110 protein-coding genes, 1 tRNA gene and 1 other annotated feature (1 of these 112 running past the window's edge) are annotated in these 115,343 nt (G+C 42.8%); of the genes, 28 read left to right on the top strand and 83 right to left on the bottom strand.

The window, feature by feature from the left end:
* Both DW015_RS07795 and DW015_RS07790 read left to right on the top strand, forming a co-directional pair.
* Positions 1 to 174: the end of a hypothetical protein gene (locus DW015_RS07795; RefSeq protein ID WP_242993244.1), read on the top strand. 462 nt of this gene lie to the left of the window's left edge; the window shows 174 of its 636 coding nt (coding positions 463-636); the start codon falls outside the window, past its left edge; its stop codon occupies positions 172 to 174.
* A 39-nt stretch (positions 175 to 213) separates the two neighbouring features.
* Positions 214 to 1,617, top strand: coding sequence for a serine hydrolase (locus DW015_RS07790; RefSeq protein WP_117905232.1), 1,404 nt, complete (start codon positions 214 to 216; stop codon positions 1,615 to 1,617).
* 49 nt (positions 1,618 to 1,666) lie between these two features.
* On the opposite strand, the gene DW015_RS07785 is transcribed toward DW015_RS07790, so the two are convergent.
* Complete coding sequence (locus tag DW015_RS07785) at positions 1,667 to 2,989, bottom strand: AI-2E family transporter (protein WP_117856419.1); 1,323 nt, start codon at positions 2,987 to 2,989, stop codon at positions 1,667 to 1,669.
* 206 nt (positions 2,990 to 3,195) lie between these two features.
* Positions 3,196 to 3,448, top strand: a binding site (T-box leader).
* Positions 3,449 to 3,523: 75 nt separating this feature from the next.
* Between DW015_RS07785 and trpE the strand changes: the two genes are divergently transcribed.
* The 7 genes from trpE to trpA are packed head-to-tail and all read left to right on the top strand — an operon-like array spanning position 3,524 to position 11,133.
* Complete coding sequence (gene trpE, locus DW015_RS07780) at positions 3,524 to 4,999, top strand: anthranilate synthase component I (protein ID WP_117905231.1); 1,476 nt, start codon at positions 3,524 to 3,526, stop codon at positions 4,997 to 4,999.
* Positions 5,000 to 5,018: 19 nt separating this feature from the next.
* On the top strand, positions 5,019 to 6,095 hold the full coding sequence (gene trpS, locus DW015_RS07775; RefSeq protein ID WP_117876089.1) for a tryptophan--tRNA ligase: 1,077 nt from the start codon (positions 5,019 to 5,021) through the stop codon (positions 6,093 to 6,095).
* 12 nt (positions 6,096 to 6,107) lie between these two features.
* Positions 6,108 to 7,745: a bifunctional anthranilate synthase component II/anthranilate phosphoribosyltransferase gene (locus DW015_RS07770; RefSeq protein ID WP_117905230.1), complete on the top strand. Its 1,638-nt coding sequence runs from the start codon at positions 6,108 to 6,110 to the stop codon at positions 7,743 to 7,745.
* Between the two features lie 3 nt (positions 7,746 to 7,748).
* Positions 7,749 to 8,528, top strand: a complete 780-nt coding sequence (trpC, locus tag DW015_RS07765; RefSeq protein WP_117905229.1) for an indole-3-glycerol phosphate synthase TrpC — start codon at positions 7,749 to 7,751, stop codon at positions 8,526 to 8,528.
* Positions 8,529 to 9,161, top strand: a complete 633-nt coding sequence (locus DW015_RS07760) for a phosphoribosylanthranilate isomerase (RefSeq protein ID WP_117898039.1) — start codon at positions 8,529 to 8,531, stop codon at positions 9,159 to 9,161.
* A complete protein-coding gene (gene trpB, locus DW015_RS07755) occupies positions 9,162 to 10,352 on the top strand; it encodes a tryptophan synthase subunit beta (RefSeq protein WP_117898040.1) in 1,191 nt (396 codons plus the stop codon).
* Positions 10,342 to 11,133 carry a tryptophan synthase subunit alpha gene (gene trpA / locus DW015_RS07750; protein WP_117905228.1) on the top strand — a complete coding sequence of 264 codons (792 nt, stop codon included), beginning with the start codon at positions 10,342 to 10,344 and terminating at the stop codon, positions 11,131 to 11,133. Before trpB ends, trpA begins: the two co-directional genes overlap by 11 nt.
* A gap of 94 nt (positions 11,134 to 11,227) precedes the next feature.
* Here trpA and DW015_RS07745 read toward each other — a convergent pair whose 3' ends face one another.
* A complete protein-coding gene (locus tag DW015_RS07745; RefSeq protein WP_117905227.1) occupies positions 11,228 to 12,643 on the bottom strand; it encodes an extracellular solute-binding protein in 1,416 nt (471 codons plus the stop codon).
* A 249-nt stretch (positions 12,644 to 12,892) separates the two neighbouring features.
* Here DW015_RS07745 and rnhA point away from each other — a divergent pair, with 249 nt between their 5' ends.
* From rnhA to mnmA, 4 genes are all read left to right on the top strand, one after another.
* On the top strand, positions 12,893 to 13,330 hold the full coding sequence (gene rnhA / locus DW015_RS07740; protein ID WP_022288420.1) for a ribonuclease HI: 438 nt from the start codon (positions 12,893 to 12,895) through the stop codon (positions 13,328 to 13,330).
* A gap of 106 nt (positions 13,331 to 13,436) precedes the next feature.
* Positions 13,437 to 14,642 carry a cysteine desulfurase NifS gene (gene nifS / locus DW015_RS07735; RefSeq protein WP_117905226.1) on the top strand — a complete coding sequence of 402 codons (1,206 nt, stop codon included), beginning with the start codon at positions 13,437 to 13,439 and terminating at the stop codon, positions 14,640 to 14,642.
* Between the two features lie 12 nt (positions 14,643 to 14,654).
* Positions 14,655 to 15,086, top strand: coding sequence for a Fe-S cluster assembly scaffold protein NifU (gene nifU / locus DW015_RS07730; protein WP_117876098.1), 432 nt, complete (start codon positions 14,655 to 14,657; stop codon positions 15,084 to 15,086).
* Entirely contained in the window at positions 15,079 to 16,149 is a 1,071-nt protein-coding gene (gene mnmA, locus DW015_RS07725) for a tRNA 2-thiouridine(34) synthase MnmA (protein ID WP_117905225.1), read from the top strand. Before nifU ends, mnmA begins: the two co-directional genes overlap by 8 nt.
* A 38-nt stretch (positions 16,150 to 16,187) precedes the next feature.
* On the opposite strand, the gene DW015_RS07720 is transcribed toward mnmA, so the two are convergent.
* A complete protein-coding gene (locus DW015_RS07720; protein WP_242993243.1) occupies positions 16,188 to 17,048 on the bottom strand; it encodes an AraC family ligand binding domain-containing protein in 861 nt (286 codons plus the stop codon).
* A 133-nt stretch (positions 17,049 to 17,181) separates the two neighbouring features.
* Between DW015_RS07720 and DW015_RS07715 the strand changes: the two genes are divergently transcribed.
* Genes DW015_RS07715 through yfcE form a run of 3 tightly spaced genes read left to right on the top strand, consistent with a single transcriptional unit; the run spans position 17,182 to position 19,906 of the window.
* On the top strand, positions 17,182 to 18,183 hold the full coding sequence (locus tag DW015_RS07715; RefSeq protein WP_117905223.1) for an SGNH/GDSL hydrolase family protein: 1,002 nt from the start codon (positions 17,182 to 17,184) through the stop codon (positions 18,181 to 18,183).
* A gap of 6 nt (positions 18,184 to 18,189) precedes the next feature.
* Positions 18,190 to 19,377: a PIN domain-containing protein gene (locus DW015_RS07710; RefSeq protein ID WP_117905222.1), complete on the top strand. Its 1,188-nt coding sequence runs from the start codon at positions 18,190 to 18,192 to the stop codon at positions 19,375 to 19,377.
* A gap of 13 nt (positions 19,378 to 19,390) precedes the next feature.
* Positions 19,391 to 19,906, top strand: coding sequence for a phosphodiesterase (gene yfcE / locus DW015_RS07705; RefSeq protein WP_117905221.1), 516 nt, complete (start codon positions 19,391 to 19,393; stop codon positions 19,904 to 19,906).
* A 33-nt stretch (positions 19,907 to 19,939) separates the two neighbouring features.
* On the opposite strand, the gene DW015_RS07700 is transcribed toward yfcE, so the two are convergent.
* From DW015_RS07700 to DW015_RS07650, 11 genes are all read right to left on the bottom strand, one after another.
* Complete coding sequence (locus DW015_RS07700; RefSeq protein ID WP_117905220.1) at positions 19,940 to 21,067, bottom strand: DUF4317 domain-containing protein; 1,128 nt, start codon at positions 21,065 to 21,067, stop codon at positions 19,940 to 19,942.
* A 108-nt stretch (positions 21,068 to 21,175) separates the two neighbouring features.
* Positions 21,176 to 22,573, bottom strand: coding sequence for an oxaloacetate decarboxylase subunit alpha (locus tag DW015_RS07695; RefSeq protein ID WP_022288411.1), 1,398 nt, complete (start codon positions 22,571 to 22,573; stop codon positions 21,176 to 21,178).
* 37 nt (positions 22,574 to 22,610) lie between these two features.
* Positions 22,611 to 22,973, bottom strand: coding sequence for a biotin/lipoyl-containing protein (locus DW015_RS07690; RefSeq protein ID WP_117905219.1), 363 nt, complete (start codon positions 22,971 to 22,973; stop codon positions 22,611 to 22,613).
* A gap of 39 nt (positions 22,974 to 23,012) precedes the next feature.
* Positions 23,013 to 24,395: a carboxyl transferase domain-containing protein gene (locus tag DW015_RS07685; protein ID WP_117905218.1), complete on the bottom strand. Its 1,383-nt coding sequence runs from the start codon at positions 24,393 to 24,395 to the stop codon at positions 23,013 to 23,015.
* A gap of 233 nt (positions 24,396 to 24,628) precedes the next feature.
* Positions 24,629 to 25,360 carry a pseudouridine synthase gene (locus tag DW015_RS07680; RefSeq protein WP_117897423.1) on the bottom strand — a complete coding sequence of 244 codons (732 nt, stop codon included), beginning with the start codon at positions 25,358 to 25,360 and terminating at the stop codon, positions 24,629 to 24,631.
* A 37-nt stretch (positions 25,361 to 25,397) separates the two neighbouring features.
* The gene (locus tag DW015_RS07675; RefSeq protein WP_242993242.1) at positions 25,398 to 26,582 is read right to left on the bottom strand and encodes a D-alanyl-D-alanine carboxypeptidase family protein; all 1,185 of its coding nucleotides are present in this window, start codon (positions 26,580 to 26,582) and stop codon (positions 25,398 to 25,400) included.
* Positions 26,583 to 26,606: 24 nt separating this feature from the next.
* Complete coding sequence (gene ytfJ / locus DW015_RS07670; RefSeq protein WP_022288406.1) at positions 26,607 to 27,002, bottom strand: GerW family sporulation protein; 396 nt, start codon at positions 27,000 to 27,002, stop codon at positions 26,607 to 26,609.
* 20 nt (positions 27,003 to 27,022) lie between these two features.
* Positions 27,023 to 28,027, bottom strand: coding sequence for a hypothetical protein (locus DW015_RS07665; protein ID WP_117905217.1), 1,005 nt, complete (start codon positions 28,025 to 28,027; stop codon positions 27,023 to 27,025).
* A 19-nt stretch (positions 28,028 to 28,046) separates the two neighbouring features.
* Positions 28,047 to 28,610, bottom strand: a complete 564-nt coding sequence (gene scpB, locus DW015_RS07660) for an SMC-Scp complex subunit ScpB (protein WP_117905216.1) — start codon at positions 28,608 to 28,610, stop codon at positions 28,047 to 28,049.
* 20 nt (positions 28,611 to 28,630) lie between these two features.
* Positions 28,631 to 29,833 (bottom strand): segregation/condensation protein A, encoded by a 1,203-nt coding sequence (locus tag DW015_RS07655; protein WP_117905215.1) that lies wholly within the window; start codon positions 29,831 to 29,833, stop codon positions 28,631 to 28,633.
* Between the two features lie 26 nt (positions 29,834 to 29,859).
* Positions 29,860 to 30,525 (bottom strand): site-2 protease family protein, encoded by a 666-nt coding sequence (locus DW015_RS07650; RefSeq protein WP_038671741.1) that lies wholly within the window; start codon positions 30,523 to 30,525, stop codon positions 29,860 to 29,862.
* Between the two features lie 248 nt (positions 30,526 to 30,773).
* Between DW015_RS07650 and rpmB the strand changes: the two genes are divergently transcribed.
* On the top strand, positions 30,774 to 30,959 hold the full coding sequence (gene rpmB, locus DW015_RS07645) for a 50S ribosomal protein L28 (protein ID WP_022288401.1): 186 nt from the start codon (positions 30,774 to 30,776) through the stop codon (positions 30,957 to 30,959).
* A gap of 106 nt (positions 30,960 to 31,065) precedes the next feature.
* On the opposite strand, the gene DW015_RS07640 is transcribed toward rpmB, so the two are convergent.
* Positions 31,066 to 33,336, bottom strand: coding sequence for an LTA synthase family protein (locus tag DW015_RS07640; RefSeq protein WP_117905214.1), 2,271 nt, complete (start codon positions 33,334 to 33,336; stop codon positions 31,066 to 31,068).
* 427 nt (positions 33,337 to 33,763) lie between these two features.
* On the opposite strand from DW015_RS07640, the gene DW015_RS07635 reads away from it, so the two are divergent.
* On the top strand, positions 33,764 to 34,549 hold the full coding sequence (locus DW015_RS07635) for an HAD family hydrolase (protein WP_117905213.1): 786 nt from the start codon (positions 33,764 to 33,766) through the stop codon (positions 34,547 to 34,549).
* 47 nt (positions 34,550 to 34,596) lie between these two features.
* Here the strand turns inward: DW015_RS07635 and nspC are convergent, their stop codons facing one another.
* Genes nspC through speD form a run of 11 tightly spaced genes read right to left on the bottom strand, consistent with a single transcriptional unit; the run spans position 34,597 to position 42,992 of the window.
* Complete coding sequence (gene nspC / locus DW015_RS07630; protein WP_117905212.1) at positions 34,597 to 35,727, bottom strand: carboxynorspermidine decarboxylase; 1,131 nt, start codon at positions 35,725 to 35,727, stop codon at positions 34,597 to 34,599.
* Between the two features lie 16 nt (positions 35,728 to 35,743).
* Complete coding sequence (locus DW015_RS07625) at positions 35,744 to 36,028, bottom strand: hypothetical protein (RefSeq protein ID WP_046439728.1); 285 nt, start codon at positions 36,026 to 36,028, stop codon at positions 35,744 to 35,746.
* A complete protein-coding gene (locus DW015_RS07620; protein ID WP_022288396.1) occupies positions 36,029 to 36,349 on the bottom strand; it encodes a YbjQ family protein in 321 nt (106 codons plus the stop codon).
* Positions 36,330 to 36,539, bottom strand: a complete 210-nt coding sequence (locus DW015_RS07615; protein WP_038673182.1) for a hypothetical protein — start codon at positions 36,537 to 36,539, stop codon at positions 36,330 to 36,332. Before DW015_RS07615 ends, DW015_RS07620 begins: the two co-directional genes overlap by 20 nt.
* Before the next feature lie 33 nt (positions 36,540 to 36,572).
* Positions 36,573 to 36,812: a hypothetical protein gene (locus tag DW015_RS07610; RefSeq protein WP_022288394.1), complete on the bottom strand. Its 240-nt coding sequence runs from the start codon at positions 36,810 to 36,812 to the stop codon at positions 36,573 to 36,575.
* Positions 36,813 to 36,826: 14 nt separating this feature from the next.
* A complete protein-coding gene (locus tag DW015_RS07605; protein ID WP_117905211.1) occupies positions 36,827 to 38,029 on the bottom strand; it encodes a saccharopine dehydrogenase family protein in 1,203 nt (400 codons plus the stop codon).
* A 28-nt stretch (positions 38,030 to 38,057) separates the two neighbouring features.
* Positions 38,058 to 38,969 carry a YwqG family protein gene (locus DW015_RS07600; RefSeq protein WP_117905210.1) on the bottom strand — a complete coding sequence of 304 codons (912 nt, stop codon included), beginning with the start codon at positions 38,967 to 38,969 and terminating at the stop codon, positions 38,058 to 38,060.
* 11 nt (positions 38,970 to 38,980) lie between these two features.
* Positions 38,981 to 39,829 (bottom strand): agmatinase, encoded by an 849-nt coding sequence (gene speB / locus DW015_RS07595; protein ID WP_117905209.1) that lies wholly within the window; start codon positions 39,827 to 39,829, stop codon positions 38,981 to 38,983.
* 11 nt (positions 39,830 to 39,840) lie between these two features.
* Positions 39,841 to 40,692: a polyamine aminopropyltransferase gene (speE, locus tag DW015_RS07590; protein WP_117905208.1), complete on the bottom strand. Its 852-nt coding sequence runs from the start codon at positions 40,690 to 40,692 to the stop codon at positions 39,841 to 39,843.
* Positions 40,693 to 40,708: 16 nt separating this feature from the next.
* Positions 40,709 to 42,160 carry an aminotransferase class I/II-fold pyridoxal phosphate-dependent enzyme gene (locus DW015_RS07585; RefSeq protein ID WP_038671728.1) on the bottom strand — a complete coding sequence of 484 codons (1,452 nt, stop codon included), beginning with the start codon at positions 42,158 to 42,160 and terminating at the stop codon, positions 40,709 to 40,711.
* Between the two features lie 16 nt (positions 42,161 to 42,176).
* Positions 42,177 to 42,992, bottom strand: coding sequence for an adenosylmethionine decarboxylase (gene speD / locus DW015_RS07580; protein ID WP_171028812.1), 816 nt, complete (start codon positions 42,990 to 42,992; stop codon positions 42,177 to 42,179).
* A gap of 217 nt (positions 42,993 to 43,209) precedes the next feature.
* Between speD and DW015_RS07575 the strand changes: the two genes are divergently transcribed.
* Together DW015_RS07575 and DW015_RS07570 are read left to right on the top strand one after the other, a co-directional pair.
* Positions 43,210 to 45,153, top strand: coding sequence for an ABC-F family ATP-binding cassette domain-containing protein (locus tag DW015_RS07575; protein ID WP_117905207.1), 1,944 nt, complete (start codon positions 43,210 to 43,212; stop codon positions 45,151 to 45,153).
* A gap of 78 nt (positions 45,154 to 45,231) precedes the next feature.
* Positions 45,232 to 45,768: an adaptor protein MecA gene (locus DW015_RS07570; protein ID WP_181979876.1), complete on the top strand. Its 537-nt coding sequence runs from the start codon at positions 45,232 to 45,234 to the stop codon at positions 45,766 to 45,768.
* Here the strand turns inward: DW015_RS07570 and rpe are convergent.
* The 4 genes from rpe to DW015_RS07550 all read right to left on the bottom strand — a co-directional run bounded on the left by rpe (position 45,751) and on the right by DW015_RS07550 (position 48,852).
* Positions 45,751 to 46,404, bottom strand: coding sequence for a ribulose-phosphate 3-epimerase (rpe, locus tag DW015_RS07565; RefSeq protein ID WP_117905205.1), 654 nt, complete (start codon positions 46,402 to 46,404; stop codon positions 45,751 to 45,753). The two genes, DW015_RS07570 and rpe, sit on opposite strands and share 18 nt — an antisense overlap.
* Before the next feature lie 86 nt (positions 46,405 to 46,490).
* Positions 46,491 to 47,075 carry a 5'-deoxynucleotidase gene (yfbR, locus tag DW015_RS07560; protein WP_117905204.1) on the bottom strand — a complete coding sequence of 195 codons (585 nt, stop codon included), beginning with the start codon at positions 47,073 to 47,075 and terminating at the stop codon, positions 46,491 to 46,493.
* A gap of 69 nt (positions 47,076 to 47,144) precedes the next feature.
* The gene (locus DW015_RS07555) at positions 47,145 to 48,368 is read right to left on the bottom strand and encodes a sodium ion-translocating decarboxylase subunit beta (RefSeq protein ID WP_117905203.1); all 1,224 of its coding nucleotides are present in this window, start codon (positions 48,366 to 48,368) and stop codon (positions 47,145 to 47,147) included.
* Positions 48,369 to 48,399: 31 nt separating this feature from the next.
* Entirely contained in the window at positions 48,400 to 48,852 is a 453-nt protein-coding gene (locus tag DW015_RS07550) for an OadG family transporter subunit (RefSeq protein WP_051706523.1), read from the bottom strand.
* Positions 48,853 to 49,095: 243 nt separating this feature from the next.
* On the opposite strand from DW015_RS07550, the gene DW015_RS07545 reads away from it, so the two are divergent.
* Positions 49,096 to 49,893, top strand: a complete 798-nt coding sequence (locus DW015_RS07545; RefSeq protein WP_117905202.1) for a mechanosensitive ion channel family protein — start codon at positions 49,096 to 49,098, stop codon at positions 49,891 to 49,893.
* 32 nt (positions 49,894 to 49,925) lie between these two features.
* Here the strand turns inward: DW015_RS07545 and DW015_RS07540 are convergent, their stop codons facing one another.
* The 25 genes from DW015_RS07540 to murD form a co-directional block, all read right to left on the bottom strand.
* Positions 49,926 to 50,183 carry a hypothetical protein gene (locus tag DW015_RS07540; RefSeq protein WP_022286750.1) on the bottom strand — a complete coding sequence of 86 codons (258 nt, stop codon included), beginning with the start codon at positions 50,181 to 50,183 and terminating at the stop codon, positions 49,926 to 49,928.
* Positions 50,173 to 50,367 (bottom strand): hypothetical protein, encoded by a 195-nt coding sequence (locus DW015_RS07535; protein ID WP_022286749.1) that lies wholly within the window; start codon positions 50,365 to 50,367, stop codon positions 50,173 to 50,175. The genes DW015_RS07540 and DW015_RS07535 overlap by 11 nt, the downstream gene beginning before the upstream one ends.
* Positions 50,368 to 50,409: 42 nt before the next feature.
* A complete protein-coding gene (locus DW015_RS07530; protein ID WP_117905201.1) occupies positions 50,410 to 51,132 on the bottom strand; it encodes a ComF family protein in 723 nt (240 codons plus the stop codon).
* Entirely contained in the window at positions 51,101 to 53,347 is a 2,247-nt protein-coding gene (locus DW015_RS07525) for an ATP-dependent RecD-like DNA helicase (RefSeq protein ID WP_117905200.1), read from the bottom strand. Before DW015_RS07525 ends, DW015_RS07530 begins: the two co-directional genes overlap by 32 nt.
* A gap of 17 nt (positions 53,348 to 53,364) precedes the next feature.
* Positions 53,365 to 53,709, bottom strand: a complete 345-nt coding sequence (locus DW015_RS07520) for a hypothetical protein (RefSeq protein WP_117876122.1) — start codon at positions 53,707 to 53,709, stop codon at positions 53,365 to 53,367.
* Positions 53,710 to 53,851: 142 nt separating this feature from the next.
* The gene (locus DW015_RS07515) at positions 53,852 to 54,694 is read right to left on the bottom strand and encodes a zinc ribbon domain-containing protein (RefSeq protein ID WP_117905199.1); all 843 of its coding nucleotides are present in this window, start codon (positions 54,692 to 54,694) and stop codon (positions 53,852 to 53,854) included.
* 93 nt (positions 54,695 to 54,787) lie between these two features.
* On the bottom strand, positions 54,788 to 55,522 hold the full coding sequence (locus DW015_RS07510; RefSeq protein ID WP_117905198.1) for a hypothetical protein: 735 nt from the start codon (positions 55,520 to 55,522) through the stop codon (positions 54,788 to 54,790).
* A gap of 105 nt (positions 55,523 to 55,627) precedes the next feature.
* Entirely contained in the window at positions 55,628 to 57,742 is a 2,115-nt protein-coding gene (locus tag DW015_RS07505; RefSeq protein WP_022286743.1) for a polyribonucleotide nucleotidyltransferase, read from the bottom strand.
* A 177-nt stretch (positions 57,743 to 57,919) separates the two neighbouring features.
* Entirely contained in the window at positions 57,920 to 58,186 is a 267-nt protein-coding gene (gene rpsO, locus DW015_RS07500; RefSeq protein WP_022286742.1) for a 30S ribosomal protein S15, read from the bottom strand.
* 172 nt (positions 58,187 to 58,358) lie between these two features.
* On the bottom strand, positions 58,359 to 59,213 hold the full coding sequence (folD, locus tag DW015_RS07495; protein WP_117905197.1) for a bifunctional methylenetetrahydrofolate dehydrogenase/methenyltetrahydrofolate cyclohydrolase FolD: 855 nt from the start codon (positions 59,211 to 59,213) through the stop codon (positions 58,359 to 58,361).
* Complete coding sequence (gene lgt / locus DW015_RS07490; protein ID WP_117905196.1) at positions 59,214 to 60,464, bottom strand: prolipoprotein diacylglyceryl transferase; 1,251 nt, start codon at positions 60,462 to 60,464, stop codon at positions 59,214 to 59,216.
* 41 nt (positions 60,465 to 60,505) lie between these two features.
* A complete protein-coding gene (locus DW015_RS07485; RefSeq protein ID WP_117905195.1) occupies positions 60,506 to 61,780 on the bottom strand; it encodes a pitrilysin family protein in 1,275 nt (424 codons plus the stop codon).
* Positions 61,773 to 63,059 (bottom strand): pitrilysin family protein, encoded by a 1,287-nt coding sequence (locus DW015_RS07480; protein ID WP_117905194.1) that lies wholly within the window; start codon positions 63,057 to 63,059, stop codon positions 61,773 to 61,775. Before DW015_RS07480 ends, DW015_RS07485 begins: the two co-directional genes overlap by 8 nt.
* 119 nt (positions 63,060 to 63,178) lie before the next feature.
* Complete coding sequence (locus DW015_RS13430; protein WP_022286737.1) at positions 63,179 to 63,346, bottom strand: hypothetical protein; 168 nt, start codon at positions 63,344 to 63,346, stop codon at positions 63,179 to 63,181.
* Positions 63,347 to 63,348: 2 nt separating this feature from the next.
* Positions 63,349 to 66,819 carry a DNA polymerase III subunit alpha gene (locus DW015_RS07475; RefSeq protein WP_117905193.1) on the bottom strand — a complete coding sequence of 1,157 codons (3,471 nt, stop codon included), beginning with the start codon at positions 66,817 to 66,819 and terminating at the stop codon, positions 63,349 to 63,351.
* Positions 66,820 to 66,821: 2 nt separating this feature from the next.
* On the bottom strand, positions 66,822 to 67,763 hold the full coding sequence (gene whiA, locus DW015_RS07470) for a DNA-binding protein WhiA (RefSeq protein WP_242989164.1): 942 nt from the start codon (positions 67,761 to 67,763) through the stop codon (positions 66,822 to 66,824).
* Positions 67,764 to 67,776: 13 nt separating this feature from the next.
* Positions 67,777 to 68,634, bottom strand: coding sequence for an RNase adapter RapZ (rapZ, locus tag DW015_RS07465; protein WP_117905192.1), 858 nt, complete (start codon positions 68,632 to 68,634; stop codon positions 67,777 to 67,779).
* A 60-nt stretch (positions 68,635 to 68,694) separates the two neighbouring features.
* The gene (gene murB / locus DW015_RS07460) at positions 68,695 to 69,609 is read right to left on the bottom strand and encodes a UDP-N-acetylmuramate dehydrogenase (RefSeq protein ID WP_117891725.1); all 915 of its coding nucleotides are present in this window, start codon (positions 69,607 to 69,609) and stop codon (positions 68,695 to 68,697) included.
* Between the two features lie 45 nt (positions 69,610 to 69,654).
* The gene (locus tag DW015_RS07455; RefSeq protein WP_117905191.1) at positions 69,655 to 70,377 is read right to left on the bottom strand and encodes a phosphatase; all 723 of its coding nucleotides are present in this window, start codon (positions 70,375 to 70,377) and stop codon (positions 69,655 to 69,657) included.
* A 39-nt stretch (positions 70,378 to 70,416) separates the two neighbouring features.
* The gene (gene hprK / locus DW015_RS07450) at positions 70,417 to 71,376 is read right to left on the bottom strand and encodes an HPr(Ser) kinase/phosphatase (RefSeq protein ID WP_022286731.1); all 960 of its coding nucleotides are present in this window, start codon (positions 71,374 to 71,376) and stop codon (positions 70,417 to 70,419) included.
* A 27-nt stretch (positions 71,377 to 71,403) separates the two neighbouring features.
* Positions 71,404 to 72,675, bottom strand: coding sequence for a methionine gamma-lyase family protein (locus DW015_RS07445; RefSeq protein ID WP_117905190.1), 1,272 nt, complete (start codon positions 72,673 to 72,675; stop codon positions 71,404 to 71,406).
* Positions 72,668 to 73,444: a hypothetical protein gene (locus tag DW015_RS07440; protein WP_117905189.1), complete on the bottom strand. Its 777-nt coding sequence runs from the start codon at positions 73,442 to 73,444 to the stop codon at positions 72,668 to 72,670. The genes DW015_RS07445 and DW015_RS07440 overlap by 8 nt, the downstream gene beginning before the upstream one ends.
* A complete protein-coding gene (locus DW015_RS07435) occupies positions 73,441 to 74,460 on the bottom strand; it encodes a M42 family peptidase (RefSeq protein ID WP_117905188.1) in 1,020 nt (339 codons plus the stop codon). Before DW015_RS07435 ends, DW015_RS07440 begins: the two co-directional genes overlap by 4 nt.
* 6 nt (positions 74,461 to 74,466) lie before the next feature.
* A complete protein-coding gene (locus DW015_RS07430) occupies positions 74,467 to 75,483 on the bottom strand; it encodes a M28 family peptidase (RefSeq protein ID WP_117905187.1) in 1,017 nt (338 codons plus the stop codon).
* 26 nt (positions 75,484 to 75,509) lie between these two features.
* Positions 75,510 to 76,901, bottom strand: a complete 1,392-nt coding sequence (gene murD / locus DW015_RS07425; protein ID WP_117856371.1) for a UDP-N-acetylmuramoyl-L-alanine--D-glutamate ligase — start codon at positions 76,899 to 76,901, stop codon at positions 75,510 to 75,512.
* Between the two features lie 335 nt (positions 76,902 to 77,236).
* On the opposite strand from murD, the gene DW015_RS07420 reads away from it, so the two are divergent.
* From DW015_RS07420 to eno, 3 genes are all read left to right on the top strand, one after another.
* The gene (locus DW015_RS07420; protein ID WP_046439785.1) at positions 77,237 to 78,382 is read left to right on the top strand and encodes a ribose-phosphate pyrophosphokinase; all 1,146 of its coding nucleotides are present in this window, start codon (positions 77,237 to 77,239) and stop codon (positions 78,380 to 78,382) included.
* Positions 78,383 to 78,453: 71 nt separating this feature from the next.
* The gene (locus DW015_RS07415) at positions 78,454 to 79,161 is read left to right on the top strand and encodes a 2-C-methyl-D-erythritol 4-phosphate cytidylyltransferase (RefSeq protein ID WP_117905186.1); all 708 of its coding nucleotides are present in this window, start codon (positions 78,454 to 78,456) and stop codon (positions 79,159 to 79,161) included.
* Between the two features lie 411 nt (positions 79,162 to 79,572).
* On the top strand, positions 79,573 to 80,868 hold the full coding sequence (eno, locus tag DW015_RS07410; RefSeq protein ID WP_117905185.1) for a phosphopyruvate hydratase: 1,296 nt from the start codon (positions 79,573 to 79,575) through the stop codon (positions 80,866 to 80,868).
* 193 nt (positions 80,869 to 81,061) lie between these two features.
* On the opposite strand, the gene DW015_RS07405 is transcribed toward eno, so the two are convergent.
* From DW015_RS07405 to DW015_RS07395, 3 genes are all read right to left on the bottom strand, one after another.
* A tRNA-Lys gene (locus DW015_RS07405) sits at positions 81,062 to 81,137 on the bottom strand.
* Between the two features lie 184 nt (positions 81,138 to 81,321).
* Positions 81,322 to 81,690 (bottom strand): zinc ribbon domain-containing protein, encoded by a 369-nt coding sequence (locus tag DW015_RS07400; protein WP_117905184.1) that lies wholly within the window; start codon positions 81,688 to 81,690, stop codon positions 81,322 to 81,324.
* Positions 81,691 to 81,788: 98 nt separating this feature from the next.
* On the bottom strand, positions 81,789 to 82,895 hold the full coding sequence (locus tag DW015_RS07395; RefSeq protein ID WP_181979874.1) for an SGNH/GDSL hydrolase family protein: 1,107 nt from the start codon (positions 82,893 to 82,895) through the stop codon (positions 81,789 to 81,791).
* Positions 82,896 to 83,089: 194 nt separating this feature from the next.
* Between DW015_RS07395 and DW015_RS07390 the strand changes: the two genes are divergently transcribed.
* Together DW015_RS07390 and DW015_RS07385 are read left to right on the top strand one after the other, a co-directional pair.
* Positions 83,090 to 84,301 (top strand): ATP-binding protein, encoded by a 1,212-nt coding sequence (locus DW015_RS07390; protein WP_022286720.1) that lies wholly within the window; start codon positions 83,090 to 83,092, stop codon positions 84,299 to 84,301.
* Between the two features lie 35 nt (positions 84,302 to 84,336).
* Complete coding sequence (locus tag DW015_RS07385) at positions 84,337 to 85,875, top strand: alpha-amylase family glycosyl hydrolase (RefSeq protein ID WP_046439794.1); 1,539 nt, start codon at positions 84,337 to 84,339, stop codon at positions 85,873 to 85,875.
* A 74-nt stretch (positions 85,876 to 85,949) separates the two neighbouring features.
* On the opposite strand, the gene DW015_RS07380 is transcribed toward DW015_RS07385, so the two are convergent.
* Both DW015_RS07380 and DW015_RS07375 read right to left on the bottom strand, forming a co-directional pair.
* Positions 85,950 to 86,732 (bottom strand): AraC family transcriptional regulator, encoded by a 783-nt coding sequence (locus DW015_RS07380; RefSeq protein WP_117905182.1) that lies wholly within the window; start codon positions 86,730 to 86,732, stop codon positions 85,950 to 85,952.
* A gap of 120 nt (positions 86,733 to 86,852) precedes the next feature.
* The gene (locus DW015_RS07375) at positions 86,853 to 87,731 is read right to left on the bottom strand and encodes a fibronectin type III domain-containing protein (protein WP_242993241.1); all 879 of its coding nucleotides are present in this window, start codon (positions 87,729 to 87,731) and stop codon (positions 86,853 to 86,855) included.
* Between the two features lie 425 nt (positions 87,732 to 88,156).
* Between DW015_RS07375 and DW015_RS07370 the strand changes: the two genes are divergently transcribed.
* The gene (locus tag DW015_RS07370) at positions 88,157 to 89,077 is read left to right on the top strand and encodes a S1 RNA-binding domain-containing protein (protein ID WP_117905181.1); all 921 of its coding nucleotides are present in this window, start codon (positions 88,157 to 88,159) and stop codon (positions 89,075 to 89,077) included.
* 192 nt (positions 89,078 to 89,269) lie between these two features.
* Here the strand turns inward: DW015_RS07370 and pfkB are convergent, their stop codons facing one another.
* From pfkB to DW015_RS07320, 10 genes are all read right to left on the bottom strand, one after another.
* Positions 89,270 to 90,169: a 1-phosphofructokinase gene (pfkB, locus tag DW015_RS07365; protein ID WP_117905180.1), complete on the bottom strand. Its 900-nt coding sequence runs from the start codon at positions 90,167 to 90,169 to the stop codon at positions 89,270 to 89,272.
* A 66-nt stretch (positions 90,170 to 90,235) separates the two neighbouring features.
* Positions 90,236 to 90,916 (bottom strand): YoaK family protein, encoded by a 681-nt coding sequence (locus tag DW015_RS07360; protein ID WP_117891738.1) that lies wholly within the window; start codon positions 90,914 to 90,916, stop codon positions 90,236 to 90,238.
* The gene (metA, locus tag DW015_RS07355; RefSeq protein ID WP_117905179.1) at positions 90,913 to 91,848 is read right to left on the bottom strand and encodes a homoserine O-succinyltransferase; all 936 of its coding nucleotides are present in this window, start codon (positions 91,846 to 91,848) and stop codon (positions 90,913 to 90,915) included. The genes DW015_RS07360 and metA overlap by 4 nt, the downstream gene beginning before the upstream one ends.
* A 155-nt stretch (positions 91,849 to 92,003) precedes the next feature.
* Positions 92,004 to 93,251, bottom strand: coding sequence for a serine hydroxymethyltransferase (gene glyA / locus DW015_RS07350; RefSeq protein WP_117905178.1), 1,248 nt, complete (start codon positions 93,249 to 93,251; stop codon positions 92,004 to 92,006).
* Positions 93,252 to 93,467: 216 nt separating this feature from the next.
* Complete coding sequence (locus tag DW015_RS07345; RefSeq protein ID WP_181979873.1) at positions 93,468 to 94,730, bottom strand: replication-associated recombination protein A; 1,263 nt, start codon at positions 94,728 to 94,730, stop codon at positions 93,468 to 93,470.
* A 23-nt stretch (positions 94,731 to 94,753) separates the two neighbouring features.
* Positions 94,754 to 95,044: a hypothetical protein gene (locus tag DW015_RS07340; protein ID WP_117856359.1), complete on the bottom strand. Its 291-nt coding sequence runs from the start codon at positions 95,042 to 95,044 to the stop codon at positions 94,754 to 94,756.
* Between the two features lie 402 nt (positions 95,045 to 95,446).
* Positions 95,447 to 96,712 carry an ATP-dependent Clp protease ATP-binding subunit ClpX gene (clpX, locus tag DW015_RS07335; RefSeq protein WP_117905177.1) on the bottom strand — a complete coding sequence of 422 codons (1,266 nt, stop codon included), beginning with the start codon at positions 96,710 to 96,712 and terminating at the stop codon, positions 95,447 to 95,449.
* Between the two features lie 14 nt (positions 96,713 to 96,726).
* Positions 96,727 to 97,317, bottom strand: coding sequence for an ATP-dependent Clp endopeptidase proteolytic subunit ClpP (gene clpP, locus DW015_RS07330; protein WP_022286703.1), 591 nt, complete (start codon positions 97,315 to 97,317; stop codon positions 96,727 to 96,729).
* Positions 97,318 to 97,380: 63 nt separating this feature from the next.
* Positions 97,381 to 98,661 carry a trigger factor gene (gene tig / locus DW015_RS07325; RefSeq protein ID WP_117856357.1) on the bottom strand — a complete coding sequence of 427 codons (1,281 nt, stop codon included), beginning with the start codon at positions 98,659 to 98,661 and terminating at the stop codon, positions 97,381 to 97,383.
* A 72-nt stretch (positions 98,662 to 98,733) separates the two neighbouring features.
* Entirely contained in the window at positions 98,734 to 99,444 is a 711-nt protein-coding gene (locus DW015_RS07320) for a metallophosphoesterase (RefSeq protein WP_117905176.1), read from the bottom strand.
* A 96-nt stretch (positions 99,445 to 99,540) separates the two neighbouring features.
* Between DW015_RS07320 and DW015_RS07315 the strand changes: the two genes are divergently transcribed.
* Entirely contained in the window at positions 99,541 to 99,705 is a 165-nt protein-coding gene (locus DW015_RS07315) for a DUF1540 domain-containing protein (RefSeq protein WP_117856355.1), read from the top strand.
* An 84-nt stretch (positions 99,706 to 99,789) separates the two neighbouring features.
* Here DW015_RS07315 and thrC read toward each other — a convergent pair whose 3' ends face one another.
* The 13 genes from thrC to uvrB form a co-directional block, all read right to left on the bottom strand.
* Positions 99,790 to 101,280, bottom strand: coding sequence for a threonine synthase (gene thrC, locus DW015_RS07310; RefSeq protein ID WP_181979872.1), 1,491 nt, complete (start codon positions 101,278 to 101,280; stop codon positions 99,790 to 99,792).
* 64 nt (positions 101,281 to 101,344) lie between these two features.
* Entirely contained in the window at positions 101,345 to 101,737 is a 393-nt protein-coding gene (locus tag DW015_RS07305) for a YraN family protein (RefSeq protein ID WP_117905174.1), read from the bottom strand.
* Positions 101,715 to 102,329 (bottom strand): ribonuclease HII, encoded by a 615-nt coding sequence (locus DW015_RS07300; protein ID WP_117905173.1) that lies wholly within the window; start codon positions 102,327 to 102,329, stop codon positions 101,715 to 101,717. Before DW015_RS07300 ends, DW015_RS07305 begins: the two co-directional genes overlap by 23 nt.
* A 1-nt stretch (position 102,330) precedes the next feature.
* Positions 102,331 to 103,227 (bottom strand): ribosome biogenesis GTPase YlqF, encoded by an 897-nt coding sequence (ylqF, locus tag DW015_RS07295; protein ID WP_022286696.1) that lies wholly within the window; start codon positions 103,225 to 103,227, stop codon positions 102,331 to 102,333.
* 20 nt (positions 103,228 to 103,247) lie between these two features.
* On the bottom strand, positions 103,248 to 103,817 hold the full coding sequence (gene lepB, locus DW015_RS07290; protein ID WP_117897463.1) for a signal peptidase I: 570 nt from the start codon (positions 103,815 to 103,817) through the stop codon (positions 103,248 to 103,250).
* Positions 103,814 to 104,449, bottom strand: coding sequence for a signal peptidase I (lepB, locus tag DW015_RS07285; RefSeq protein ID WP_117905172.1), 636 nt, complete (start codon positions 104,447 to 104,449; stop codon positions 103,814 to 103,816). The genes lepB (DW015_RS07290) and lepB (DW015_RS07285) overlap by 4 nt, the downstream gene beginning before the upstream one ends.
* A 412-nt stretch (positions 104,450 to 104,861) precedes the next feature.
* Positions 104,862 to 105,704 carry a DUF6291 domain-containing protein gene (locus DW015_RS13425; RefSeq protein ID WP_181979871.1) on the bottom strand — a complete coding sequence of 281 codons (843 nt, stop codon included), beginning with the start codon at positions 105,702 to 105,704 and terminating at the stop codon, positions 104,862 to 104,864.
* A gap of 246 nt (positions 105,705 to 105,950) precedes the next feature.
* A complete protein-coding gene (rplS, locus tag DW015_RS07270; RefSeq protein WP_117905169.1) occupies positions 105,951 to 106,295 on the bottom strand; it encodes a 50S ribosomal protein L19 in 345 nt (114 codons plus the stop codon).
* Positions 106,296 to 106,486: 191 nt separating this feature from the next.
* Positions 106,487 to 107,188 carry a TIGR03936 family radical SAM-associated protein gene (locus tag DW015_RS07265; RefSeq protein ID WP_117905168.1) on the bottom strand — a complete coding sequence of 234 codons (702 nt, stop codon included), beginning with the start codon at positions 107,186 to 107,188 and terminating at the stop codon, positions 106,487 to 106,489.
* Positions 107,175 to 109,028 (bottom strand): TIGR03960 family B12-binding radical SAM protein, encoded by a 1,854-nt coding sequence (locus DW015_RS07260; RefSeq protein ID WP_117905167.1) that lies wholly within the window; start codon positions 109,026 to 109,028, stop codon positions 107,175 to 107,177. The genes DW015_RS07265 and DW015_RS07260 overlap by 14 nt, the downstream gene beginning before the upstream one ends.
* A 167-nt stretch (positions 109,029 to 109,195) precedes the next feature.
* Positions 109,196 to 109,756, bottom strand: a complete 561-nt coding sequence (locus DW015_RS07255) for a peptidase M50 (RefSeq protein ID WP_147338146.1) — start codon at positions 109,754 to 109,756, stop codon at positions 109,196 to 109,198.
* Between the two features lie 440 nt (positions 109,757 to 110,196).
* Positions 110,197 to 113,019 carry an excinuclease ABC subunit UvrA gene (gene uvrA, locus DW015_RS07250; RefSeq protein ID WP_117905165.1) on the bottom strand — a complete coding sequence of 941 codons (2,823 nt, stop codon included), beginning with the start codon at positions 113,017 to 113,019 and terminating at the stop codon, positions 110,197 to 110,199.
* A 72-nt stretch (positions 113,020 to 113,091) separates the two neighbouring features.
* Complete coding sequence (gene uvrB / locus DW015_RS07245) at positions 113,092 to 115,062, bottom strand: excinuclease ABC subunit UvrB (RefSeq protein WP_022286687.1); 1,971 nt, start codon at positions 115,060 to 115,062, stop codon at positions 113,092 to 113,094.
* Positions 115,063 to 115,343 lie beyond the last annotated feature (281 nt).

Raw genomic sequence — 115,343 nt, 5'->3', positions numbered from 1 at the left:
GATATGTTCCTCCCGGAGGAACTGCCAAAGCAGTTCACTTCTAAAGACCTTGCCCTTAATGCAAAGATATCTCGTGAATATGCACAGGTAACGCTTAATATACTCACATATCTTGAAAGAGTGAAACGTGTGGGCAAACAGGGTGCTAATATACTTTATGAGAAAACTGAATGAGCTTCGGCTCTTTACATACATTATGGAAGGAAGCTGTCAATGAAACTAAAACGAAAAATCAGCAGGATATTATCCATGGCGCTGGCAATAATGCTGCTTGTGCCTGCGATGTGTGCAGACGCATTCAATTTTACACCTACATCAGGCTATGACGATAACGGAAAAGCGATACCGTTGGAGCTTTACTCTGAAGCGGTCTATATGGTCAATCTTGACAGCGGTGAAGCTATCGTTGACATAAACGGTGAGGACGAGCGTGTGCCTGCTTCCCTAACAAAGATAATGACTGCTGTGGTGCTTCTGGACAAATTCAAAGGTGATGAACAAAAACTAAAAGATACATACTATTCAGCAGGCTCGGAAGCATTTGATGAACTATATGATACTGGTGCTTCAACAGCTGATATACAACCGGGCGAAGAAGTAAGCTGTTATGATCTCCTGGCGGCACTGCTTATCCCATCCTCATGTGAAGCAGCGAATATAATTGCTTTGAATGTGTCCGATTCCATAACAGAATTTACAGACCTTATGAATGAAAAAGCTGAAAAACTCGGCATGGAAAATACACACTTTTCAAATGCACATGGTCTGTGGGCGCAACAGAATTATTCTTCCTGCAAGGATATGGCAACTCTTTGTGAATATGCCATAAGCAAATATCAGGTATTTCGTGATATTGTCTGTCTGCCAAGCTATCATATGGCATCCACCTCTTATCACTCAGATGGTACAGATATTTATAATACAAACCTTATGCTTGACTCAATGACCGATTATTACTACTCCTATGCTAAAGGCATAAAGACAGGCACCCTTGACTCCGCTGGAAGATGTTTAGCTTCATATGCGGAATATGAAGGCACAACATATCTTATTGTGACAATGGGTGCACCAATGGAAAAGCTTGAAGAAGATGTGAAAAAGGGCGAGGAAGATCCTGATTCCATATATGGTGGAGATAATGTTTACTACAACCTCCTTGATCACATCAGTCTTTACAAATGGGCATTTTCAAGTCTTGTAGCAACGGATTTTGTGGACAAAGACAGCGAAATCCGTGATGTAAAGGTAAGCTATGGTGACGGCATAGATTATGCAAATCTTAAACCTGCAAATGGTTTTACAAGGCTGTGGCCTGTAGATATATCAGTAAATGATGTGGAAAAGAAAATAACCGTTTATGACAATGTTGTTGCACCTGTTGAAGTTGGCGATGTGCTTGGTAAAATGGAACTGGTCTACAAAGGTGAGGTGCTTGCAACGATAGATCTCGTTTCCACAACTAAAGTAGAACGTTCCCAAGTCAAAGCGAAGGTTAAAATAGCTAAGTCATACTTTGAATCGTCTGTTTTCAAGGTCACATTAACAATACTTATTGCACTTATAGTAATATACTCTGTGATACATATTGCAAAAATACAGAAAAAATACATGAAATAAAATAAGCGGTCTGCTCACTATGAATTGTGAACAGGCCGCTCTTTTGCGTTTACTGATCTTTATTTTCGTTGTGATCGTCAACTATTTCTGGATCATCCTCTCTGTTGACCTCATTTACCTCATCAGCACTTGGAATGACCATGGCGTCAAGCTGTTCAGGCGTAAGCGGAATACGCTTTTCATTTTTCTTATACAAATGCTCAACATCCTCCATATAATAGTCGGTATCTACAGGGAGCTTCTTCTTTCTTAACCGCTGAACAACGCTCTCTCGTGTAAAAGTATAAAGCAGTGCAAAAGTCGGAACTGCAATGACCATACCTATGAACCCAAACAAATTTCCAAAGAAGAACAGTGATACCAGCACCCAAAAACCCGGAAGCCCAGTAGAATCACCAAGTATCTTAGGACCAAGGATATTGCCGTCAAACTGCTGTAGAATAACTATGAAAATGAGAAGTATAATGGCTTTTTTAGGATCAATAAAAAGCATAAGTGCAGTTGATGGTATCGCACCGATTATCGGTCCAAAAAATGGGATAATATTAGTTACACCCACAAGAACACTTATCATGATGTTGTAAGGCATATTCATGATAGTCAGACCTATAAAGCAAAGAACTCCGATTATTGCCGAGTCAATGATCTTTCCGCTCAAAAAACCTGCAAAAACTTTATTTGTTTCAGTGCAAACTCTCATGATCTTCTCACATGTAGACTTTTTTGTGTTTGCAATGATTATCTTCTTAGCCTGAGCAAGAAGCTTTTCCTTGCTGCAAAGCATATAGATAGAAACGATAAATCCAAATACAAAGTTTTTAAGAACATTGATAACGCCCCATGCACCCGAAAGAATATTTTCAAACATCGGCTGTACCTTCTCGATAACGGTTCCCAAATCAGTTGAAAAAGCTTTGAGTTTCTCCGTAGCCATTGTTTCGATATCAGGATAGTTTTTAAACAGCTTATTTATCCAACCCTGCACTTTAACAACGATGTTAGATGCATTGTTAAAAATATCAATTATGGAATTTATAAGTTCTGGAACAACAACATAAGTAAGTCCAACAACTATCCCAAGAAAAACAAGTGACGCTACAGTTACCGAGCAGGCTCTGGTAAGCTTTTTCTTAGCCGGATTTTTTACCACTTTATTTCTGAACAGCTTTTCAAAATTCACCATTATAGGATTTATAAGAAATGCGATCACAAGACCAACTATAACAGGCGTAAGTGCAGAAACAAGTGTGGAAATAAGCTTTAAGATCGTATTAAATTTAAATACAGCCACTACCAAAAGCACATTTATAGCAATAACGATAACTGCATAAAATGCAATTGTGGTGTATTTCTTATTAGTTTGTACTTTCATATATTTTCCTTTCTCAATTACCTTAACTATTACTTTATTATACACTACATTATTTATAAATGCAAGGAATATTGAAAATTTAAAATTATTTATTTTGGTATAAATCCAAATCGCAAAAGAATATTTACATAATAGCAATAATATTTACATTTTCTGATATTGACATTTTAGAAACAGAGGAATATAATAAAACTAAAGTTAATACGATAAATCCTATGAGCAAAAGTAAGTAGTTTGATGCAAAAGGTCACAGAGAGTCAGCGGTAGGTGTGAGCTGATACATTTTCTTCAGATGAATGGATTTGTGAGGAGCGGTGTGAAAGTTTTTACGAGTATCACTCGCCGTGATTCCTGCGTTAAAGGACAGGATATTGATTTCTGCCAGTCAGAATGCGTATCTGTGAGCCGATAATTTATTATCGGAAAATTGGGTGGCACCACGGTTCTATCGTCCCATAACTAGATGTTATGTGTGATGACAGGACTTTTTTTATTGTCAATTTTACGACAAAAAAGCATTTAGGAGGAATATTTATGCTGTACCCTGCTATTGAACAAGTAAAGGAACTTTTTGAAAACTACAAGACTGTGCCTGTATTCTATGAGCTTCTCATGGATTCATGTACGCCAATACAACTTTTTAACTGTCTGCACGAGGCGTATGATGATTGTTTCATTCTTGAATCTGTAGATAATAAAGACCAGTGGGGCAGATATTCATATGTGGGCATTGATCCTAAATGTGAGTATATTCTTGACAAGCACGTTGTTACTGTCAAGGAGAAAGGCAAGGCTGATGAAAGCGTAAAAGTCGATGATCCTATCGCTTTCTTTTCTGAGATAATCGAAGGCCACAAGTCACCGAGATTTAATAATTATCCAAAGCTCACAGGTGGTCTAATAGGATTTTTCGCTTATGATATGATAAGATACTTTGAGAAAACACTGTGCAACCCACCTGAGGACGATCTTAAGCTTCCTGACGCTGACCTGCACCTTTTTGAAAAGATCGTTGCTTACGATCATCTTTCAAACAAGGCTGTAATAATCCTCAACATCAATAAGAGCGATGATCTTGAAACTAAATACAAAGAATGTGAAAAGATATGCAACGAAGTAGTTGAAACTCTTAGAAATTACAAGCCTGTTATGAAAACTCCAAAGACAATGGATGACAACATCACAGTAAAATCCAACATCACAAAGGAACATTATCTCGCAAATGTTGAAAAGGCTAAGGAATACATCAAAGAGGGCGACATCTTCCAGATAGTTCCGTCACAGAGATTTGAGATAGACAATCCGCCAGACAGCTTTGACGTTTACAGAATGCTCCGCTCCACTAATCCGTCACCTTACCTTTATTACTTTAAGCACAATGATTATGCTGTTGCAGGCGCTTCACCTGAAATGCTTGTATCAGTAGAAAACAGAACAGTAGTAACAAGACCAATTGCAGGCACTATCAAGCGTGGAGCGACCTACGACGAAGATATCCGTAATGAACAACAGCTTCTAAACGATCCAAAGGAAAGAGCTGAACACACAATGCTCGTTGACCTTGGAAGGAATGACATAGGAAAGGTTTCTGAGTTCGGCTCCGTAACTGTTACAGACATGATGATAGTTGAAAGATATTCAAAGGTGATGCACCTTGTATCGAATGTAAAGGGTACACTGAAAGAAGATAAGAAACCTCTTGACGCACTTATGGCAGTTCTTCCTGCCGGCACTCTTTCAGGCGCACCGAAGGTAAGAGCAATGGAGATAATCGACGAGCTTGAAACAACAAAAAGAGGTCTTTATGGCGGAACAGTCGGTTATCTTGCATTTGACGGTTCGCTGGATACTTGTATCGCTATAAGAACAGTGCTTTTCAAAAATAACAAGGCTTACATTCAAGCAGGAGGCGGAGTTGTCGCAGACTCTGTTCCCGAGAATGAATATCAGGAGTCATGCAACAAGGCAATGGCTGTTATAAATGCAATAAAAGAAGCAAGCAAATTATAATATAAAAGGAGTTAATAACATGAACAACAATATTATTCTTACAGGCGATAGACCAACCGGATCACTTCATCTTGGTCATTATGTAGGTTCTCTCAGAAAAAGAGTTGAACTTCAAAACACAGGAAAATTTGATCAATTCGTTATGATAGCCGATCTTCAGGCACTTACAGATAACGCTGACAATCCTGAGAAGATAAGACAAAACATTCTTGAGGTAATGCTTGACTATCTTGCTGTAGGACTTGAACCTGACAAAACAACATTCTTCGTTCAGTCACATATCCCAGCACTTTATGAGCTTCCAATGTACTATTCAAACCTCGTTACAATGTCAAGACTTGAAAGAAACCCTACTATCAAGTCTGAGATAAAAATGAGAAACTTTGAAAGGAACCTTCCTGTTGGCTTTATGACATATCCTATCAGCCAGGCAGCAGACATCACAGCATTCAAAGCTAAGTATGTTCCTGTTGGAGAAGATCAGCTTCCAATGCTTGAACAGGCAAGAGAGATAGTAAACAGCTTCAACAGAATTTATAAGTGCGATATACTTGTTGAGCCTGAGGCTGTTCTTCCTGACAATGCAAGCTGCAACAGACTTGTGGGAACAGACGGCAACACAAAGATGAGCAAATCTCTTGGCAATTGCATTTACCTTAAAGACGATGAAAAAACGCTGAAAAACAAGATAATGTCAATGTACACTGACCCTACACACATCAATGTAAGCGACCCAGGTCACACAGAGGGCAATCCGGTATTTATCTATCTTGACGCATTCAGCAAGGACGAAGATTTTGCTAAATACTTCCCTGACTATAAGAACCTCGCAGAGATGAAAGAACATTATGAGCGTGGCGGTCTTGGCGATATGAAATGTAAGAAGTTCCTTAACAACGTTATGCAGGAATTTCTCGCACCTATCAGAGCAAGACGTGAGGAATATGAGAAAGACAAAGAGCAGCTCATAGAGATACTTAAAAAAGGCACACAACGTGCAATAGAGGTTTCAAATGAAACTGTATCAGAGATAAGGAATGCTATCGGCATAAACTACTTCAACGACAAAACTTTCATTGATAAGTTTGTACTGTAAAGGAAGATTACTATGATTTTACTTATTGACAACTATGACAGCTTTACCTACAATCTTTATCAGGCTGTAGGTGTACTCACAAAAGACATTACAGTAGCAAGAAATGATGAGATAACCATAGAAGAGATCGAAAAAATGTCACCTGCGGCTATCATCATCTCCCCTGGTCCTGGTTATCCAAAAGACGCAGGAATTTCCGAAGAGGTCATAAAGACATTCAGTGGCAGGATCCCTATACTTGGCGTTTGTCTAGGACACCAGGCGATAGCCGAAGCATTCGGTGGAAAGATAGTTCACGCAAAGCAGCAGCTTCACGGCAAGCAGACAGATATCAATCTTAACACTGCAAACCCACTTTTCAGCGGTCTGAAAAGCACAATAAAAGCCGCAAGATATCACTCACTTGTTGTTGACAGCATTTCACTTCCTACCTGCCTGTCTGTTATTGCAACTGACGATAAAGCTCAGATAATGGCAATAAGACACAGAGAACACCCGACCTACGGCGTTCAGTTCCACCCTGAGTCAGTTCTCACTGGCGAAGTTGGAAACATGATAATCGAAAACTTCCTGAACGATATCGCTGGCATAAAGACCACAAAAACAAAGTCTGCAGCTCTTCCTGACAGCGAAAGAGTTGAGCTTAAAAAGTATCTCAAAATAGTATGTGATGGAAAGTCACTAACTGAGGACGAAGCTTATAAAGCAATGGATATCATCATGAGCGACAGAGCTTCTAATGCTCAGATCGCCTGCCTGCTCACAGCTCTGAGAATGAAGGGCGAAACTATCGACGAGATAACAGGCTTTGCAAAGGTAATGAGAGAAAAAATGTCAAAGGTCAATGTCAAGGGTACTCTTGATATAGTTGGCACAGGTGGAGATCTTTCAAACAGCTTCAACATTTCCACAACCTCTTCATTTGTAATTGCGGCAGCAGGACAGAAAGTCGCAAAACACGGCAACAGAAGCGTTTCTTCAAAAAGCGGTGCAGCTGATGTTTTCGAGGCTCTTGGTGTTAAAATTCAGTCAACACATGAACAGGCTGAAAAATCACTTGATGAGATAGGTCTTTCATTCCTGTTTGCACAGTCATATCACTCAGCAATGAGATTTGTAGGACCAACAAGAGCGCAGATAGGCGTAAGAACTGTTTTCAACATTCTCGGACCTCTCGCAAATCCTGCAAAGGCTGACTTCATGATACTTGGAACATATGACCCCGATCTGCTTGAACCTATGGCTAAGGTTCTTATGAACCTAGGTATAAAGAGAGCAATGCTCGTTTACGGCAACGACAGACTTGACGAAGTGTCTATCTCAGCTCCTACAACTATCTGCGAGATAAATGGCGGAAAGCTTATCAAGTATGAGATAAAGCCTGAAGACTTTGGTCTTAAAAGAGGAAAGCTTGCTGACATCGTTGGCGAGGACGCAAATGGCAATGCAGCTGTCACAAGAGGTATACTTGAGGGCACTATCAAGGGTGCAAAGAGAGATATCGTTCTTCTCAACTCAGGTTGTGCGCTCTATATCTGCGGCAAATGCGACAGCATCGAAGAGGGCGTAAAGACTGCAGCTGAAATGATAGACAGCGGCAAGGCTCTTAAAAAGCTTGAAGAACTTGTTGAACTTACTAACAGAGGATAAAAAATGATACTTGACAATATCTGCGACAAAAGAAGAGAACAGCTTGAAAGAGATATATCAATAATTTCAAGACAAGATATCAAATACATGGCAGCCGAAAAAGAGTATCAGACAGTTTCCTTTTCAAAATCTATCAAGCGTGACACCCTTTCAGTCATAAGCGAGGTCAAGAAAGCTTCGCCGTCAAAGGGACTTATCTGCCCTGACTTTGACCCTGTGAAAACCGCCTGCGAATATGAGAAAAGTGGTGCGAATGCTATCTCCTGCCTGACGGAAGAGCATTATTTTCAAGGCTCTGGGGAATATCTCAAAGCTATAAGAGCGGCTGTAAAGCTGCCGATACTACGCAAGGATTTCGTTATCGATGAATATCAGCTTTACGAGGCAAGAACCATAGGTGCTGACGCAGTGCTGCTTATCTCGGCAATACTCAGCGAGGGTCAAATGAAAGAATATTCTGACATTGCACACGAGCTTGGACTTGAATGTCTTGTAGAGGTACACAACGAGGAAGAGTATAAAAAGACGCTTGGTTTTAAGCCTGATATGCTTGGCATAAACAACAGAAATCTTTACACTTTTGACGTTGACCTTGAAACCACGGGCAGGCTCAGCAATATAGTAGGCGACCATGCAGTGCTTGTGTCAGAAAGCGGTATAAAAACAAATGCCGATATGAAAAAGGTACGCAGCCTTGGTGCAGACGCTGTGCTTATAGGTGAAACGCTTATGAGAAGCGGCAATATCGGTACAACTCTCCATGAACTGAGAGAGGGCGTATAAATGACAAAAATCAAGATATGTGGTATGCGCCGTGTGGACGATATTCTTTATGTGAACACATACCACCCTGATTATGCAGGCTTTATACTGTCGGAGGGCTTTACACGCACGGTAGACATTGACACATTCTACGATCTTGAACTTCTTCTTAATAAGGAGATCAAACGAGTGGGCGTTTTTGTAAATGAGCCTATAGAGAATATTCTGAAAAGCTTTGCACAGAAGCTTGATGTTATCCAGCTTCACGGTGAGGAAAACGCAGAGTATATCAGCAAACTCCGTGAAAACTGCGACTGTGAGATATGGAAAGCCGTTCGTGTGAAATGTGCTGATGATATTGCAAAAGCAGATGCACTTCCCGTCCATAAACTGCTTATAGATAGCTTTTCAGCAGGCAGCTACGGCGGAACAGGCAAGCGTGTTGACCTTGATGTGTTCTCAAATGTGAGTATTTCAAAACCTTTCTTACTTGCAGGCGGACTGAACGAGGATAACATCTGCTCTGCTATGGAAAAGGTACAACCTTATGGCGTTGACTTTTCAAGTTCAGTGGAAACCGATGGCTTCAAGGACGAAAACAAGATAAAAAGGATAGTTGAAACTATCAGAAATAATACCGAAAGAAGGATATAAATGAGTAAAATTGGACGATTCGGTGAATTTGGCGGACAGTATATCCCTGAAACTGTCATGACTGCTGTTCACGAGCTTGAAAAAGCTTACGATAAATACAAGGACGATCCTGAGTTCAACAAAGAGCTTCAGGAGCTTTACCACAATTATGCAGGCAGACCGTCAATGCTTTATTATGCAGAAAAGATGACCAAAGATCTTGGCGGAGCTAAAATATACATCAAGCGTGAGGATCTTAACCACACAGGCTCACACAAGATAAACAACGTTTTGGGTCAGATACTTCTGGCAAAGAAAATGGGCAAGAAGCGCATAATCGCTGAGACCGGTGCAGGTCAGCACGGTGTTGCTACCGCTACAGTTTGCGCTCTTATGGGTCTTGAATGTGAGGTCTACATGGGTGAGACCGATATGAAAAGGCAGTCTCTCAACGTTTACAGAATGAATCTTCTTGGCGCAAAGGTAACAGGCGTTGCAAGCGGTACTGCTACGCTGAAAGACGCTATCAATGAAGCTTTCAGAGATTGGGTATCAAATATCGACACTACTTTCTACTGCATAGGCTCTGTAATGGGACCTCACCCTTATCCTACAATGGTAAGAGATTTCCAGAAAGTCATCAGTGCCGAAATAAAGGCACAGCTTATGGAAAAGGAAGGCAGACTGCCTGACTGTGTTGTTGCCTGCGTAGGCGGCGGCTCAAACGCTATGGGTGCATTCTACAACTTTATCGAAGACAAGTCAGTCAAGCTTGTTGGTGCAGAGGCAGCAGGCAGAGGCATTGACACACCTGACCATGCGGCTACAGTTGCAAAAGGCTCACTTGGTATATTTCACGGCATGAAATCGCTTTTCTTGCAGAACGAATATGGTCAGATCGACCCTGTTTATTCTATCTCAGCAGGTCTTGACTACCCAGGTATCGGACCTGAGCACGCATATCTTAACTCTATAGGCAGAGCACAGTATGTTGACATAACCGATGAAGAAGCAGTTTGTGCTTTTGAGTACCTTTCAAGAACAGAGGGTATAATCCCTGCTATCGAGTCATCACACGCAGTTGCCGCTGCGCTTAAGATCGCTCCTACAATGGATAAGGACTCAATACTTGTCATCAACCTTTCAGGCAGAGGCGACAAGGACGTTTACTCAATAGCAAGATACAGGGAGGTAGACCTTAATGAAGAATAGGATAGACGCTTGCTTTGAAAAGCTCAAAGCAGAAAACAAAAAGGCACTTGTTACCTTTATCACCGCAGGCGACCCTGATATGGTTACAACAGAAAAGTGCATTCTTGAAATGTATAAGAATGGTTCTGACATTATCGAGATCGGAGTGCCGTTCTCTGACCCTATCGCAGAGGGTGCGACTATTCAGAAAGCTTCTCTGCGTTCACTCAGTGGCGGAACAAATCTTGACAAGATATTTGACCTTGTGAGAAAGCTCCGCACACAGACTGACAAGCCTATGCTTCTGATGATGTATATAAACACTATCTTCAAGTACGGAACAGCGAAATTCTTTGAGCTTTGCAAAGAGGTACAGATAGACGGCGTTATCGTTCCAGATATGCCTTTTGAAGAACGCGAAGAGCTTCAGGGCGAAGCTGAGAAAAATGGTATCTACACTATCTTCCTCGTTGCACCGACTTCACACGAGCGTGTAAAAATGATAGCAGAAAAGTCAAAAGGCTTTTTGTATGTTGTATCTTCACTGGGAGTTACTGGTATGCGTTCTGAGATAACAACAGACTTTAACGAGCTTCTTGCGCCTATCCGAAACAACGATCACTGCCCTTGCTGTATTGGTTTCGGAATTTCAAATCCTGAGCAGGCAAAGAAAATGTCCCAGTACGCTGACGGCGTTATCATGGGAAGTGCTGTTGTTAAAATTGTTGAGGAACACGGCAAAGACGCTCCTGAATATATTGGCAAGTTTATCAAATCCGTTCGTGAGGGCATGGACAGCTAAATATAACAAAGCAAGGCTCTGAGCAAAAACTCAGAGCCTTATTTTTATGCAAAAAAACAAGACCCCGATTTTATCGAGGTCTTGCAAAATATTCTTATGAATTTTTCTTATTGAATGCAACAACAGCATCATTGATAGTCTTAAGCTCAGTGTCAACAGTTGCGGAGTATGATTCTCTCAGCTCTGTCCATGAGAACTGTTTGCCGTTTTCGTCAGCCTTATTTGTGTATTCATAAAGCTTTCTTGTTACGCAGTTGCCGTCTTCGTTTGCGTTGTCGTCAGACATTGTGGAAGAAATTCCGTAACCATAGTCAAACACCTGATTGTACTCAGAAGATGAGCAGTCAACGATCACCTGATACATATCCTCTGTCCAGTTAGGGTTAGCGTTGAGGAATTTCTCCTTGCCGTTTTCCTTATATGTTTCGTCTGTATTAGCCATTCTGCAGCACTCATACCAACACTTTACAGCCTCTTTAGCTGTTGAGCCTCTTACCCACATATATGCCGTCATATCAGATGTCATGTACTTTTCATCAGTGTTAGGATCAGACGGAACAGGGACTACTCTCCAAGTGTCAGCGTCAGAAGGTCCGTTATTTCCTGTCATAGCCCATGTACCCATGCAGTAGAAAAGCAGATTGCCGTCTTTAAGCGCCTGCTTAGCATTGCCAAGCCAGTTTCCGTTTACAAGGTTGTTCTTACCTACCTGATAAAGCAAATCTTCTGCTCTTTCTATATCAGGGTCATTTATATTGCTTGTGAACTTCTCACCGTCATAGTTTACCATTGTTTTACCGGTCTGCTGAATGACTTGTGTCTGGAACCAACCATTGATACCAAATCTCTCAACATCAGCAGGAGCGTTTGAAACAAACTCTGACATCATGTCATACCAGTTATCCCAATTCCACTCACCATTCTGATAAAGCTCATATGGATCATCAAGACCCTCAGCGTCAATAACGTCCTGATCATACATCATGAGTGTGCCGACTGTGAAGCTTATAGGAGCAACATAATGCTTGCCGCCCATAACGAACTTGTCAGCCGTTGTTTTAACATCAGCCCACAGCGGATCGTCAAAGTTCACAATATCGTCAACAGGCTGATACATATCCTTAAGCACCTGTGCAGGAAAAGCCATCCACTCATACTTGAAGATATCAGGCACATTCTGCTGAGCCATGATAGCACTGGCAAGCTGGTCAAATTTTTCGCTGTCAGTTACTCTTGTGTACTCTACTTTACCACCCTTGTTGTTGAAAAGGGTCATCTCAACGGACTTATCCTCGCCCTTTTTCTCGTTAGGATTAAGGTCATATGTACCCATCCAACGGATAGTTTTCTGAGCGTCGTCAGGGATAGCCTCTATCTCCTGTGTATCCTCGACCTTAACTTTCTTTACGGTTGATACCTTTGAACTGCTGTCGCCTGTGGAGCCGCAACCTGCAACTGCAAAAACAGATGTAAGCGCTACTGCCAATGCAAGAATCTTCTTGATCTTCATAAAATAATTGACCTCCAAATCAAATGATTTTCTGTCTTAACAACCAATGTTACACTACAATTATAAAGCTTAATGTCCTTTAAGTCAATTCTCAAATTATACAAAGACATTCAAGTCATTTGTATAATTTGAACATTTCAAAAGTAATAAATATTAAAATATTAAACATTGAGAGGTACTTGAAAAAAAGAGAGAAATGTAGTATAATATGTTTTGCATAATAATCATCACAAAAACGGAGATAAATAAATGAAGAAAATAGAAATTTTTACTGACGGTGCTTGCTCCGGAAATCCTGGACCGGGTGGATATGGTGTTATACTAAGATATAAAGGCAATTCAAAAGAACTTTGGGGCGGTGATCCCTCTACAACCAATAACCGCATGGAGCTAACCGCTGTTATCACTGCTCTTTCAGCACTGAAAGAGCCATGTGAGGTAGAGCTTTACAGCGACTCAAAGTATATAATCGACGCTGTTACAAAAGGCTGGGCAAAAAAATGGCGTGCAAACAACTGGGTGAAATCGGACAAGAAAAAGGCTCTAAACAGTGATCTGTGGGAAAAGCTTCTTGATCTGCTGGAGGTGCATAAGGTAAATTTCAACTGGGTAAAAGGCCATGCAGGACATCCGGAAAACGAACGTTGTGACGAACTTGCAGTAATGGGCTCTAAACAGTATAAATAGAATTAAATAAATATTAATTTTTTATTAAGTTAGGGAAAACTATTGCATTTTGTAGTAATTTAGTATATAATAAAATAGAAATCTATATATGAAAGGTATGATTTAATTGGAAAAGAGATTTGTCTATGCAGATAACTCAGCTACGACTAGAGTATCTCAGAAAGCTCTTGACGCCGCTCTGCCTTATTTCACTGAGCTATACGGAAATCCGTCAAGTATATATTCTTTGGGAATGGAATGTGCAAAAGCCGTTCTTAAAGCAAGAGAACAGGTCGCAAACGCTCTTGGTGCGAAGGTCAACGAGATCTATTTCACTGCTGGCGGCTCTGAGTCTGACAACTGGGCTATAAGAGGCTGTGCACAGCTTGGAGAAAAAAAGGGCAAGAAGCATATCATCACAACTGCTTTTGAACATCATGCAGTTCTGCACACTTGTCAGTATCTCGAAAAGCTTGGCTTTGAGGTAACATATCTTCCTGTAGGTGACAAGGGTCTTGTTACCGCACAACAGGTCGAGGACGCTATCCGTGATGATACCTGCCTTGTTACAATAATGACAGCTAACAACGAGATCGGTACTATACAGCCTATCGCTGAGATTGGCGAAGTTTGCCACAAGCATGGCGTATGGTTCCATACTGACGCTGTTCAGGCTGTAGGAAATATTGACATCAATGTTAAAGATATGAACATTGATATGCTCTCACTTTCAGGACATAAGCTCCACGCTCCAAAGGGTGTTGGCGCACTTTATGTAAAGGCAGGCATCAATCTGCCTAACCTTATCTACGGCGGAGCACAGGAGAGAAATAAGCGTGCAGGTACCGAGAACGTACCTTCTATCGTGGCTCTCGGCGTTGCTATCACTGATGCTGTTAAGGATATCCCTGCAAAGAATGAGCGTGTTAGAAAGATGAGAGATAGACTTATCGAGGGGCTTCTTAAGATACCTGAGTCAAGGCTCAATGGTGATATCGAACACAGACTTGCAGGAAACGTAAACATATCTGTTCGTGGAGTAGAGGGCGAGAGCATGCTTCTTTCACTTGATCTTCAAGGCGTTGCAGCTTCATCAGGCTCAGCCTGCACAAGCGGATCACTTGACCCGTCACACGTTCTGCTTTCACTTGGTCTGCCACACGAAGTAGCACATGGCTCGCTCAGACTTTCTATCAATGACGAGAACACAGAGGAAGATGTTGATTATATTCTTGAGGTTCTTCCACCTATCGTAAAGCACCTGAGAAGTATGTCACCACTTTGGGAAAGAATTTGCAGAACTGAGAATATTCACGACTATACACTTGATTAGGAGGAATAAAAAATGATATACAGCGAAAAGGTAATGGATCATTTCGCACATCCGAGAAATGTCGGCGAGATTGAAGATGCTGACGGTGTCGGCGAGGTAGGAAACGCTAAATGCGGAGATATAATGAAAATGTACATCAAGGTCAATGACGGCATTATAACTGACGTTAAGTTCAAGACTTTTGGTTGCGGTGCGGCTGTTGCTACATCTTCTATCGCTACAGAAATGATAAAGGGTAAAAAGCTTGAAGACGCTTTGAAACTTACAAACAAGGCAGTTGTTGAAGCTCTTGACGGTCTTCCACCAGCAAAGCTTCACTGCTCTGTTCTTGCTGAGGAAGCAATGAAAGCCGCTGTTTCTGACTACTATAAAAGACAGGGTATCGATCCAACTCCGTTCGTAGGCAAGCAGTCTGCTCCTGATTGTGAGAACTGCAATGGCTGATAGAGTTCTTGTGGCAATGAGCGGCGGCGTTGACAGCTCTGTTTCGGTCAAGCTCCTTCTTGATGAGGGTTATGACGTGGCAGGGGCTACCATGCGGCTCTACAACAATGAGGACATCGGTCTGGATAAAACAAGAACGTGCTGTTCTCTCAATGATGTAGAGGACGCACGTTTTGTTGCTTTTAAACTAGGCATTGATTTCCATGTATTCAATTTTTCTGATGATTTTAAGCACTATGTTATCGACAATTTTGTTGATACATATCTGGCAGGCGGCACGCCTAATCCGTGTATCGAGTGCAACAAACATCTGAAATTCGCAAAATTCTATGAGCGTGCAAAACTGCTGGACTTTGACCATATAGCTACAGGGCATTACGCTTCCAGAGAATATGACGCAAATTCAGGCAGGTGGCTTCTGAAACGCTCACCTGACAGGTCAAAGGATCAAAGTTATGTGCTTTACAGCATGACGCAGGAACAGCTTGCTCACACTCTCTTCCCCGTTGGCGAGATGCACAAGGACAAGATCCGTGATATCGCAGTAGAAAACAAGCTTATAAATGCAAACAAGCCTGACTCTCAGGACATCTGCTTTATCCCTGACGGTGATTACGCAGGCTTTATCACAAAACGCTGCGGTGAACAGCAGTCGGGAGATATCGTTCTTTCTGACGGCACAAAGCTTGGTAAACACAAAGGTCTGATACACTATACTATTGGACAGCGAAAGGGCGTAGGCATTTCATATAGCGAACCGCTTTTCGTTATTACAAAAGATATGGAGCATAACAGGCTTATTATGGGCAAGGCTGATGAAGTATACAGTGACAGCCTCGTGGCAGGAGATGTGAACTTTATTCCGTTTGACACCCTCACAGAGCCTATAACCTGCACCGCTCAGACACGTTATCATCAAAAGGACGCTGAATGTACAGTTTCACCAATGAATGATGGCAAGGTACTCGTGACTTTTAAAGAACCTCATAAAGCTATCTCAAAGGGACAGGCTGTGGTTTTCTATAACGGCGAATATGTCATTGGCGGCGGCACGATATTATAAAAAACAGACCCACAGGTTTTTCCCGTGGGTCTTATATTTTAGCTGCCAGCTTTTTTATGAAGTGAGCGGAACTCCGCAGGGGAAAGCATTTCATGCTTTTTGAACACCGCACAAAAATAACTGCAATCGTTATAACCTACCTCCGCAGCGATTTCATTGATGTTAAGCTTATCCTCCAATAAAAGCAGCTTTGCCTGCTGTATACGCTTTCTTGCTAGATACTCAAAAGGTCTTAGACTAAGACACTCCTTGAAAAGTCTGCAAAGATACTGCGGTGAAAGGTCAATAAGATCAGCAAGCTCCACAAGAGTAAGTTCTTTTCTGAAATTCTTATCAATATAATCAATTACAGGCTGCAACTGATTGAGTTTTTGTCCGTCCTGACTACCATTTTGTAGGTTTACGACTCTGTGTAGCTCAATAAGAAACTGATATAGATATGCCGAACACTGGTGACCACAGTAGTAGTAATTAGTCTTCATAAGGTAAAGTATCTTCTTAAATATGGCATCAACAGCATTGATATCATTTATGTGAAACACTTTAGCCTTCTCAAGCTTGATATGCTTGAGAATTTCAATTGCTTCCCTGCCCTCAAAGGTTATCCAGTGGGTTTCCCATATATCACCAATGGGATAATACTCATGCGGCACCGAAGGTGGCAGATAAAAGGCATCCCCCGGCTTTATATCATACTCATGACCATCAAATATAACGTGACCCTGACCACGAGTGCAGTATATTATCTGATGATTAGGATAGCCATCTTCTCTTACAAAATGAAATTCTCTATCTCTCGCACCAATTCCAAGCACATACAAAGGCAGGCTCGTTTCATCGCTGAGGACAGGGTAATAATAGTCAGTCATAATAAATCTCGCTTTCCAAACTGATTTCATATTCTTTTATTATATATTATCACAACACACTAAAAAAGTCAAGAAATTTCAAAAAATATGTTGTACAATTGTCCTGAATGTGGTACAATATATTATATAATAAGGTTAATATACTCATATAGGAGATGATAAGATGTTAAAACGATTAACGGCTTTTTTCACGGCAACCGTTATGGCATGTGCCACACCTCTTGCCTGTAACGCTGAAGTTATAAAGCATGAAGTAAATGTTCCGCCTAATATACTTGTGCTTGGGGATTCAATCGCCGCTGGCTATGGTCTGGAAGGCTACAGTGAAAACAGATATTCTTGTGCGTCTTATGCAAATCTTCTTCACGACCAGTATGAAGCTGAGCTTAAAGACGCTGGCGGCTGTAAGCTTGTGAACTCTGCTGTTGTGGGCGACACTTCACAACAGCTTCTTGACCGCATTAATTCAGGCGAATTTGACGCTGACCTTGCAGACAGCGACGCTGTTATTATATCCATAGGTGGCAATGACATTCTTGGTCTTTTCATAGATTTTTTGATGAACGATCTGGGCATTACTTCTAAAAGCACAATGTCTGATTTGATGGATAAAACCAAGGATATTATTGGCATTGCAATGGATATGAAGGATATGTCTGATGATATGGATAAGGCGCTGAAAAATTTTACGAGCACTTTAGATGATATAATTAACGCTGTTGAAGCTAAAAGTAAGGGTGAAATAATCGTTCAGACACTATATGACCCGCTTGATAACTTCACTGCGGCTGCTGTTTTCCAGAGTATATCGAAGGATAAAATTTCAAAACTTAACAACATTATCAAAGAACACTCCACTGACGAAAATGAAAATGAGAGATACATAGTGGCAGATGTTTTTAGTGAATTCAGCGGTCACGGAAAGGAACTGACCAACATAAATGACTTTGATATACACCCTAATAAAAAAGGTCACGCACTTATTGCTTCTTGTATAGACAAGGCGTTAAGGACAAAAACTTATACCTATGAGGAGGTCGTTCCTGACAGCAGCGAGAACGATGAAAAGGGCAAAAATGCCATACTTATGGTAGCAACTGCGACAGGCGGACTTATTGTTATAATCGCAGCCACGATTCTTATACGACACAAAAAGAAAGGATAGATCAACATGAGAATTTATTTGGTAGACTTTGAAAATGTCAAATCCAAAGGACTTCAAGGCATAGACAATTTAACTGAAACTGATACCGTCATAATTTTTTACAGTGAAAATTCCGATACCATTAACTTTGAAATGCACCAGAAAGTTCTTACATCAAAGGCTGATATTGAATACTTCAAGGTAAACGTTGGTGGCAAAAATGCCCTGGATTTTCAGCTTTCAACACTTCTGGGTTATCTTGTAGCCAAGGATACTTACACGAATATTTTTGTTATCAGCAATGACAGAGGTTTTGACTTTCTTCATGATTTCTGGCACGGTAAGTATGTTGACAGCCCAAATGCTATGGTCTACAGAACTAGGACAATACAAACCGCTATTAATTTCGCTAATCATAAGATTAATCCGACCGAAAACAATGAAGATGAAGAATCGACTAAACATATAGTCGAAAAGGCAGAGGAAATACAAGAAACAGCAGACATTCAGACAGAGTCAGAGATAACTCTTGACGAAGCTGATGAGCCAAACCCTGAGCCTTCGGCTATAGATTATTCTGTTACACTAAACGAAAATATGAATGGTAATACAGAAGAAGTCGAAGAAGAGCCAGAAGCCTGTGCACCTGATATTGTCGAAGTAGAAAGTGATCCTGTTGTTGAAACTATCGTCAAAGTGAAAAAGGGTAGAAAAAAGTGTACCGCACAAAAAAACAACGATCTCCAAAGCATACTTGCAAACATTTGCAGCGAAGAGCAAATAGAAGAAATCAGCAAACTTATAGCTGAGTCTAACACAAAAGAGGAGCTTCACAATTCTCTTGCAAAGGTATATAAAAAGCAGGCTACAGATTTTTACAAGCTTCTCAGGCCAAGATATCTGCGACTTAAAGGACTACAGGAATCCGAAAATACATGCACCGCTGATGAAGATAAAACGATGACGGCTCAGAAAACTGAAAAGGTTGTTTACCATGATGTACTATCCGTAAAACTTGATGAGCTACTCGACGGCAAATGCAACAAAGACGAACTTGCGCTTATAAGAGAAGCAGTCATTGACGCCACAACAAAACAGCAGCTTTATATCAGAATGGTAAAAGAGTTCAAAAAGGAAAAAGGCTGCGATATTTATAACAAAATAAAGCCAGAGTATGTGTCTTTGCACAAGCTTGCATCTGAGATCATAAAATAAAGGAGTGTAAAATATGAAACTTATGATAGCGTCAGACATTCATGGTTCGGCTTACTGGTGCAAAAAAATGCTTGAAGCCTTTGAGCAAAACGGCACGGAAAAACTAATTCTTTTGGGTGATATCCTCTATCACGGACCAAGAAACGACCTTCCAAAGGAATATGCACCAAAGCAGGTGATAGCCATGCTCAATCCGCTTAAAGACAAGCTTCTGTGCGTGCGTGGTAATTGTGACACAGAAGTCGATCAAATGGTGCTTGACTTCCCTGTTATGGCGGAATATGCTTATATATGCTGTGACGGACTGAGGATATTCGCCACACATGGTCACAAATTCAACTGCGACAATCTGCCACCGCTGTCTAAGGGCGATATTCTTCTTCACGGTCATACTCATGTGCCGGTTATTAAAGACTGTGGCGATTACACCTATATAAACCCCGGTTCTGTTTCCATACCGAAAGAAAATTCAGCACACAGCTATCTCATACTGGAAGACGGCAAGTTCTCGTTTGGCGAGCTTATATAAAGAAAAGGCAGCGTTGAGCTGCCTTTTTTGTGCCTATTTTATTGTAGTTTCAAGCCCGTTGACCTCTATCTCAGGGTCATCCAGATTGATTATAAGGCATTTTCTGCCATCGACTATCTGAGTTTTTACCTTGTCAACTGCGTCCTTGCCAATATTTACGGTTATGCTTGGAGCAGAAACTACGGTCCTTTTCTCCACAAGGTTTACCGCTGTGAGTGGCTTCCCGCCAGCCGCAGCGTCAAAAACTTTAGGAAGATTATCAAGCTTATCCTGACTAACTCCAGCTTCCCACAGAATGGACGAAAGTTTATGTTCGTCAATTGTCGGTATCTCAGTTTCATGAGCATTTTGGTCAACAAATGTGGAAATCTTGTCATTCACAGTAGTGATAAGATCATAGTCAAGTTCATCGCCCACAACACTTGTGAGGATATCCTTGAAAGTTTCCTTTTCGTTCTGACAGGTCATTGAGAACTCGCAACCAAGAAGCTCTTCAACAACGGAAGTGTTCGGCTTTTTGGCGTTTTTCGTGTAGTAAAGCACGCCGTTGATATCAGGCGCACGATCATTGAAAAGAGGAAACAAAAAGCCATCGCTTGGAAGCTCAACAATTCTGTCGCATGACTCTTTCTTAGCGATAGAGTTGTCCTGTTCATCATACACAAGCCCGTCAATACGCAGATTTACAGGGCAAAGAGCTGTCACTATAAAATTGTAATCTGTGTCAGCTTCGTCCTCAAACTCGTCCATTTTGTTCTTTTTCAGCACAGAATACGTACAATGTGCCATGAAAATGGTATATGTTGACACATACTCCACCTTTTCCACAATGGCATTCAGAAAGTTATCAACCTTTTCCTCATCAAGCAGCTTGCTTTGCAATGTTTCATACATGAAAGGCTGTGCGCCACCCTCAAGATATGCGTCCTTTGGAAACGAATATTCCAACAGATTTTTGCCGATAGAGCCGCTGAGCACCTTTTTCAGATTTATCATTATCAGCTCTGCCTCGTCCTGCGGAATAGTGTTGTAAAGCTGATTGGTCTTGCACTTTATGTTCTTTTCAGCGTCCACAAATGCGGTAACAACGTGGTTCACGGTAAAAAAGCCGCAGTCATCGCTGAAATTCTTCTTAATTTCATTTATTTCCTTTTTGTTCATCTTGGCGTCCTCCCGAAAAAATGTATATTAATTATAGCACAAATGTACAGATTTTTCAAGAGCCACAGACAAAAAAATCCCACAGCCGAAACTGTGGGATAATTGTTATTAAACTGGGTGAACCTTATTTTCAGCGTCTGAGTGCTTACCGTCAACGCCGTACTTTCTATCACGTCTGTCCTTGAAGAACTTAGGTGCAACCTTAGGGAACATTGCATATGTGAGGATATCTTCCTCCTGCTCTGTCCACTCAGCAGCCTCTTTCTTCATTGTTTCAAACTCTGGCTGGAGAAGGTCAGCAGGACGGCAAGTGATAGGCTCTTCGTCGCCAAGAATCTTCTTCTGGAACTCAGGGTCGATAGCAACTGGTGTCTTACCGTACTCGCCCTTAACAAGTCCCTTGAACTCCTTAGTAACTGTCTTGTATCTCTCGCCCATGATTACGTTGAACACAGCCTGTGTACCAACGATCTGTGATGTAGGTGTAACCAGTGGTGGGTAACCTGCGTCCTTACGAACCTTTGGAACTTCCTTGAGAACGTCGTCAAGCTGATCTGCCTTGCCAGCCTGTTTCAGCTGTGAAAGAAGGTTTGAAAGCATTCCGCCTGGTACCTGATAAAGAAGCGCATTTGTATTTGTAGCAAGCATTGAAGGGTCAAGCAGACCGTTGTCGATGTACTTCTTTCTGAGTTTCATGAAGTAATCTCTTATCACGTTGAGCTTAACAAGGTCAAGACCTGTGTCATACTCAGTGCCCTTGAATGTGGCAACGATAGACTCAGTTGGTGCATGAGATGTACCAAGAGCAAGTGGTGACATTGCAGTATCAACGCCGTCAACGCCAGCCTCAACAGCCTTAAGGATACACATGGAAGCAAGACCTGATGTGTAGTGAGTATGCAGCTGGATCGGGATCTTAACTGCTGACTTGAGGTCCTTAACAAGTGTTTCAGCCTCATATGGAGTCAGAAGAGCCGCCATATCCTTGATACAGATAGAATCTGCACCTGCATTCTCGATCTGCTTTGCATAGTTCATGTAATACTCATGAGTAAATACCTCGCCAAGTGTGTACGAGATAGCAACCTGAGCGTGACCATTTTCCTTCTTAGCAGCCTTGATAGCTGTTTCAAGGTTTCTGATATCGTTCAGTGCGTCAAAAATTCTGATAATATCAATACCATTTGCAATAGACTTCTGTACAAAATACTCAACAAGGTCATCAGCATAGTGACGGTAGCCAAGCATATTCTGACCTCTGAAAAGCATCTGGAGCTTTGTGTTAGGCATTTCTTTTCTAAGTATACGAAGTCTTTCCCATGGATCTTCATTTAAGAATCTGATACATGAGTCAAATGTAGCACCGCCCCAACACTCAGCAGAATAAAAACCGATCTTGTCGATCTCAGGGAGTATCTCACGCATATCGTCCATTGACATCCTTGTAGCGAGAAGTGACTGATGAGCGTCACGGAGGACAGTTTCAGTTATTTTAAGCTTTGCCATTTTAAATCGATCCTTTCGTTATTTTTCAGGAATGTTATTAGCCGATAACAGCAAGAACTGCACCGGTCTCAACAGCAGAGCCCTTAGTTGTATTAACGCTCAGTACCTTACCGTCGCAAGGAGCGTTAACGTCATTTTCCATTTTCATAGCTTCCAGTACGCAGATAGCCTGACCAGACTTAACAGTATCACCTACAGCTACTTTGATGTCAAGGATAGTACCAGGCATTGGAGCTGTTACCTTTGTGCCATCTGCAACAGGTGCTGTGGCAGGAGCTGGAGCAGCAGGAGCGGCTGCAACAGAGGCAGCGGCTACAGGAGCAGCTGCGGCGCTTCCGCCAACTTCTTCAACTGCAACGTCATAAGCTTTTCCATTTACTGTAATATTATATCTTTTCATCTTAAAAACCACCAATCTTTTTTTAATTTGATATGTTTATCACAACTGAATATTGCTGTGCTTCTTAGGCAGTCTGGAAATTCTCTTTCCTGCCATTACCTCGATAGAATCCATAAGTGTCTGTCTGATCTCGTTCTTAGCGATGATACCGTCAACGCAGCCATTCTTTGCAGCAACAGCAGCAGAGGCATTCTCCTTAGCGAACTTATCAGCAAGAGTGTTTCTTGCAGCAGTAAGATCAGAAGCACCCTTCAGCTCATCATGCTGGAGGAACTCAACAGCAGTAACAGGAGCAAGTGCAGAGATAACAGCGGTATCAAGAGCAAATGACAGATCAGCATTTGAACCCTTACCAGCAAGTGCAATAAATGCAGGACCATAAGCCTTACCTGTAACAACAGCAAGTTTAATAGTAGTAGCCTCAGCGTAAGCGTGGCAAAGCTTTGCCATATCCTTAACAGCGCCGTAAGCTTCAGTTTCATCATCAGCTTTGAAGCCCTCAGTATCAACAAAAGTTACAACAGGGATAGCGTAAGCGTCGCAAGTTCTTACAAATCTTGCGATCTTTGAGCAATCAGCAGACGTAAGCTTGTCGCCTGTCTTGTTAGTAGCAACAACGCCGACTGTAGCACCGCCAAGTGTTGCAAGTGCTGTATAAGAAGCCTTGCCATACTCAGCATTAAGCTCAGTTACACTGTCGCCATCGCAAACAGCCTTTGCAATGCCATCAGCGTCATCACCAACAGTCTCAGTTGGATCAGCAAATTCATACATTGGTACTGGTGAAAGGTTGTTCTGTGGAAGTTTTGTAAGTATATTTTTGGCAGCCTCAACAGCAGACTTATCGTCCTCACAAACAACAGCAGCAGTGCCGTTTTCAGCAGCATTTTCAGCAGAGTTCTTTATGTTTGCGTTTGGTGCAACATAAAGCTCAGCGTCCTTAGCGATAACAGTAAAGTCAGCAGACTCAGCGAGCATTGCTGCACAGCCTGCACAAGTGCCAGCGACAACAGCTATCTGAGGAACAACACCTGAAAGGTTAGAAGTCCACATAAGCAGCTCACCATAAGCATTGAGAGCCTTTGAACCGTCGCTTACGTCAGCACCATAAGAATCGAATATTCCGACAACAGGAACTCCTGTCTTAGCAGCAAGGTCATAAACCTTTGCTATCTTCTTTGCCTGTGCCTCTGTCAAAGCACCGTCCTTAACAGTCACGTCCTGAGAAAAAGCATATACAGGATTACCCTCAACATAGCCAAAAGCAGTAATAACTCCAGCAAGGGAGTCACCCGCAGCAGCATAAGCGTCAAGCTCTGTAAATTTTCCTTCGTCAAACAAATATGTCAGCCTGTTTCTTGCAGCAGTAGGGGTCTGTGACGCAGCTTTAAGCTCAGCAAGAGTAGAAATTGAATCAGACATACAGTTTCCTCCATTCAAATAATTTTTGTGATAAAATAACGCAAAACTACTGGATTTTATCATATTTATACACTTAATATTATACTATTTTTCCGCCAAATTTACAAGAGTAAATTGACCTATTTCCGCATATTTTACGTTTAGTAGCATAATCAATATCGATACACGCATATTATTAAGCATTTTGCACAATAGCAAAGGGCCTCCTGACAAAAAGAGACCCTCGATAAGCGTTATTTTTTGGTGATAGCATTTCTTAAAGCCCTTAGCTCGTCAGGTTTAAGCTCTCTATACTCACCTGGTTTTAGCATACCAAGTTTAATCGGACCGATGGCAGTGCGCTTTAGTCTTGCGACTTCAAGTCCCACAGCTTCGCACATTTTTCTTATCTGACGGTTCCTGCCCTCATGGATAGTCATTTGAAGCACAACCCTGCCAGGCTGTTTGTCGAGCACGACAACTGAACACTCCTGCGTCATTTTGCCGTCTATTTCAACTCCTGAAGCAAGCTTTATGAGCTGCTCATCGTTTATGTCAGGTCTTACTGTAACACGATAAGTCTTAGCGACATGCCTCGAAGGGTGCATGATATCATTGGCAAAATTTCCGTCATTTGTGAAAAGTAACAGTCCCTCTGAGTTCTTGTCAAGTCTGCCGATAGGATAAACTCTTTCAGGCACTTTTGTCAGAAGCTCAGTTACGCACTTTCTATCAAGCTCATCGCTCATTGTGGTAACATATCCTCTTGGCTTGTGGAGCATGATATAATAAAGCTGTCTTTTCTTGGCAACATATATTTTTTCCCCATCAAGGGTGATTATATCCTTGCCTGCCAAAGCCTTGTCGCCAAGCTTGCAAGGTCTGCCATTGACCTTTACTCTTCCCTCTGAGATATACTCCTCCGCCTTTCTTCTTGAACAAACACCACTGTCAGACATTATTTTCTGTATACGAATCTTTTCCATATTTTCTCCTTATTTATGTACGGCTCACACCGAGCCGTTATGCAAACAATTTTTTCAGCTTATCTAGATAATAGTGGAATATATCTGGCTTTTCAGGCTCTGCAAGCATCGCATCTTCCACCGCCGTGATATCCGTTCGGGCTATCTCCACATCATTGTAATAAAACACCGCTTGCCCTATTTTATCCCCACTTTTCACAGGTGCATAAACAAACCTTGGCAGATATATCTTTGTCTTGACTTTGTAAGCCCTGCCATTCAAAAGCACTGCACTTGCCTGCACTGCCTTACAATTCACGCTGTCGCTCACTCCGCCAACAACTGCAACATCAAAGCTATATTTATCCAGTGGAAGCTTCTGTTTTGATACAAAATCAAAACAATGATCATAAAGCTTAGAGTGATCATTCCAATCATCAGGAGCATTCAAGGTAACGCAGATAAGTTCTTTGTTCTTTCTGTCACAGGCTGAAACAAGACATCTCCTCGCCTTGTCCGTAAATCCCGTTTTTACGCCCACAATACCCTCACAGCTTTTTAAAAGCTTGTTTGAGTTAATTAGCCAGCGGTCATACGGTGGGTTTCCATAGCACAACTCAACCTTTTCAAGGCGACATATAGCTCTGAAATCTTCATTTTTCATAACTTCCGCCGCAAGCTTTGCCATATCCGCTGCAGTGGAATAATGCTCATCTGTATCATCATCAAGCCCAGACGGCGTTACAAAATGAGTATCATTAAGCCCCAATTGTTCAGCCTTTTTGTTCATAAGCTGAACGAACTTGCCGATACTTCCTGCCACTCTTACCGCAGCAGCATTTGCAGCGTCATTTCCGCTTGGAAGAAGCATGCCACAACATAGATCACGCAGAGTGACTTTGTCACCATCTTGAAGACCCATGGACGAGCCTTCGACTTTTATTGCTTCGCTGTCTACCACGAACTGCTTGTCAAGATCTTCACCACTTTCAAGCACAAGAAGCACAGACATTATTTTGGTAGTGCTTGCCATCGGACGCCTTTCATAGGCGTTTTTCTCGAACAGCACATCACCTGTTTCGCCGTCTATAACTATAGCACTCTTCGCGGATATCTCACTGAGATCGTCAGCACTGACATTCATACAGCAAAAGCACATCATCATGACCGTACAAATAAATACCGTCACGCATTTCAAACAAACCACACCCTTAAAATCAATTTCAAGGATTAGTTTGCTCACTTGTGCTTTTAAAATTCAGTAAAATTATTCCTCGTCTTCGTCCTCGTCGTCAGACTTTTTGCCAAGAAAATCTGTTATCTTATCTATTACCTCAGGTACCATATTTATGATAGCATTTTCCTTTGTCGCATTCATTGAAAGCTGTAAAAGCTTTGCTTCGCCCTTGTAAACAGCGATAAAAGCGATAGGCTGGATAGTTACTCCTCCGCCTGAGCCACCGCCGAACGTTTCCTTGGTGCTTTTTGTTGGCAAGTCGGAGCCACCCGACGCAAAGCCCACTGATATCTTTGAAACCGGGATTATAGTAGTACCATCTGCGGTAACGATAGGCTTGCCCACAACAGTTTCGCAGTCTGCCATTTCACGAACCTTGTCCATTGCAGTTTTAACAAGTCCCTCGATCTTTGTACTTTCGCTCATTTTTCTCAACCTTTCGTATTTCAATTTGTTGCTTTAACTTCATTCTTCTTAGCCGCAAGCTCTTTACTGCGACGCTTGGCAGCACGCTTTTTCTTATGTCTGCCTGAAAGATATATTTTAAGAAAATTAACGCCCGTGCAAAACCCTATTGCTATCAAAGTGCTTGGTCTTACCCTGACTAATGTATGAACGTCATATCCGAACTTTTTTTCATCAAAAATGCAGTTCACATCAGCTTTTTTAAGCTTTACTGTAAAAACACCCGCAAGTATTGCAATGGTATTGAAAAGCCCTGCCTGCACCTTGCCGTATAGCATAGCCGCTTCGTAAGCGTCCTCTTTTCCAACGTCAAGAACTATCCTTGTGTCTGTAAAGCGTATAGCTTTCAGAAGCTTTTTGAAATATTTCCAGCCCATTGGAATATAAGGCTTCACCTTTTTATACTGCGCTTTCAGCTCATCAAGCTTGCTTTTTTTCTTACCTTTAGACTTAGAAACCGGCTTCTTTTCACCCTTATCCTTTTTGTGGAAAAGCTTTCCGACAAAGCCCTTTTTCTCCTGCTTCACAGTTATTTCCTCGGGTTTGTCCTCTGCACCAGCTTCAACATTGGTATCAGTATCAATATCAGAGATAACTTCCTGCTTATCCTCTACCTCAGACACGCTGACATTTTCATCTGCTTCATTCTTTTCTATTTTTTCAGGCTTAGCTTCAATAATTTGCTCGAACACTTCTCCTGTTTTATCAGGCGTATCATCAGTCTGTGGGACAGGTAAGCTTTCTTCAATATTGTCCTCAAACTCCTCAAAATCATCAAAACTATCCTCAGGCAGTTCAGCTTTTTTTGATCTTTTCTGTTTTTTCTTCTTAGGCTTTCGTGGATAAATGTCAAAAAACATATACCGTACTTTAAGATCAAAGCCTTTTTTATTCAGATCTATCTGTGCCGTAATGGAAAAATGAAGCAGGATAACAATAACCGCTATAATACCAAGCAGTATCCATAAAACAATTATCGTTATCATCTCCCCTCACGGTCATACTTTATTCTTCCGTATCATTCTCTTTTGTTATCTCGTCAATGGTTATCTGCTCCTGCTTATCAGGGATAGGCGGCAGATCGTCCAGGCTTGACAGCCTGAAACAACGGAGAAAATTGTCCGTCGTCTTGTATGCAATAGGTCTGCCAGGCAGGTCAAGTCTGCCAGCCTCAGCAAGCAATCCCTTGTCCACGAGAGAATTTACAACTCCCGAGGAGTCAACTCCCCTGACGTGTTCCACAAAGCCCTTTGTTACAGGCTGATTGTATGCGACTATTGTCAGCGCTTCCATTGCCGCAGGGCTAAGAACAGAGTTTTTCTTTATCTCCAAAGCCGCCTTTATGAATGACGCAAGCTCTTCTTTTGTGGCAAGCTGATATGACCCATTAAGGCTCAGAAGCGTAATTCCGCTTTCAGCCTTGCTGTATTTATCCGCCAAAGAGTCAAGAGCTTCCTCAAGCTGATCTTTGACGATACCAACTGCCTCGCATAGCTTCTCGCTCTCCACAGGCTCTCCGCTTGCAAAAAGCACAGCCTCGACGGCTGCCTGTATATTTGAATGTTCCATAGATTATCCCTTTTCTTATTTTATCCGTAGCACCAGAAATTATTGTCTCCGTCATCGCCAACAGGTGAATATCCCCAATAATATCTTCTTTTTGCCCAGTAATTAGGCTTGAACACTGTGTCAGGAGTGATATCCGCAAGCTGTTCGATTAGCCTTATCTCCTCCATAGTGGCTTCATCAGGCTGTTCGGGCTCACGCTTTGCCATAGCAGGCTCGGTATGTAAATCAATACTGTCTATCTTTTCAGATATCTGCTCCATTTCTGCCATGACCTCCTCAGCTGACTTCACAGGAGCATACGCCGCAATGACTTCACCTGATATGCGCTCGGATTTTGCAGATATATACCGCTTTGACTGAGAAGCTTCTTCACGCTCTGCGTCAACATCAGCAACTTCTTCTATCTCACCCGAAGGCTCATCGTCAAGTATATTTTCTATAGGCTCAGGCTCGTGGACAGCTTCTGTCGTTTCGCTTTCGATAACAACAGGCTTATCGAAGTCGGACTCGACTTTTTTGTTCTTTGAAGCCTTGTTGAAAAAAATCTTTGAGTTATCGTCATTGAGAAATATCCTGCCAGACTTTGTAAGCTCCAATATAGCGAGAAAAGTAGCGACTTTCTCGCTTTTCTCCGTCATGCCGTCATAAAGGTCGCCCATATCGCATTCACCATGCTTATAAAGTCTTTTAAGGACATGAATTATCTTCGATGTGACCGATACTATCTTATGTGAAACTATCGGCTCGAACATCTTCGCTTTCAGCGGAACGCTCTCACGGGCTTTCTTTGATATGCCCATATAAGCGTCGTAAAGGCACTGAGGGTCATGCTCACGGGTATAGGTCTTGTTTACAGGAAGCTTTATCGCCGCCCTTATAAAAACAAGGTCACCAACGTAAACTTCACGGAGAGTCTGTGCCGCCTGTTTGCACAGAGAATATTCGATGATCCTGCCTTCAAGCTCTTTTTTAAGCTCTTTTGACTCCTCGTCATGAGGAAGAAGCGAACAGGTCTTTATGTATATAAGGCGTGCCGCCATTTCAAGAAAATCAGCGGCATCCTCATAATCCTCGTGGTCAAGATCATTGATATAGTCCATATACTGTTCAAGGAGCAAAGATATCTCAATATCGTAAATATTCAGTTTGTGCTTGCTGATAAGGTGAAGAAGCAAATCAAGCGGTCCTTCAAACATATCCAGCTTGAACTGAGCAGCACTCATTTACGTTTTTCCTTTCATGAACAGTTTTATTTCAAAAATATCGCTTTTAGTATAGGGTCAACCCAGAATGTAAGCTTATCCATTATCCAAAACATACCATTTTGTAGCCAACCTATAGGCGTATCAAGAACGCCTGTTACAACAAGTATCATAAATGCAATAGCGATATAGTTCTGATACTGCGCCATAAAGCGGTCTACCTTACTGCTTGTAAAGTAAGAAAGTATCTTCTGACCGTCAAGCGGCGGGATAGGTATAAGGTTGAACACTGCAAGTCCCACGTTTATAGCTGTAAAGTAATATAATATAAGCGACACATAGTAAAGAGCTATAGAATAATGCACTATATAAAGCACATAAAAAAGCTTATAAAGAACTATTCCGATAAGTCCCATTATGATATTTGAGATAGGACCTGCGGCTGCCGTGAGTGCCATGCCCTTCCTGTAATTCTTAAACCTGATAGGGTTTACCTGAACAGGTTTGCCCCAGCCAAAACCTATGAAGAATATGCACAATGCACCAATAGGGTCAAGATGTGCAAGAGGGTTAAGGGAAAGTCTACCCTGATAACGTGGGGTATCATCCCCAAGCTTTGTTGCCGCCCATGCGTGAGCATACTCATGGATAGGTATACACATGAAAATTACAATGAGCTTTGCACCGTAATCAAGAATTTTCTGCGGATCCATATTTTCATGACCTCCTGTCATTTCAAAACAAAATTTCACAAATCACAAGTGTAATTATACACTATTTTCAATGAAATTTCAAGGCATTTTGTCTTTATTTTTAATCGAAAACGATAAATATATGCGATTTTACGGAAATTTCAAAAAAAATCTCAAAAAGCCCTTGCAATTTCTTTTCAGTTATGCTATAATATTAAATATTGTGAATAATAGTATTGCATTTTTAAGGGTAAAGGAGGTGCAGCGTAATGGCAAAATGCGAGATCTGCGGTAAGGGCGTTACTTTTGGTATCAAGGTATCACACTCACACAGAAGAACAAACAGAACTTGGAAGCCAAATGTAAAGAGAGTTAAAGCTGTTGTAAACGGCACTCCTTGTCACATTTACGCTTGCTCAAGATGCCTGCGTTCAGGTAAGGTAGAAAGAGCTTAATGCTTGAATATTCCAAAAAATCGACTAGCTTGGCTAGTCTTTTTTTTATGCTTTTTAAGATACAACAAAAAGATCGGAGCCGAATCATACTCGACTCCGATTTTTATTATGCAGCGTGTCTGCCAAATGTTCTCTTATTCTCAGGCGGTGCAAAAACAGAATTAGCACCTGACGATGAATTGTCACCGTTCATATTGTTGTTGCTGAAACCGTGGTCGGTCTTATATATCATATCATAGTAGATTATAGCATTGGAAATGTTAATTCGCTCCTCTGCATAATTTGAATAGTTACTGATATAATCCTCGTCCACAACACCGTCGTTTATTCGTGCGTTACAAGAATCCTGACAGTATGCTTCATTCACAGTGGTCTTGAACAGACCCTGATCGTTGTCCATATACACTGGGTTAGGATCATCTTTATATACTTGATTGCACGACACCGCCGTTGCCACATTTTTGTAATCCGTAAGATCAAAATATGTGTTTTTCTGGCTATCATAGTAAACAGTATCTGTTACAAAATTGCCGTTTGGGAAGATAACAACATTTTCCTCGTTATCAGCAACAGAGAAAATATCATGACCAAGTGCATAAACATTTGAGAAGCCAAACATATTTCCAAGTGTTGGCTGAACGTCATACATACCCATTATCTGCTTAACCTCTGTAGGCTTATATCCGCCGTCTTTTGACCATATTATGAACGGCACTTTTCTGTTAAGATTGTAGTAGAAATCGTCAACAGGAACATAGCCCTCGTCATCCTCAGTAAGAACAGAATCAGTAAATGGATTATAGTTGAAATATCGGTCATACTCCTCAGCCTTTATCTTTGCGTCATGGTCACCATAAATAACAACTACAGTGTTATCAAGAAGTCCTGCATTGTCAAGGTCTGTCATGAACTGACCGATAGCCTGATCTGCATAGTGAACAGACTTAAAATAAGATCCAAGCTTTGTACCCTCAAGGAACGGTGCAGATTTTTCCTCATACATCCCGTCCTCTTCGTTGTACATCTTATACTTGAAATCTACCTCATAGTCGCTCACACGCTCAATGTCAGTAAACGGCGTATGGTTTGTGAGCATAAGGAACGCACCATACCACTTATCATGCTCCTTGTTTATCTTCTCGATCTTTGGCACTGCCTGTCTGAAGAACGATTTGTCTGACAGACCAAGACCAATAGTTTCATCAATGTTAAAATCTTTGTTATAGTTAAAGAAATCATCATAACCAAGGGAATGATGTAGATTAAGTCTGTTCCAGTAAGAGCCGTTGTTGCCGTGCATACTGAAAGTATAATAGCCCTTCTTCTTAAGCATTTTCTGGGTAGTAGTGTAATCTCTGTCCCAATAGTTGATAGCAACTGTACCGCTTGAAGCTGGCATAAGAGAAGAAGCAAAGGTAAACTCGCTATCCGAGCTTGTTCCCACACTCTCCTGAGCATAGAAATTTGAGAAATAAAGACCCTCTCTCGCAAGCTTGTTCATATTAGGTGTAAGCTCTTCTCCGTTTATATATGTATCCATACAGAATTGCTGAAAACTTTCAGCGTGGATAACTATAATGTTCTTGCCCTTGAAAATATTTGTGTACTTGTTACTCTTTTCGGAAGTTTCTTCAGTCTTTGACTTATCGTCATAGAACTTATTGAAAACCTCCTCGCTCTCCTCATAGCCAAACATCATATTTATTTTCGCATGAGTGCAGGAAATAACATCGCTGAACTGATATGTGTAAAGACCAAAAGTGCCAAGAACATATTCTCTGTTCCACTGCTTAGCAAGTCTTGAATAATCAGTGCCGGTAAGTGTTGAGCAAAATATTCCTGCAAGACCTATGGAAACACAAAATGTTCCAAGAGCATATCCACGGCGCTTTCTCTTTTCCTTGACCTCGGTGATATAATCTCTTGTACGTCTTTTAAGAAGTATGTACACAACTATGATCGCAGGGATATCCCACAGGAAAATAAGATCCTTTGGTTCCATGATGTTCTCAGTAACAGCGTCCATTACTCCGCCGAGCTGTGAAGCCGTTGAAATAAGCGACACTGAGATGAATGATTTATAGTTTGTATAATAAATTGAGTTCGCCGTACAAAGTATAGAGAAAATTATTGTCAGTATCAAAAGGTAGACAAACTGCTTTCTCGGTTTTTTGAACACATATGATATGAGAGCAAGCAACAGTATAACTGCCATATCAGCCATAAGCGGTTTTATCTGGCTGTAATTAAACTTAACAGTAAATGCTCTAAGAAGAAATCCATTCAGAACAGATGCAAATACAAATGTTAGAAACAAGATGTTATCCTTCAGATATCCGCCTATTCCGCTGCGGATCTTTGTTATGACCTTATTCATTTATATCTCCTTTTCAATTTACTTTATTCAGTCGCAAAGAATATTGTATAATTTTTTCTGATAAAAGTCAAGCATATTAAAACCTTTTCAGTGAAATACACAAAACTTTCCTCAAACTAGCCAACTAATTTAAAGGCAATATTCCTTGAACAAAGTATATTTTACTCCCATTGAACCTTAATGTCAACAAATTAAGCTGAAATTTCAGCTATTTTTCACTTTTGTAATAATCGTGTAAAACAATTTACACTTTATGTATATTAAAATAATTTAACTGTACAATAATCTCAATGTGCTTTTGTTTATATGGAATAAATATATTAAAATCGACAAAGTTTTTTGTCAAAAATCAAAAAGAATTGAAAATAGTATGGAAATACATTATAATAGGAATGTCTGAGCATAACAATGATCACGGAGGAAAACAATGATAAAACTTATTGCAACTGACATGGACGGCACTTTGCTTGACGATAACAAGCAGCTTCCCGAAAATTTTGACAACATAGTAAAACGGCTGTTTAATAAAAATATCAGATTTGTTATTTCAAGTGGCAGAAGCTACTGCACGCTAAAAAAACAGTTTTCTGAATATCTTGACGACATGACATTTATTTGCGACAATGGTGCATATGTTGTTGATAAAGGAAAACTTCTTTCGGTTTCAGTGTTGCCAAAGGATACCGTTAAAGAAGCTGTTAGATTTTGCGACAAATTAGGACTTACAGTTCTTCTTTGCGGAAAAAATGGCACATGGCATAACTCAAAAAATGACAGTCAGCACCAAGAAATAGCTTCATACTATGTAAATCAAGTAAAGATGGAGGATCTCACCCTTGTTGACGATGATGTTTTCAAGATAGCCGTTTTTGAAGAAAGCGGCATTGAAAATGACGGCTACAGCAAGCTTGAAGAACGCTTCGGCGAAAATTTCAACGTGCAGCTTTCGGGTAAATACTGGACGGATATAATGAATAAGGGCGTAACAAAAGGCACTGCACTGCGAACCATAGAAAACCGCATTGGAGTACGATATGAAGAAACCATGGCTTTCGGCGATTATCTTAACGATGTTGATATGCTCAACAATTCTTACTACAGCTTTGCAATGTCAAATGCTCATGAGTCTATTAAAAAGGTAGCAAATTTCATGACAGGCTCAAACAATGACAACAGCGTTATGAAAGAAATTGAAAAACACTGCCTTGCATAAATAAAACATAAACAAAGCGATCTGACCAAAAATCAGACCGCTTTTTCTTATAATCTCATTTTAAAATCATCATAGCCGAACTCTTTTATAAGCTCCAACTCGCCGTCAAGCTTTTGAAGATATATTGACGGCAAAGGCATTCCGTTGAAAGTATTGTTTTTACACATGGAATATATAGCCATATCGCAGAAAACAAGCCTGTCACCTTCTTTAAGCGGCTTATCAAAGGAATAATCCCCGATTATGTCACCTGCAAGACAGGTCGGACCGCCAAGGCGATATGTGTAAGCCTTTTCGTCTGCAACACCCGAACCAACAACATTTGGTCTGTAAGGCATTTCCAAAACATCAGGCATATGACAAGCAGCTGATGCGTCAAGGATAGCAAGATCCATGCCGTTTTTAGCCGTGTCTATCACCTCTGAAACAAGATATCCTGCATTGAGTGCAACAGCCTCACCAGGCTCAAGATAAACCTGAACACCATATTTGTCATGAAGATAATTCACACACTCGATAAGGGTATCTAGGTCATAGTCATCACGGGTTATGTGATGTCCACCACCAAGATTTATCCATTTCATATTGTAAAGATACTTGCCGAACTTCTCCTCAATATGCGGTATCGTTCTTTTTAGCACATCAGAGCCTTGCTCACACATAGTATGAAAATGCAGACCATCTATGCCGTCGATAAGACTGTCATCAAAATTATCTAAAGTTGTTCCGAGCCTTGAATTTTTGAAGCATGGATTGTAGATATCCGTTTCGATCTCCGAATACTCAGGATTGCACCTTATTCCACAGGATATCTTCCTGTCGCTTTTTTCAACAATGCCCTTGAATTTCTGCCACTGTTTTGGTGAGTTGAACACGATATGGTCGCATATCTGAACAAGCTCATTCATGTCCTTTTCTGTGTATGCAGGAGAATAAACATGAACTTCTCCGTCAAACTCTTCCCTGCCAAGCTTTGCCTCATAAAGACCGCTTGCGGTAGTGCCTTTCAAGTGCTGTGATATCATAGGATATGTGCTATACATGGAAAAAGCTTTCTGTGCCAAAAGTATTTTACAACCCGTTTTCTCCATGACATTATCCAAGATAGTCAGATTTTTTAGAAGCTTTGCTTCGTCAACAACATAACAAGGGGTTTTCACCTTGGAAATATCAAACATTCTTTTCCTCCACGGCTCATCTATATGAACCATCGTTGATAAAGTTTACTGTAATATTTTTGTTTTTCATTCTTGCGTCCATAAAAACACTAAGAACACCCTTGGCAAATTCAAGGCTCTCCTCAGGAATATCGTCAAAGTCATGTATCATTATTTCCAATGGCTCTTCGACTTCACAGAGCTTCTCATAAAGCTTGTCGCCGTTAGCTATAGAATCCATATCATGAGCAAGTGCCTTGCTGACATACGGGTAAAACATATCAGCATTTACCATTTTAACATCGTCTATCATCAATATCATTTACTCGTCCCCCATAAATTTTACTGCCGTTCCGTATGCAATGACCTCAGCCGCGCCTGCCGCAATAGCAGATGAAGCATATCTTATATTAACTACTGCATCAGCACCCATTTGTTCAGCTTCAACCACCATTCTCTTCGTGGCAAGAGCTCTTGCATCATTCATCATCTCATTATAGGCTGTAAGTTCTCCGCCAACAAGATTTTTAAAGCTCTGCATGATATCCTTTCCGACATTTTTGGTCTGGATAGTTGAGCCTTTGACAAGCCCAAGCATTTCAAGCTTTTTGCCAGAAATATAATCAGTATTTACTAAGATCATCATCTTCGCCCTTCTTTATTTCTTTTATACGCTGAATAAGCACCGTTATTGCAACGCCTGACAGCAAGGCAGGAACTACCAGAGCAATTATCTTTGCAAGCATAGGAACACCATTCATATATGCAAAAATAACGCCAATAGCTATATAATAAATAGATATCAAAGCAACTATCACAACTGGTGCTATCATTTTTTTTGTTTTGGTTTTCACTTTTCGTCACCTTTAATCAAAAACCATTTTCTTTTTGCCGTTTTTGTTTCGTGGATACTCTCTTATCCTGATGATATTGGCTGTATTCACGATACTTTCGTTTCTGTCATCACCCTGAGTAACTCTTACCCAGCCATCGCCTATCTCTTCAAGTGTGCAGTCTATAACTGATGAAAGCGAGCCTCCCTGCGAAACTGTATAAACAAGCACCTCTTGTCCGAGGTATCTCGCAAAAGCTTCTTCGATCTTCATTTTTTGTTCTCCTATTAGTCAACAAGAACAGGATCAAAGTTCTCTGTCCAAGGCAGACCCCACTTGTAAAGTGCGTCCATGAATGGATCCGGATCAAACTCCTCTATATTGTGTACGCCCGGCTTTTTCCACTTGCCTGTGAGTATCATCATGGCGCCTATCATTGCAGGCACGCCTGTTGTGTAGGAGATAGCCTGTGAACCGACTTCCTTATAGCACTCCTGATGATCGCATACGTTGTAAACGTAATATGTCTTGTCCTTGCCGTCCTTTTTGCCCTGGAAGATACAGCCGATATTTGTCTTACCCTTTGTTCTTGGACCGAGTGAAGCTGGATCAGGAAGAACTGCTTTAAGGAACTGTAGCGGTACTATCTTCTTGCCCTCAAAGTCAATAGGCTCGATAGATGTCATGCCCACGTCCTCAAGGCATTTAAGGTGTGTGAGATAGCTCTGACCAAATGTCATGAAGAAACGTATCCTCTTGATACCCTTGATGTTGAGCGCAAGTGATTCAAGCTCCTCGTGGTGGAGAAGATACATATCCTTTTCACCAACCTGATCGAAGTTATAAACTCTCTTTATCTCCATTGGCTCAGTTTCTACCCACTTGCCGTCCTGAATATAAGAACCCTTTGCGGAAACTTCTCTTATGTTTATCTCAGGATTGAAGTTCGTTGCGAATGGATAGCCATGATCGCCTCCATTGCAGTCGAGGATATCTATATAATTTATTTCATCAAAGTAATGCTTCTGAGCATATGCACAGAAAACACCTGTTACACCTGGGTCAAATCCAGATCCGAGAAGCGCTGTGATACCAGCCTTTTCAAATCTCTCTCTGTAAGCCCACTGCCACTTATATTCAAACTTTGCAGTGTCCTCTGGCTCATAGTTAGCTGTGTCAACATAGTCTACTTTACACTCAAGACAAGCGTCCATGATATGGAGATCCTGATAAGGCAGAGCCACGTTGATACAAATATCAGGCTTATATTCTTTCATAAGAGCCACAAGCTCAGGCACGTTGTCTGCGTTCACCTGTGCAGTTGTGATATTCGTCCTGGTCTTATCCTGAAGCTCCTCCTTGAATTTATCGCACTTTGACTTTGTTCTGCTGGCGATACAGATATCAGTAAACACCTCGCTGTTCTGACAACACTTGTGTATAACTACACCTGCAACTCCGCCTGCACCGATTATCAATGCTCTTGACATATTAGATCATTCCTTTCTAAATTTATTATCAACAGCAATCCCAATTATAGATAACATCATCAAAATCGAGATTTTTAAGCTTTTGTCTGTTTATAAAAAATCCGCAGATACCTGCATCTCCCCACATTATCTTCTCATCGCCATTGCCGAATTCGCTGTCAAGCTGCAAAAGCAAAAAGTCATACTTGGTATCTTCCTTACGAGGGTCCCACTGCGTAAAAGCAGGATAGCCGCCTATCTTATGACCATAAGCGTTCTGATAGTTCTGCTCATAAGCCTCTATCTCGTCAGCAGGAGCGATATCCATGTCCATAAGAGAATTTATTTTCTTTTTCGATTGAGCAGCATTATAGTACTCACAAAACATCTTCTCAAACCTTACGTCAGATTCGCTCATAACATCAGTACTTGAAGTGAATTTCAAGCCAAACTCGCCATTTACAGGCATACTGTACTCTCCGTCAAGTCCGTTTTCCTTGAACTTAGCTTTGACTTCTTCCTCAGTAACGGTATTGTCGATATCCTTGTGATAAACTATTCTGAACGTATCTTGACAAGTAATATCATCAAAAGACATTCCGTAAACATCATCATTTAATATCCAAAACTGCAAAAGTCCACTTTTAGGAAAATCTTCGATACCAACCACCTGCGAACAATCTAACTGAGCCAGCAGCCTTAACTGTCTGCCTTTTTTGTCCTCTGGGATAGTGCCGTCATGTGGAACATAGCCCATTCCGCCAACCTTGCTCTCAAAAATAGAGGGTCTATTATCAACAAGTTCTAGCCTCACGCAAGGTGTTAACGTCTTTTTCTCAACAGCTTTAAGTGCCTGCTCGGCAACTTTAAGTTCTGTTTCGTGGTCTAAAGTTTCCTCTGCTAATTCATTTTGCACATTGGCGTCAGTATTCTTTTTCTTAAAAATATCAAATAACCCCATGTTTTCCCCTTTTATTTATAAAAATACAAAAGTATCTCTCTCAGCAGCTTGCAGGCAAGTGCTGTTGAACGTCCTGTCTGATCGTAAACAGGGGAAAGCTCATTCACATCAAAGCCTACGATATTGAGCTTTGCAACTTCCTCCACTGCGAACATAAGCTCCTTGAAAGTAACTCCGCCTGCCTCTGGAGTACCAGTGCCGGGAAACTCTGAAGGATCAAGCACATCAAGATCAAGTGTAAAGTAAACAGGCTTTCCATGAAGTTTTTTTACTATGCTGTCAAGTCTGAAGAATCCGAACTTTTCCATAAAAGTATGCTCTTTCGCAAACTTGAACTCGTCCCTGTCACCGCTTCTGATACCGAACTGATATATCTTTCCGTCGCCCACAATATCCCAGCATCTATGAAGCACACAGGCGTGTGACTCTTTCACGCCAAGGTAATCGTCCCTCAGATCGGCATGAGCGTCAAAGTGAACGATATGCAGATCTGGATATTTCTCTGCCACAGCTCTAACCGCACCAAGAGTGACAAGGTGTTCGCCACCTATCATGCAAGGCACTTTGCCGTCGTCAAGTATTTCTGATGTACGGCTTTGGATATTCCTCAGTGCGCCCTCAGGATTGCCAAATGGCAGTTCAAGGTCGCCGCTGTCGAACACATTCACATCAAGGAGGTCCTTATCTTGATACGGTGAGTAAGTTTCTATGCCGAAACTCTCATTACGCATTGCAGAGCTTGCAAATCTTGTGCCGGGTCTGAACGATGTTGTGCTGTCATATGGTGCGCCGAAAAGAACTATCTTTGAATCATCATATTCACAATCACAGCCTATAAAGGTATGAACATTCTTTTCCATACTTCTCTCCTTTAGTCACAGTCCTCAAGTACATCAAGGACGTAATTCGGCAGTGCGAAACAGCCCTTGTGAAGCTCTGTGTTATAATATCTTGTCTTTATGCCGAACTTTTTCCACTCATCAGCCTTAAGGTCATATATAGGGTGAAGATTTTTCGAGGCAAAGCCGAAAAGCCAATGACCCGACGGATAGGTAGGTATATGTGTCTGATAGACCATTGAAACTGGGAACGCACTGCCTATTCTTCTGTGTGTGCGCTTTACCATATCCACATAGGAATCATAATAAGTGCTTTCATGTTGGTTTATAAGTATTCCGCAGTCGGTGAGCGCCTTTGAGCAGTTGCCGTAAAATTCTTTTGTAAAAAGTCCCTCTCCCGGTCCAAACGGGTCGGTTGAATCAACTATAATAAGGTCATATTCATTTTCCTTGCGGCGAACGAATTTCAGACCGTCCTCAATATAAAGGGTAAGTCTAGGGTCGTCAAATGCACAGGCTGTCTGTGGAAGATACTCCTTGCACACATTTACTACCTGCTCATCTATCTCCACCATATCTATCTTCTCAATAGTGTTATATCTGCAAAGCTCACGGATAGTTCCACCGTCCCCCGCACCAATAACAAGCACCTTTTTTATCTCAGGATTGACCGCCATAGGCACTGCCGTTACCATTTCATGATAGATGAACTCGTCCTTTTCGGTAAGCATTATAAAGCCGTCAAGCACCAATACCCTGCCGAACTCATATGTGTCAAAAACGTCTATTTCCTGATAATAGCTTTTTTTAGAATAAAGCTGTTTTTTTACACGAATGGTGAAATTAACATCGTCCGTATGTTTCTCAGTAAACCAAAGATCCATAAAATGTATCTCCTCTCTATGAATTTACCACTACGTTTATGTTGTTTATCTCAAGATCCTCCGTACCTGTAAGGAAACAGCCCTTTTCTTTACAGTATGCGATATAATTAAGTATGTCGGAAGTTATCTTCTCACCAGGGGCAAGGATAGGTATTCCCGGCGGATAGCACATAACGAATTCTCCGCATATCATACCGTTACTTTCTTCGATAGGCACTGATTTTTTCTCGCTGTAGAAAGCTTGCTGCGGCGGTATCTCAACGATAGGATTGATATATTCGTGGTCAAACATTCCTGACGGGTCTTTTGAATAAAGCCTTTTAATTTCGGAAAGTGCGGATATAAAACGCTCAATCTCAAGCTCTCTATCTCCTGCGGAAACTATAGCAAGTATATTTCCGATATCACCGAACTCTATCTGAATGTCGTAATCGTCACGGAGAATGTCATAGACCTCAACACCTGCCAGTCCCATGGCTCTTGTGTGAACGGAAAGCTTTGTGCTGTCAAATGCGAAGATATCATCGCCGTTTTCAAGCTCCCGACCGAAGGCGTAATAGCCGCCTATCTTGTTTATCTCTTCCCTTGCATAATCGGCATAGTCGACTGCCTTTTTAAAAAGCTCCTTGCCGTTGAGCGCAAGATTTTTTCTTGCAAGGTCAAGGGATACCATAAGCAGATAAGAGCCGCTTGTGGTCTGAGTGAGGTTAATTATCTGTCTTACATAACCCTCTGAAACAGTGTCTGCACAAAGAAGGAGCGATGACTGTGTTAGGCTTCCTCCTGTTTTGTGTATTGATACTGCCGCCATATCCGCTCCTGCCGCCATTGCAGAGCAAGGCAGACCCTCGCCGAAATAAAGGTGAGTGCCATGTGCTTCGTCCGCAAGCACCAACATACCATGCTCATGAGCAAGCTTGACGATACTTTTTATATCAGAGCAAATTCCGTAATAAGTCGGGTTATTCACCAAAACAGCCTTTGCATCAGGATTTTCCTTGATAGCTTTTTCAACGTCCTTAACGGACATTCCAAGAGGTATTCCAAGTTGTTTGTTTGTGCCTGGGTTTACATAAACAGGTATAGCGCCGCACACAACAAGTGCATTGATAGCACTTCTGTGAACGTTTCTTGGCATTATTATCTTATCTCCTGCCTTACAGCTTGTAAATATCATCGTCTGTACTGCGGCAGTAGTACCATTTACTATAAAGAAAGCGTGCTTTGCACCAAAAGCCTCAGCGGCAAGCATTTCAGCATCTTTTATCACAGAAACAGGGTGACAAAGGTTGTCAAGTGGCTTCATGGAGTTTACATCGCACTTCAGACAATCCACGCCCAAAAAGTCACGAAGCTCTTTATTCATTCTTCCGCCCTTGTGACCGGGTACGTCAAGACGCACCACTCTGTTCCTCATATGTTTTTTTAAAGCCTCATACACAGGTGCATTATTCTGTGTTAAGTTCAAATCTATCACTACCTTATCAGTATATGTTCATGCCGCTGTATATCTCTATCATCTCACGGCGCAGACTATCTGTTATGTCAAGCCTTTGCTTCGGCGTAAGCTCATATACGTCCTGCTTGAAAAGATAATTCTGCAAGTCGATATCCTTAATGAGAAGCTTGGTATGGAAAATATTCGACTGGTAAACATTGACATCTATTGCGTCATATTTAGTCAGCGTATTTTTATCTATATAATCCTGAATCGAAGTTATCTTGTGATCGATAAAAAACTTTTTTCCCAAAACATCTCGGGTAAATCCTCTTACTCGGTAGTCAATAGTGATGATATCAGAGTCAAAGCTGCTGATAAGATAATTCAGTGCGTTTAGCGGAGAGATGGTTCCGCAAGTAGAAACATCTATATCCACTCGGAATGTGGAAATGGAGTTGTCTGGGTGATATTCAGGAAATGTGTGAACAGTTACATGGCTTTTGTCAAGGTGAGCGTGTATCATTTCAGGCACATCGCCGCCTATTTTTCCTTGATTGCACGAAGGGTCGATACTGTCCTCATCGAGTGCTTTCTCCGCAATAAGCACGTTCACAGATGCACCCTGCGGCTCATAATCCTGTTTTGATATATTAAGTATCCTTGCGCCTATCATCTCAGTAACGTCGCAAAGAATTTTCGTAAGTCTTTCTGAATTATACTGCTCGTCAATATAAGCAATATATTCCTTTTGTTCTCTTTCAGTTTTGGCATAACATACATCATATATGTTAAAGCTAAGGGTCTTGGTTAGATTATTAAAACCATACAAAGAAAGCTTCTGCTCCAACCCTAACATCACCCGTCCTTTCGGATAAAATAATCAGCCTATCAAGACTAAAATTATAGACTTGTTTTCATTATACCACATCTCGATCAAAAAGTACATAGTTTTACGCACTTTTTTCATATTTTTTTATTAAGCATGGCATAAGTGCAGCTATAAAATAAAAAAGGTTGAAATCAAGAAGAAAATAGTGTATAATAAGTTCTGATAATTGTTACAGGAGAAATATACAATGTTATTGAATGTTGAACATCTTTACAAATATTTCAATGGGCAGGCACTGCTCAAGGATATAAATTTCACAGTTGAAGACAGAGAAGCCGTTGGACTTATCGGCATAAACGGATGTGGAAAGTCTACCCTGCTCAATATCATTACAGGCAGAGAGGGCTATGACAAGACCCCTGAAGGACTAGGCTCTGTGAATATCGCAGGCAAGGCTTCCATTGGCTTTTTAAGGCAGAACAGCGGACTTAATTCTGAGCTTACCATAGGTGAGGAAATGAAGAACGCTTTCGCTCCCCTCCTTGAAACACTGGATAAAATGAAAGTCCTTGAAAAGAAAATGGCAGATGGCGGAGATATTGACAGTATAAGCCACGAATATGCTGAGCTTTCTTCATACTTTGAGGCTCGGGACGGATATAGGATAGATGTAAAAATAAAGCAGGTTCTTAACGGCATGGGCTTTGGCTCAACACCTACAGACAGAGTAATCTCTACCCTTTCAGGCGGTGAAAAAACACGTCTTGCACTGGCTAAGCTTCTTCTTGAAGAGCCTAATCTGCTTATACTGGACGAGCCTACCAACCACCTTGATTTTGAAACGCTCATGTGGTTAGAGGACTATCTCAAAGGCTACAAGGGTGCAATAATCATAGTTTCACACGACAGATATTTTCTAAACAAGGTCTGTACGAGAATATGTGAGATAGAACAAGGCAGGCTCACATCATATCGAGGGGACTATTCCTCCTATCTTGCGCAAAAGAAAATGAACTCAAAGCGTCAGCTCAAAGAATATGAGGCACAGCAAAAAGAGATAGCAAAGCTTGAGGACTATGTGGCGAAAAATCTCGTCAGGGCTTCAACCTCAAAAATGGCGAAGTCAAGACAGCATATGCTTGACCGTATCGAGCGTATCGACAAACCGCTTATGTACACAAAGCCTCCAAAGATAAAGCTTGAATATGATATTGAGCCAACAAAGGATATTGTTCGAGTTGTTGACTGTCCGCTGGTCGTTGGCGAGGGTTCTGACAAAAAGGAGCTTATAAAGTCACTTACCATGAACGTTCGCCGTGGAGAGCACGTTGCTATAATCGGTGCGAACGGTATCGGAAAAACTTCCATACTGAAACTTATCCAAGGCATTATCCCACACGAGGGCGGCAATATAAGCTGGGGCGGAAACGTGAAGATATCCTATTTTGAACAGGAACACGCTATACTTGATCCCCATAAGACAGTGCTTGAAGAAATAATGGATCGCTATCCAAGATTATCTGAACAGCAGGCAAGAAGCGTACTAGGTGCAGTTCTGCTTACAGGCGAGAATGTGTTCAAGCCTATTTCTGTTCTCAGCGGTGGCGAAAGAGCGAAGCTTTGCTTTGCCATAATGGCTCTCAATCGTGGAAATGTACTTGTGCTTGACGAGCCTACAAACCACCTTGACCTAAACACAAAAGAAGTGCTGGAGGACGCTTTGGCAGAGTTTGGTGGAACGATAATCCTTGTATCTCATGACAGATATCTACTTAACAAGGTAGCAAGCAGGATAATAGAGATAAAGCATGACGAGGTGAACTCATACGAGGGCAACTTTGACGCATACAGCGAAGCGGTGAACGCTGCCCGTCAGCTCAAGATGCAGAGCGAAGCAGAGATTAAACGGGCTGAAGAGGAAAAAGCGTACAAAGAAAACAAAGCAAGACAATATCGCAGTAAGGAACAGCGTGCCGCTGACGCTCAAAAACGCAACCGCATAAGAGAACTTGAAAAGGAGATCGAAGACACAGAAGTTCTGATATTTGAACTTGAAAATGCCATATCTGACCCTGAGATAGCTTCCGACTACAGCAAAATGAGCGAGAAATGCAAAGAGCTTGAAGAAGCCAAAACCGCCCTTGACCAGAAAATGGACGAATGGGCTGAGCTTTCCGACCAGCTTTCATAAACAAATTTTCACAGAAAACACCCCTTATGAGTATAATGATACAGCACAGACTGACATTATACATAAGGGGTGTTTGTTTTGGAGATAAAAAGGCTGTCAGAGTATGAAATAAAAGTTATTCTCAACGAAAAGGATATGCGGATAATGAATATATCCTTTGAAGATTTTGAGAAAAGAAGCCCAAGAAGCGAAGATTTTTTATCTGAACTCATGTTTATACTCAGAGAAACAGGACTTATAAAAATATCCGAAGGAAATATTGAAGTTGATGTTGCTTTGACAAGTGAAGAAACAATAAACATATATTTTATACTACCTAAAAACGACAATCATCACACCACTGAACTTGCCATAATCAGCTACGATCCAAACGAGCTAATATCAAAAGCTACTGAAATACACAAAAAATACTCCGAAAAGATTATAAAAAGCAGTCTGTATCAGCTTCCTAGTGGTCATGCTCTAATCTTCACCATAGGATACGCACGCTCAACAGTTGCAAAAAAAGCGTTGCTGAAAGCCTGTACTGCTGACAGCGTGATTATGAATAAAATAAAGGAGTACAGCCCATTATTGAGCAGTACTCCCTTTGAAAAACTAAACTATTTCTCTTAGAAGCTTAACAGCCTCTGTCATATCCTTTGCCTTAAAAGCATATGTTCCCGTTACTAAAGTGTCTGCACCCGATTCTTTAAGCAAACCGGCAGTTTCGAGATTTACGCCACCGTCAACCTGAAGTCTGATATCCCTTTCCGTCTGATCAATCAGATATCTCACTTCGCTTATTTTTTCAAGAGTGTCAGGAATAAACTTTTGACCGCCAAAACCTGGGTTTACTGTCATAACGAGTACCATATCAACAGATTTAAGAAATGGCTGGATCGCACTTACAGGTGTTGCAGGCTTAATGGAGATTCCTGCCTTGAGCCCCCTCGAATGTATTTTATCAATAACAGCTTGCGGATCATCAGCCGCCTCATAATGAAAAGTTATAAGGTCAGCTCCAAGGTCTGCATAGTTATCAATATATCTGATAGGATCGCAAATCATAAGATGAACGTCTACTGGAACAGTTATGCTTTTGCCGACACTTTTCAAAAGCGGTTCGCCAAAACTTATATTTCTCACAAACATTCCGTCCATGACATCATAATGAATCCAATCAACGCCAGCGTCCTCAGCACGCTTTATCTCGAACGCAAGGTTTGAAAAGTCGCAGGCAAGCAGCGACGCAGAAACGATAATATCCAATTGAAAGCCTCCGTTAATTCAATATTTTCCCACTTAATATTGTCCTATAATTTCAATTTCTATTATACAACACCGCTGAACCGTTGTCAAGCTTGTTCGTCAAGAGTTAATGTATAAGCAGGAATAAATTCATCAAGAAAAACATTTGCTTCAGGAATATTCATTGCGACAATAGATTCAAGTGTAGATTTTTCTGCTGATGCAAAATCAGTATTTCCCATTTGTCTTTCTTCAAGGCACTTTATAAGTGCAGAAAGCTTATCAGCCGCTTTAACAAGAGTCCATGCTTCTTCTTCCTGTGGAGTTTTACAGAAAAGCGGCTCAAAGTCATCTTTCAGATCATCAGGAAGATAAGACACCAGAGTATTTTTGGCTTTCTGCTCGATCTCATCATATGCGCCCTTTATCTCATGGCTATAATATTTTATAGGCGTAGGCAAGTCTCCTGTGATTATTTCAGTGACATCATGATACATAGCAAGTAACGCACATCTCTCAGGAGAAACATTACCGCCAAATCGCTTATTTCTGATAAGAGCAAGCACATGTGCAATAAAAGCAACTTCAAGGGAATGCTCGCTAATATTCTCATTGATCGTGTTTCGCATAAGCGCCCAACGATTTATATATTTCATACGGGATATCACTGCAAAAAATTTACTTTCTGACATATCAACACTCCTAAACTATACACAAAAATCGGGACGATGCTTTTCATCGTCCCGAAAAATTTTCTGAACTTATCTTACAATTGTAAGAAGAACACCAGCAGCAACGGCTGAACCGATAACGCCGGCAACATTAGGACCCATAGCGTGCATCAACAGATAGTTTGTAGGAACTTCCTGCTGACCAACCTTCTGAGAGATACGAGCTGCCATTGGAACGGCAGATACACCTGCTGAACCGATAAGAGGATTGATCTTGTGACCCGAAAGAACATACATAAGCTTACCAAGAAGAACACCGCAGGCTGTACCAAGTGAGAATGCTACAACGCCAAGTGCCATAACTTCTGCAAACTGAATGTTCATGATCTTATCAGCCTGAGTCGTTGCACCAACTGTTACACCAAGGAAGATCGTGATGATGTTCATAAGCTCGTTCTGAGCAGTCTTAACAAGTCTGTCGCAGACGCCGCTCTCTTTAAGAAGGTTACCAAACATGAGCATACCAACCAGTGGAGCTGCTGAAGGAACCATGAGAGAGATAACGATAGTTACAAGGATAGGGAAAATAAGCTTTTCTACCTTAGAAACAGGTCTTAGCTGACCCATTACTACTGAACGCTCTTTCTTTGTTGTAAGAGCCTTCATGATAGGCGGCTGGATAATAGGAACAAGAGCCATGTATGTATAGGCTGCAAGTGCAATAGTACCAACGCCGATATTACTGTTTGAGGTAAGAAGTCTTGAAGATACATAGATAGATGTAGGACCGTCTGCACCGCCGATAATAGCGATAGAACCACATTCAGCAGCGCTCATGCCGAAGAGAGCTGCACCGATGAATGTGAAGAAGATACCGCCCTGTGCGGCAGCACCCATAAGGAAGCTCTTTGGACTTGCGATCAGCGGACCAAAGTCTGTCATAGCACCGATTCCAAGGAATATGAGCGGTGGATAGATCTGAAGCTTAACGCCCATGTAAAGAATATCCAACAGACCACCCTTTTGAAGTATCTGACCGTAATCTATATAGTGGTCATTGCCTGCAACTGTCTTATAGTTCCAGAAGTCTGGATGATACATCTCAGCGTATGGCAGGTTTGTAAGCAGCATACCGAATGAGATAGGCAAAAGCAGAAGCGGCTCAAATCCCTTTGCAATAGCCAGATACATAAATACGAATGAAATAAGTATCATTATGATATTTTTCCAGCCACCGTCTACGAGGAAACCCGCAAAACCCGACTGTGACGCCAAAGACGCCATGGTATCGAGAAATGAATTAATTATTGACATCTATTATCACGTTCCTTTCACGTCAACTGCACTAAAATGGTCTTGTATTATCGATTATACCAGCTGTAGACCATGCAGGTCTCTGTGGTTTGGCAGTTTTAACGCTCTTGAGAACGAGCTTCTTGCCCTCTGCACTGCTCATAGCCGAAATTGCAGCCATGATAACAGCAACTGTTTCTTCTTCAATGCCGTCTTCTACAACAGGAGCAGCAGCCTTTATTGGCTCCGGCTTAGCAACAGCCTTTGCAGCTTCAGCAGCTTTTTTTGCCTCTTCAGCCTTTCTTGCAGCTCTGCCGTTGATAACGTCAAATATTTTGCCGTATATCGACACAAGCAGAATAAGCAGAACAAGTCCGATAAATACCACAACTATACCCGTGATAACGACAGAGGCAACAGTTCCAGCACCAAGATCTTTTTGGTCAGGACTGATCGTGCTCTTTGCCGCAACCATCTGAGCTGCAGTGTTAAGAAAATTGATCATAAAAATTCTCCTTACTGTAAGTATAATAAAACTTAATATTATTATACACCAAAGCCACACAAATAGCAAGACTTTTTCCCACATTTTTTTCACAAAATTATCTCCAAGTCAACACCTATTTTTGTTATGATTTCTGATAAAAGTGCATAAATACGCAAAAAAACTTATATATTTGGCACACTTGCAAATATCATGTTAAGATGTTATAATATCTTTACATAATAATGTTACGGAGATGATATTTTGTCTGAGAAATTTTTGAATTGGCTTGAGGAATTTACCCCACATCTTATAGCGGCTGCTGTTATTTTTCTGTTAGGAATACTTCTTGACAAGCTTGTTTTGAAGGTCATGCACAAAGGTTTGAGCATGCGTCGAACAGACGTGACTATACATAAATTTCTCACATCTGTGGTACACACTGTATTGCTTATTATAATAATAGTAATGGCACTTTCTGCACTTCAAGTACCTATGTCCTCCATAGTCGCAACTATCGGTGCGGCAGGTCTTGCTATCGGTCTTGCTCTTCAAAACAGTCTTTCAAACGTTGCAGGAGGCTTTATCATACTTTTTTCAAAGCCTTTTAAATGCGGTGATTATGTAAAAATTGGCGACTCAGAGGGAACTGTTGACGCTATCTCTATACTTTACACCACCCTAAAGACCCTAGAGAATAAGATGATATTTATACCAAACGGAGTTGTTTCACAATCGACTATTACGAATATAACTGCTGACGACAAACGTCGCCTTGAACTGAAATTCTCTATCAGCTACAATGACGACCACAACAAGGCAATGGCTATTCTTAGAGAAATGCTCGATGATGAGCCAAGGGTAATAAACGAGCCTGACAAACCTCTTGTGGCTGTCTGCGAGCATGGCGCAAGCGCAATTATTCTCATCATGCGTGTATGGATACCGACCGATGCTTACTGGGAGATACGATACAAATTTCTCAAAGAGGCAAAGGAACGCTTTGACGCAAACGGCATTTCCATACCATTCGACCAACTTGACGTACATATATCAAAATAACAAAAGTCCGCAGACGAGCATCTGCGGACTTTTTACCTCATATCTTCCCTGTTCTTATATAAAAATCTGTTCACATCAATACTGTCTGCAATTGGTAGCTTGGTTTTGTCACAGTATGTTTTTTCAAGACTTTCAAGCTTCTCTGCTATTCTAAGCTGACCGTCAAGCGCACTTTTTATACACTCCGCAAAAGGACTTCCGCATAGATCACTGTAAGTCTGACAAAACTCCTTTGAATACGCCTTGACAAAAAATCTTGCTTCTTTTATAATATTTCCGTCAGTTACCATTGTTATCCTCCAGACTTGTGAGCAACCCTGAACGCTGATTTTTCAAAGCCGCTGTAAGCTTTTGCATATCTTCCTTTAGCTGCGGCTCTTTTATCTCACTCACATAATGCTCAAACCTGTCTATCATGCAGTTTTCAGACACGATAAGTCTTTTTATCGCCGCAAACTGTTCTTCAGTTATCATAAAGACCGCCTCCTGATATTATTATACCGAAGGCGGTCTGTTTTATTCTTTATGCTTTTCATCAAGAAGCGTTGTGGCTATTGCAGCACAAAACACCTTTTTAGCACCCATCTCTTTTAACAGCCTGCTACAGACATTGAGAGTTGCACCTGTTGTGTAAACATCATCAAATAGCAGGACATTTTTGCCTTTTATGTCAACGTGTTTCGCCAGAGAATAATAAATATCCTCCGCATGAGTTTTTCGTTGAGCAGCAGTCAAAGTATGCTGTTCTGCGGTATCCCTTGTCCGTCCAAGCAGATGATGATCTTCTCTCATCCCAAGCTCCATAGCCGTAAAGTGTGCAAGCTTTTGTGCCTGATCGTATCCCCTTTTACGGCGTTTTGATCTGTGCATTGGCACTGATGTGATGATATCCGCCTGCTGTGCGATACCATTTTCTCTGAGTACATTACCCAGAAGCTTCGCAGAATATTCCGCAAAATTAAGCTGTCTGTCGTCTTTAAGCTGATGTATTGCTTTCACGCAGATATCCTCATATCTCATAAGAGTATAAATGCTATCAAAATGTAGTGAATCATGATCCAGGCACTTATCCTTGCCGCACTTTTCGCACAATATTTCTTTATGAAAAGGCAGCTTACATTCACAATTTTTGCACAAAAGCTCGTCCCATTTTATAAAACTTCCACATATAGGGCAACGATTAGGATAAACAAAATCAAGCAGAAATTTATATATCAAGCGTCTGCTGACCACTGTCATCACCCTCTACAAGCTCCATTAGCATATTTTTAAGCGCAGTATACCTCAAAGTGCGTTTATTATTATCTATCATAAAATCAACACGCTTTTTCGAGCCGACTATTATAAGCATTCTTTTAGCTCTTGTCACAGCCGTATAAAGCAGATTTCTGTAATAAAGCTTGTCAAATCCACCGAATACAGTGAGAATGACAACATCAAACTCAGAACCTTGGCTTTTATGCACTGTTATGGCATAGGCAAGCTCCAAATTATCCAGCATTTGCTTGTCATAGACAGCTATTCTGCCCTCAAAATCTATAGTCACAGTTTTAAGTATCTTGTTCACTGCAATTATTATGCCTATATCGCCGTTAAAAATGCCTGCGCCACTTTCGGTCTTGTCCTCGGTTATATACTTTTTCCAAAGAATGTCATAATCATTCTTGGTCTGCATGACCTTGTCACCTTTTCTGAAAGTATAAACAGGGGTCTTGACCTCTGATTTTCCTGCGGCAGGAGGATTAAGCTCCTGCTGTAGACGCTTGTTTAGCTCCACAGTACCCGCAGGACCTTTACGTGTAGGCGAAAGCACCTGAATGTCGTCTATGGGCGAGTAATCGTAGGCTTTTGGCAGCCTTGTTTTGCAAAGCTCCACCACAAGATCCTGAAGTTCTCCGTATTCAAGCCGTTGCATAAAAAAGAAATCCTTATCCTTGCTGGCTAGGTCGATATGCTCGCCGTTTACTATCTTATGGGCGTTCATAACAATCTCAGACTCCTGTGCCTGTCTGAAGATCTCTTTTAGTGTTACAACAGACATTACTCCGCTGTCAATAATATCCTTTAACACATTTCCTGCACCTACTGACGGAAGCTGATCGCTGTCCCCCACCAGAACGAGCTTGCAGGTAACGCTTATGGCTCTCAAAACGGCTTCAAAAAGGCAGGAATCCACCATGGACATCTCGTCGATTATTAAAGCGTCACAATCGAGAAGATTGTTTTCATCATGTATAAACGCAAGTGTGTCACCGCTTGTATGCTTCACTTCAAGAAGCCTATGGATGGTTTTTGCGTCAAATCCCGTAAGGTCAGAAAGCCTTTTGGCGGCTCTGCCTGTTGGTGCACATATCATAACGTTAAGCCCTTGCTGCTGATAAAGAGAAATTATAGCGTTGAGCGTTGTGGTCTTTCCTGTACCCGGTCCTCCCGTCAGCACAAGAAAACCCTTTGACAATGCAAGATTTATGGCTTCACGCTGTATTTTTTCATATTGTATGCCATTATTTTCCTCTTCGAGATCAATTACTTCGGAAAAATCTATCTTATTGTCATAAGAGATCTGCCGCATTATGGCAAGTCGCCTTGCTATGTAGTCCTCTGCTTTGTAAAAATCTGCAAGCATAACAAAACGTCTGCCATGCTTATCGTAATAGTAAAGGTTTTCCTCCTCAGTTTCATCCTCGATTACTTTTTTTATAAGCTTTTCGTCAACATCAAGATAACTCACCGCTGTTTTCACAAGGCTGTCTAAAGGCAGGCAGGTATGACCTTGGTCAGCGTTTTGTCTTAGAATATATGTAATGCCTGCCTTTATCCTGCACTCGCTGTCAGCGGGGATATCAGACTTTGCGGCAACTGCGTCCGCACGGGAAAATGACAGATCAACGCCTTGAATACAAAGCACATAAGGGTTTGATTTTATGATCTGCTCGGCAGTGTTGCCCCAACGCTTCCACGCCTTTATACCATATGAAGTTTCTATCTCGAATTTGTTAAGATATGACATAAGAGACCTTGCGGCAAAAGTGGTTTTGAACTCCTGAGATATTTTTTCCGCTTTTTTCACTGTTATCCCGTCTATCTCCGTGAGCCTGTCGGGCGTATTTTCTATTATGTCAAGGGTATCGTCCCCGAACTTGTTCACAAGCTTTTTTGCAAGTACAGGCCCTATGCCTGATATAGCACCGCTTGCAAGATAACGCTGAATCGCCGCAGAGGTAGTAGGCAAAGAACGCTCAAAGATATGCACCTTGAACTGCTCGCCGAACTTCTGATGTGAAGTGAACTCCCCTGTTACAACGAGATCTTCGCCCTCCTCAACGTCACCCATTTCGCCAACAACTGTGATAAGGTCATTGTCACAGTTAAGCATAAGCACACAGAAGCCTGTGTCCTCACTTTTAAATATTATGCTGTCAACCTCACCCTTGAGGGTCTTTAAATCTTCCATATTATTCTCCGAATGATCTATTTTTCATGGCATTTCAGCTCTCTGCGCTTGATAAAATCTGCAAGTTCAGTTATATCAACACAGTGAACGATGCTATAATCCTGTTCCAAACGCTTTGAAACATAATTTATCTCACTTTTGTCAAGCTGAACGAGGATTATTTCTCTTCCATAATATTCAGGCTGAAAAAACTCCTCCCAATAACAGCTTTTTACCATATGTTCAAGCTCATGTGTATTCTTTTTGCATGGGATAAGCAAATATCCTCCACGCTTGCCAACATTTCGCACCTTATACCATTTTACCCAAAACCAAATAACGACCGCCAGCACAAGAGCCAGAAGAAGTATAAGATTCAACACAAGATCACCTCCACATATTATTAGTACATTTTATGCGGAAAGCAGATTTTGTGTCATATGATTCATTTTACACCTTTTTGACGAAAAAAGCAAGATTTTTATGCAAAACAAAAAAGCTGCCCCGAAGGACAGCTTGAATTATTTACTTTATCTCAACTGAAGCAGCCCAATCCTTGAACTTATCTTCATACTTTGACTTATTTTTCTGCTCGCAGAGAAAATCAAAAATGTAGTAGCCACCGTTGCCCTCTGTTATAGAACTCATGCCGTAATAATGTTTATCTCCTATGCTCTGGGTATAATAAATATATTTTGAATCCTTGCCTGTTATTTTTAAGGTTGTTGAGCCGTTTTCAAGGATAAAATCAAAGATATCCGATGCAGACTCGCCCTTGCCATAGCCGTAAAGTGCAATATCAGAATATGAAAGCTTAACAGCGTTTATGCCCACCTCGTTGTTGGAGAAGCTATCAAGGGCATACAGATTTGTACTGCTAGATTTCTTAATATCCGCAGGAGCAGTCATTGTATATCCTGTACCCTGCAATGTTTTAGTAGCTGTGTTTTTGTAAAAATATCTCACACCAAAAGCCACCAAGAACGCAAGGATAAACACAAGAACTGTCATCAAGGGCTTTGGTATGCCCTTTTTAGCAGATGTAACCGGCGCTATCTTATAAGGCTCATATGCACTGCCGTATGGAGTTTGAGCATTGCCATTCTGCGGAGGCGGATAACTCTGCTGAGCGTAGCCGTTCTGTGGCTGACCATAAGACTGCTGACCCTGAGCATAATTCTGCTGAGGTACTGCATTCACAGGCTGAGCACCTGTGGTGTTGCGCTTGCCAAAGCCAACATTCTCACCAAGGTTTGATGTGTCGATAGAATCCATATAACCGCTTGTTTCAGACTTCACAGCCGACCCACAATTAGGACAAAAAGCGTCAATTTCACTGATCTTTGCCGAACAAATAGGACATTTCATATTCTTTTCTCCCTCATATAATTTATGTTCTTATTCTAACATATGCTGTTTATTATGTCAATAATTTAACAAATCGGGTTTATAAATTTTGTATTAATTGATATGGATAGTGCTTGCCCACTTTTCAAATTTCGGGTCATAGAAATCCTTTTCATCAGCCTTACAGCCAAAAACAAACCAATAATATTTATAACCTGACTTTTTGCATAAAGCATAGTTATAAACTTCGTCGCCCGTTTTTGCACGATAGGTCATTTTAAGCTTGTTACCATCAGCATACACTTCTTTATAGCTGCTTCCAAACTGACTTTTCAAATTGCCCTTCATGTAGGTGACAAACAGTTTCTCAGTAAGAATATCCGTTGTTTCGCCGGCAAGTGAAGAGTAATCAAGGATCATATACTGAAAATCGCTATTAACATCGGCGTACTTTCCGTTGGCTTTTACAGTTCCATCTCTGCTCTGTGCCGCATAATCTATTGTGGTTGCCTTTTCAAGTGACCTTGGCAGTTCAACGCTAAAGTTCTCCTCTCTAATGGTATGGGTTGAAACATTGCGATAGTACCAATATCCAAAACCGATAGCTGCGCCCACAAACAATGCCAGCAAAAGGATAAGCACCTTTTTGCCTATAGACATATTCTTTCCCACTGCCCTCACATTGCTGTTAAAACCTTTGTCAAAGCCATTGTTGAAGCTATTATTGAAACTATTGCCATACCTCGGCTGTGCCGAATTTACCCCTGTCATTTCAATAACTCTTGTGCCACAATTCTGACAGCAAATGCTGTTAGGCAGAATATCGCACCCGCATACCGTACACTTCATACAGATACCCCCTATAAAAATTTATTACTTTTATATTAACATACTTCTTCTTTTTTGTCAACCAAAAAAGCGGACAGCATATAGCCGCCCGCTCTTAAAAACATATTACTTAGCGTTCTTCTTAGCTTCGATATCAGCAAGAGCGTCTTTTCTTGAAAGATTGATCCTGCCCTGATCGTCTATTTCCATTACCTTAACAACGATCTCGTCGCCAACAGAAACAACGTCCTCGACCTTTTCTACTCTTGATTTGTCAAGCTTAGAAATGTGTACCAAACCGTCCTTACCGGGAGCTATCTCAACAAAAGCACCAAAGTTCATGATCTTTACTACCTTACCTCTGTAGATAGCACCTATCTCAGGGTCATTAGCGATAGTATTAATGATATTGATTGCCTGTTCAGCCTTTTCCTTGTCGATACCTGAAACGAATACGCTACCGTCCTCAGAAATGTCGATCTTTACGTCACACTCAGCAGAGATCTTCTGAATTACCTTTCCGCCTGAACCGATAACTTCTCTGATCTTGTCAACTGGTACCTTTGTTGCCAGCATCTTAGGTGCCCACTTGCTTACCTCAGCACGAGGAGCAGGGATAGCCTTGAGCATTATCTCATCAAGTATATACATTCTTGCTTTTCTTGTCTTTTCAAAAGCACTTGCGATTATCTCAGGTGTCAGACCGTCTACCTTGATATCCACCTGAATAGCTGTGATACCGTTCTTTGTACCGCCTACCTTAAAGTCCATATCGCCGTAGAAGTCCTCAAGGCCCTGAATGTCTACCATAGTCATCCAGCTGCCGTCCTCCTTAGTGATAAGACCGCATGAAATACCTGCAACAGGCTCTTTGATAGGAACGCCTGCGTCCATAAGTGCAAGTGTAGAACCACAGATAGAACCCTGTGATGTAGAACCGTTTGAAGAAAGCACCTCAGATACGCATCTGATAGCATATGGGAACTCTTCAACAGAAGGGATAACCGGAACGAGTGCTCTCTCAGCAAGTGCGCCGTGACCTATCTCTCTTCTTCCCGGGCCTCTTGAAGGTCTTGTTTCACCAACAGAATATGAAGGGAAATTGTACTGGTGCATATATCTCTTGGAAGTTTCCTCATCAATACCGTCAAGTTTCTGAGCGTCTGAAACAGGGCCGAGTGTTGCGATAGTCATTACCTGTGTCTGACCTCTTGTGAAGATACCTGAACCGTGTACTCTTGGGAGAACGCCAACTTCAGCAGCAAGTGGTCTTATCTCGTCGATACCTCTGCCGTCAACACGCTTGCCCTCATAGAGCCAGTTTCTAACTATCTTCTTCTGGAGCTTATACATAACTTCGTCAAGAACAGCAGTGTTATCCTCGCACTGCTCGTCGAACTTCTCATGAACAGCGTCGATTATTGGCTGGAGTCTTGCGTCTCTTACATTCTTATCATCTGTATCAAGAGCGACCTTTACCTGCTCGCCTACCATTGCTTCAACAGCGTCGAACAGATCGTGGTCAACTTCCATTGACTCAAACTCAAACTTAGGTTTACCAATCTGAGCCTTGATATCGTTGATGAAAGCTACCATTTTCTTTATCTCTTCATGACCTGTCATGATAGCCTTGAGCATAAGATCGTCAGGAATCTGGTCAGCACCTGCTTCGATCATAACTATCTTTTCAGCAGAGCCTGCAACTGTAAGGTTAAGTCTGTTCTTAGCTCTCTGCTCAAGAGTTGGGTTGAGCACCAGCTCGCCGTCAACGTAACCTACGTTGATAGATGCAACTGGTCCGTTCCATGGGATATCAGAGATAGAAAGTGCGATAGATGTAGCTATCATACCTGTGATCTCAGGTGAGTTGTCAGGGTCAACAGAAAGAACTGTCATAACAACTGAAACGTCATTTCTCATATCCTTTGGGAAAAGAGGTCTGATAGGTCTGTCTACACATCTTGAAGCAAGGATAGCCTTGTCAGAAGCCTTGCCTTCTCTCTTGGTGAAAGAACCTGGTATTCTGCCTACTGCATACATTTTCTCCTCAAAGTCAACTGAAAGTGGGAAAAAGTCAACACCCTCTCTTGGCTTTGCGGAAGCTGTAACGTTAGCCATTACGACCGTTTCACCGTATCTTACCCAGCAAGAGCCGTTAGCAAGTCCGCAGGTCTTACCTGTTTCAACTACTACAGGTCTGCCTGCATATGTCGTTTCAAAAGTTTTGAAATTCTCAAACATTGTCTTTCCTCCATTTTAGAAATTTAGTTTTTTCTGTATGGTGAAAGCATTAGCAATAAACAGGACATACGAGCTTCATACATTCTGTTTAATGCTAAGTTACCTTTCACCAACAGTTCAAATAAACACCAAAAGGCAGTGGCAATAAATGCCTCTGCCTTGATGTCAGTTACATGATTACTTACGGATACCCAGCTTTTCGATAGTAGCTCTATATCTTTCGATATCCTTCTTCTTGAGGTAGTTGAGAAGATTTCTTCTCTTACCGATCATCTTGAACAGACCGCTTCTTGAGTGATTGTCCTTCTTGTGTGTCTTGAGATGTTCTGTAAGGTCGCTGATTCTCTTTGTAAGGATAGCGATCTGTACCTCAGGTGAACCTGTGTCTGTTTCGTGAGTTCTGTTAGCTTCGATAACAGCTGTCTTTTCGTCTTTTCTAAGCATTTTTTTGTACCTCTTTCGTTAAAATATTTCCGATGTAAAAGAATATGGCAGGTAACTTTCCCACTTGCGGGCGTGACCCATATTCTGTTGCATGGATATGTTGCAGTAAGCAACTCATATATTATACATTATTTCAGACAAATTGTAAATAGTCTTAACAGAAATTTTACAACTATTCTATGCCGTGATGAGCCTTGCCTGCTGTGAGTGTGTTTCTCATAAGCATTGCAATGGTCATAGGGCCAACTCCGCCCGGAACAGGTGTGATAAATGAAGCCTTATCCTTGCAGTCCTCAAAATCAACGTCACCGCAAAGCTTGCCGTTTTCATCACGATCCATACCAACGTCGATAACTACTGCGCCCTCCTTGATATAATCAGCGGTTATCATCTTTGGTCTGCCAACAGCCGCAACCAGAATATCTGCTCTCTGGCAAACTTCTTTAAGATCTTTTGTCTTTGAATGGCAGATAGTAACAGTGCCGTTATTATGCAAGAGCAACATAGCCTGTGGCTTACCAACGATATTGCTTCTGCCAACCACTACACACTCCTTGCCTGCAATGTCAGTGCCTGTTGACTTGATAAGCTCCATAACGCCGGCAGGTGTGCATGGAAGAAAGCTGTAATCGCCTATCATTATTTTGCCCACATTTACAGGGTGGAAAGCGTCAACGTCCTTATCAGGTCTGATGTTATTTATTATCACCTTATCGTCAAGGTGCTTTGGCAGTGGGAGCTGAACGAGTATTCCGTCCACTCTGTCGTCATCATTGAGCTTTTTAACAAGGTCGAGAAGCTCTTCTTCTGTTGTTTCCGCAGGGAGAGCATACTTGAATGAATTAAAGCCCACAGTTTCGCAAGCCTTTTCCTTGTTTCTTACATAGACCTGTGAAGCATGGTCATCACCTACGATGACCACTGCAAGACCTATCTCTATGCCCTGCTCTTTAAGCTTCTCTGTTTCAAGTCTTATTTCTTCCTTGACCTTGGCTGATACTGCCTTGCCGTCAATTATCTGTCCCATTTATTCTTCCTCCGTATCCTTTTCATCTGTATCTTTTACTTCGCTGTCCTCGTCGTTATCGTCACCAAGGATAGACTTATACTCTGTCTCGGCTTTGGTGTGTGACTCCTTGTCCTTTTCCTCGGCTTCTTTAAGTTTGTCTTTTTGAGCCTGCTTGCCGAATTTTTCGTCATATTCTTTTTGCAGCTCAATAAAGCTTTCGCCCTTATCCTTAGCCTCTTTTATCTTATGTTTAAGCTCTTTCTTTTCCTGCTGCATATCGTTGTAGCTGTTATACTGCTCAAGCTGTGCCTTTGAAAGCTCAGTGTCAACGAACAGTTTATAGTCGCTGTTTCTCTTTGTGATACCTCTGAACACGATTATAAGTACAAGTGAAGCAAGAACACAAGTGCCTGCAACAAGCTGTGATACTCTTATGTTTCCAAGATAGAGCGAATCTGTTCTCAGACCCTCGATGAAAAATCTTCCCAGACCGTACCAGCCTGTGTACATAAGGAATACTTCGCCGTCAAACTTGCGGTGTTTAAGATAGAAATGCAGGATTATAAATCCAATAAGACACCAAATAGATTCATAGAGAAAGCATGGGTGGATAGGGTCAAGAGCCGACACTTTGCCGCCAAGCTCGTCATAATGGTTTGAGATATATTCCATTGTGGTGTTGCTTATCATGCCCCAAGGAAGCTTTGTATTTGCACCGAAGGCCTCCTGATTGAAGAAGTTGCCCCAGCGTCCGATACACTGACCGATAAGAAAACATGGTGCGACCACATCAAGAAGCGCAGTAAGCTTTAGCTTTCTTACTTTTGCTATAATTCCGCCCACGATTATCGCACCGATAAGTCCGCCGTAGATAGCAAGACCTCCGTCACGAATATCGAAAAACTCTGAGAATTTCATGCCCTCTGTATTAAAGATGATATAATAAAATCTTGCGCCAAAGATAGCTCCAATAAGTCCGCCGATAACGGCATCTGTCGCTCTATCAGGGTCGATGCCTACGGTCTTCATTCTTCTGAAGCCGTATATCATCGCAAGAAGAATACCGATGGTTATTAAAAAACCATACCAATATATCTTGAAATTCGTGCCTGGCACTGTAAAAAGCACTCTGTCGATATCAATACCCTCTTTGAAGATATTGTCACCCTTTCCGAAATTGGGGAAATAAACTCTGTTCGGAAACTCTCTGAGTTTTTCCCTTATTGCGTCATTTGCCGAAGAGTCGGCAAGAAACTGCAATGCTGTCATAAATTTATCATTCCTTTCACTGAGTCTGTGGCTCAAAATACCTACTTATTATCTACCACGGAGATAGACGACTTTTCAGGGTCGAACATTTCCCTTACGGCGTTTTCGCAATCCTCCACAGTCATTTCTGCAAGCACCTGTGCTTCATAGAAAGCGTCAGAGTTTTCAAAATAGCTTTCTGCAAGATAATCTGCTGCTCTTTCAGGATTATTCATTCCTCTTACTATTTCACCGTACATAGAACGCTTTATCATATCAAACTGCGACTTGTCAAAGCCCTCTGTCTTTACACGTTCTATCTCAGCTAGATAACGGCGATAAAGTTCTTCGGGGTCATGGGATTCACCTGATATTATTGGAGAGAATACTCCACCACTTGTGAACACTTCGACACCAAACTGAGAATTGATAAGTCCGTCATCAAAAAGCTGCTTATAAAGTGGCGAAGACGAGCCTATAAGCAGATGAAGTGCAACTGACGCTGTTCCAGCCTTTTTGAAAAGTTCTCTGCCCTCATAAGGCTTGCACTTGAAACCGATATTGAAAAGCGGCAGACCCACAGGAAAGCTCTGAAATATCTTTTTCTGCGCTACATTCTCAGGCTCATCAGGAAGCTTTGTTTCAAGCTCCATATTCTCGCATGGCTTCAACATTTTATCGCATATTTCCATGACCTTATCCTCGTCAACATTTCCTGCAATGGCAAGGACCATGTTGTGAAGATTATAGAAAGTGTAGTAACACTTATAAAGAAGATCAGGGGTTATCTCAGCGATAGTATCAACAGTTCCTGCAATATCTATCTTTATAGGGTGATTTACATACATTGCTCTCAGCAGATTATAAAAGCACTGTCTTTCAGGAGAATCTGCACACATTTTTATCTCCTGACCGATTATTCCCTGCTCCTTAGCCACAGATTGCTCTGTAAAATATGGCTTCTGAACAAAGTCAAGAAGTATTTCAAGAGAATCCTCCCAGTTTTCAGAACAGCTGAAAGTATACGCAGTTTCGTCAAAGGAAGTGAAAGCATTTGCGTTGGCACCAGTTTTTGCATATAAGTCAAAAACATCTGTATCCTCGTTTTCAAAAAGCTTATGCTCCAAAAAGTGAGCGATGCCCTCAGGCACAGTGATGAAATCTTTGCTGTCCTTGGTCTTGAAACAGTTGTAAATTGAGCCGTACTTTGTGGCAAATATGGCTTCTGTAGTTGTGAAGCCCTCCATTTTCCACACAAGCACATCAAGTCCTGACGGGTGATGATACACGCTGTAGCTCTCGCCCAGTCGTTCGCTCTTTACGATCTCCTTATTCATCACAGTCCTCCTCTTCCTCGCCCCTGATCACGAAAACAGTATCAGGCTTAAAAGTCTTTGCACAGCTTATTATGTCCTCACGGGTAAGCTTTGCTATCCGCTCGTTTATCTCCTCCGGAGTAAACGCCGTGTTTCGTGTGTTCTGTGCCGCATACCAGCCCATGATATCATATATGCTGTCATAGTTCGACTTGAAGCCGCCGCAAAGAGATTTCTTTGTGTTTTCAAGCTCCTCATCTGTAAAATCGCCATTACATATGGCTTCGAGCTGTTCTTCGATAGCTTTCTTTGCCTTTTCGATATTGCAGCTTTCAACTCCACTGTCGATAAAAAGCGTGCCCTTTCTGTCGGCATATGCGGAGGAACAATAATAGCAAAGGCTGAGCTTCTCTCTCACATTTGCAAAAAGCTTTGAAAAAGGCGTTGCTCCGAGAAGCATACAGAAAAGCTTTGCGGTGTAGATATCCTCATAATCAGACTTGAATGCCATGACCATTTTGCTTTGGCTTACCTGCATTTTAAGCTCTCTATAAACAGGCTCTGCCTTTGCAGGTGAATTGTGTCTGTAGTCTATTTTCTCCACAGGCGAAACTCTTTCGAGGGCAGCCATTTCATCTCTTATAAGCTTTTCAGCAGCAGCTGTGTTTCCACCGCCTGATATGGTTATCTCTATCTTTGCACTTTCAAGAAGCTTTTTGTGTTGTCTTAATAAATCCTCCTGAGTTATGTTCTCAGCAAGCTCCACAGTTCCAATTGCAGACACAGCCGCAGGCTCGCCCTCAAATATGACCTTTTTTGCCTGCAATAGTGCATAGCCACGCTTGTCATTGACAGTGGCAACAATAGCGTCGATAAGCTCCTGCTTTCTCAAAGTAAAATACTTCTCACAGAACTTTCCGTCAACAAGGTGCGGTCTTAGCAGACAATTGAGAAGCTGTCTTACCACCTGAACGGATATTACTTCGCCGTCTATAGTATAATCGTCACCAATAAAGCTTGCAGACAGTCCCACAGACTGATAATCGCCTATTGTACCGCAGTTCGTACCGATACTAGAGCCGTAAAGTCCTGTGAGTGTAGATGTAAGCTTTGTTCGTGAAGGTATCTCCGCATTTGATGTCACAAGCACTGTTTGAAGCATTGCATTTACGCAGGCTGTTTTTTCGTCCAGCGGTGATATAAATGCTATCTTCACGCAGTTTGACTTGAATTTCTTGTCATATATTCTTGTAAGAGATATCCCTCTGCCGAGTTCTTCCCTACTATAAGATACAGCCATTTGATTACTCCTTCAAGCGTTTTCACGCTAAAATTTTTTCGTGATAACACGATAATAATATAGTATATCACATTCCTGTGCAGATTTCCATACTTTTCACAAGAATTTCATAAATACACTTATTCTATTACCGTATAAATGAAATTTTCCCAGTGAAGCATTGTTCCCTCGTCTGTTTCGTCAGGCAAAAGCGCTCTTGCCATAAGAAGATCTTCGCCTGTGTCCACATTGAGAAGATGTGCATAATCGCCGTCAATTTTTGTTACCTTATATGTTCTTGGCTCCATTTTTATTCTCCTTTTCTGTCCATAAATACCACGTTCTCAGCACCCAGTCTGTTTTCAAGTTCGACAAGCAGTTCAGGACACATTTTCACAGCATGAACAGACTTTATGCCTGTCATTTTGCGAATATCGCTGAAAAATACCGCAAACTTTGAACCAGTCTGTGCTCTGTATTTCTCGGCTATAGTTCTAACAGCCTTTATGCCCTCTGTATCTCTTGAAACAAGCCTTACGCAAATATCCCTTTGAAGCTGTAATGAGCAAAATCTATCGACAGGCTCGAGCATATCCGCAAGTATCTTAGGTTCTTCTTCCTCTTTGCATGATATCTTGCCTTTGACGTGTAGAAGCGCTCTGTCTTTTATAAGGCCTCCCATAGTTTGAAAAACTGACGGAAAAACCACTATCTCTAATGTTCCGAACTTGTCTTCAAGCTCCACAAAACACATCATATCGCCTTTTTTGGTCTTTAGCATTTTTCTGCCCCTGACCATTCCTGCATAGTCTACTTCCGCCCCATCAGCAAAACGTTTATCTGCCATTCCGCCCTCATCTGTACAGGCTTTTATGAGCTGTGCAGAGGTGACGCACCTTGCAGCTGAAATCACACACTCAAAGCGGTCTATAGGGTGGGCGGATATATACATACCAAGAGCTTCATGCTCAAATTCAAGAAGCTGCTGTTCGTCAAACTCGCCGCAGCGTTCTATCTTCTTTTCCATTGGCAAAGCAGCACCCATGCCAAACAAGTCAAGTTGACCCTCGATCACACTTCCGTCTGACCGAGTTACGCTTTTCATTATGTCCTCGCAAGCATTGAGATGTTCACGTCTGGTGTATCCAAAACCGTCAAAAGCTCCACTCTTTATAAGTGCTTCCACTGTTCTCAGGTGGATATCTCTGCCCGAAACTCGTGTACAAAAGTCTTGAAGCGAACGAAACGCTCCACCTGATTTACGCTCAGAAACTATCCTGTCGATAGCCCCCTCACCAAGTGACTTAACCGCAAGAAGTGCAAAGCGTATTCCCTCAGGCTCTGCCACAAAACCGCTTTCGCTCTTATTTATATCCAGCGGCAATATCTTCACACCGTTTTTGCTCACGTCTGCAATATAACCGTAAAGCTTATCGGTGCTGTCAAGAAGCGTGATAGTCATAAGTGCCGCCATGTATTCTTTATAGAAATGACATTTTAAATACGCTGTCTGATATGCGATAGTTGCATAAGCCGCCGCATGGGATTTGTTAAAGGCATAGCTTGCAAAAGAGGTCATTTCGTCAAATATCTCATTAGCCACATTAGCGGGCACACCGTTTGCCACTGCACCACAGCACTGCCCTTTCTCACCGTAGATAAACGCTTTTCGCTCGTTTTCCAAAACAGCCGCTTTCTTTTTAGCCATTGCTCGCCTTACGATATCCGCTCTGCCGTATGAATATCCTGCGAGAGTGCGGAATATCTGCATTACCTGCTCCTGATAAACTATACAGCCGTATGTCACTTCAAGTATGCCTTTGAGCAATGGGTGCTTATACACTATCCTGTCAGGTTCATGGCGGTTTCGGATATATGTTGGGATCGAGTCCATAGGTCCTGGGCGGTAAAGAGAGATAACAGCGATAAGGTCCTCTAATCTTTCAGGGCGAAGCTTCATGACAGTCGCAGTCATTCCTGCACTTTCAAACTGGAAAACGCCCTCCGTTTTGCCCTGTGACAGCATTTCATATACCTTCTTGTCATCAAGAGGTATCTTCTCCAAGTCAAAATCAGGGTGAGTTTCTATCACCTGCTTTCGGCAGTGGTCTATAATGGTAAGGTTGCGGAGTCCGAGAAAATCAATTTTAAGAAGTCCCAATCGTTCAAGCACTGTCATTGTATACTGAGTTGACACCTGACCGTCACGGGCATAGAGCGGCACATAAAAATCCACAGGCTCTTTTGTGATAACAACGCCTGCTGCGTGGGTAGATACATTTCGTGGCATACCCTCCACGCTCATGGCAATATCAAGAAGCTGTCGTATCTTCATATCAGTCTTATAAAGGGAACTAAGCTCAGGTATATTCTCAATGGAATATTTCAGTGGCTGACCTCTTGGTATCTTCTTTGCAAGCATATCTCCTGTCTGATAAGGCAGACCCATTGCTCTTGCCACGTCTCTCACTGCCTGCTTTGCCGCAAGCGTACCAAAGGTCGCAATCTGCGCCACATGGTCAGAGCCGTATTTTCCCACAACGTAATCAATAACACGCTGTCTGCCCTCCATGCAGAAATCTATATCGAAGTCAGGCATGGAAACTCTTTCTGGATTAAGAAAACGTTCAAAAAGCAGATCATATTTTAGCGGGTCTATACCCGTTATGCCTATGCAATAAGCGCAAAGGCTTCCTGCACCTGAGCCACGTCCGCAGCCAACAGGTATACCATGGGTCTTTGCATAGTGAACAAAATCCCATACGATAAGATAATAGTCAGTATATCCCATTCTCGTTATAACGTCAAGCTCATAGTCAACACGTTTCAAAGCCTCTTTTGTTGGCTTTTCATAACGTTTATAAAGCCCTTTCATGCACATATCACGAAGAAACTTTTCGTTATCTGAAACACCGTCTATATGGAAATACGGAAGCTTTGTTTTGCCAAACTCAAAGCTTACATTACATCTGTCAGCTATCTTTACTGTATTCTCCAGCGACTCAGGCTGAGAGGGAAAAAGCTCCGCCATTTCATCAGACGACTTTACATAGAACTCGTCCGTCGGAAATTCAAGCCTGCTTGGGTCGTCTAGTGTCGTGCCTGTTGAGATACACATTAATACACGTTGCGCATTAGCGTCTGAACGTCTGAGATAGTGTGCGTCATTAGTGCAGACCATCGGTATTCCTGTTTCTCGTGAAAGCTTTATAAGCATAGGCAATATTCTCTGCTGGTCTGCAAACTTATGATTTTGAAGCTCTATAAAGTAATTATCCCTGCCAAATATATCACGATATTTAAGAGCAGTCTGCTTTGCAGCCTCATAATCGCCATTGGTAAGCTTTCTGGGTATCTCACCCGCAAGACAAGCCGACAAGCAGATAAGCCCATTATGATATTTTTCAAGCAATTCAACATCTACTCTCGGTTTGCTGTAAAAGCCCTCTGTATATGCCGCCGACACAAGCTTTATAAGATTTTGATAACCCTCGTTGTTTTCGCACAGAAGCACAAGGTGGTAAGGCGAACTGTCTATCTTCGCTAGCTTGTCAAATCGTGTTCTTGGTGCAACATACACCTCACAGCCTATTATAGGCTTTATTCCATGGGCAAGGCACTCGTTGTAAAACTCCACTGCCGCAAACATATTTCCATGGTCTGTGACCGCAACCGCTTTCTGTCCAAGCTCCTTTACACGCAAAACAAGCTCCTTGATACGGCAAGCGCCGTCAAGGAGCGAATATTCACTATGAAGATGTAGATGTACAAACTCAGGCATTTTTATTCCTCTTTCAGTGCAAGACCTTTTTCAACTCTTATCCTGTCAGCTATCTCTGCTATCTTCTGCAATCTGTGGTTTGCCCCCGAACGTGAGATAGGAGGATCTATGGCTGCACCAAGATCTTTAAGATTGAAGTCAGGATTATTATATCTAAGCTCAGCTATCTCCTGCAAATTATCAGGAAGAGAATAAAGCCCCACTGTCTCGTCTATAAGCTCGATATCGCTTATCTGCTTTTCCGCTGCTTTCAGCGACTTCTCTATATTGGCATTATCGCAGTTCACCGCTCGGTTTATCTTGTTGCGCATATCTTTCATCATTTTTACGTTCATAAGTTCAAGCGAACACATAGGCGCACCCATAAGAGTAAGCATATCTATGATATTCTCAGACTCTTTTATGTAAACTATCTGTGCGTTCTTACGTTCAACGTGCTTTGGAGTGATATCGTAATTATCTATAAGCAGCATACCAAAATCATTGCAAAGCTCTATCGTTGGCATAACGAACTCCATATGATATTTTTTCTCAGGATTGTTCACCGAACCGCAGGCAAGAAATATCCCGGCCACGAGCTGTGGGTAAAACTTCTCTTTAGGCAGGTCAGCTTCTTCCAAACGCCTGCTCTTATCCATTCTGAAATAGTCAAGAAGTGTGAGCCTGTCCTCACGCTCAGGAATATCCAAAGCATAAAGCACAACGCCGTTTCGCTTTTTCTGCTCTGTGACTAACACTGCGTTTTCATTACCGGTTATCCTGCCGGTGTTCAACACGAAAAAGTCTGCTACCGCTTTGTTTTCAGTGAGAAAAGATATCTCATCATCTGACAGGCAGTTACAGTACGTGAGCATACCCATCATGCACACGTCAGCCTTTGGCTTTGAATTTATCTTGCTGATTATTTCTTCTTTTGCTCTGTATGAAAAGGATACGTCCTCCAACTTTCAAACCGCCTTACTGATTATTTATATCTCTGTGTGTTATTCTTATCCTGTGACCTTGCTTTCTCAGATGCTCCGCAACTGCTTCTGCAAAGGTAACGCTCCTATGCTTTCCGCCCGTACAGCCGAACGCTATAACAAGCTGTGACTTGCCCTCTTTTTCATAGAGAGGTATAAGATAGTCGATAAGATCTGTTAGCTTGCCTAGAAGCACTTTGGCTTCGTCAAAGCTCAAAACATAATCATAAACGTCCTTGTCAAGACCTGTTTTGTTCTTAAGCTCAGGCACATAAAACGGATTAGGCAAACACCTTACGTCAAATACAAGGTCGCCCTCGCTCATTGCACCGAACTTGAACCCGAACGACTGAACATCAATATGCATAAACTCGTCGTTTCCAAGGAATATGGAATAAAGCCTTTCCTTAAATTGAGCTGTTGAGCTTCTGGACGTGTCTATATAAAAATCAGCCTGTGCTTTTATAGGTCTTAATATCTCACGCTCAGTTTCAATAGCTTTTCTTATGTTTCCATATGACACCTCGTCAAGAGGGTGCTTTCTTCTTGTTTCCTTGTATCTTCTCACAATAACGTCATCTGAGCTGTCAAGGAAAAGTATTTTAAGACTCACGCCCTCGCCCTGAAGCTGCTTTACTGTGTCTTGAAGCTTCAGAAAAAGGTCGCCGCCTCTTATATCAACAACAAACGCTACCTTGTCTATTTTTCCGTCAGACTGACTGCATATGTTTGCAAACTTTGGGATAAGCTCAGGCGGCATATTATCAACGCAGTAATATCCTATATCTTCAAGCACATTCACGGCACTTGATTTTCCCGATCCTGACATACCAGTAATTATCACAAACTGCATAACGTTCATTCCTTTCTTACAAAGCTGAAAAAAATCATCACTTATTGATCCCTATTTAAATTATTCCTTGTAAGGTATTATCTTTACCTCACATTCAAGAAGATAGCCTGTCTGCTCTTTGACAATGTGCTGAACGTGTCTTATCACCGACATAATATCCTCAGTTGTTGCACCGCCCTTGTTCACCACAAAACCGCAGTGCTTTTCAGACACCTGTGCTCCTCCGACTGTGTATCCCCTCAGACCACAATCCTCAATGAGCTTTCCTGCAAACTGTCCCTCAGGTCTTTTAAAAGTCGACCCTGCACTTGGATATTCAAGTGGCTGTTTTGAACGGCGTCTGCCCATAAGCTCCACCATTTTGTCCTGAATATCGTCATACGCTCCTGCCTCAAGTCTGAATACTCCTGAGGTTATGACTTCGCCGTTTTTCTGATAACAGCTGCTGCGATAAGCAAGAGCCATTTTATTTGCCTCTGTGGTATGTACAGTACCGTCTGCCCTCACGGAGTTTGCAGAGGTTATAACGTTTTTGATCTCACCGTCATAAGCTCCTGCGTTCATATATATAGCACCGCCCACAGTTCCCGGTATGCCATAGGCAAACTCAAGTCCTGTGAGGTTATGCTCAAGAGCGAATCTGCACAGCTTTATAAGGCTGCACCCAGCCTCGGCGTATATGGTGTTTTCGTTCATCATTTTTATCTCGTCCACTGACTGACCCATGAGGAACACCACGCCCTCATAGCCCTTATCGTCAAATAAAAGATTCGAGCCGTTTCCAACAACAATATATCTTACGTTCCATTCGTGTGCGGCTCTAACAAGTTTTGCAAGGCTTTCCTCCGAGCTTATATCCACCATTGCGGTACACGCTCCACCGGTGCGGAATGTGGTATGCTTTGAAAGCGGCTCGTTGTAGACAACATTACATTCAAGCTCTGAGGCAAGATCAAGCAGCTTTTGTGTATTCATATATATCTGTAAAACGCCCTTGTGAGGGCTTCTCCTTTCATCGTTTTAAATATCGAGGTTTGGTCTTTTCGCAAGAACATATTCCCTTATCTTTTCCCAATCACTGTTCATGATAAGCTTCTCAGGAAAATCAAGTTCCTCCGCTATCTTTGCCACTTTCGGTGTTTGACCGATAAGCTGACAGAAATGGCAGTCTGAATCAAAGACCACAGGCACTTCATACTTTTTGCAAAGCTTCAAAAGCTCCACTACGTTTCTTCTGGGCGACCTTTTGCACGCAAATGAGCTTTCGTTTATCTCCACAAGCTTGCCGTACTCCTTGAACGCCTTTACGCCCTTTTCATAATCGAACATAAAAGGTGCGGTGGTGCAGTGACCTATAACATCCACCTGAGGGTTCTGTGCGACTTTCAGCCAGCTTTTAGTGTGGTTCTCGGGTGTCGAGGGAGTATAGCAGGCACTGTGCATAGACGCCACCACCCATTCAAGTCCTGAAAGCAGCTTTTCGCTGGTATCAAGCTCTCCGTCATCGCTCACAAGGTTAGCCTCTATACCTCTGAGGATGGTTATCCCGTTTATCTTTCTCGGCAGTATGCCAAGGTTCACAAAGTGCCAGATATGTGGCGAATCAGGCATTTTCATGGCATGGTCTGTCATTGCTATGCCTTTCATTCCGTATTTTTCAGCCCACTGGCAGTTCTCTGTTATGGTGGAGTAAGCATGAGTTGAAGCTATAGTGTGCGTGTGCATATCTCCTTGTAAGTGCATTATGATCTATCTCCTATTTAAAAAAGTATATGCGTGTTTTTAGAAATTATCCCAGTTCTTGACCTTGTCTTTCTTGTCCATTTGCAGACCAAGATTCTGCAAAAGTTCAGCGGCAGCGTTATAACCCATTTTCTTCTGACGGTTGTTCATAGCCGCAACTTCAAGGATAACAGCAAGGTTTCTGCCCGGCTTTATAGGAATTGTAAGGCTCGGTATCTTTATGCCGAGAATTGTAGTATACTCATTGTCTACACCCATTCTGTCGTATATCTTTGTGCTGTCCCATGGCTCAAGCTCTACAATAAGGTCTATCTTCTCGCTTACCTTTACAGCACCCATACCGAACAGACGTCTTGTGTTGATGATACCGATACCTCTCAGTTCGAGGAAGTGACGGATATTATCAGGCGATGAGCCGACAAGCGTTCTGTTTGATGTCTTTCTTATCTCAACGGCGTCGTCAGCCACAAGTCTGTGACCTCTCTTTACAAGCTCGATAGCGGTCTCGCTCTTACCAACACCACTCTCGCCCACAATAAGGATACCCTCGCCGTATACTTCGATAAGAACGCCGTGGCGTGTTATTCTTGGAGCAAGTTCAACGTTCAAATATCCGATAAGTGCGGCGATAAATGCTGTTGTGCTGTCCTGAGTTCTTGCGATAGGTACACCGTATTTCTTAGCTATCTCAACCATTTCAGGGTAAAGCTCATGACCTCTTGCCACGATAAAAAGCGGTATCTTTGTAGCAAAAAGAGCGTCTATCCTCTCATATCTTGTTTTCTCGTCAAGTGAAGCAAGATAAGCAAACTCCATATTTCCGCATATCTGAACACGCTCTGCATTGAAATACTCATAAAATCCCATAAGCTGGAGTCCAGGTCTGTTACAATCATTCTCAGTAACAACAAGGCTGCTGATGTTCTCAGGAGCATAGATTATCTCCATGTTGAGCTGTTTGATTATCTCCTCGACAGTAACGCTGAATATCTCTGCCATTGAATATCATTCCTTTCTAGTCAAATCTTATATTCTAAGTAAACCTTTGTTATACATCTCCTGTGCGGCAAGCATAACGCCTGCTTTGCCTGTTGGGTATGTGATACCGCCTTGCAGCCATGCGGCAAACGGCGGTCTTATAGGTGCGTCTGCTGAAAGCTCTATGGACGCACCCATTGTGAATGCTCCTGCCGCCATTATAACCTTGCTGTCATAACCCGGCATATCCCATGCCTCAGGGGTAACATAGCTGTCAACCGGTGAGCCTTTCTGTATTCCCTGACAGAAAGCCACGAGGTTTTCCTCGTTTTCAAGAAGTATAGATGCGATTATATCAGTTCTTGTTTCGCCGCTTTCAGGGAGAGTCTTATAGCCAAGCTTTTCAAAGAAACGGCAGGCGAAAACTGATGTTTTAAGAGCAGAAGCCACCACCTGCGGTGCCATGAAAAAGCCAAGGAGCATTTCTCTGTTCTGGTTAAGTGAACAGCCAACTTCCTTGCCCATGCCAACACAGGTGAGCCTGTCGGCACACTTTTCCACAAGGTCTGCTCTGCCGCAGATATATCCGCCTGTAGAAGCAATTCCACCGCCCGGATTTTTTATAAGCGAGCCTATTATGATATCTGCGCCAACGCTCAGCGGCTCTTTTCTTTCAACAAACTCACCGTAGCAGTTATCCACCATGACGATTATATCAGGATTAGCTTTCTTTGCTGTTTCTGCTATCTTTCCGATTATCTCAACTGTCAGTGACGGTCTGAGAGAATAGCCTCTTGAACGCTGGATATACGCTATCTTTGCGCCAACGGCTTTCTTTGCTATCTCGTCATAATCAGGACACAACTCGTCCACAAGGTCTACCTGCTCATACTTTACACCGAAATCAAGAAGTGAGCCGCTGCCCTTTTCGCCTCTGATACCGATTATCTCCTCAAGAGTATCATATGGCTTTCCTGTGCAGGCAAGCATTGTGTCTCCGCTTCTAAGCACGCCGAAAAGCGCGGTAGATAGTGCATGAGTGCCATTCACAAAAGTGTGTCTTACCAAAGCGTCTTCGCCGCCAAGCGCCTGAGCGAACACCTTGTCTATAGTATCTCTACCCATGTCGCCGTATCCGTAACCTGTTGTGCCTTTAAGACAGCCCTCGCTCACACGGTTGTCGATAAAAGCTTTCAGCACTTTCTGTCCGTTATACTCGGCGTTGCTGTCTATTTTGTCAAACATCTCCCTGCACTCATTCTCTGCCTGTGAAGCAAGAGATAAAAGCTTTGGGTCTATATCAAATATACATTCATTCATTTTCAATTCTCTCCAATACAAGATCTATTCCGCAGGCTTTAAAGCCTATCTCCTCATAATAACTCACTCTATGGGGTCTTGCAAATAATCTCACCTGAAAACCGTCCTGTGTGAGCTTTTCACCTATCCAATACAAAAGCTGTCTTGCATGGAACTTTCCACGCTCCTCGGGTATCGTTCCAACGTGTCCCACAAGTGCTACTCCATCTATGATATACTGTATGGTGGCAGTGGTGTAATCACCTAGCAGGAATGACTGTGAAAGTCCTCTCCTTACTCTGTGGGAAGTATCCGTGAGCCACAGCTCATAGGAATTTTTTATGGCAGGGAAACACGGTGCGAGTATCCTGAAAACATCATCGAGTTTTGGAAGCTCGTTCACGTCAAGGGGCGGAATATCGTTCTTTGCAACAAAGCTGAACTCCGTACGCTTGTCACCCTTATACTCTGCCTTAGTGAATTCTGCAAGCTTGTCTGAATACTCCGCCTCGAACTCCACGGCGGCAGGCTTATTCATAAGAATGAACCCTGCAAGCTCGCCCAATACCTTATCGTCGAATTTCTTATCCTTGAAAGTCGATATCATCATAGAGGCGTTGAATACTGATATGATACCAAGCTTTTCCCCGCTTTCCTCAACGGCATAGAAGTGCAGAAAATCATACCCTGTGCCGTATGCCGCAAAATGCGACTTTATACGCCTTGTATAATTGTTAGGTTTAAGACCGCTCAGAAGCTCTGAGCTGATCTCTTTGGTTTCATAGATCATTTGTTATAAGTCCTATCCAAGATCAATTTTGTAAGAACATAAGCGTTCTCAAAGTCCGCCTTATTTATCACGCAGCTTGGAGAATGAAGATATCTGCAAGGGAGCGACACTGCGGCTGTCTTTACGCCGCCGCGGGAAACGTGTATCGCACCTGCGTCATTTCCTCCTGCCACCATTGTTTTGGTCTGGCATGATATTCCGTTCTCTTCTGCAACAGAAAATGCAAGCTCATAAAGCTCACGGTCATACATTGTGTGTCTGTCCATATATGAAACAACAGGACCTTTTCCAAGCTCACATACCCTTTTCTCTCCAGAAGCCGATGGAATATCCGCCGCAGTTGTGGATTCAAGCACCACTGCATAATCAGGCGCAACAGTGAACGCCGCACAGGTCGAGCCACGCAGACCTATTTCCTCCTGCACCACGAAGGTGAAATATGTGTCATACTCCACGTCCTCTTCTATCATTCTGAGCATTATTGCACAGCCTGCTCTGTCGTCTATAGCCTTGCACTTCACGAAGCCCTCGCCGAACTCCACAAAATCGGAAACAAATCTCACGCTGTCACCAAGGCGCACAAGCTTTAAGGCTTCCTCACGGCTGTCAACACCTATATCTATGGTAAGCTTATCAAAAGGCACAGACTTTTTTCTCTCCTCGGCAGTGAGATTATGGATAGCCTTTCCGCCCACAACGCCAAGGACGTTATTCCTGCCGATTTTGACACGTCTGCCGAAAACAACTCTTGGGTCAACACCGCCAACTGATGAAACTTTCAGCGTGCCGTCAGAATTCACATAGGTGACTATCATGCCAACCTCGTCCATATGAGCAGACACCATTATCTTGTTTTTAGGCGTCTTTTTGCCCTTACAGAAAGCTATGACATTGCCAAGGTTATCCACCATTATTTCAGCTTTATCGCCTATTTTATCTATTATATATTCTCTTACCGCTCCCTCGTCGCCTGAAATGCCGTCAAGGAGGCAGAGGTCTTTCAGTTTATCCAACATAAATATCTACACTCTTTTCAGATATTCTGCAATAAGCAGAGCCGTATTATCAATATCCTCAATATCAACTATCTCAACAGGCGTGTGCATATGCTTTTCCGGAATGGATATGGTAACGGCTTTTGTTCCGCTTCCGCTCACACCGATAGCGTCAGCGTTCGTACCTGTTTTTCCGCTCATGACTTCAAGCTGATATGGTATGTCCTTTTCTTCTGCAAGGCTAATAAAGCTATCTGACATCTCTCGTGAAAGGGACGGAGCAATGCCTATCATCGCTCCCTTGCCCATTATGCCGCACTCTTCCTCACTCTCATAGTGGGTCTTAGCAAAGGAAACATCCACCACTATCGCATAGTCTGCACTGATGTCATATGCGGCTGTTTTTGCACCACGCTCGCCAACTTCTTCCTGAGTTGAAAAGCACACTGCGATATTATAAGCTGTCTGCTGACCATTGAGAAGCTCCAAAGTCTTTAGGATAGCCGCACAGCCTGACCTGTCGTCAATTGCTTTAGATGTCACACGGCTTCCTGCGAACTTTTCGGCTTTGTTTTCTATAAGCACTCTGTCACCAAGGGAAACATACTTTGCTGCATTTTCACGGCTCGTGAAACCTATATCTATGAAAACGCTGTCAAGGTCAGGTGCGACAGAGCTGTCTTTTTCAAGGTGAGGCGGAGTTGAAGTCACGATGCCTGTGAGCTTTTCTTTGCCGTAAACTGTCACCTGCTGAGCCAAAAGAAGCCTTGTATCAAGGCCGCCACAGCCTGATATTTTCAAAAAGCCGTCCTCTGTGATATATGTGACTATCATGCCTATCTCGTCTATATGGGCGTCAAGAAGCATAACAGGCTTGCCGTCCTCCCAGCTTCCGACCTTGCAGATAACACTGCCAAGAGCGTTATCCAAGGTGACTTCGCCGTATTTTTCAAGGAGCTTTGCCGCAGTTTTCGCCGCTGAGCCTTCCGCTCCTGATACACCTGCCGCAGAGCATAGCTGTGACAGTATCTCAAATGTATCCATAATACATATCCCTGCTTTTTATAAAATTAGAGTTCGTTCACAAGTCGCTTGAAATGTCTGCCTCTTGCCTCAAAGTTAGGATAGAGGTCAAAGCTTGCACAGGCTGGTGAAAGTGTGACAACATCGCCCTTTTCAGCCATTTTCTGTGCTGTAAGAACAGCTTCTTCAAGTGTCTTTACTCTTACTATCTTAAGACCGCTTTCAGGATAGAGCGGGCTTTCTGTAACAGCCTTTTCTATCTTATCGGCTGTTGCACCAAGAAGAATGAGTATTTTTACATTCTTGTTCACAGGCTCTGCAAGAGGCTCGAAAGGTATCTTCTTGTCATAGCCGCCTGCGATAACAATAAGCTTCTGATTAAATGAATTAAGTCCTGCGATGACTCTTGTAGGGCTTGTTGCGATAGAATCGTTATACCACTTAACACCGTCTATCTCTCTTACAAATTCAATTCTATGCTCAACGCCACCGAAGTTCTTTGCTACCTGAACTATGCTCTGGATAGATACCTCGCCCCATACTGCGGCGATAGCTGTGAGATAGTTCGCAACGTTGTGGATACCGGGTATCCTTATATCGTCCTTGTGTACTATCTCTGTAGTTCTGCCCTTTTCCGTGTAGCAAAGCATACCGTCGTCATTAAGATATGCGCCTGTCTGAACAGGGTGCTTAAGGGAGAAAGTAACGAGTTTTCCTCTTACCATATCTGCAAGCTTTATTGTTTCCTCGTTATCTTCGTTGAGGACAGTTCTTGAATAGCCGTTCTGATGAGCGATAAGGTTGGCCTTTGCACCGATATACTCCTCCATTGTTCCATGAACGTTCAGGTGGTTTGGAGTGATGTTTGTGATTGCGGCAACGTTTGGCGACTGTCTCATTGAGATAAGCTGGAAGCTTGAAAGCTCAACTACTGCAACGTCACTGTCGGACATTGTTTCAACTATAGGCAGAAGAGCCTTGCCGATATTTCCACCGATATGGACACGCTTGCCCTCGGCTTTGAGCATTTCGCTGATAAGTGTGGTAGTAGTAGTCTTTCCGTCTGAACCTGTTACGCCGTATATCTTGCATGGGCAGAGGTCAAAGAAAGTTTCCATTTCTGATGTAATGGCAACACCTGCTTTTCTTGCCTTTGTGATAGTTTCATCATTATAGTACATACCGGGTGTTCTGAAAACTATATCGCAATTGAAGATGATATCAAGATAATGCTCGCCCAATGAGAACTCACAGCCCTTTGCGGAAAGCTCCTCATAGATAAGCTCATCAAATTCGTCCTCTGTCTTTTTGTCGCAGACAACGCATCTTATGCCCTTCGAGAGAAAAAGCTTTATAAGCTCCAGATGGCTTACGCCCGTTCCTATGAACGCTACTCTCTTATCCTTTATTTCCATGAAATATCTTTGTGCTTTTGTCATGTCATTAACTCCTTTAATAATTCTGTCAGTTGTGTGCAATATACTGCACACATACCTATTCTATTTTATTATATATCATTTTATCCAAAAACGCAAGGACTTTTTTATATATGCAAAAAAAGTTTACCTGTCGTGCGGTTAGGAAACGTTTACTTGATTTTTGTGTCTAAATGTGCCGCAGTAACAGTGTGTTTTTTGTGAAAAGTGAGAAAAATTTATTATTTGCGAAAAAACTATTGTAAAATCGGGATTTATAAAGTATAATATATGTATATTGGTATGTTTCGTACTGACCTGAGGTCAGACAACAATTAGTATTGGAGGATATGATAATAATGGGTAATGCTGACAATGTATTGTTCGACAATGACTCAAGAGTTGCACCGCTTGGTCTTATCGCTATGGCAGGCGCTTCCGAGCTTGGCAAGAAGGTAGACGGTTATCTTACAAAATGGGCTAACGAAAACGAATTTGTTAAGGATACTTTCCTTGTTGAGGCTGTTTGTCCAAGATTTTCTTCCGGCGACGGCAAGGGTCTTATCAAGTCATCTATCAGAGGCGACGATCTTTTCATTCTCTGCGACGTAGGAAACTATAGCTGCACATACAACTATTTCGGCAGGGAAAACAGTATGTCGCCTGACGATCATTATCAGGATCTTAAAAGAATAATTCAGGCTGCAGGCGGTAAGGCTCACAGAATAAACATCATCATGCCTTCCCTTTACGGCGGCAGACAGCACAGAAGAAACTACAGAGAATCTCTTGACTGTGCAGTTGCTCTTCAGGAGCTTCAGTCTATGGGCGTTTCAAATATCCTTACTTTTGACGCTCACGACCCAAGAGTACAGAATGCTGTTCCGCTCATGGGTCTTGACAACATAATCCCTTCCTATCAGGTTCTCAAGGCAATGTTTAAAAACCTTTCAGATTTCAGACCTGACAAGGATCACTTCATGATAATATCCCCTGACGAGGGCGCTATCAACAGAAATATGTACTATGCTTCCGTTCTGGGCGTAAACCTTGGTATGTTCTATAAGAGAAGAGATTATTCAACTATCATCGACGGCAGAAACCCTATCGTTGCTCACGAGTATATGGGTAATGACGTTGCCGGCAAGGACGTTTTCATCGCTGACGACATCATCTCATCAGGCGAGTCTATGCTGGATATCGCTGTAGAGCTTAAAAAGCGTAAAGCTAACAAGATCTACTGCTATGCTACTTATCCAATTTTCACTAACGGTCTTGAAGCATTCAACAAGGCTTATGCTGACGGCATCATCGACGGTGTATTCGGCACAAACCTCACATACAGAACTCCTGAGCTGCTTTCAAGCCCATGGTTCTATGAGGTAGACTGCTCTAAGTACATTGCTTACTTCATTGCATCGCTCAATCATGACAAGTCAATTTCACAGGTCATCGACCCACACACAAAGATCGAAGCTCTGCTGAAAAAATACGGAATAAAGTAAATTCAATACACAACGATAAAGTTCGGGGCGGACGGCTGTCCCGAACTTTTTTTATATGAGGAGAAGATAAAATGATATTTGCAGGGATAGTTGCAGGAGGCTGCGGTTCCAGAGTAAAAAGTGCGGTTATACCAAAGCAGTTTATAGAGATAGGCGGAGTGCCTGTTATCGTCAGAACAGTGAGAGCGTTTCTTGCGGTAGACAGCATAGACATGGTTTATGTGGGCATAAAACCTGACTGGCACGAATACACTAACGAGCTTTTTGAACGCTTCGGGATAGACAAAGAGCGTATAAGAGTCATAGACGGCGGAGCTGACAGAAACGGCACTGTAATGAACATAGCTGAGGCAATAGTCGCTGAACATGGTGAGAATGAGGGGGACATAATACTCACCCATGACGCTGTAAGACCATTTGTGACGGAGAAGATAATAAAGGACAATATCGAGGCGATGAGGGAACATTCAGCCTGCGGAACTTATATGCCTGCGGTTGATACCATAATAAGATCTGACGGCGAAAAGGTCAGGGAAACGCTTAACAGAAGCGAGCTTTATCAGGCGCAAACTCCGCAAACTTTCAAACTTTCGGAGCTGAGGAAGAATTATTATTCGCTTAGCGAGGAGCAAAACAAAAAGCTGACGGATACTTGTTCTGTTTTTACATCTTGCAATGAGGATATATACCTTGTTGTCGGGGACGCAATGAATTTCAAGATAACCACAGACAGCGATCTGAGAATGGCGAATGCACTGGCAGAGTCAAGTGAAAAGTGAGAAATAGATCAAGGCGGTGTTGGAGAACGATCTCTGCACCGCTTTTTTTCTACCCTACCATGCTTTGTGCGGTTTTCAGCATAAATAAGATCACGCCCAAAACGAATATTCTCACAAAGCTTGTCAATAATAACAAACGAAAAGTTTAGCAAAGCTTATCTGTTGTTCAAAAAGACAATAGCCACGCCTGTAGGCAGTACACCTTTTGTGCATACCTATGAAATATGTTAGATGTGCCTAACTAAGATTGACATGCGGCTTCGCGCGTGGTAAAATAAATGTGGTTAGTAGTTACTAACCTAGTGAGAATAGATCATGCAGACTTCTCTATGATGACAAGAGCGAAATGTCATCAGCCCGAATGGTGGTGCGTTCGGGTAGTCTGCATAATATTAAAAAGGAGCTTATATTATGAACTATCTTGAGATCGTAAAAGTAATCGGACGTGAAATTCTGGATTCCAGAGGAAACCCAACTGTTGAAGCTGAGGTATATCTCGCAGACGGAACAGTGGGCAGAGGCACTGCACCAAGCGGTGCGTCAACAGGCGAGTTTGAAGCCCTTGAGCTTCGTGACGGCGATAAGGGCAGATATGGCGGAAAGGGCGTTACAAAAGCAGTTGAGAACATCAACACTGCTATCAATGACGCAGTCTGCGGACTTGACGCTTCTGACATCTATGCCGTTGATAAGGCTATGATAAAGGCTGACGGCACTAAGGATAAGTCAAAGCTTGGTGCAAATGCTATCCTCGCTGTTTCTATCGCTGCTGCAAGAGCGGCTTCTATCTCTCTTGATATTCCTCTCTACAGATTTCTCGGCGGCATTTCAGGAAACAGACTTCCTGTTCCTATGATGAACATTCTTAACGGTGGCGCTCATGCTGCAAACACTGTTGACGTTCAGGAATTTATGATAATGCCTGTTGGCGCTCCAAGCTTTAAGGAAGCACTCCGCTGGTGCGCTGAGGTTTTCCACGCTCTGGCTGCCCTGCTTAAATCAAAGGGACTTGCTACTTCTGTAGGCGACGAGGGTGGCTTCGCTCCTGACCTTGCAAGCGACGAGGAGGCTATCCAGTATATACTCGAAGCTGTTAAGAACGCAGGTTATGAGCCGGGTAAGGACTTCATGATAGCAATGGACGCTGCTTCAAGCGAGTGGAAAGGCTCAAAGAAGGGCGAGTACGTTCTTCCAAAGGCCGGCACAAAGTTCACTTCTGCTGAGCTTATCGAACACTGGAAGAAACTTGTTGAAAAGTACCCTATCATCTCTATCGAGGACGCTCTCGACGAAGAAGATTGGGAGGGCTGGCAGCTTCTCACTAAGGAACTTGGCAGCAAGGTGCAGCTCGTTGGCGACGACCTGTTCGTAACAAATACAGAAAGACTTGCAAAGGGCATCAGCCTTGGCTGCGGCAACTCTATCCTTATCAAGCTCAATCAGATAGGCTCAGTTTCTGAAACACTTGAGGCTATCAAAATGGCTCATAAGGCAGGCTACACTGCGATTTCTTCACACCGTTCAGGTGAAACAGCAGACACAACTATCGCTGACCTTGCAGTTGCTCTTAACACCTGCCAGATAAAAACAGGCGCACCAAGCAGAAGTGAGCGTGTCGCAAAATACAATCAGCTTCTCAGAATTGAGGAAGAACTTGGCGAAAGCGCAGTTTATCCACAAATGGGCGCATTTAACGTAGTCAGATAGTTTTTTGTCATATAAGGATCAAGCGAAAGCTCAGAAAAAGCAGTCCACAGGGGCTGCTTTTTTTGTTGGATAAATGCAGTGTAGGGGCAATCTGAGGTCGCCCGCTTATCATCATCTGTAAGTAGCATCAGACATAAAAAAAATCACGCCCTAACAAAGTAAGGCGTGATCTTGACTAAGGATATTTCCCTAGTGGTGAGCTATCGGGGATTCGAACCCCGGACCCTTTGATTAAAAGTCAAATGCTCTGCCAACTGAGCTAATAACTCATATCGTCCTGCAACGACTTAATTATTATACCAATTTTCCGCCCATTTGTCAAGGGGTTTTCGAGATTTTTTTCACTTTTTCTAAACTGCACATATTTATTCCCCATTTGGCATACTTTTATGCGTTTTCTAACAAAAAAACGCCCCTGAAAATCAAGGGCGTTTTATCTGCAAAACTTTAAGATCAGTTTATCTTGTTGCCGCAGTTAGGGCAGAACTGATTTCCAGCCGGAACTTTACCTCCGCAAGTAGGGCAGAACTTTTCACCCTGTGGTGCGGCCTGAGCCTGTGGCTGTGCGTATGTCTGCTGAGCGTTCTGCTGTGGAACAGAGCCTGCATACTTCTTGAAGAGTGCATAAATGCCGCAGATAACAAGAAGAACAAATGCTATCCAGAACAGCACATACATGAATGTGTAGAAACCGCCTGCGAGCTTGCTCATGCCTGAAAGATAGCTACCGCCTGCATATGTAACTGCAAGACCCAGAACAACACCTGCACCGATAGTTACCGGCTTGAGGTACTTGTCAGCAATTTTGAAAAAATCGTTCATTAGTGAATGCCTCCTAATTTAATAATATATATTTATTATACAATCGTTATGTCATAAAGTCAATAGATTCGAGTAAAATTTTTCACTTGTTTACGTTTCTATTTGTTTGCTGTAATGACAGAAATAAGCATAAAATCGCTATTTTCTTTACCCTCTGTGTCAATAACTATCTCAACAGTATGTTCTCCCTTTGCTCCGCTGTATATCTCCTCAAGACAGCAAAGGTCTCCCCAATCCTCGTCAAAGTTTGCGTCAAGAAGAACCTTGTTCTGCCTGTCACCGTCTATGACAGCATATGCAACAGGCGCAGGCTTGTTGATAGTCTTTCTGTACTGCACCATTATAATACCGCCGCTCACGTTGAATTTAATACAACTTCCCTGCTTGTGAGCTATCCAGCCGCCTTTGAATGGGTCACTCCACTGCTCTGCCGCATGAGTATCAGGCTCAAAGCCCTCCATAACAGGCGAACAGCTATAGTTCTGAAAACGCTGTGCGTCCTCATATCTGCTTGCTGTAAATGGCTCAGGAAGTGCAGGCTTCTTCTCTGCACCGAGCTTTTTATAGTATGAATATTCTGTATCAAGCAGATTGCAGATAAGGTCAGCTATCATCTTGTGACCTAAGTCTGTAGGGTGGAGCATATCCGCTGTGTAGTCTGCAAGACAAACGTTGCCAAGCTGTATCTCAGGGAAAATGTAATTTCTTACGCTGACGATAGGCAGGTCATAGTGCAGACCGATAGCGTTATGTATACCCTGTGCATTTGTGCCTGTATCGTAAAAAAGATTGTTTATAAGCACAACCGCCTTGACGCTCTCAGCTTTCAGCAGACGTCTTACAAGGCTCTCGTATGTTTCCATAAATAGGGGCGAACTGCTGTCGTTTACCGAAAACTCAACGAAAACAAGGTCCGGCTGTTTGTCAAGGACGTGTTCCTGCACTCTTGCCACCCCAAACTGCGAGGTAGTTGCACCAATACCAGCATTGAAGTAGCTTATCTCAGCGTCAGGAAAATTCGTCCGCCACCATTTTGCACTGCGGTCAACATATCTTAACTCAGTTTTTGTAGCATTACAGCCCATTGTTATCGAGCCGCCCAAATAAACAATGTTAAGCTTTTTTTCATTCTCTATCTTTTTGAATACCTGTGGAAGATAACCCATACTGCCGATATTCATGATAGATACGTTTTTGTCCGTCATATCCATTTCTCCTTTTATTTCTATAATGGTCTATTATAGTATTATAGCATTTTTCAAAACAAAAGTAAATCATAACAGGCAAAAATATTTTGCTTTAAGCTACAAAAAGCGGTAATGTTTTTTGTTAAAATCGTGCAATGTAGATGTTGACGAAAAGTAATGATATGTTGTATAATAAAGAATAAATATACAATATGAAGAAAGAAGTGTTCATAATGCACGATTTTAAGGCACTCTGCCGTCAGGCGCACACATTAGTAATATTCAAGAGCTTACATGAAGTTCCTGTCTTTGAAAAGCTACTTGAAACACTTGCTGTATGCGAATCTGACAGCGACATGGCTATAGAAAAATATTCAGATTTTGTGGCTGAGCTTTTTGCATATTCGGATAATCTTACAGAATATATGCTCAAGCTGGTTCTTGAAAATGAAAACCTTTTTATGCTTAAAAAGGGAGAAGGCAAAGAGACAGGTGCGCTTTTGGAGGAATGTCTTGCAAACGAGCTTGCTGTTATCGAGGAGCTTTCACAGATACCAAGTGACGAGATAATCTCAAAGATAGACTATGACGGCTTTCTGCCGAGATATGCTACACAAAAGCTTGACTTCTCGCAGATATATGCCGACCGTATACACGCTATCGGACAGTACGGATACGGCATTTACTCACAGTATCATGTATTTGTCATAAAAGACGGAAAGATAGTTCCGGTGGAGTATCCTGACGATATAAAGCTTTCCGACCTGCACAATTACGAACGTGAGCGTCAGGAGGTCATCAACAACACTCTTGCGCTTTTGAAAGGCAAGCCTGCCAACAACGTTCTGCTTTATGGTGACTGCGGTACAGGCAAGTCCTCAACTGTCAAGGCCATAGCAAACGAATATGCCTGCAAGGGTCTTAGGCTTATCGAGCTTAAAAAGAAACAGCTCCATGAGATACCAGCCATTGTAGAAACGGTAAGCAAAAATCCATTGAAGTTCATCATCTTCATAGACGACCTTTCATTCACAGAGGACGATGATGATTTTGCGGCACTGAAAGCTATCCTCGAGGGCAGCGTTTCATCAACTGCGGACAATCTCTGCATTTATGCTACCTCAAACAGAAGACATCTTGTACACGAAACGTTCTCCTCACGAGAGGGTGACGAGATACACTTCAAAGACACCATGCAGGAGCTTCTTTCACTGTCAGACCGTTTCGGACTTACTGTCACATATCAGAAGCCTGACAAGAAGATTTACCTTGACGTAGTTGAGAAGCTTGCAAAGCAATACGAGCTTAAAACACCTATCGACGAGGTGCTTCAAAAAGCTGAGGCTTATGCGCTTTCGAGAGCAGGACGTTCACCGAGAGTTGCAAAGCAGTTCGTGGAATACATGAAGGGCATGGAAGACTAATAAATATATTATGACGATATTCAGGAGGTATTATCATGACAAAGCAGCCACAGTGGCTTGACAACGCAGTTTTCTACGAGATCTATCCGCAATCGTTCAATGACACAAACTCAGATGGTATCGGTGACATCAAGGGTATTACAGAAAAGCTTGACTATATCTGCGAGCTGGGGTGTAACGCTATTTGGATAAACCCATGCTTCAAATCACCTTTTGGCGACGCAGGCTATGACGTTGAGGACTATTACACAGTCGCTCCACGTTATGGCACTAACGAGGACTTGGTGGAGCTTTTTAATGAAGCTCATAAGCGTGGTATGCACGTCCTCCTCGACCTTGTACCTGGTCACACTGCCGTTACTCACAAGTGGTTTAAGGAATCAATGAAAGCCGAGAGGAACGAGTTCACAGACCGCTATGTGTGGACAGACAGCATATGGGTAGAGCCTGACGGCATGGCTAGTATCCGTGGTATCTCCGACAGGGACGGCTCATGTGCCGTGAATTTCTTCTCACATCAGCCTGCACTTAACTACGGCTATTATAAGCCTGATCCTGATAAAAAGTGGCAGCAGTCTATGAATGACGAGGGTCCGAGAGCCACACTTGAGGCACTCAAGGATATAATGCGCTTTTGGCTCAGTGCCGGTGCAGACGGATTCAGAGTAGATATGGCAGGCTCTCTTGTAAAGAATGACGAGAACGGCAAAGGCACTATCGCACTTTGGCAAAACGTAAGAGAATTTCTTGATAAGGAGTTCCCATATGCCGCTATGGTATCAGAGTGGGGAGAACCTGACAAGTCAATAATTGGTGGCTTCCATATGGACTTTCTGCTGCACTTTGGTCCGTCACATTATAATGACCTTTTCCGCTGTGAAGAGCCTTATTTCTCAAAGCGTGGCAAGGGTACGGCTAAAGAATTTGTTGAAGCATACAAAACCAATTATGCCAAGACAGACGGCAAGGGTCTTATCTGTATCCCGTCAGGCAACCATGATATGGACAGACTTGCAAGAACCCTTGATACAGACGAAATGCGTGTTGCATTTGCTTTCCTGCTCACAATGCCGGGCGCACCGTTTATTTACTATGGTGACGAAATAGGCATGAGATATGTGGAGAATCTGACATCAGTTGAGGGTGGCTATGGCAGAACCGGCTCACGTTCGCCTATGCAGTGGAACAAGGGGCTTAATGCAGGCTTCTCATCAGCTAAGGCTGAAATGCTCTATGTACCGCTGGACAGCAGTAAGGACAGACCTGACGCTGAAAGCCAATCCAAGGACAGCACATCACTTAGAAGCGAAGTCAAAGGGCTTATAAGCTTCAGGCAGAAAAATCCTGCACTGCAAAGCAGGGGCGAGATAGAGTTTTTGTCAAGCGGATATCCTCTGGTATACAGACGTAAGGGCGAAGGACAGAGCATACTGGCGGTCATAAATCCAAAAGACGAAACGACAGAGATCAAAAACGTCAATGGCAAGATAATTTATACAGTAGGTCATGGCGCAAGCCTTGAAAACGGAAAGCTCATTATTAAAGGCTCGGCCGCTGTATTTGTTGAAGAATAAAATAACATAAAAGAGGTCAGGGACACATTCCTTGACCTCTTTTGTTATGCCGTATAAAAGTTTATCCGCCGTTGTCAGAGCATACTCCGAAACTCCGTTGGAGTTTTTCCAAAGTGCATTTTAAACCGCTTCATAAAACCATATTCATTAGTATAACCGCACCTCTCAGCCACTTCCCTTACGCTGAGATTTGTCGTTGCAAGAAGCTGACTGGCTCTTTCCATTCGTGCGCTTATAACGTCTGTCATGACGCTCACTCCAAACATTTTCTTATACATATGCTGAAAGCTTGATCTGCTTATACCCATATCCCATGCCATGCTGCCTACGTCTGCGATGTCCTCAGGCATTGCGTATATGTACGCTCTAAGCTGCATAAAGCGGCTGTTCCTGTCAGTAATGATACAGGACTTCTTGTCTGTACACTTTAGCTGTCTTGCAAGCTTTAACAAAAAGATCTCCATATAGCACCGTGTTACTTCCTCATGCCCCTCTTTCATGAGCTGATACTCATATGCTACCGAACGTATTATCTGACTAAGCTCATCAATATTTCCAAGATACACCAGTGCATCTTTTGGAACATCAAGCCTTTCAAATTTTTCCTTATCGCCCTGCTCATAATTGAAATACAGCCAATCATCGGTATAAAACTCTTCTGCGGCATGGTATTTCACAGGGGTATCCGGTGAAAGCAGGATAAAAGAATTTTTCTCTGCCCTTTGCTCGATACCATTTATAACGAACACCGACGGTTCTTTTATGAGCAATATAAGGGGACAGCCCACCCCGTGAGGGCAATCCATAATAAAATCTTTTCTATGGCGATAATTATAGCCGACCGCACCCACAAGCATTCTGATCCCTCCCTGCTTTTATCAACTTTATTTTACCACACCGCCGCATTCTTGTCAACGAAAAAAGAGCAGACGCTTTGTTCTGCTCTTCTTTCACATAATTCTATAATAGTATTACAATTATCCCCAATAGGTTCTCCAAACATTGAAATAACCCCAAGGAATTTTAAATGAATAGGCTATCTTGCTGCTGTTTGTTTTGTAGCTTCTGTTGCACCAGAAGTAAACATTATAGTCATTAGCAATACCATTAAGGTGAGTTTTGCCATATACTGCACCAAAAACAGCCTGCTTTACTCTTCTGGAAACGTTTGAATAATTTGCTCCGTCCCTTGAGAGCTGTGAAGATGACATAAATCCACCGCTTCTATAAATAATATCCTGAATATTGTTATATCTTGCATAGTAGGATCTCCACATTGCATTCCTTGTGTACTTTGCGGCAACATACTGGTTTGCAACACAATCTGCAACATAAACGATTGGCTTATCCCACTCTGAGCCTGACATCTTGCCGACCTCATGATAAACTATACGGCACATTGCTTCCCAGCCTGCCTTGTTGAAGTCCATTCTTGCTGTCTTTATTGTCTGTGTCTTTGAGTAAGCAGAAGCGGCAGAGCCATTTACAGCCTTTACTCTGAACTGATAGGAAGTCGTTCTCTGAAGACCTGTAACAGTGCAGTTCGTATTCTTGACTGTCTTGTATTTCTTCCAGCTCTTATATTTGCCGCCCTTGATGTACAGCTCGTAGCCTGAAGCACCGCTTACCTTGCTCCAATGCACCTTGATAGTGTTTGTCTGCTTGTTATACGGATGAGTGAAGTCACTTCCATAGTTGATCTGAGCGGTCATCTTAGGAGTCGAAAGCTTTGCCGCAGCGGCATCGGCACTAAATCCCTCTGTCATTACCAAAAATGTCATAAGTGCTGCAATGAACATAACTATCACTTTCAGTGACTTATTCTTTGCTGAAATAAAACTTGCTGAATGATCCATTAATAATACGGCTTTACAACGCATACACGCTGTATTGCCAATTCACACCCTTTCTTTTAATTAGCGGCGGTCATGTCTGTGCCGCTATTTAATTTTATTACGGTCGATTAAAATTATGTATCAATCTGTAACGATAACGGTTAAGAAAGTTACAAACTGATTACAAATTACTACACTATTGTAACACGTCCAATTGCATTTGTCAAGCTTTTTTATAGTTTTTTTGATTTTTGTTTATAATTTGAAGCAAAGAATATAAAAATTGTACTAATATTTCAGCACATTGAATATTAATTTACTGTATCAGCAAGAGTTCACGCACAATTATCACAAAGAAAATATGTGCAGAATATGAACAAAATCAATGGATCAACCACAGAGATCCTGCTGTTTTGAAAAAAATCTGTGGGGAAAGAGGCAAAATAATGAAAAAATATTTACCTGAGGGCAAGATCTTCAACAGCCCTGAAAACCGATATTATCTTCAAAGCGAACGAACAATGGCTGAGGCAATGGCTCAGGGGTTGATACTTGAGGGTCATGCTGTGCTTTGCGACAGCGAACACAACATTATAGTAGAGCTTCCCTTTGGCAAAGGAATAATCCCAAGATCAGAGGGAGCAATCGGAATACAAGAAGGCAAAACAAAGGACATAGCGTTACTTTCCAGGGTAAACAAAACGGTATGCTTCAAGGTGACTGATATTGTTCACGAAAAGGGCGAGGTCATATGCAGGCTGTCAAGGCGTCTTGCACAAGAAGAGTGCATTGAGCGATATATAAGCACTCTCACATCAGGGGACGTTATACCGGCAAAGGTAACACACCTTGAGCCTTTCGGGTGCTTTGTTGACATAGGCTGCGGTCTTCCGTCACTTATACCAATAGACGCCATATCCGTCTCACGCATCACCCACCCCAACGACAGATTTTTCAACGGTCAGGACATATATGCTGTGGTAAAAAGCTGTGACGAGGACAGGATATGCCTTTCTCACAAAGAACTTTTAGGCACATGGGAAGAAAATGCAGCATTGTTCTCAACAGGAGAAACCGTAGGCGGGATAGTACGCTCCATTGAATCATACGGTATTTTTATAGAGCTTGCTCCTAATCTTGCAGGGCTTGCAGAACCAAGAGAAAATGTGCGTGTGGGGCAGGCGGCAAGCGTTTACATAAAGGCTCTTATCCCCGAAAAAATGAAAGTAAAGCTCATTATCGTAGACGTATTTGAAAACAGCGTTTTTCCCTCAAAGATAAACTATTTCATCACAAGCGGCAGGCTCACAAAATGGGTCTATTCCACCAATGAATGTTACAAAAATATATGCTCTGAATTTGTGTGATAATCGTACATATTTTTGTACTTGTAATTTATTTGTACTATAATTTGTACTTGTTTTCACAGCAAAGCAAGAAATAAAAAAGGCATTGGCTTCCAATTGAAGCCAATGCCTTTTGACTTGTTAGAATCATTAAGAGGAATACCCTTTTTTCAACAGGTCAACTATTCTCATAATATTTCTCCCTATATTTTTTCAGAGAGTTTCAAGAAGCTCTGCGATCTTTTCTTTTTGAGCAAGCCCGTCAGAAAAAGCGGTCGCACCGCCGGCGGCTGTGCCAAGTTTAAGAGCATATTCATAATCGCCCTGTAATATACCGGCGGTAAAGCCTGCCACCATTGAATCGCCTGCACCAACGGAATTTTTCACCTTACCATTACATACTCCGCAGCGATGTATTTCACCGTTTTCGTCAATAAGCATTGCGCCGTCCCCTGCCATTGAGATAAGCACGTTCACAGCGCCCATTTTTTTTAGCTTACGTGCGTATTTTTCTATCTCCTCATCATTAGTGAGTGTCACTCCGAACATCTCGCCAAGCTCGTGGTTGTTAGGCTTGATAAGGAAAGGTTTATATTTAAGCACGTTGAGAAGCAGATCTTTTGTTGCGTCCACAACTGTTCTGATGTTCTTGTGTGCGAGCCTTTCCAGTATCTTCTCATAGATATTTGACGGCAGTGAGGCAGGTATGCTTCCTGCAAGGATAAGCGTGTCGCAGTCCTGAAGCTTATCAAGCTTTGCAAAAAGCTTATTCACAGCCTCGTCATCTATATCAGGTCCCTGACCATTCAGCTCCGTTTCCTCAGCGGATTTTATTTTCACATTTATACGGGAATTACCGTTTTTGAGATGAACAAAATCTGTATCAATTCCCATTTCCGCCAGTCCGTTCTCGATAGCTTCACCTGTGAAGCCTGCAGTGAAGCCAAGTGCCTTTGACTGAATGTCCAGCTCTCTAAGAACTACAGACACATTTATGCCCTTGCCGCCGAAATACATCTCTTCCCTATCTGAGCGGTTGGTAGACCCAAGCTTCATTTCCCCTGTATGGACAACATAGTCGATAGCAGGATTGAATGTTACAGTATATACCATTTCACATTACCTCCTTGATATATGCTTTTGTGAGATATTTCTTGTCCTGAAGCTTGTGGGTGATCGTCACTTACCTTCCGCTAATTTATCGTCGTCGCTTCTTAAAATGCAGAGTGCGACAACAAGTCCTGTCAAAGCAACAAACACCGCTTTAGTTTCAAGCAATTCTGTGACAAATGCACCCACTGCCGCTCCGCCGATAAAGCAAAGGATTATGCCGTAATACTGCATTGCATTGCTAAGCTTTTGCTTATCCTTAGTTTTCAAATACTGAAACAGATTATCCGTTCCGCTTCTAAGATTGCCAGTACACATCGTGGTAGCGAAAGGCTTTCCGTCCATTTTCCTAAAACCCTCCACCTGCATTGCACAGGTAAAAGAAACCAGGATATTCGCCAATGTGTTAAGCGTACCGGCAGGGATAAATCCCACAATAGTCAGCACCACAAGCTCCACTCCGATTATGATCCTATGCCAATGTATCCTCGGGTGTTCATTGAATTTCAGCTTCACAGCTTCCACTATCAGCACGCCAAGCATAAAGGACAGTATAGGCATGAGATAAAGAAAGACCTTCAGCCAGCTTCCCTCTTTGATATTGATAGCCAACAACACCATGTTACCTGTCTGTGCATTTGCAAAAACATGGTCACGGCTGATGTAGGTATAAGCGTCAAGATAGCCGCCCACTATTGCGAGCATTACTCCAACGCCGTAAAATTCAGCTATATGTCTGCCGTTCTTCATTGCGCAGCCCCCAGTGGCTCAAGCTCATTAAGATCATATGGCGTTTTCTGATAAATGCAGTAGTTGAGCCAGTTTGAATAAAGCAGATTAGCCGAACAGCTCCAATTGAAAATAGGCTTGTTTTTCGGATCATCGTCAGGAAAATAGCTATATGGTACCTGTATAGGCAACCCCTTTTCCTTATCTCTGAAATACTCTTTTGCAAGGGTCTCACGATCATATTCCCAGTGACCGAACAGGAAAAACTGTCTTTGCGTCTTATCTGAAACAAGATGCACTCCCGCCTCGTTTGACACTGCCACCACTATAAGGTCGTCCACCTTTTCAATATCTGCACGACGCACCTCAGTATGACGTGAGTGCGGACAATGGAAAACATCTCCAAAGCCTTTAAGAATAATGCTTTCGGGATAGTCGATATGGTGCTTGAAATTGCCAAACATCTTCTCTTTCAAAGGATATTTTGGAACGCCGTAATGATAATAAAGTCCGGCCTGAGCGCCCCAACATATATGGATAGTAGAGAAAACATTGGTCTTTGACCATTCAAAAACTCTGCAAAGCTCGTCCCAGTAATCAACGTCTTCATACTCCATTTGCTCAACAGGCGCACCGGTGATTATAAGACCGTCATATCGATTATCGCACACCTCGTCAAAATTCTTGTAGAAAGCAAGCATATGCTCGATAGATGTGTTCTTTGACATATGACTGCTCATCTGAATAAGGTCGATGTCAACATGAAGAGGTGTGTTGCTCAAAAGACGCAGAAGCTGCGTTTCTGTCGCAATTTTGTCAGGCATGAGATTGACAATAGCGATCTTCAAGGCACGAATGTCCTGATGAGCGGCCCTGTCATCGGGAATAACGAATATATTCTCCTTTTCCAACGTTTGGAACGCAGGAAGGTCATTTGGTATTTTAATTGGCAAAGTATATCCCACCTTTTAATTATACTCTAAAAGATTATTATAACACGATCTCTGTTAAAAATCAACCAAAAGAGAGATTTATTCATATATTATTGAGAAAAAGGGAGCGACCTAAGCCGCTCCCTTTGTGTATCAACAGTATTTGATCCGTACAATTATTCGTAAAGTGGATATTTCTTGCAGATAGCGTTTACCTTTTCTCTGATCTCGTCAGCCTTATTGTCAAAGTCTGTTGCTGTGAGATACATACACTCAGCAATAACGTCCATGTCCTCCTCAACAAGTCCCCTTGTGGTAACTGCCGCTGTACCAACTCTTACACCGCTGGTTACAAATGGCTTCTCAGGGTCGTTAGGGATAGCATTTTTGTTTACAGTGATGTAAACCTCGTCAAGCTTCTTCTCAAACTCTTTGCCTGTGATGTGGAATGGTCTGAGGTCAACAAGCATAAGGTGATTGTCTGTACCGCCTGATACGAGATTGAATCCTCTGTCAAGAAGTCCCTTTGCAAGAGCCTGTGCATTCTTTACGATCTGCTCGCCGTATGCCTTGAACTCAGGCTTGAGAGCCTCACCAAAGCAAACTGCCTTTGCAGCGATAACGTGCATAAGAGGGCCGCCCTGTGTGCCCGGGAAAATAGCAGAATTTATCTTCTTTGCTATATACTCGTTGTTTGTGAGGATAAGTCCTCCTCTTGGGCCTCTCAGAGTCTTATGTGTTGTTGTTGTAACAACGTCAGCATATGGTACCGGTGACTGGTGGCAGCCTGCGGCAACAAGTCCTGCAATATGCGCCATATCTACCATAAGATATGCACCAACAGCCTTTGCTATCTCAGAAAGCTTCTCAAAATTGATAGCTCTTGGATAAGCGCTTGCACCTGCAACAATAAGTCTTGGTCTGCACTTGTTAGCCTGCTTGTAAAGAGCCTCGTAGTCGATATAACCCTCGTCATTTACGCCGTAAGGAACAAAATTGAAATACTTACCTGAAAGATTTACAGGTGAGCCGTGTGTAAGGTGTCCGCCAGCGTCAAGGCTCATACCCATAACAGTGTCGCCCGGCTTAAGAAGAGCAAAATAAACAGCAGTGTTAGCCTGAGCGCCGGAATGTGGCTGAACGTTAGCATACTTAGCACCGAAAAGCTTGCAGGCTCTTTCAACAGCTATATCCTCCACAACGTCAACGCACTGACAGCCGCCATAATACCTCTTGCCAGAATATCCCTCAGCATACTTATTAGTAAGCACAGAACCCATTGCAGCCATAACGGCAGGTGAAACGATATTTTCGCTTGCGATAAGCTCAAGATTTCTTCTCTGTCTTGCCAGCTCGGCTTCCATTGCTTCGCCGACTTCTTTATCGACATTTTCAACAAAGCCGATAGTATCCATTATTTTCATCGAAATTACTCCCATCATAAAATTTTACGGACATTCCGTTCTCTTTTATTATAACGTATTTTTCTTTTGATGTCAACGAAAATTTTTTTTGATTGAGGAATGAGGAGTGAGGAATGAGGAGTGAGGAATTAAGGTATCGCCTGCGGCGATTAATTTTTGTGGAGAATAGGTTTTACTGCCGCAAAATTGCTTCGCTCTTTTCGTTTTTTCCATTTCTCACTTTTTTATCTTATCCCAATAGGCTTTCGCCATTTGCTCCGTCTTATTCTCACCATACTGATAATAAGTCCTCCCCACAAGCTTATCAGGCAGATACTGCTGTTTTACCCAATGGTTCGGATAGTCATGGGGATAAAGATAGTGCTGTCCTTTAATCATAGCACCCTCGCCGTCAAAATGCTTGTTCTGCAAATGCCGTGGATAATCTCCGAAATCACCGTTTCTAACATCTGCCAAAGCTGCGTCTATTGCTGATTCAGCAGAATTTGATTTTGGTGCAGTGGCAAGAAGAACCACAGCTTCCGCCAATGGTATCCTTGCTTCAGGCAGTCCCAGCTGCAGTGCGGAATCAACGCAGGATTTCGTCACCACCGCCGCCATTGGATACGCAAGTCCAATATCCTCGCTTGCGATAACAAGCAGCCGTCTGCACAGAGAAATAATATCCCCAGCTTCCATAAGCCGTGCGGCATAATGAAGTGCGGCGTTCTCGTCAGAACCTCTTATGGACTTCTGCAAAGCCGACAGAATATCATAATGCTCGTCCCCTGCACGGTCATAGCGCATATTGCTGCGCTGAGTAAGAAGCTTCACATTATCAAGATTCACGGTGAGCTTTTCACCGTCATTATCTGCCGAAAGTATGCAAAGCTCAACTGTATTTATTGACTTTCTCACATCACCGCCGCAGCCCCTTGCAATATGCTCCAACACACCATTTTCAAGACGCAGGTTCAGCCCCAACTCATCAGCCATAAGCTGAAAAGCACGCTTTATTGCAGGCAAGATCTCCTCCGAAGTCAACGGCTTGAACTCAAACACAGTTGAACGGCTGATTATAGCATTGTACACATAAAAATACGGATTTTCAGTGGTAGAAGCGATAAGAGTTATCTTGCCGTTTTCAATGTATTCAAGAAGCGATTGCTGTTGTTTTTTGTTAAGATACTGTATCTCGTCAAGATAAAGCAAAATACCATTAATTCCGCTGAGTGTCTCAGTTTCAGCAACTATCTGTTTGATGTCCGCAATAGAAGCACTTGTGCCGTTAAGCTTATGCATAGTCATATTAGCATTATTTGCTATCATTCTTGCGACCGTGGTCTTGCCAACACCTGACGGACCATAAAAAATCATATTCGGTATTTTACCGCTTTCGATAATACGCCTGAGAGGTTTATTTTCGCCTAACAGGTGGGTCTGTCCCACAATATCATCAAGGGTCTTTGGTCTAATTCGTTCAGCCAATGGCACGCTCATTTTATGATCTCCTTAAAAAGCAATTAGTCTAAAATGTTCTGAATATCCTCTAAATGAAGCTGATAAGCCATGCTGTTTATCTTTTTAAGCAGGTAGGTTTTTGCAACAAGAACAGCTTCCTGATATTTGGTGTTTTCCATACCAAGGCAAATGCGATAAATAATAAATTGATTAGAGGAGATTTTCATTATCATGTGATTATTGCCCTCGAAAGTACCACGGCAAATGGAGTTGGAGTTGACGAAGTTCCAAAGGTCGGAGTAAGTGAGAGCAGTGACTTCATCAGTAATAAACTGTTGGATAAGTTCATTCATATGGATACCCCCTATAGTGTATTTTCTTTAGTATAGCACATATTTCCGCATAATTCAAGGGAAAATGCGGTCAAAGTGGGGAGTGTCGCCCATTAGCTTCATGACCTCGTATCGTAAACAACAAAATGCAGACGTCCCGATATCGAAGTGTCGAATTTTTTTGATTGTGACAAATTTATGAAAGCGACCGAAACGAGCGAACAATGCTCGTCCCTACCACAAATTGTGCGTTTTCTCAAAGTTTGTGCAATAAATTACAAGATGTAACGTCCAAAAAGCGGGCTGTCGAGGGCGCCAGCCCCTACATGGTTTGTTAAACAAATAATGTGCGGATAATGCAGATATGCAACAAAAAAAGAGGCAGAATACTCCGCCTCTCATTTATCTGTACAAAGATTTGTACTATTTTTTCTTTCTGGCCGAACTTACCGCACGAGTTATCTCAGGCTCTGCTTCGCCACGAACACATTCAGCTGTTATCTTTATGCCAACTATCTCATCATCAGACGGCGCTTCAAACATGAGCTTTGTGAGTATCTTCTCAACTATCGCTCTAAGTCCTCTTGCTCCTGTCTTTTCTTCAATAGTCCTCTTGGCTATCTCACGCTTTGCGTCCTCTGTGATCTCAAAATCGATGTTGTCAAGCTTGAAAAGCTTCGTGTATTGCTTGATAAGCGAGTTCTTTGGCTCTGTCAAGATCCTGCAAAGTGCGTCCTCGTCAAGCTCGTCAAGAACCGTGATAACAGGAAGTCTGCCCACAAGCTCCGGTACGATGCCGAACTTAACAAGATCGTGTGGCACTACCCTCTTCATCACATTGTTATCGTCCTCTTTGCTCTTGACCTTTCCGCCAAAACCAAGTGATGATGATTCTGTACGCTTCTTGATAACACTGTCAAGTCCCTCAAAAGCTCCGCCACAGATAAACAGAATGTTTTTGGTGTCTATCTGTATGAACTCTTGATGTGGGTGCTTTCTGCCACCCTGTGGAGGCACATTGGACACACAGCCCTCTACTATCTTAAGAAGTGCCTGCTGTACGCCCTCACCGCTTACATCTCTTGTGATAGAAACGTTCTCCGATTTTCTTGATATCTTATCTATCTCGTCGATATAAATAATACCGTTCTGAGCCGCCTCAACATTATAATCTGCCGCCTGAATAAGCCTTGTAAGCACGTTTTCAACATCATCGCCTACATAGCCTGCCTCTGTGAGCGTGGTAGCGTCAGCAATAGCAAAAGGCACGTTCAGAAGCCTTGCCAAAGTCTGAGCAAGCAAAGTCTTTCCTGTTCCTGTTGGTCCAAGAAGCAAAACGTTGCTTTTCTGTATCTCTACGTCATCATCGTCACCCAGTGACAAAATTCTCTTATAGTGATTATACACCGCAACAGAAAGCGCTATCTTTGCGTCCTCCTGACCGATAACATACTCGTCAAGAACTGCCTTTATCTCCGCAGGCTTCTTTAGGGTTATGCCGCTGTCAGCTGCATTTTTACCTTTGCCACGCTGCTTCGTTGTAGGAAGTCCCTCCTGCTCAGCCAGAACATTATAGCAATAAAGTACACACTCGTCACAAATGTGGCTCGTGCCTGCTGAAAAAAGTGTTCTAACCTTGTCCTCAGGCTTGCCGCAGAACGAGCATTTTCTTATTGTATCATTAGCCATTTATTTCACCGAACCTATCTGTTAGTTATTACCTTGTCGATAAGACCGTATTCAAGAGCCTCCTGAGCTGTCATATAATTGTCACGCTCAGTGTCGATGTTGATCTGCTCGATAGGCTTGCCTGTGTTCTGGGCAAGTATCCTGTTGAGCTTCTCTCTGGTCTTTACCATGTGGTCAGAATGTATCTTTATATCTGTACACTGACCAGAAATTCCGCCGCCTGCGATAAGAGGCTGATGAATGAGTATCTCACTGTTTGGCAGAGCAAATCTCTTACCCTTTGTGCCGCTTGAAAGCAGGAATGAACCCATTGAAGCAGCCATACCCATGCATATAGTTGACACGTCACACTTGATATACTGGATAGTATCATAAATAGCCATACCGGCAGTGATAACTCCTCCGGGGCTGTTTATATATAGGTCGATATCCTTTTCAGGATCCTGTCCCTCAAGATAAAGCAACTGTGCCACTACTACGCTTGCCACTGCGTCATCTATCTGGTCGCAGAGCATGATTATTCTGTCATTGAGCAGGCGGGAATAAATGTCATAGCTTCTCTCGCCTCTGCTTGTCTGTTCCACTACATAAGGTACCAATGCCATAAAATTGCCTCCTTAATCTATTTTCGCCCGCATAAGGTCATGCGGGCGAAAGCATAAATTATCTTACTTTATAACTGCTGCGTCCTTGATAAGGTCAACAGCCTTGCCAACTGCAATATCCTTCTTAAGGTCGTCATCATGGATAAACTGCTTGATCTGGTCAACGTCAAGCTTGTAAGCCTCAGCAAGCTTATCGAACTCAGCCTTAAGCTCGTCCTCAGTTACCTCGATATTCTCAAGCTTTGCGATCTTTTCAAGTGCAAGTCTGAGCTTGACCTGCTTCTCAGCCTGCTCAGCATATGCCTTCTTTACAGTGTCCATAGTCTGACCTGTATACTGCATATAGAGATCAAGTGAGATGCCCTGTGGTGCAAGTCTCTGCTCCAGCTCGCTGATCATCTCGTTTACTCTGTTGTCAAACATGACCTGTGGGATCTCAGCTGTCATGTTCTCGATGACCTTATCGAATATCTTAGCCTCTACCTCAGAATCAGCGTGCTTCTCGTTAGCTTCCTCAAGCTTCTTCTTAACGTCAGCCTTGTATTCGTCAACTGTATCGAACTCTGTTGAATCCTTTACCATATCATCGTCCAACTCAGGCATAACCTTCTTTGATATGCTCTTGAGCTTGATCTTGAATACAGCAGGTGCGCCTGCAAGTTCCTTTACCTGATACTCCTCAGGGAATGTTACGTTGATGTCGAACTCCTCACCGGCATTGTGACCAACGATCTGATCCTCAAAGCCGGGAATGAACTGACCGCTGCCAAGTGACAGTGTGAAATCTTCTGCCTTACCGCCCTCGAAAGCAACATCGTCCTTGAAGCCCTCGAAGTCGATAACAACGTCATCGCCGTTTTCAGCAGCTCTGTCGTCAACTGTTTCAACAGTAACGTTCTTCTCTCTGAGAGCGTCAAGCTGCTTGTTGATATCCTCATCAGTTACAGGATTGACAACTTTTTCAACTTCTATACCCTTATAGTCCTTAACTTCGACCTCAGGCTTTGTGATGCAGGTTGCCTTGAGCTTTACGCCGTTTTCCTTGCTGATCTCAGTTACCTCTACCTCCGGGCGAGTAACAAGTTCCAGACCTGACTCTTCAACTGCGCCGTTTACAACAGGAGCGTACAGAAGATTTACAGCGTCCTCAAAAAATACCTGCTCGCCGTATTCCTTTTCGATAAGCTTTCTAGGAGCCTTACCCTTACGGAAGCCAGGCATAGCGATATTCTTTCTTGCTTTAAGATAAGCTTTCTCTATTGCAGCCTCAAAATCCTCAGCAGAGATCTCGATCTCAAGCTCGTACTTATTGGTTTCAACATTGTTTGTAGCTTTTAAACTCATTTATTATTCCTCCATTATATAAATGTATCTTATACATTATAGCACAAATATATTGTCATTTCCAGCATTTTTTTATAAATTGTCACTTTGCACAATTTTCGTTATGTCCAATGGGTCAAAATGCAAGAAATCACTAGCTATAAGCCGATATTCCACTCCGTCACGAGTGCCGTTTATTGCATAAGCATGGGCTCTTCCGTGAAGGTGTCCGTAAAAACACTTTTTTATGCCGTATTTATGAAGCACTTCAAGCATATCATAATTGCAGCTATTGCCGAAAAGCGGCGGATAATGCAAAAACACCACAGGCTCTAAGCCTGCCTTTTGCGCAGACTCGATCGAGAGCGCAAGTCTGCCTGCTTCCCTTGCCAGAACCTTCTGATCCGCAGGCTCGCCGTTATCGCTTATCCAGCCTCTCGTTCCGCATATGCCGTAGCCCTCATAGCTGTAATGATTATTATGCAGGATATTTATGGTATCAAAACCGTTTTCTGTGAAAAATTTATCCATTTTGTTCTTGGTGTTCCACCAATAATCGTGATTGCCCTTGGATATTATTTTTCTGCCGTTAAGCTTGTTTATAAACTCAAAATCCATTCTGGACTGTTCAAGGCTCATTCCCCACGAGATGTCACCCGGTATCACCACGGTGTCCTCGGGACGAACTTTGTTCTGCCAGTTTGTTTCAAGCTTTGTCACATAGTCAGACCAGCCGCCGAATATATCCATTGGTTTATCTGTACCCAGCGACAAATGCAAGTCGGCAATGGCAAATAGGCTCACGGTTTTTCCTCCATTCCAGAAACTTCATGTATTATCCTAATCACTCATGCGCATACTACTTTTGCAGCAAAAAGCTGCGGAAGGAGCGATGTACAAATGGAGAAGGATAGAATTTACGGTATCCACTGCAACGTAGACAAATGCGTTTACAACAGCAACAACTGCGAATGTACCGCAGGCAAGATCAACGTAGGCTGTACCTGCACCGACCCTAACTGCTGTGACGAAACAGAGTGCAAGACATTCAAGGCAAGAGGCTAATTCCCCTTACCGTGGTCAGTGGACATACGCTGTGCGCTGACCTCCGCCCGACAATAGTCGGACGGGTACATAAAGGCTGCTGCCTTAGATACCCAGAGCCGAGTAGATGTAGTCCTTCATATCAGCCTTGTCGATCACCTTTGTGAATCTTACTTCCTTATCCTTAAGCGCTGCAAGTGAAGCAGGAACAGGTATCTTTGAAACCTCGGCAAGCTCGTCAACAAGACCGAACTCGTCAGCGTTTGTATCCTTACCGATAGCTGCGAGAACAGAACCTGAGAACTTATATGGGCTTGCTGTTGAAGCGATAACAGTCTTTGTCTTGTCGCCTGTAGCAGCTGCATAGTCCTTGTATACCTTTACTGCAACGGCTGTGTGAGTGTCGCAGGTGTATGAATACTCGTCATAGATCTCCTTGATGCAAGCCTTTGTCTGCTCATCGTCGCAGCAGCCCGCATAGAACTCGTCAGCGATAGCCTTCTTCACTTCGTCTGTTACCTCATATCTGCCTGTCTTAGAAAGGCTGCCGAACCACTCTCTTATCTGAGCGTCATCACAACCACTAAGGTGATAGAGAAGTCTTTCAAGGTTTGAAGAGATAAGGATATCCATAGAAGGTGAGATAGTTGTATGGAACGGACGATTTCTGTCATAAATACCTGTCTTTATAAAGTCTGTGAGGACGTTATTTGCGTTTGAAGCGCAGATAAGCTTATTAACAGGAACGCCCATATGCTTTGCATAATAGCCTGCGAGGATATTACCGAAGTTGCCTGTTGGAACAACTATATTTATCTTGTCGCCAAGCTCGATCTCGCCATCAGCAACAAGCTGAGCGTATGTAGATACATAGTAGATTATCTGTGGTGCAAGTCTGCCCCAGTTGATAGAGTTTGCAGAAGAGAACATCATGCCGTTCTCAGCAAGCTTGTCGGCAGTTTCCTTGCTTGTGAAGATAGTCTTAACACCTGTCTGAGCGTCGTCAAAGTTGCCCTTGATAGCGCAAACGCCGACGTTGCCGCCCTCCTGAGTTGTCATCTGCTTTTTCTGCATAGCTGAAACGCCGTCCTCTGGATAGAAAACGAGTATCTCTGTACCCTCAACGTCCTTGAAGCCCTCGAGAGCAGCCTTACCTGTGTCGCCTGATGTAGCAACGAGGATAACCACCTTCTTGTCAACGCCAAGCTTCTTGATAGAAGTTGTGAGCAGGTATGGAAGTATCTGGAGAGCCATATCCTTAAATGCACAAGTTGGACCATGCCACAGTTCAAGCATATAAGTGCCGTCAAAAAGGTGAGCAAGCTCTGCAATATTGTCTGTGTCGAAATTCTTTGTGTTGTAAGCACCCTCTACACAGTAGCGTATCTCAGCCTCTGTGAAATCTGTGAGGTACTTTGAGAAGACGAAAAATGCTCTCTCAGCGTAGCTTTTTTCGCCAAGAGCCTTGATTTCATCAAGTGTTATGGCAGGTATCTCAGACGGTACGAAAAGACCGCCGTCCTCAGAAATGCCCTGTGCTATCGCCTGTGCAGACGAAACCTTTACTTCGCTGTTTCTTGTACTTTTGTAAAACATAAACAACAACCCTTCTTGTTTTAGATGTCCGACAGGTGTCGGCTATTTACAGACCATACGGTCTTTACTTCATGCTTGCGTCGAAAGCGTTCACATAATATCTCAGCTTTTTCACCTTGCCACCCTCAGTTTCAACTACCGCAACGTCAAATCTGCATTGCAAAGGCTGTGCAGCATTTTGCAAATAAGCCTGCGCAGTTCTGATGATGAGCCGCTGTTTTCTAAGGTCGACAGCTTCCTCCGCTGAGGTCATAGAGCCTATGGTTCTTGTTTTCACCTCAACAAAAGCTATGGTATCCGCTTTCTCTGCGATTATATCTATTTCACCGCCTCTGACGGTAAAATTCCTCTTAATTATCCCATACCCGTGTCTTACAAGAAAGCCGCAAACTGCGTCCTCCCCGATATTGCCCGCCTTTCGCCGCTGGGTATGGTCAATGCCCGTTTTTCTTTGCATAATACTTTTTGAGAAAACTCATTCTATGTATCCCGCAAGGGCCATACCGGTCTATCATCTCATAGTGGAGCTTTGTGCCATAGCCCTTATGCTTCTCAAACCGATACTCGGGATAAAGCTCAGCCATTTGCTCCATATATCTGTCCCTTGCGACCTTTGCAAGAATTGAAGCCGCCGCCACTGCCTGACTTTTAGCGTCGCCCTTTACCACCGCTATGGCAGGACATTCAAGCCCCTCAGGGGTCTTATTGCCGTCTATAAGGCAAACGTCAGGCTTTGTATCCATATCCTCCACCGCTCTTTTCATTGCGAGCATTGCGGCGTTAAGTATATTTATATCCTCTATCTCTTCCACTGTTGCGGTCTGTATAGAAAAGTCAACTGCTTTTTCCATTATCTCATCAAAAAGCTCTTCACGCTTTTTCGCTGTCAGCTTTTTGCTGTCGTTTATCCCCTCTATGACTGTGTCCTTATCAAATATCACAGCCGCAGCAAAAACATCTCCTGCAAGAGGACCTCTGCCAGCTTCGTCGCAGCCGCACACCACGTTATGATCTTTTCTTATCTCGTTGTCAAACTCACTGAGCGTCATATCAATACCCCTTTGGCTTTTCAAGAGTAAGTCTGCCGAGAGTACCGTTTCTGAACTCGTCCATAACTGTAATGGCTGCCCTTTCGGTATTTATCTCTCCGCCAGAAACTAAAAAGCCACGCTTTCTGCCTATTCTTTCAAGAAGCTCAAAGCCTACCACACAGCCGATAGTTTCCTCGTCAGCAGGCTCTATATCGTCTGTTCTTATGCCGTAGCGTTTCTCGATAAGCTCAGGATAGTTCTCTTTCAAAAACTCCAGCAGACGGCAGGCAAGATATTCCATATCCATAATATCGTCCTTGACCGCACCTGTAAATGCGAGCCTTTCGCCAACAAGCTTATCCTCAAACTTTGGCCACAGCACGCCAGGCATATCCAAAAGTTCAAAGCCCTCGTCAAGCTTCACCCACTGTTTGCCTCTTGTAACGCCTGGTCTGTCCTCGACTTTTGCAAGCCTTGACCCTGCAAGTCTGTTTATAAATGACGACTTGCCAACGTTCGGTATACCGACTATCATTATTCTTATAGGTCTGCCAGACATACCCTTGGCATTCCATTTCTCAATATCGTCCTTTAAAAGCTCTTTGAGCTTTCCATAAAACTTGCTTACGTTCTTGCCGCTCCGACAATCTGTAGCAAGAGCAGTTATTCCCTGTTTTGCATAATAGTCCAGCCACATTGCCGTTACCTCAGGGTCGGCTGAATCAGCCTTGTTGAGAAGCACGAGCCTTGGCTTTGAGCCTACGATACGCTTCATTTCAGGGTTTCTGCTTGAAAACGGGATACGAGCGTCAGTTATTTCCACAACTGCGTCCACAAGCTTCAGGTTTGACGCCATAATGCGGCGTGTTTTTGCCATATGTCCAGGAAACCACTGAACGTGAGATACTTCGCTCATATCTTCCTCCTTACTCTAACTCAATCTACCTTACCAATGCCCTCGTCATTGCCTGCCGCAAATCGAAACAGAACTCTGCCGACTATCTCGTCATAAGGCACATATCCTATTACACGGCTGTCTGTGGAATGATTTCGGTTGTCGCCCATTACAAAGCAACATCCCTCAGGCACTTCATATTCATAAACTTCACTTTCTTTATTATAGTATCTTTCATCAAAATACTCGTCATCAAAGCTGCCGTCGCACTTAATATAGCTCTCATCAAGCACTGCTCCGTTGACCTTGACTACAGCCGACTTGTTGTCTATCTCGACCTTTTGCCCTTCTACGGCAATGATACGCTTGATTATCCTATTGTCAAGAACAGACGAGTTGACCACAACTATATCCCCCTGCTTTGGCGTATAAAGCAGTTTTGATATAACAAGAGAATCATTTTCAAAAAGAGTGTCCTGCATTGACTGTCCTTGTACGTTGACTGTTCTGAACACAAAAGTAAAAACAAGCACGACCACGAACATTGCCATGACTATTATCTCAAGAAAGTCGAACAGATTATCGACAGCTCTTTTGCCCTGCTTTTTCAACTTACCTTACCAAAGCTGTCAAATGGATAAAGCCTTAAAACCGCCTTGCCAAGCACGTCGGAGGGGTCGATAAAGCCTATCCGTCTGCTGTCTGTGGAATTATTTCTGTTATCACCCATGACGAACAGCTTGTCCTCAGGCACGTCATACTCAAAAACATTTTCTTCCACTTCATATTTCTCGTCAAAGAGGTTAGTGTTATACATAGCTTCCCTGATATTGTCATTTGAAATGACCTTACCGTTTACTGTAACGGTGTTGTTATTATAATCAACGACAACCTTATCTCCGCCTGTGCCGATAACACGCTTGATGATAGTTTTGCCGAGCTTTTCGCTGTTGATAACAACTATATCGCCCTTTTGGGGTGTATAATTTATGTGAGTGATTATAAGTCTGTCCTGATCCTGCAAAGTTTCACGCATAGAAGGGCCTTGAACAAGAACTATCCTGAAGAAGAAAGTAAATGTCAGTATCACCACAAACATAGCGAACACGAAAGACTCAGCCCATTCAAAGACCTCGTCCATAACATTCACGGGCTGTTTTTCCTTTAGGTCGTCAGGAGCGGCTTTTTTAGCCTTGTCAATATCCTCCTGAGAAACGTCGCCGAATTTTTTATTATCGTCCATAAAAGCCTCGATCCTTTATCCAAAGACGACAAAAGCCGTCAAACACTCATATAGATTTATTATAGCAAATTTCAAAACAAATTACAAGGGGGTGAGGAAAATTTCTTTGAGATAGGGGGAGCGGAGGGTTTAAGTGAGGAATGAGGAATGAGGAATGAGCATAGCTGAACAGAGTTGTGCACAAGCACCGAGCGCAGCGATTTTGCGGCATGACAAACTCTCCCGAATAATCTGTAGGGGCGAACAGTGTTCGCCCGTGCTCAGAATTTGCCATAATTCTGAATTGTAGATGCGGTGGGATAGTTATTACATCTACCGAACAATGTAATAATCAGGGTTTGCTACTTCGACAGGCGAACAGCGTTCGCCCCTACACATACATCGTGCAGATATGGCAAGTACAGCAGCCCCCCTACAGGAACTTTGACAGATCAACATTCATGGCAAAGTCATCATACCACGACAGATCGCAGCCTTGTTTGTTCTTGGGCTTTGCCGCAGCCTTTCTCTTTGAATCATCGTCAAGCCAGCCTGAGATTATGCGGTATGGGTCTGTACAGTGCTTTCCCTTGGAAAACAGCCATTGAGATAATTTAGATATATAGCTCTCTAAAGACAGACCGACAGACCGACACCTGCTTTCAAGCTCGTTATACTGCTCTGATGTGAGCATTACATTTTTATGTGTGCCGAAAGACATGACGACAGACTTCTCTGCCACTGCGTCTTTCTCTCTGTCTTTATCTATAGCTTTATCTATATCTATATCTGTATCTTTGTCTATATCTATATCTGTATCTTTGTCTTTATCTTTATCTATATCTTTATCAGCTTTTTTTGCTTTTTCTGAAAACCTTTTGGTTTGTGAAAAAGCTTTTGGTTTTTCTGCGGTATCATTTATACCCTGAGGTTTTTCTTCTGCATTATCTGCTGATGCAGCTGTCTGCTCAGCTTTTTCATCAGTATTCCCTGACTCATCAGACTTTTTAGGTCTGCCGCCCTTTTTACCGCACTCGCTCCTTTGAGCGCACATCTCTTCCCATGCAATGCCGTCACGCTCGATAGCTGCCCTCATCATAAGAAACGCTATCTTTGCTCCCCCTGACAGCTTTGGTGATTCTCCCCTCTTTGCATAGGCAAACAGCGCCATGACAAGCTCGCCTATCTCTTCGCTGCTGTCAAGCGCCTGAAAAATGTCCTCCCAGTCTTTGTAAAGCATGAACGCTTTGTTGTCTGTGTGAAAATTCTTTGCCATTTTTATCGTCCTTTCTCTGTGGATCGGGGGCAATTATCCCCCTCTACTTATCCCGAAAAAGACCTTTTTTGTTGCATAAAAAATGCAACAATTGCAGAAATGTTGCCAAATTAAAATATAAATCATTTGTTTGCACAAATCAAGTGCTGATATTTTGTGCAATTTGACAATAGGAATTCTCCATAGCCAAAGCGGCAAGGGATAAAAAAAGAGCCGACCAAAGCCGACTCGTTTTTATAGAAAGAATTATCTGATAGCTTCCTTGACCTTAGCTGCCTTACCAACTCTGTCACGGAGATAATAGAGCTTAGCACGGCGAACCTTACCGCTGCGTACAACCTCTACCTTTTCAACTGCAGGTGAATGAACAGGGAAAACTCTCTCGATTCCACAGCCGTGAGCTACTCTGCGGACTGTGAATGTCTCGTGGATTCCACCGTGCTTCTTAGCGATAACTGTGCCCTCGAATACCTGGATTCTGGACTTGTCACCCTCTGTAATTCTTACGTGTACCTTTACTGTATCACCAACATTGATAACAGGTGCCTCGGATTTAAGGCTTGAATTAGAAATCTGCTTTAAAGCGTCCACTTTAAATTCCTCCTTAATATTTTCAGACATTCATTCGCTTTATGGCAGCTATCGCTGCAAAGCCAGAGGACTGCCCGCTTTAATGTCGTGCCTTTCGTTCAAAGGCGTGGCATTAACTCTCGTCGGAAGAACCGACGGTAATTCAAATGCTTTAATATTATACCACATCTCAAAACCTTTTGCAAGGATATTTATATAAAATTTTCGCCGTTTGCCATGAGTATTTTTGTACGTTCTGTATAAATTTCCGATATTTCTATACCATAACGCTCACAGAACGTGTCTATGACTACGTTCACATTAAGATTGAAAGAACTTCCGCAAGGCAGCTTTAAAGTCACCTCAAAGCTATCGTCAAGCTCTTTGCTGTCAAGCACTGTGATATGCGGCTTTATATCCACTAAATTGACGGTCTTTTTCTTGGTTCGCTTTTCTATCTCTATCTTGTCAAGTGCTATGAACTTGCCGAAAAGCTCCGCCACTTCATGTACGCTCTTGTCTGTTTTCAGCCTTGCCACATACTCCGCCGCAGTAATATCGGTATGCTTATGCTCAGGCTTTGAAACGCTCACTATCTCCAGACCGACAGGCGTTTGTGCGTTCATTCGCTCCAAAACCTCGCTGTATGGAATATCCTCAGTGAGAGCAAAGTCCATTATCTCTACCCTGCTGTCAGTGCCAAGGGGCAATGCAAGCGGGAACATTATATACACATGGGGGTTGAAGCCCTGAGTATGCCATATGGGCAGGTGCGCCCTTTTGAACACTCGCTGAAAGGCTCTCATAAGGTCAAGATGAGAAATGTATTTCGCTCTGCCTGTTTTTGAAAATACCGCTCTGTATTCAAATCTCTCCAAGCGGAGATTTACATTCTTCGGCTCAGCGTTTGCCACAGTAAACACCTCCGTATTCGCATTTTATGCCACAGCCTGAACAGCCCTCTTTGCAGTTTCGTGTAGTCACTGCCTGATGTGCTTTCTTGTTCTCACGAACGAAAAACTCGTGGCTCACAAGATAATCAAGGTGCGACCACGGCGCTATCTCGTCATAAGAACGTCTGCGGTGAGCATAGAAGCTTGTATCAAGCCCGCACTCCTCAAATGCTTCCTGCCACTTGTCAGCCTTGAAATGCTCGTCCCAGCCGTCAAGATAGCAACCCTTTTTCCATGCGGTGTATATTGCCTTGCCAAGACGTCTGTCGCCCCTTGCAAGAACCGCTTCCAATATAGATGTATAAGATTGGTGAGTGCTAAGGCGTATCTTACGGCTTGTAAGGCTCTTGAAAAGGTGTTCCTGTTTCTCTTTTATCTCCTCGGGAGTTGCCTGCGGCTCGAACTCGAACGGAGTAAAAGGCTTTGGTACAAATGTTGCAGTAGAAACTGATATTTGCACGCTCTTTCCACGCTTTTCTTTTGGTGTTTCGTAATAAAGGTCAAGGACTTTCTGTGCAAGCTTTGCGATACCCTCAACGTCCTCGAGGGTTTCCTCAGGCAGACCAAGCATGAAATAAAGCTTTACAGTGCTGTATCCGCCCTCAAAGGCAGTGCGGCAGGTACGCATTATCTCGTCCTCGGTGATGTTCTTGTTTATTACGTCACGAAGTCGTTGTGTGCCGGCTTCCGGAGCAAAGGTCAGACCGCTTTTTCTTACGGACTTTATTTTCTCCAAAAGTTCTTCGCTGAAATTGTCTATTCGCAGCGAAGGCAGTGAAAGGTTTATCTGCTCTCCGTCGGTGTATTCCACAAGATTTTCCAAAAGCTTGTTTATCTCAGTATAGTCGCTCGTAGACAAAGACGACAAAGACACTTCCTCATAGCCTGTCTGCTCACAAAGAGACTTTGTTTCGTTCTTTATGGTGTCGATGCTTTTCTCTCTGAAAGGTCGGTAAATAAAGCCTGCCTGACAGAATCGACAGCCTCTTATGCACCCTCTCAGTACCTCAACCACCGCTCTGTCATGGACTATCTGAGTGAACGGCACAACAAAGCCCTCTGGGTAATATACCTTATCAAAATCCTTGATAACACGCTTTTTGACCCTGGCAGGTGCCTCAGGAACGTTTGGCGTGATAGACTTCACAGTACCGTCCTCATTGTAATCCACATCATAGAAAGACGGAACATAAACGCCCTCCAGCTTTGCGGCTTCTCTTAGAAACTCCTGCTTAGTAGGCTTCAAAGGCTTCATTCTCTCGTAAAGTTCAAGAAGCTCCACGTTGACTTCCTCACCCTCGCCAAGAATGAACAGGTCGAAAAAGTCAGCCATAGGCTCAGGATTGCAGGCACACGGACCGCCTGCGATAACAAGTGGTGTAAGCTCAGTTCTGTCCTTTGCAAGCACCGGCACGCCTGCAAGGTCGAGCATTTCAAGCACATTATTATAAGAAAGCTCATACATGAGCGTAAAGCCGATGAAGTCGAAATCCTTTATAGGGTCAAGGCTCTCCAGTGCGTAAAGGGGGATATCATTCTCACGCATGAGCTTGTTATAGTCCTCCTCAGGCATAAAAACACGCTCGCACCACCAATTTTCACGGGCATTTTTCAGACCATACAGTATCTTCATGCCAAGATGCGACATACCCACCTCATAGGTATCAGGAAAACAGAAAGCGAACCGCACGTCCACCTTATCCTTATCCTTTACAACGCTGCCCACCTCGCCGCCGATATACCTTGACGGACGTTGCACTTTAAGCAGCAGCTTTTCTATTTTCTTTTTTAATTCTTCCAAAGTTTTATCCTCCGATATTGAATGTCTGTACTATCTCACCGCACCCAGTAAAGCGAGAGCAATACACAAAGTGAGGTGAAACGGGCGAACACTGTTCTCCCCTACAGATACATAAGCATTTCATATTATTATACCAAATATTTATTACAAAAGCAATAAGCAAAGTGTTAATATATGACTTCAGAGAGGACGATAAAACAGAAAGTTGCGGCGAAAGAAACGCTCACAGTGCCGTGGAGAATCATATAAACCATTGCCGCCGCTGAGAGGAGAATAAACACCGCTCTGAAAAACTCGCAGACCTTGCCGTCCGCCAGCAGGGCGAGTATCCTGCCGCCGTCAAAATAGCGAAATGGCAGTAGGTTTAACACACCAAGCAGAAAGTTTACCTGACAGAAAAAGCCACCACCATTCGCCATATATGACAGCAGGCAGAGAGCAAAATTTACTGCTGCACCACCGAAAAGCACAGCAAGCTCGTGGTATTTAGACAGCTGTTTATTATCAGGAGTAATGCGGATACCGCCGCCATAGACAACAATTTCTTGCGGCGAGCTTCCGAAAGCGGTCATGAGTACGAGGTGACCCAGTTCGTGGAGTGCGCAGCTCACAAGGGTCATGAGCAATTTTTCCGTTTGGGTCGCAGAGCATATCGTCACGAGGGCTATAACAAAGAAAAAGCTGAATGAAATTCCATAAGTCGTATTTTTGATTTTTAGCTTAAACAAGTTCATCACCGAAATATTTATATTCGGTATTTGCTAAAATAATGTGTAGGGGCGAACACTGTTCGCCCGTCGAAGAAATAAACCCTGATTATTACGCTGTTTGGCAAACGTAAAAAACTCCCCTACAGTTCTGAATTTGTACAAGTTCTGAGAACGGGCGAACGCTGTTCGCCCCTACAGATTATTCGGGAAAGGTTCTACTGCCGCAAAATCGCTACGCTCTTTGCTGGTGCTTTGTTTGAGTTATAGAAAAAGCGGTGCGAGTTTTATTTCTCGACACCGCTTTGATTATTATTTAGTTTGGTAGTTTCATTTCCGCACCCCTCTGCACCATATAGCAGAACAAACAAAGTGCATACATTTACCTCGTACTGAAGAGCCACAAGGGTCAGCTATGCCAATTCCTCACTCCTCACTCCTCACTCCTCACTTAAACTTGCCTACAGCATCTTCCTCAAATACTGTCCCGTATAAGACCTGTCGCAAGCCGCAATTTCCTCAGGAGTTCCCGTGCAGACGATAGTTCCGCCGCCGTCACCGCCCTCAGGGCCTAAGTCTATGATATGGTCTGCGGTCTTTATTACATCAAGATTATGCTCGATAACAAGCACCGTATTTCCGCCGTCAGCAAGCTTCTGCAAGACCTCTATAAGCTTATGCACGTCCGCCGTGTGAAGTCCTGTAGTCGGCTCGTCTAGGATATATATAGTTCTGCCTGTGGCTCTTTTTGAAAGCTCTGTTGCAAGCTTAACTCTTTGTGCTTCACCGCCTGAAAGGGTTGTAGCCGCCTGCCCTATCTTCACATAGCCAAGACCAACTTCATACAGTGTTTCAAGCTTACGGCTTATTTTAGGGATAGCGCTGAAAAACTCAACGCCCTCTTCCACTGTCATTTCAAGCACGTCATAGATGTTCTTGCCCTTGTATCTGACTTCCAGCGTTTCACGGTTATATCTCATACCACCGCAGACTTCGCACGGCACATACACGTCAGGCAAAAAGTGCATTTCTATTTTAATTATACCGTCGCCCTCGCAGGCTTCACATCTTCCGCCTTTGACGTTGAATGAGAAACGTCCTGCGCCGTAGCCCTTCATTTTTGCGTCAGCGGTCTGAGCGAAAAGCTCTCTGATATCCGTGAACACTCCCGTATAGGTGGCAGGATTAGACCTTGGCGTTCTGCCTATTGGCGACTGGTCGATATCTATCACCTTATCGAGATGCTCTATCCCCTGCATTTCCTTGAATGCTCCAGAGCGTATCTTAGCACGATTGAGCCTGCCCGCAAGCTCCTTATAGATTATCTCGTTCACAAGTGATGATTTGCCTGAGCCTGACACACCTGTTACGCAAGTGAAAGTGCCGAGAGGTATCTCAACATCTATGTTTTTCAGATTGTTCTGTGTCGCACCGATAACTTTCAGATACTTGCCGTTTCCCTTTCTGCGTGTTTCGGGAACAGGTATCTTCTTCTCACCGCTGAGATACTGTCCTGTGATAGAACGCTTGCACTTCATTATATCGTCAACAGTTCCTGCACACACTATCTCGCCCCCGTGAATGCCTGCTCCCGGTCCAACGTCAACCACGAAATCTGCCGCACGCATGGTGTCCTCGTCATGCTCTACCACTATGAGGGTATTGCCAAGGTCACGAAGTCTTTTCAGTGTGGCGATAAGCTTGTCATTGTCACGCTGGTGCAGACCGATAGACGGCTCGTCAAGTATATACAGCACGCCCACAAGTGACGAGCCTATCTGCGTTGCAAGCCTTATACGCTGGCTCTCACCGCCTGAGAGAGTGCCTGCGGAACGTGACAGGGTGAGATATTCAAGTCCAACGCTTTTGAGAAAGCCAAGGCGTGACCTTATCTCTTTTATTATCTGCTCGCCGATAAGCTTGTCACGGTCGCTTATCTCAAGGTTTTCAAAAAACTCCAGTGCCTTTGCAACCGACTTGTGACAAAGCTCTGCGATATTTATTCCGCCAACTGTAACGCTCAGGCTTTCTTTTTTAAGCCTTTCGCCATGGCAGGCAGGACACTTTTCATCGCTCATATAAGCTTCTATATCAGCCTTTGCCCAATCGCTGTTGGACTCCTTGTAACGTCTTTCAAGGTTCGGTATAACGCCCTCAAACTCAGCCTGATAGTCAGCCTTATAGAACTTGTTGCCACGCTTCAGATGAAGCTTCTGACCCTGCGTGCCGTACAGAAAAACGTCTATAGCGTCTTTGTCGAGGTTTTTAACAGGCTCGTCAAGGGATATGCCGTAGGTTTCAGAGATCGCATTGAAATACATCATTGCGATAGAGCCTTCTTCAAGGCTGTTCCAGCCACTGGCTTTTATCGCGCCCTGTCTTATGGAAAGGTCTTTATTAGGGATAATAAGCTCAGGGTCTATCTTCTTGAACACACCAAGACCTGTACACTTTTCGCAAGCACCGAACGGATTGTTGAAAGAGAACATTCTTGGTGTCAGCTCGTCGATAGATACGCCATGCTCAGGGCAGGCATAATTCTGAGAGAAAAGCATTTCCTCTCCGCCGATAACGTCAACGCCCACAAGTCCCCCTGTAAGCGAAGAAACAGTTTCGATACTGTCGGTAAGACGGGACTTTATGCCCTCTTTGATAACAAGTCGGTCAACGACTATCTCGATAGTGTGCTTCTTGTTTTTCTCTATCTTTATTTCTTCCGAAAGGTCATAGGTTATGCCGTCTATACGCACTCTCACATAGCCCGACTTTCTGGCACGTTCAAGCTCTTTTGTATGCTCGCCCTTACGTCCTCTGACGATAGGAGCTAAAAGCTGAATCTTAGTGCCTTCTTCAAGCTCCATTATCTTATCCACTATCTGGTCAACAGTCTGCTGACGTATCTCTCTTCCGCAGACAGGGCAATGCGGAACGCCTATACGGGCATAGAGAAGTCTGAGATAGTCGTATATCTCGGTAACTGTTCCAACAGTTGAACGTGGGTTTTTGGAAGTAGTTTTCTGGTCTATGGATATAGCAGGGGAAAGCCCCTCGATGCTGTCAACATCAGGCTTATCCATTTGACCCAAAAACATTCTCGCATAAGATGACAGCGACTCAACATAACGTCTTTGTCCGTCAGCGTATATGGTATCGAATGCAAGAGAAGATTTTCCCGAACCCGAAAGACCTGTCATAACAACAAGCTTATCTCTCGGTATGGTAACATCAACATTTTTGAGATTATGCTCTCTTGCACCTTTTATAACTATCTCGTTAATTGGCATTGGTATTCTTTACTCTCCTTTTTCTTTTTTATTCGCAAATTCCTCATTCCTAATTCCTCATTCCTCATTCAGCTACTTCTTCTCACCCTTTAACTCCGCAATTTTATCACGCAAAAATGCGGCGTGCTCAAATTCAAGCAGCTTTGCCGCCTCTTTCATTTCCTTGGTGAGCTTTTCTATGAGCTTTGCAGTTTCCTGCTTTGAAAGCTTTGTTTTCTGCCTTGCTTCGTATTCCACCTCTTCCTTGGTGGATATTTCTATTACATCTCTTATATCCTTGACTATAGTTTTCGGAACTATGCCGTGTTCTTCGTTGAACTTCATTTGTATTGCACGACGTCGCTCCGTTTCGGTGATAGCCTTTTCCATTGAACGTGTCACCGTGTCGGCATACATTATTACCTTGCCCTCGGCGTTTCGTGCGGCTCTGCCTATGGTCTGTATAAGTGCGCTTTCAGAACGCAGGAAGCCCTCCTTATCAGCGTCAAGTATTGCCACGAGAGTTACCTCAGGCAGGTCAAGACCCTCTCTCAGCAGGTTGATGCCAACAAGCACATCGAACTCGCCCAGACGCAGGTCACGGATTATCTCCATACGCTCGATAGTGTCTATATCGTGGTGCATATATCTCACCTTTACGTCAAAGCTTTTGAGATAGTTTGTGAGGTCCTCAGCCATTTTCTTAGTAAGAGTAGTAACAAGCACACGCTGATTTTTAGCTGTGCGCATATTTATCTCGCTGAGCAGATCCTCTATCTGACCCTCAGTCGGCTTGACGATTATCTCAGGGTCAAGCAGACCTGTTGGTCTTATGACCTGCTCCACTATCTGCTGTGACTTTTCCTGCTCGATAGGTCCCGGGGTAGCTGACACGAACACCGCCTGATTAATATGAGAATAAAACTCATCAAAGGTCAGCGGTCTGTTATCCATTGCTGAGGGCAGGCGGAAGCCATAGTCAACCAAAGTCTGCTTTCTTGCCCTGTCGCCTGCATACATACCTCTTACCTGCGGCAGAGAAACGTGTGATTCGTCCACGAAAAGCACAAAATCCTCAGGCAAAAAGTCAAGGAGAGTGAACGGCGTAGAGCCTGCGGGACGTCTTGCAAGCACACGGGAATAGTTCTCGATACCGCTGCAAAAGCCTATCTCCTCCAACATTTCAATATCATAGTTGGTGCGCTGTGCGATACGCTGAGCTTCGATAAGCATATCGTTGTCTTTGAAATACTTGATACGCTCGTCAAGCTCCTGCTTGATCTCTTCGATAGCGTCGTGCATTTTATCACGGCTGACGATATAATGTGACGCAGGGAAAATAGCGGCATGGGCAAGGGAGCAAAGCACCTCACCGGTCACCACGTTTATTTCAGTAATACGGTCTATCTCATCTCCGAAGAACTCCACTCTTATGGCAGTGTCTGTAGAATTTGCAGGGAATATCTCCACCACATCTCCCCTGACACGAAACTTGTTTCTCACGAAATTTATATCGTTTCGCTCATACTGGATACCCACAAGGTCAGCGATAAGCCTGTCACGGGATTTCTCCATACCACGGCGTATAGACACGACCATGGACTTATACTCCTCAGGGTCACCAAGGGAGTAGATACAAGAAACGCTGGCGACGATGATAACGTCACGGCGTTCGGCGATAGCGGAGGTAGCGGAATGTCTGAGCTTATCTATCTCGTCATTAACGGAGCTGTCCTTTTCGATATAAACGTCCTTGCTAGGCACATAGGCTTCAGGCTGATAATAGTCATAGTAGGACACGAAATATTCCACGGCATTGTTCGGAAAAAACTCCTTGAACTCAGAGCAAAGCTGAGCGGCAAGTATCTTATTATGGGCAAGCACGAGCGTTGGACGGTTTATCCTAGCAATAACGTTTGCCATAGTAAAGGTCTTGCCGGAACCTGTAACGCCCATAAGGGTCTGCTCTCTCATGCCGCTTTCGATACCCTTTACTAAAGCGTCCACTGCTTCGGGCTGATCACCTGAAAGCTTATAATCTGAAACAAGCTGAAACTTATCCATAAATGCCTCCTCAATCGAACAGTTGTTTTACTTATTATATTACATTTATTTTTAATTGTAAAGGCTTTTTTATCAATATTTTTTGAATTTGCGTATATGTACGATTTTTCGGACTGGTATTGTTACTCAACCTGCGGTATCAGCTCGATGTATGTGTAGGGGCGAACACCGTTCGCCCGTCGAAGAAACAAACCCACGGTAACAACAAGGTTCGGCAGCAAAAAATTCTCCCCCACAATTCTGAATTTACAGCAAATCCTGAGCACGGGCGAACGGTGTTC

The organism is Ruminococcus sp. AF37-20 (assembly GCF_003460465.1).
Taxonomy (GTDB): domain Bacteria; phylum Bacillota; class Clostridia; order Oscillospirales; family Ruminococcaceae; genus Hominimerdicola; species Hominimerdicola aceti.
The sequence above is the reverse complement of the archived record's forward strand: the minus strand, read 5'-3'. Positions and strand labels throughout refer to the sequence as shown.

Excerpts from the sequence above, each read along its gene's own strand:
- DW015_RS07790 (WP_117905232.1), top strand. The coding sequence starts at position 214 with ATGAAACTAAAACGAAAAATCAGCAGGATATTATCCATGGCGCTGGCA.
- DW015_RS07785 (WP_117856419.1), bottom strand. The coding sequence starts at position 2,989 with ATGAAAGTACAAACTAATAAGAAATACACCACAATTGCATTTTATGCA.
- trpE (WP_117905231.1), top strand. The coding sequence starts at position 3,524 with ATGCTGTACCCTGCTATTGAACAAGTAAAGGAACTTTTTGAAAACTAC.
- trpS (WP_117876089.1), top strand. The coding sequence starts at position 5,019 with ATGAACAACAATATTATTCTTACAGGCGATAGACCAACCGGATCACTT.
- DW015_RS07770 (WP_117905230.1), top strand. The coding sequence starts at position 6,108 with ATGATTTTACTTATTGACAACTATGACAGCTTTACCTACAATCTTTAT.
- trpC (WP_117905229.1), top strand. The coding sequence starts at position 7,749 with ATGATACTTGACAATATCTGCGACAAAAGAAGAGAACAGCTTGAAAGA.
- DW015_RS07760 (WP_117898039.1), top strand. The coding sequence starts at position 8,529 with ATGACAAAAATCAAGATATGTGGTATGCGCCGTGTGGACGATATTCTT.
- trpB (WP_117898040.1), top strand. The coding sequence starts at position 9,162 with ATGAGTAAAATTGGACGATTCGGTGAATTTGGCGGACAGTATATCCCT.
- trpA (WP_117905228.1), top strand. The coding sequence starts at position 10,342 with ATGAAGAATAGGATAGACGCTTGCTTTGAAAAGCTCAAAGCAGAAAAC.
- DW015_RS07745 (WP_117905227.1), bottom strand. The coding sequence starts at position 12,643 with ATGAAGATCAAGAAGATTCTTGCATTGGCAGTAGCGCTTACATCTGTT.
- rnhA (WP_022288420.1), top strand. The coding sequence starts at position 12,893 with ATGAAGAAAATAGAAATTTTTACTGACGGTGCTTGCTCCGGAAATCCT.
- nifU (WP_117876098.1), top strand. The coding sequence starts at position 14,655 with ATGATATACAGCGAAAAGGTAATGGATCATTTCGCACATCCGAGAAAT.
- mnmA (WP_117905225.1), top strand. The coding sequence starts at position 15,079 with ATGGCTGATAGAGTTCTTGTGGCAATGAGCGGCGGCGTTGACAGCTCT.
- DW015_RS07720 (WP_242993243.1), bottom strand. The coding sequence starts at position 17,048 with ATGAAATCAGTTTGGAAAGCGAGATTTATTATGACTGACTATTATTAC.
- DW015_RS07715 (WP_117905223.1), top strand. The coding sequence starts at position 17,182 with ATGTTAAAACGATTAACGGCTTTTTTCACGGCAACCGTTATGGCATGT.
- DW015_RS07710 (WP_117905222.1), top strand. The coding sequence starts at position 18,190 with ATGAGAATTTATTTGGTAGACTTTGAAAATGTCAAATCCAAAGGACTT.
- yfcE (WP_117905221.1), top strand. The coding sequence starts at position 19,391 with ATGAAACTTATGATAGCGTCAGACATTCATGGTTCGGCTTACTGGTGC.
- DW015_RS07700 (WP_117905220.1), bottom strand. The coding sequence starts at position 21,067 with ATGAACAAAAAGGAAATAAATGAAATTAAGAAGAATTTCAGCGATGAC.
- DW015_RS07695 (WP_022288411.1), bottom strand. The coding sequence starts at position 22,573 with ATGGCAAAGCTTAAAATAACTGAAACTGTCCTCCGTGACGCTCATCAG.
- DW015_RS07690 (WP_117905219.1), bottom strand. The coding sequence starts at position 22,973 with ATGAAAAGATATAATATTACAGTAAATGGAAAAGCTTATGACGTTGCA.
- DW015_RS07685 (WP_117905218.1), bottom strand. The coding sequence starts at position 24,395 with ATGTCTGATTCAATTTCTACTCTTGCTGAGCTTAAAGCTGCGTCACAG.
- DW015_RS07680 (WP_117897423.1), bottom strand. The coding sequence starts at position 25,360 with ATGGAAAAGATTCGTATACAGAAAATAATGTCTGACAGTGGTGTTTGT.
- ytfJ (WP_022288406.1), bottom strand. The coding sequence starts at position 27,002 with ATGAGCGAAAGTACAAAGATCGAGGGACTTGTTAAAACTGCAATGGAC.
- DW015_RS07665 (WP_117905217.1), bottom strand. The coding sequence starts at position 28,027 with ATGATAACGATAATTGTTTTATGGATACTGCTTGGTATTATAGCGGTT.
- scpB (WP_117905216.1), bottom strand. The coding sequence starts at position 28,610 with ATGGAACATTCAAATATACAGGCAGCCGTCGAGGCTGTGCTTTTTGCA.
- DW015_RS07655 (WP_117905215.1), bottom strand. The coding sequence starts at position 29,833 with ATGAGTGCTGCTCAGTTCAAGCTGGATATGTTTGAAGGACCGCTTGAT.
- DW015_RS07650 (WP_038671741.1), bottom strand. The coding sequence starts at position 30,525 with ATGGATCCGCAGAAAATTCTTGATTACGGTGCAAAGCTCATTGTAATT.
- rpmB (WP_022288401.1), top strand. The coding sequence starts at position 30,774 with ATGGCAAAATGCGAGATCTGCGGTAAGGGCGTTACTTTTGGTATCAAG.
- DW015_RS07640 (WP_117905214.1), bottom strand. The coding sequence starts at position 33,336 with ATGAATAAGGTCATAACAAAGATCCGCAGCGGAATAGGCGGATATCTG.
- DW015_RS07635 (WP_117905213.1), top strand. The coding sequence starts at position 33,764 with ATGATAAAACTTATTGCAACTGACATGGACGGCACTTTGCTTGACGAT.
- nspC (WP_117905212.1), bottom strand. The coding sequence starts at position 35,727 with ATGTTTGATATTTCCAAGGTGAAAACCCCTTGTTATGTTGTTGACGAA.
- DW015_RS07625 (WP_046439728.1), bottom strand. The coding sequence starts at position 36,028 with ATGATATTGATGATAGACGATGTTAAAATGGTAAATGCTGATATGTTT.
- DW015_RS07620 (WP_022288396.1), bottom strand. The coding sequence starts at position 36,349 with ATGATCTTAGTAAATACTGATTATATTTCTGGCAAAAAGCTTGAAATG.
- DW015_RS07615 (WP_038673182.1), bottom strand. The coding sequence starts at position 36,539 with ATGATAGCACCAGTTGTGATAGTTGCTTTGATATCTATTTATTATATA.
- DW015_RS07610 (WP_022288394.1), bottom strand. The coding sequence starts at position 36,812 with ATGAAGATCGAAGAAGCTTTTGCGAGATACCTCGGACAAGAGGTGCTT.
- DW015_RS07605 (WP_117905211.1), bottom strand. The coding sequence starts at position 38,029 with ATGTCAAGAGCATTGATAATCGGTGCAGGCGGAGTTGCAGGTGTAGTT.
- DW015_RS07600 (WP_117905210.1), bottom strand. The coding sequence starts at position 38,969 with ATGGGGTTATTTGATATTTTTAAGAAAAAGAATACTGACGCCAATGTG.
- speB (WP_117905209.1), bottom strand. The coding sequence starts at position 39,829 with ATGGAAAAGAATGTTCATACCTTTATAGGCTGTGATTGTGAATATGAT.
- speE (WP_117905208.1), bottom strand. The coding sequence starts at position 40,692 with ATGGATCTTTGGTTTACTGAGAAACATACGGACGATGTTAATTTCACC.
- DW015_RS07575 (WP_117905207.1), top strand. The coding sequence starts at position 43,210 with ATGTTATTGAATGTTGAACATCTTTACAAATATTTCAATGGGCAGGCA.
- yfbR (WP_117905204.1), bottom strand. The coding sequence starts at position 47,075 with ATGTCAGAAAGTAAATTTTTTGCAGTGATATCCCGTATGAAATATATA.
- DW015_RS07555 (WP_117905203.1), bottom strand. The coding sequence starts at position 48,368 with ATGTCAATAATTAATTCATTTCTCGATACCATGGCGTCTTTGGCGTCA.
- DW015_RS07550 (WP_051706523.1), bottom strand. The coding sequence starts at position 48,852 with ATGATCAATTTTCTTAACACTGCAGCTCAGATGGTTGCGGCAAAGAGC.
- DW015_RS07540 (WP_022286750.1), bottom strand. The coding sequence starts at position 50,183 with ATGGTAACTGACGGAAATATTATAAAAGAAGCAAGATTTTTTGTCAAG.
- DW015_RS07535 (WP_022286749.1), bottom strand. The coding sequence starts at position 50,367 with ATGATAACTGAAGAACAGTTTGCGGCGATAAAAAGACTTATCGTGTCT.
- DW015_RS07530 (WP_117905201.1), bottom strand. The coding sequence starts at position 51,132 with ATGACAGTGGTCAGCAGACGCTTGATATATAAATTTCTGCTTGATTTT.
- DW015_RS07525 (WP_117905200.1), bottom strand. The coding sequence starts at position 53,347 with ATGGAAGATTTAAAGACCCTCAAGGGTGAGGTTGACAGCATAATATTT.
- DW015_RS07515 (WP_117905199.1), bottom strand. The coding sequence starts at position 54,694 with ATGAAATGTCCTATTTGTTCGGCAAAGATCAGTGAAATTGACGCTTTT.
- DW015_RS07510 (WP_117905198.1), bottom strand. The coding sequence starts at position 55,522 with ATGAAGTGTACGGTATGCGGGTGCGATATTCTGCCTAACAGCATTTGC.
- DW015_RS07505 (WP_022286743.1), bottom strand. The coding sequence starts at position 57,742 with ATGTTTGAGAATTTCAAAACTTTTGAAACGACATATGCAGGCAGACCT.
- rpsO (WP_022286742.1), bottom strand. The coding sequence starts at position 58,186 with ATGCTTAGAAAAGACGAAAAGACAGCTGTTATCGAAGCTAACAGAACT.
- folD (WP_117905197.1), bottom strand. The coding sequence starts at position 59,213 with ATGGGACAGATAATTGACGGCAAGGCAGTATCAGCCAAGGTCAAGGAA.
- lgt (WP_117905196.1), bottom strand. The coding sequence starts at position 60,464 with ATGACAGCATTGCAGTTTCTTGCCGACTCTTCGGCAAATGACGCAATA.
- DW015_RS07485 (WP_117905195.1), bottom strand. The coding sequence starts at position 61,780 with ATGAATAAGGAGATCGTAAAGAGCGAACGACTGGGCGAGAGCTACAGC.
- DW015_RS07480 (WP_117905194.1), bottom strand. The coding sequence starts at position 63,059 with ATGGCTGTATCTTATAGTAGGGAAGAACTCGGCAGAGGGATATCTCTT.
- DW015_RS13430 (WP_022286737.1), bottom strand. The coding sequence starts at position 63,346 with ATGGAGCCAAGAACATATAAGGTAACAAAAATTGACGGCGATTATGCA.
- DW015_RS07475 (WP_117905193.1), bottom strand. The coding sequence starts at position 66,819 with ATGCCTGAGTTTGTACATCTACATCTTCATAGTGAATATTCGCTCCTT.
- rapZ (WP_117905192.1), bottom strand. The coding sequence starts at position 68,634 with ATGCAGTTTGTGATAATTACTGGTATGTCAGGATCGGGAAAATCAAGT.
- murB (WP_117891725.1), bottom strand. The coding sequence starts at position 69,609 with ATGAATACACAAAAGCTGCTTGATCTTGCCTCAGAGCTTGAATGTAAT.
- DW015_RS07455 (WP_117905191.1), bottom strand. The coding sequence starts at position 70,377 with ATGCACTTACAAGGAGATATGCACACGCACACTATAGCTTCAACTCAT.
- hprK (WP_022286731.1), bottom strand. The coding sequence starts at position 71,376 with ATGGCAGAGATATTCAGCGTTACTGTCGAGGAGATAATCAAACAGCTC.
- DW015_RS07445 (WP_117905190.1), bottom strand. The coding sequence starts at position 72,675 with ATGAATGAATGTATATTTGATATAGACCCAAAGCTTTTATCTCTTGCT.
- DW015_RS07440 (WP_117905189.1), bottom strand. The coding sequence starts at position 73,444 with ATGATCTATGAAACCAAAGAGATCAGCTCAGAGCTTCTGAGCGGTCTT.
- DW015_RS07435 (WP_117905188.1), bottom strand. The coding sequence starts at position 74,460 with ATGTTGGATAAACTGAAAGACCTCTGCCTCCTTGACGGCATTTCAGGC.
- DW015_RS07430 (WP_117905187.1), bottom strand. The coding sequence starts at position 75,483 with ATGGATACATTTGAGATACTGTCACAGCTATGCTCTGCGGCAGGTGTA.
- murD (WP_117856371.1), bottom strand. The coding sequence starts at position 76,901 with ATGACAAAAGCACAAAGATATTTCATGGAAATAAAGGATAAGAGAGTA.
- DW015_RS07420 (WP_046439785.1), top strand. The coding sequence starts at position 77,237 with ATGGGTAATGCTGACAATGTATTGTTCGACAATGACTCAAGAGTTGCA.
- DW015_RS07415 (WP_117905186.1), top strand. The coding sequence starts at position 78,454 with ATGATATTTGCAGGGATAGTTGCAGGAGGCTGCGGTTCCAGAGTAAAA.
- eno (WP_117905185.1), top strand. The coding sequence starts at position 79,573 with ATGAACTATCTTGAGATCGTAAAAGTAATCGGACGTGAAATTCTGGAT.
- DW015_RS07400 (WP_117905184.1), bottom strand. The coding sequence starts at position 81,690 with ATGAACGATTTTTTCAAAATTGCTGACAAGTACCTCAAGCCGGTAACT.
- DW015_RS07395 (WP_181979874.1), bottom strand. The coding sequence starts at position 82,895 with ATGACGGACAAAAACGTATCTATCATGAATATCGGCAGTATGGGTTAT.
- DW015_RS07390 (WP_022286720.1), top strand. The coding sequence starts at position 83,090 with ATGAAGAAAGAAGTGTTCATAATGCACGATTTTAAGGCACTCTGCCGT.
- DW015_RS07385 (WP_046439794.1), top strand. The coding sequence starts at position 84,337 with ATGACAAAGCAGCCACAGTGGCTTGACAACGCAGTTTTCTACGAGATC.
- DW015_RS07380 (WP_117905182.1), bottom strand. The coding sequence starts at position 86,732 with ATGCTTGTGGGTGCGGTCGGCTATAATTATCGCCATAGAAAAGATTTT.
- DW015_RS07375 (WP_242993241.1), bottom strand. The coding sequence starts at position 87,731 with ATGGATCATTCAGCAAGTTTTATTTCAGCAAAGAATAAGTCACTGAAA.
- DW015_RS07370 (WP_117905181.1), top strand. The coding sequence starts at position 88,157 with ATGAAAAAATATTTACCTGAGGGCAAGATCTTCAACAGCCCTGAAAAC.
- pfkB (WP_117905180.1), bottom strand. The coding sequence starts at position 90,169 with ATGGTATATACTGTAACATTCAATCCTGCTATCGACTATGTTGTCCAT.
- DW015_RS07360 (WP_117891738.1), bottom strand. The coding sequence starts at position 90,916 with ATGAAGAACGGCAGACATATAGCTGAATTTTACGGCGTTGGAGTAATG.
- glyA (WP_117905178.1), bottom strand. The coding sequence starts at position 93,251 with ATGAAAATAATGGATACTATCGGCTTTGTTGAAAATGTCGATAAAGAA.
- DW015_RS07345 (WP_181979873.1), bottom strand. The coding sequence starts at position 94,730 with ATGAGCGTGCCATTGGCTGAACGAATTAGACCAAAGACCCTTGATGAT.
- DW015_RS07340 (WP_117856359.1), bottom strand. The coding sequence starts at position 95,044 with ATGAATGAACTTATCCAACAGTTTATTACTGATGAAGTCACTGCTCTC.
- clpX (WP_117905177.1), bottom strand. The coding sequence starts at position 96,712 with ATGGCTAATGATACAATAAGAAAATGCTCGTTCTGCGGCAAGCCTGAG.
- clpP (WP_022286703.1), bottom strand. The coding sequence starts at position 97,317 with ATGGCATTGGTACCTTATGTAGTGGAACAGACAAGCAGAGGCGAGAGA.
- tig (WP_117856357.1), bottom strand. The coding sequence starts at position 98,661 with ATGAGTTTAAAAGCTACAAACAATGTTGAAACCAATAAGTACGAGCTT.
- DW015_RS07315 (WP_117856355.1), top strand. The coding sequence starts at position 99,541 with ATGGAGAAGGATAGAATTTACGGTATCCACTGCAACGTAGACAAATGC.
- thrC (WP_181979872.1), bottom strand. The coding sequence starts at position 101,280 with ATGTTTTACAAAAGTACAAGAAACAGCGAAGTAAAGGTTTCGTCTGCA.
- DW015_RS07305 (WP_117905174.1), bottom strand. The coding sequence starts at position 101,737 with ATGCAAAGAAAAACGGGCATTGACCATACCCAGCGGCGAAAGGCGGGC.
- DW015_RS07300 (WP_117905173.1), bottom strand. The coding sequence starts at position 102,329 with ATGACGCTCAGTGAGTTTGACAACGAGATAAGAAAAGATCATAACGTG.
- ylqF (WP_022286696.1), bottom strand. The coding sequence starts at position 103,227 with ATGAGCGAAGTATCTCACGTTCAGTGGTTTCCTGGACATATGGCAAAA.
- lepB (WP_117905172.1), bottom strand. The coding sequence starts at position 104,449 with ATGGACGATAATAAAAAATTCGGCGACGTTTCTCAGGAGGATATTGAC.
- DW015_RS13425 (WP_181979871.1), bottom strand. The coding sequence starts at position 105,704 with ATGGCAAAGAATTTTCACACAGACAACAAAGCGTTCATGCTTTACAAA.
- uvrA (WP_117905165.1), bottom strand. The coding sequence starts at position 113,019 with ATGCCAATTAACGAGATAGTTATAAAAGGTGCAAGAGAGCATAATCTC.
- uvrB (WP_022286687.1), bottom strand. The coding sequence starts at position 115,062 with ATGGATAAGTTTCAGCTTGTTTCAGATTATAAGCTTTCAGGTGATCAG.